The sequence below is a fragment of the Pectobacterium brasiliense genome (assembly GCF_016950255.1).
GTDB classification, from domain to species: Bacteria; Pseudomonadota; Gammaproteobacteria; order Enterobacterales; family Enterobacteriaceae; genus Pectobacterium; species Pectobacterium brasiliense.
The window spans coordinates 921,432-1,036,774 of sequence record NZ_JACGFN010000002.1; the positions used below are offsets into that span (position 1 = coordinate 921,432).

At 52.8% G+C, this 115,343-nt stretch carries 100 protein-coding genes, 1 pseudogene and 1 riboswitch (2 of these 102 cut by a window edge); of the genes and pseudogenes, 49 read left to right on the forward strand and 52 right to left on the reverse strand.

The features are described 5' to 3' along the window. From H4F65_RS18705 to H4F65_RS18725, 5 genes are all read left to right on the forward strand, one after another. Positions 1-1,348, forward strand: the 3' portion of a protein-coding gene (locus H4F65_RS18705) for a metallophosphoesterase family protein (protein WP_010286569.1). 476 nt of this gene lie to the left of the window's left edge; the window shows 1,348 of its 1,824 coding nt (coding positions 477-1,824); the start codon falls outside the window, past its left edge; the stop codon is at positions 1,346-1,348. Positions 1,349-1,930: 582 nt separating this feature from the next. Beyond that, positions 1,931-2,641, forward strand: a complete 711-nt coding sequence (locus tag H4F65_RS18710; RefSeq protein ID WP_010286572.1) for a metal ABC transporter ATP-binding protein — start codon at positions 1,931-1,933, stop codon at positions 2,639-2,641. Continuing rightward, positions 2,638-3,492 carry a metal ABC transporter permease gene (locus H4F65_RS18715; protein WP_010286574.1) on the forward strand — a complete coding sequence of 285 codons (855 nt, stop codon included), beginning with the start codon at positions 2,638-2,640 and terminating at the stop codon, positions 3,490-3,492. The genes H4F65_RS18710 and H4F65_RS18715 overlap by 4 nt, the downstream gene beginning before the upstream one ends. Before the next feature lie 41 nt (positions 3,493-3,533). Beyond that, entirely contained in the window at positions 3,534-4,412 is an 879-nt protein-coding gene (locus H4F65_RS18720) for a metal ABC transporter substrate-binding protein (RefSeq protein WP_010286577.1), read from the forward strand. 107 nt (positions 4,413-4,519) lie between these two features. After that, positions 4,520-4,990, forward strand: a complete 471-nt coding sequence (locus H4F65_RS18725; protein ID WP_010286579.1) for a lipocalin-like domain-containing protein — start codon at positions 4,520-4,522, stop codon at positions 4,988-4,990. Positions 4,991-5,017: 27 nt separating this feature from the next. On the opposite strand, the gene H4F65_RS18730 is transcribed toward H4F65_RS18725, so the two are convergent. From H4F65_RS18730 to dtnK, 3 genes are all read right to left on the reverse strand, one after another. Then, positions 5,018-5,833 carry a DeoR/GlpR family DNA-binding transcription regulator gene (locus H4F65_RS18730; RefSeq protein WP_010286580.1) on the reverse strand — a complete coding sequence of 272 codons (816 nt, stop codon included), beginning with the start codon at positions 5,831-5,833 and terminating at the stop codon, positions 5,018-5,020. A gap of 157 nt (positions 5,834-5,990) precedes the next feature. Then, entirely contained in the window at positions 5,991-6,971 is a 981-nt protein-coding gene (locus H4F65_RS18735) for a D-threonate 4-phosphate dehydrogenase (RefSeq protein WP_010286581.1), read from the reverse strand. Then, the gene (gene dtnK / locus H4F65_RS18740; RefSeq protein WP_010286583.1) at positions 6,964-8,292 is read right to left on the reverse strand and encodes a D-threonate kinase; all 1,329 of its coding nucleotides are present in this window, start codon (positions 8,290-8,292) and stop codon (positions 6,964-6,966) included. Before dtnK ends, H4F65_RS18735 begins: the two co-directional genes overlap by 8 nt. 235 nt (positions 8,293-8,527) lie before the next feature. Between dtnK and H4F65_RS18745 the strand changes: the two genes are divergently transcribed. From H4F65_RS18745 to H4F65_RS18785, 9 genes and pseudogenes are all read left to right on the forward strand, one after another. Then, the gene (locus H4F65_RS18745) at positions 8,528-9,664 is read left to right on the forward strand and encodes an iron-containing alcohol dehydrogenase (RefSeq protein ID WP_039319054.1); all 1,137 of its coding nucleotides are present in this window, start codon (positions 8,528-8,530) and stop codon (positions 9,662-9,664) included. A 42-nt stretch (positions 9,665-9,706) separates the two neighbouring features. After that, positions 9,707-10,591, forward strand: coding sequence for a dihydrodipicolinate synthase family protein (locus H4F65_RS18750; protein ID WP_010286934.1), 885 nt, complete (start codon positions 9,707-9,709; stop codon positions 10,589-10,591). Positions 10,592-10,655: 64 nt separating this feature from the next. Then, positions 10,656-11,606, forward strand: coding sequence for a phosphoglycerate dehydrogenase (locus tag H4F65_RS18755; RefSeq protein WP_010286935.1), 951 nt, complete (start codon positions 10,656-10,658; stop codon positions 11,604-11,606). Positions 11,607-11,669: 63 nt separating this feature from the next. Next, the gene (locus H4F65_RS18760; RefSeq protein ID WP_039319057.1) at positions 11,670-12,998 is read left to right on the forward strand and encodes an MFS transporter; all 1,329 of its coding nucleotides are present in this window, start codon (positions 11,670-11,672) and stop codon (positions 12,996-12,998) included. A gap of 104 nt (positions 12,999-13,102) precedes the next feature. Further along, a pseudogene (locus H4F65_RS18765) lies at positions 13,103-14,520 on the forward strand (sodium:solute symporter family protein). Positions 14,521-14,523: 3 nt separating this feature from the next. Further along, entirely contained in the window at positions 14,524-15,711 is a 1,188-nt protein-coding gene (locus tag H4F65_RS18770; protein WP_010286938.1) for a sialidase family protein, read from the forward strand. 60 nt (positions 15,712-15,771) lie between these two features. After that, the gene (locus H4F65_RS18775) at positions 15,772-16,239 is read left to right on the forward strand and encodes a NanQ anomerase/TabA/YiaL family protein (RefSeq protein ID WP_010286940.1); all 468 of its coding nucleotides are present in this window, start codon (positions 15,772-15,774) and stop codon (positions 16,237-16,239) included. Between the two features lie 51 nt (positions 16,240-16,290). Further along, positions 16,291-16,980: an SDR family NAD(P)-dependent oxidoreductase gene (locus H4F65_RS18780; protein WP_010286942.1), complete on the forward strand. Its 690-nt coding sequence runs from the start codon at positions 16,291-16,293 to the stop codon at positions 16,978-16,980. Between the two features lie 431 nt (positions 16,981-17,411). Next, positions 17,412-18,473, forward strand: a complete 1,062-nt coding sequence (locus tag H4F65_RS18785) for an ABC transporter substrate-binding protein (protein WP_010286813.1) — start codon at positions 17,412-17,414, stop codon at positions 18,471-18,473. Positions 18,474-18,543: 70 nt separating this feature from the next. Here the strand turns inward: H4F65_RS18785 and H4F65_RS18790 are convergent, their stop codons facing one another. After that, the gene (locus H4F65_RS18790; RefSeq protein ID WP_010286815.1) at positions 18,544-19,734 is read right to left on the reverse strand and encodes a LacI family DNA-binding transcriptional regulator; all 1,191 of its coding nucleotides are present in this window, start codon (positions 19,732-19,734) and stop codon (positions 18,544-18,546) included. Between the two features lie 304 nt (positions 19,735-20,038). Between H4F65_RS18790 and H4F65_RS18795 the strand changes: the two genes are divergently transcribed. Genes H4F65_RS18795 through fsa form a run of 4 tightly spaced genes read left to right on the forward strand, consistent with a single transcriptional unit; the run spans position 20,039 to position 22,786 of the window. Next, complete coding sequence (locus H4F65_RS18795) at positions 20,039-20,482, forward strand: PTS sugar transporter subunit IIA (RefSeq protein WP_010286817.1); 444 nt, start codon at positions 20,039-20,041, stop codon at positions 20,480-20,482. A gap of 22 nt (positions 20,483-20,504) precedes the next feature. Next, positions 20,505-20,792, forward strand: coding sequence for a PTS sugar transporter subunit IIB (locus tag H4F65_RS18800; protein WP_010286822.1), 288 nt, complete (start codon positions 20,505-20,507; stop codon positions 20,790-20,792). Positions 20,793-20,806: 14 nt separating this feature from the next. Next, positions 20,807-22,066, forward strand: a complete 1,260-nt coding sequence (locus tag H4F65_RS18805) for a PTS ascorbate transporter subunit IIC (protein ID WP_010286825.1) — start codon at positions 20,807-20,809, stop codon at positions 22,064-22,066. 54 nt (positions 22,067-22,120) lie between these two features. Next, positions 22,121-22,786, forward strand: coding sequence for a fructose-6-phosphate aldolase (fsa, locus tag H4F65_RS18810; RefSeq protein ID WP_010286827.1), 666 nt, complete (start codon positions 22,121-22,123; stop codon positions 22,784-22,786). Between the two features lie 100 nt (positions 22,787-22,886). Here the strand turns inward: fsa and yacL are convergent, their stop codons facing one another. Then, positions 22,887-23,246 carry a protein YacL gene (gene yacL / locus H4F65_RS18815; RefSeq protein WP_010286830.1) on the reverse strand — a complete coding sequence of 120 codons (360 nt, stop codon included), beginning with the start codon at positions 23,244-23,246 and terminating at the stop codon, positions 22,887-22,889. Positions 23,247-23,449: 203 nt separating this feature from the next. Continuing rightward, entirely contained in the window at positions 23,450-26,047 is a 2,598-nt protein-coding gene (gene acnB, locus H4F65_RS18820; protein ID WP_010286834.1) for a bifunctional aconitate hydratase 2/2-methylisocitrate dehydratase, read from the reverse strand. A 446-nt stretch (positions 26,048-26,493) separates the two neighbouring features. Between acnB and H4F65_RS18825 the strand changes: the two genes are divergently transcribed. Then, positions 26,494-27,000, forward strand: a complete 507-nt coding sequence (locus tag H4F65_RS18825; RefSeq protein WP_010286837.1) for a DUF3060 domain-containing protein — start codon at positions 26,494-26,496, stop codon at positions 26,998-27,000. Positions 27,001-27,143: 143 nt separating this feature from the next. Here the strand turns inward: H4F65_RS18825 and H4F65_RS18830 are convergent, their stop codons facing one another. Beyond that, positions 27,144-27,941, reverse strand: a complete 798-nt coding sequence (locus tag H4F65_RS18830; protein ID WP_236146219.1) for an RtcB family protein — start codon at positions 27,939-27,941, stop codon at positions 27,144-27,146. After that, positions 27,883-28,137 (reverse strand): hypothetical protein, encoded by a 255-nt coding sequence (locus H4F65_RS21960; RefSeq protein WP_236146218.1) that lies wholly within the window; start codon positions 28,135-28,137, stop codon positions 27,883-27,885. Before H4F65_RS21960 ends, H4F65_RS18830 begins: the two co-directional genes overlap by 59 nt. Positions 28,138-28,397: 260 nt before the next feature. Here H4F65_RS21960 and H4F65_RS18835 point away from each other — a divergent pair, with 260 nt between their 5' ends. Beyond that, positions 28,398-28,709, forward strand: a complete 312-nt coding sequence (locus H4F65_RS18835) for an ArsR/SmtB family transcription factor (protein WP_039319062.1) — start codon at positions 28,398-28,400, stop codon at positions 28,707-28,709. Positions 28,710-28,814: 105 nt separating this feature from the next. Here the strand turns inward: H4F65_RS18835 and H4F65_RS18840 are convergent, their stop codons facing one another. Then, positions 28,815-31,109 (reverse strand): TonB-dependent siderophore receptor, encoded by a 2,295-nt coding sequence (locus H4F65_RS18840; RefSeq protein WP_010681484.1) that lies wholly within the window; start codon positions 31,107-31,109, stop codon positions 28,815-28,817. A gap of 423 nt (positions 31,110-31,532) precedes the next feature. Between H4F65_RS18840 and H4F65_RS18845 the strand changes: the two genes are divergently transcribed. Further along, positions 31,533-32,516, forward strand: coding sequence for a helix-turn-helix transcriptional regulator (locus H4F65_RS18845; protein WP_010681485.1), 984 nt, complete (start codon positions 31,533-31,535; stop codon positions 32,514-32,516). A gap of 107 nt (positions 32,517-32,623) precedes the next feature. Further along, positions 32,624-33,952, forward strand: coding sequence for an MmgE/PrpD family protein (locus H4F65_RS18850; protein ID WP_010681486.1), 1,329 nt, complete (start codon positions 32,624-32,626; stop codon positions 33,950-33,952). Between the two features lie 132 nt (positions 33,953-34,084). Here the strand turns inward: H4F65_RS18850 and H4F65_RS18855 are convergent, their stop codons facing one another. From H4F65_RS18855 to H4F65_RS18875, 5 genes are all read right to left on the reverse strand, one after another. After that, positions 34,085-35,797, reverse strand: a complete 1,713-nt coding sequence (locus H4F65_RS18855; RefSeq protein ID WP_010681487.1) for a hypothetical protein — start codon at positions 35,795-35,797, stop codon at positions 34,085-34,087. A 113-nt stretch (positions 35,798-35,910) separates the two neighbouring features. Further along, positions 35,911-37,089: a dienelactone hydrolase family protein gene (locus H4F65_RS18860; protein WP_010681488.1), complete on the reverse strand. Its 1,179-nt coding sequence runs from the start codon at positions 37,087-37,089 to the stop codon at positions 35,911-35,913. A gap of 167 nt (positions 37,090-37,256) precedes the next feature. Continuing rightward, a complete protein-coding gene (locus tag H4F65_RS18865; protein WP_236146243.1) occupies positions 37,257-37,967 on the reverse strand; it encodes a hypothetical protein in 711 nt (236 codons plus the stop codon). Positions 37,968-38,085: 118 nt separating this feature from the next. Beyond that, positions 38,086-39,270, reverse strand: coding sequence for an MFS transporter (locus tag H4F65_RS18870; RefSeq protein WP_010681490.1), 1,185 nt, complete (start codon positions 39,268-39,270; stop codon positions 38,086-38,088). Then, complete coding sequence (locus H4F65_RS18875) at positions 39,267-40,430, reverse strand: serine hydrolase domain-containing protein (protein ID WP_337661532.1); 1,164 nt, start codon at positions 40,428-40,430, stop codon at positions 39,267-39,269. Before H4F65_RS18875 ends, H4F65_RS18870 begins: the two co-directional genes overlap by 4 nt. Positions 40,431-40,580: 150 nt before the next feature. Here H4F65_RS18875 and H4F65_RS18880 point away from each other — a divergent pair, with 150 nt between their 5' ends. Beyond that, on the forward strand, positions 40,581-41,477 hold the full coding sequence (locus tag H4F65_RS18880) for a LysR family transcriptional regulator (RefSeq protein WP_010681492.1): 897 nt from the start codon (positions 40,581-40,583) through the stop codon (positions 41,475-41,477). A 62-nt stretch (positions 41,478-41,539) separates the two neighbouring features. On the opposite strand, the gene lpdA is transcribed toward H4F65_RS18880, so the two are convergent. The 4 genes from lpdA to pdhR form a co-directional block, all read right to left on the reverse strand. Continuing rightward, positions 41,540-42,964 (reverse strand): dihydrolipoyl dehydrogenase, encoded by a 1,425-nt coding sequence (gene lpdA / locus H4F65_RS18885; protein WP_010681493.1) that lies wholly within the window; start codon positions 42,962-42,964, stop codon positions 41,540-41,542. Positions 42,965-43,178: 214 nt separating this feature from the next. Beyond that, a complete protein-coding gene (gene aceF / locus H4F65_RS18890) occupies positions 43,179-45,068 on the reverse strand; it encodes a pyruvate dehydrogenase complex dihydrolipoyllysine-residue acetyltransferase (RefSeq protein ID WP_010681494.1) in 1,890 nt (629 codons plus the stop codon). A gap of 14 nt (positions 45,069-45,082) precedes the next feature. Then, positions 45,083-47,746, reverse strand: a complete 2,664-nt coding sequence (gene aceE, locus H4F65_RS18895; protein ID WP_010681495.1) for a pyruvate dehydrogenase (acetyl-transferring), homodimeric type — start codon at positions 47,744-47,746, stop codon at positions 45,083-45,085. A gap of 141 nt (positions 47,747-47,887) precedes the next feature. Then, entirely contained in the window at positions 47,888-48,652 is a 765-nt protein-coding gene (gene pdhR / locus H4F65_RS18900; protein ID WP_010306328.1) for a pyruvate dehydrogenase complex transcriptional repressor PdhR, read from the reverse strand. Positions 48,653-49,334: 682 nt separating this feature from the next. Between pdhR and H4F65_RS18905 the strand changes: the two genes are divergently transcribed. The 3 genes from H4F65_RS18905 (at position 49,335) to H4F65_RS18915 (ending at position 53,250) form a co-directional block, all read left to right on the forward strand. Next, positions 49,335-50,693, forward strand: coding sequence for an amino acid permease (locus H4F65_RS18905; RefSeq protein ID WP_010681496.1), 1,359 nt, complete (start codon positions 49,335-49,337; stop codon positions 50,691-50,693). 189 nt (positions 50,694-50,882) lie between these two features. Further along, positions 50,883-52,316 carry a glycoside-pentoside-hexuronide (GPH):cation symporter gene (locus H4F65_RS18910; protein WP_010681497.1) on the forward strand — a complete coding sequence of 478 codons (1,434 nt, stop codon included), beginning with the start codon at positions 50,883-50,885 and terminating at the stop codon, positions 52,314-52,316. Then, positions 52,294-53,250: a glycoside hydrolase family 43 protein gene (locus tag H4F65_RS18915; protein ID WP_052051603.1), complete on the forward strand. Its 957-nt coding sequence runs from the start codon at positions 52,294-52,296 to the stop codon at positions 53,248-53,250. Before H4F65_RS18910 ends, H4F65_RS18915 begins: the two co-directional genes overlap by 23 nt. 36 nt (positions 53,251-53,286) lie before the next feature. Here the strand turns inward: H4F65_RS18915 and ampE are convergent, their stop codons facing one another. Together ampE and ampD are read right to left on the reverse strand one after the other, a co-directional pair. Continuing rightward, positions 53,287-54,141 (reverse strand): beta-lactamase regulator AmpE, encoded by an 855-nt coding sequence (gene ampE / locus H4F65_RS18920; protein WP_010681499.1) that lies wholly within the window; start codon positions 54,139-54,141, stop codon positions 53,287-53,289. After that, positions 54,141-54,713, reverse strand: a complete 573-nt coding sequence (gene ampD / locus H4F65_RS18925) for a 1,6-anhydro-N-acetylmuramyl-L-alanine amidase AmpD (RefSeq protein WP_039319144.1) — start codon at positions 54,711-54,713, stop codon at positions 54,141-54,143. The genes ampE and ampD overlap by 1 nt, the downstream gene beginning before the upstream one ends. A gap of 456 nt (positions 54,714-55,169) precedes the next feature. Between ampD and H4F65_RS18930 the strand changes: the two genes are divergently transcribed. The 5 genes from H4F65_RS18930 (at position 55,170) to hofC (ending at position 60,540) form a co-directional block, all read left to right on the forward strand. Further along, positions 55,170-56,030: a nucleoside-specific channel-forming protein Tsx gene (locus tag H4F65_RS18930; RefSeq protein ID WP_010681501.1), complete on the forward strand. Its 861-nt coding sequence runs from the start codon at positions 55,170-55,172 to the stop codon at positions 56,028-56,030. A gap of 144 nt (positions 56,031-56,174) precedes the next feature. Beyond that, a complete protein-coding gene (gene nadC, locus H4F65_RS18935; RefSeq protein WP_010681502.1) occupies positions 56,175-57,065 on the forward strand; it encodes a carboxylating nicotinate-nucleotide diphosphorylase in 891 nt (296 codons plus the stop codon). Between the two features lie 327 nt (positions 57,066-57,392). Beyond that, positions 57,393-57,839: a prepilin peptidase-dependent pilin gene (gene ppdD / locus H4F65_RS18940; RefSeq protein WP_010681503.1), complete on the forward strand. Its 447-nt coding sequence runs from the start codon at positions 57,393-57,395 to the stop codon at positions 57,837-57,839. A gap of 2 nt (positions 57,840-57,841) precedes the next feature. Beyond that, positions 57,842-59,338: a type II secretion system protein GspE gene (gene gspE, locus H4F65_RS18945; protein ID WP_010681504.1), complete on the forward strand. Its 1,497-nt coding sequence runs from the start codon at positions 57,842-57,844 to the stop codon at positions 59,336-59,338. Then, complete coding sequence (gene hofC / locus H4F65_RS18950) at positions 59,335-60,540, forward strand: protein transport protein HofC (protein WP_010681505.1); 1,206 nt, start codon at positions 59,335-59,337, stop codon at positions 60,538-60,540. Before gspE ends, hofC begins: the two co-directional genes overlap by 4 nt. Before the next feature lie 108 nt (positions 60,541-60,648). Here hofC and H4F65_RS18955 read toward each other — a convergent pair whose 3' ends face one another. Next, positions 60,649-61,689, reverse strand: a complete 1,041-nt coding sequence (locus H4F65_RS18955; protein WP_010681506.1) for a GMP reductase — start codon at positions 61,687-61,689, stop codon at positions 60,649-60,651. Between the two features lie 294 nt (positions 61,690-61,983). Between H4F65_RS18955 and coaE the strand changes: the two genes are divergently transcribed. From coaE to yacG, 3 genes are all read left to right on the forward strand, one after another. Continuing rightward, positions 61,984-62,610 carry a dephospho-CoA kinase gene (gene coaE, locus H4F65_RS18960; protein WP_010681507.1) on the forward strand — a complete coding sequence of 209 codons (627 nt, stop codon included), beginning with the start codon at positions 61,984-61,986 and terminating at the stop codon, positions 62,608-62,610. Beyond that, the gene (gene zapD, locus H4F65_RS18965; RefSeq protein WP_010681508.1) at positions 62,603-63,355 is read left to right on the forward strand and encodes a cell division protein ZapD; all 753 of its coding nucleotides are present in this window, start codon (positions 62,603-62,605) and stop codon (positions 63,353-63,355) included. The genes coaE and zapD overlap by 8 nt, the downstream gene beginning before the upstream one ends. A 74-nt stretch (positions 63,356-63,429) precedes the next feature. Beyond that, positions 63,430-63,624 carry a DNA gyrase inhibitor YacG gene (yacG, locus tag H4F65_RS18970; RefSeq protein ID WP_010681509.1) on the forward strand — a complete coding sequence of 65 codons (195 nt, stop codon included), beginning with the start codon at positions 63,430-63,432 and terminating at the stop codon, positions 63,622-63,624. Between the two features lie 58 nt (positions 63,625-63,682). On the opposite strand, the gene mutT is transcribed toward yacG, so the two are convergent. From mutT to secM, 3 genes are all read right to left on the reverse strand, one after another. Next, on the reverse strand, positions 63,683-64,078 hold the full coding sequence (gene mutT / locus H4F65_RS18975) for an 8-oxo-dGTP diphosphatase MutT (RefSeq protein WP_010681510.1): 396 nt from the start codon (positions 64,076-64,078) through the stop codon (positions 63,683-63,685). Between the two features lie 89 nt (positions 64,079-64,167). Beyond that, entirely contained in the window at positions 64,168-66,870 is a 2,703-nt protein-coding gene (gene secA, locus H4F65_RS18980; protein WP_010681511.1) for a preprotein translocase subunit SecA, read from the reverse strand. A 112-nt stretch (positions 66,871-66,982) separates the two neighbouring features. Continuing rightward, on the reverse strand, positions 66,983-67,498 hold the full coding sequence (gene secM / locus H4F65_RS18985) for a secA translation cis-regulator SecM (RefSeq protein WP_172644991.1): 516 nt from the start codon (positions 67,496-67,498) through the stop codon (positions 66,983-66,985). 26 nt (positions 67,499-67,524) lie between these two features. On the opposite strand from secM, the gene H4F65_RS18990 reads away from it, so the two are divergent. Continuing rightward, entirely contained in the window at positions 67,525-68,052 is a 528-nt protein-coding gene (locus H4F65_RS18990; protein ID WP_010681513.1) for a DUF721 domain-containing protein, read from the forward strand. Between the two features lie 18 nt (positions 68,053-68,070). On the opposite strand, the gene lpxC is transcribed toward H4F65_RS18990, so the two are convergent. The 16 genes from lpxC to mraZ form a co-directional block, all read right to left on the reverse strand. After that, positions 68,071-68,988 carry a UDP-3-O-acyl-N-acetylglucosamine deacetylase gene (lpxC, locus tag H4F65_RS18995; RefSeq protein ID WP_039278868.1) on the reverse strand — a complete coding sequence of 306 codons (918 nt, stop codon included), beginning with the start codon at positions 68,986-68,988 and terminating at the stop codon, positions 68,071-68,073. Between the two features lie 104 nt (positions 68,989-69,092). Beyond that, positions 69,093-70,244 carry a cell division protein FtsZ gene (gene ftsZ, locus H4F65_RS19000; protein WP_005975217.1) on the reverse strand — a complete coding sequence of 384 codons (1,152 nt, stop codon included), beginning with the start codon at positions 70,242-70,244 and terminating at the stop codon, positions 69,093-69,095. Between the two features lie 68 nt (positions 70,245-70,312). Then, positions 70,313-71,569 (reverse strand): cell division protein FtsA, encoded by a 1,257-nt coding sequence (ftsA, locus tag H4F65_RS19005; protein WP_010298002.1) that lies wholly within the window; start codon positions 71,567-71,569, stop codon positions 70,313-70,315. 53 nt (positions 71,570-71,622) lie between these two features. Then, a complete protein-coding gene (ftsQ, locus tag H4F65_RS19010; protein ID WP_010681515.1) occupies positions 71,623-72,468 on the reverse strand; it encodes a cell division protein FtsQ in 846 nt (281 codons plus the stop codon). Position 72,469: 1 nt separating this feature from the next. Then, positions 72,470-73,390, reverse strand: a complete 921-nt coding sequence (locus H4F65_RS19015; RefSeq protein ID WP_010681516.1) for a D-alanine--D-alanine ligase — start codon at positions 73,388-73,390, stop codon at positions 72,470-72,472. 8 nt (positions 73,391-73,398) lie between these two features. Then, a complete protein-coding gene (gene murC, locus H4F65_RS19020; RefSeq protein ID WP_010681517.1) occupies positions 73,399-74,859 on the reverse strand; it encodes a UDP-N-acetylmuramate--L-alanine ligase in 1,461 nt (486 codons plus the stop codon). A gap of 62 nt (positions 74,860-74,921) precedes the next feature. Continuing rightward, positions 74,922-76,013, reverse strand: a complete 1,092-nt coding sequence (gene murG, locus H4F65_RS19025) for an undecaprenyldiphospho-muramoylpentapeptide beta-N-acetylglucosaminyltransferase (protein WP_010681518.1) — start codon at positions 76,011-76,013, stop codon at positions 74,922-74,924. Further along, on the reverse strand, positions 76,010-77,212 hold the full coding sequence (gene ftsW, locus H4F65_RS19030; RefSeq protein WP_010681519.1) for a cell division protein FtsW: 1,203 nt from the start codon (positions 77,210-77,212) through the stop codon (positions 76,010-76,012). Before ftsW ends, murG begins: the two co-directional genes overlap by 4 nt. After that, the gene (murD, locus tag H4F65_RS19035; RefSeq protein WP_010681520.1) at positions 77,212-78,528 is read right to left on the reverse strand and encodes a UDP-N-acetylmuramoyl-L-alanine--D-glutamate ligase; all 1,317 of its coding nucleotides are present in this window, start codon (positions 78,526-78,528) and stop codon (positions 77,212-77,214) included. Before murD ends, ftsW begins: the two co-directional genes overlap by 1 nt. 3 nt (positions 78,529-78,531) lie before the next feature. Then, positions 78,532-79,614, reverse strand: coding sequence for a phospho-N-acetylmuramoyl-pentapeptide-transferase (gene mraY / locus H4F65_RS19040; RefSeq protein WP_010298023.1), 1,083 nt, complete (start codon positions 79,612-79,614; stop codon positions 78,532-78,534). Beyond that, positions 79,608-80,969, reverse strand: coding sequence for a UDP-N-acetylmuramoyl-tripeptide--D-alanyl-D-alanine ligase (gene murF / locus H4F65_RS19045; protein ID WP_010681521.1), 1,362 nt, complete (start codon positions 80,967-80,969; stop codon positions 79,608-79,610). The genes mraY and murF overlap by 7 nt, the downstream gene beginning before the upstream one ends. Next, entirely contained in the window at positions 80,966-82,453 is a 1,488-nt protein-coding gene (gene murE / locus H4F65_RS19050) for a UDP-N-acetylmuramoyl-L-alanyl-D-glutamate--2,6-diaminopimelate ligase (protein WP_010681522.1), read from the reverse strand. The genes murF and murE overlap by 4 nt, the downstream gene beginning before the upstream one ends. Next, positions 82,440-84,203: a peptidoglycan glycosyltransferase FtsI gene (locus tag H4F65_RS19055; RefSeq protein WP_010298031.1), complete on the reverse strand. Its 1,764-nt coding sequence runs from the start codon at positions 84,201-84,203 to the stop codon at positions 82,440-82,442. Before H4F65_RS19055 ends, murE begins: the two co-directional genes overlap by 14 nt. A gap of 23 nt (positions 84,204-84,226) precedes the next feature. Then, positions 84,227-84,547: a cell division protein FtsL gene (gene ftsL, locus H4F65_RS19060; protein WP_010681523.1), complete on the reverse strand. Its 321-nt coding sequence runs from the start codon at positions 84,545-84,547 to the stop codon at positions 84,227-84,229. Continuing rightward, complete coding sequence (gene rsmH, locus H4F65_RS19065) at positions 84,544-85,488, reverse strand: 16S rRNA (cytosine(1402)-N(4))-methyltransferase RsmH (RefSeq protein ID WP_010681524.1); 945 nt, start codon at positions 85,486-85,488, stop codon at positions 84,544-84,546. The genes ftsL and rsmH overlap by 4 nt, the downstream gene beginning before the upstream one ends. A 2-nt stretch (positions 85,489-85,490) precedes the next feature. After that, on the reverse strand, positions 85,491-85,949 hold the full coding sequence (gene mraZ / locus H4F65_RS19070) for a division/cell wall cluster transcriptional repressor MraZ (protein ID WP_010298042.1): 459 nt from the start codon (positions 85,947-85,949) through the stop codon (positions 85,491-85,493). An 889-nt stretch (positions 85,950-86,838) separates the two neighbouring features. Here mraZ and H4F65_RS19075 point away from each other — a divergent pair. Beyond that, positions 86,839-87,276, forward strand: coding sequence for an L-alanine exporter AlaE (locus H4F65_RS19075; protein ID WP_010681525.1), 438 nt, complete (start codon positions 86,839-86,841; stop codon positions 87,274-87,276). A gap of 66 nt (positions 87,277-87,342) precedes the next feature. Here H4F65_RS19075 and cra read toward each other — a convergent pair whose 3' ends face one another. From cra to H4F65_RS19095, 4 genes are all read right to left on the reverse strand, one after another. Next, positions 87,343-88,347, reverse strand: coding sequence for a catabolite repressor/activator (cra, locus tag H4F65_RS19080; protein ID WP_039278293.1), 1,005 nt, complete (start codon positions 88,345-88,347; stop codon positions 87,343-87,345). Positions 88,348-88,615: 268 nt separating this feature from the next. Further along, positions 88,616-89,107 carry an acetolactate synthase small subunit gene (ilvN, locus tag H4F65_RS19085; protein ID WP_010681718.1) on the reverse strand — a complete coding sequence of 164 codons (492 nt, stop codon included), beginning with the start codon at positions 89,105-89,107 and terminating at the stop codon, positions 88,616-88,618. A 2-nt stretch (positions 89,108-89,109) separates the two neighbouring features. Next, positions 89,110-90,828 (reverse strand): acetolactate synthase 3 large subunit, encoded by a 1,719-nt coding sequence (gene ilvI, locus H4F65_RS19090; RefSeq protein ID WP_010681719.1) that lies wholly within the window; start codon positions 90,826-90,828, stop codon positions 89,110-89,112. A 361-nt stretch (positions 90,829-91,189) separates the two neighbouring features. Continuing rightward, positions 91,190-92,995, reverse strand: a complete 1,806-nt coding sequence (locus H4F65_RS19095; protein ID WP_010681720.1) for an AMP-dependent synthetase/ligase — start codon at positions 92,993-92,995, stop codon at positions 91,190-91,192. Positions 92,996-93,405: 410 nt separating this feature from the next. Here H4F65_RS19095 and leuA point away from each other — a divergent pair, with 410 nt between their 5' ends. Genes leuA through leuD form a run of 4 tightly spaced genes read left to right on the forward strand, consistent with a single transcriptional unit; the run spans position 93,406 to position 98,114 of the window. Then, positions 93,406-95,004, forward strand: coding sequence for a 2-isopropylmalate synthase (gene leuA / locus H4F65_RS19100; RefSeq protein WP_010298061.1), 1,599 nt, complete (start codon positions 93,406-93,408; stop codon positions 95,002-95,004). Next, positions 95,004-96,095: a 3-isopropylmalate dehydrogenase gene (gene leuB, locus H4F65_RS19105; protein WP_010681721.1), complete on the forward strand. Its 1,092-nt coding sequence runs from the start codon at positions 95,004-95,006 to the stop codon at positions 96,093-96,095. The genes leuA and leuB overlap by 1 nt, the downstream gene beginning before the upstream one ends. A gap of 2 nt (positions 96,096-96,097) precedes the next feature. Then, on the forward strand, positions 96,098-97,498 hold the full coding sequence (gene leuC, locus H4F65_RS19110) for a 3-isopropylmalate dehydratase large subunit (protein WP_010681722.1): 1,401 nt from the start codon (positions 96,098-96,100) through the stop codon (positions 97,496-97,498). A gap of 13 nt (positions 97,499-97,511) precedes the next feature. Then, positions 97,512-98,114 (forward strand): 3-isopropylmalate dehydratase small subunit, encoded by a 603-nt coding sequence (gene leuD / locus H4F65_RS19115; protein WP_010681723.1) that lies wholly within the window; start codon positions 97,512-97,514, stop codon positions 98,112-98,114. Positions 98,115-98,175: 61 nt separating this feature from the next. Here the strand turns inward: leuD and H4F65_RS19120 are convergent, their stop codons facing one another. The 4 genes from H4F65_RS19120 to H4F65_RS19135 all read right to left on the reverse strand — a co-directional run bounded on the left by H4F65_RS19120 (position 98,176) and on the right by H4F65_RS19135 (position 101,993). Further along, positions 98,176-98,487: an AzlD domain-containing protein gene (locus H4F65_RS19120; protein ID WP_010681724.1), complete on the reverse strand. Its 312-nt coding sequence runs from the start codon at positions 98,485-98,487 to the stop codon at positions 98,176-98,178. Further along, entirely contained in the window at positions 98,484-99,218 is a 735-nt protein-coding gene (locus tag H4F65_RS19125) for an AzlC family ABC transporter permease (RefSeq protein WP_039319075.1), read from the reverse strand. Before H4F65_RS19125 ends, H4F65_RS19120 begins: the two co-directional genes overlap by 4 nt. A gap of 105 nt (positions 99,219-99,323) precedes the next feature. Beyond that, positions 99,324-100,160 carry an AraC family transcriptional regulator gene (locus tag H4F65_RS19130; protein ID WP_010681726.1) on the reverse strand — a complete coding sequence of 279 codons (837 nt, stop codon included), beginning with the start codon at positions 100,158-100,160 and terminating at the stop codon, positions 99,324-99,326. Positions 100,161-100,373: 213 nt separating this feature from the next. Then, on the reverse strand, positions 100,374-101,993 hold the full coding sequence (locus H4F65_RS19135; RefSeq protein WP_010681727.1) for a methyl-accepting chemotaxis protein: 1,620 nt from the start codon (positions 101,991-101,993) through the stop codon (positions 100,374-100,376). A gap of 700 nt (positions 101,994-102,693) precedes the next feature. Here H4F65_RS19135 and H4F65_RS19140 point away from each other — a divergent pair. Further along, a complete protein-coding gene (locus H4F65_RS19140; protein WP_010681728.1) occupies positions 102,694-102,933 on the forward strand; it encodes a type II toxin-antitoxin system CcdA family antitoxin in 240 nt (79 codons plus the stop codon). A gap of 2 nt (positions 102,934-102,935) precedes the next feature. Next, positions 102,936-103,244, forward strand: coding sequence for a CcdB family protein (locus tag H4F65_RS19145; protein ID WP_010681729.1), 309 nt, complete (start codon positions 102,936-102,938; stop codon positions 103,242-103,244). Between the two features lie 163 nt (positions 103,245-103,407). On the opposite strand, the gene sgrT is transcribed toward H4F65_RS19145, so the two are convergent. After that, on the reverse strand, positions 103,408-103,572 hold the full coding sequence (gene sgrT / locus H4F65_RS19150; RefSeq protein ID WP_010681730.1) for a glucose uptake inhibitor SgrT: 165 nt from the start codon (positions 103,570-103,572) through the stop codon (positions 103,408-103,410). A gap of 90 nt (positions 103,573-103,662) precedes the next feature. Here sgrT and sgrR point away from each other — a divergent pair, with 90 nt between their 5' ends. Further along, positions 103,663-105,321: an HTH-type transcriptional regulator SgrR gene (sgrR, locus tag H4F65_RS19155; RefSeq protein ID WP_010681731.1), complete on the forward strand. Its 1,659-nt coding sequence runs from the start codon at positions 103,663-103,665 to the stop codon at positions 105,319-105,321. Positions 105,322-105,371: 50 nt separating this feature from the next. On the opposite strand, the gene H4F65_RS19160 is transcribed toward sgrR, so the two are convergent. Then, on the reverse strand, positions 105,372-106,301 hold the full coding sequence (locus H4F65_RS19160) for an aromatic alcohol reductase (RefSeq protein WP_010681732.1): 930 nt from the start codon (positions 106,299-106,301) through the stop codon (positions 105,372-105,374). 284 nt (positions 106,302-106,585) lie between these two features. Here H4F65_RS19160 and H4F65_RS19165 point away from each other — a divergent pair, with 284 nt between their 5' ends. The 4 genes from H4F65_RS19165 to thiQ all read left to right on the forward strand — a co-directional run bounded on the left by H4F65_RS19165 (position 106,586) and on the right by thiQ (position 111,106). Further along, positions 106,586-107,491, forward strand: coding sequence for a LysR family transcriptional regulator (locus tag H4F65_RS19165; RefSeq protein ID WP_010681733.1), 906 nt, complete (start codon positions 106,586-106,588; stop codon positions 107,489-107,491). A gap of 174 nt (positions 107,492-107,665) precedes the next feature. After that, positions 107,666-107,762: riboswitch (TPP riboswitch) on the forward strand. A gap of 80 nt (positions 107,763-107,842) precedes the next feature. Beyond that, positions 107,843-108,826, forward strand: a complete 984-nt coding sequence (gene thiB, locus H4F65_RS19170; RefSeq protein WP_146235414.1) for a thiamine ABC transporter substrate binding subunit — start codon at positions 107,843-107,845, stop codon at positions 108,824-108,826. Continuing rightward, entirely contained in the window at positions 108,802-110,409 is a 1,608-nt protein-coding gene (gene thiP, locus H4F65_RS19175) for a thiamine/thiamine pyrophosphate ABC transporter permease ThiP (protein WP_010681735.1), read from the forward strand. Before thiB ends, thiP begins: the two co-directional genes overlap by 25 nt. Beyond that, positions 110,396-111,106, forward strand: coding sequence for a thiamine ABC transporter ATP-binding protein ThiQ (gene thiQ / locus H4F65_RS19180; protein ID WP_010681736.1), 711 nt, complete (start codon positions 110,396-110,398; stop codon positions 111,104-111,106). The genes thiP and thiQ overlap by 14 nt, the downstream gene beginning before the upstream one ends. 4 nt (positions 111,107-111,110) lie before the next feature. Here thiQ and H4F65_RS19185 read toward each other — a convergent pair whose 3' ends face one another. Continuing rightward, a complete protein-coding gene (locus H4F65_RS19185; RefSeq protein ID WP_010681737.1) occupies positions 111,111-112,733 on the reverse strand; it encodes a family 43 glycosylhydrolase in 1,623 nt (540 codons plus the stop codon). 508 nt (positions 112,734-113,241) lie between these two features. Here H4F65_RS19185 and ilvB point away from each other — a divergent pair. Then, the gene (gene ilvB, locus H4F65_RS19190; RefSeq protein WP_010681738.1) at positions 113,242-114,906 is read left to right on the forward strand and encodes an acetolactate synthase large subunit; all 1,665 of its coding nucleotides are present in this window, start codon (positions 113,242-113,244) and stop codon (positions 114,904-114,906) included. Between the two features lie 5 nt (positions 114,907-114,911). Further along, positions 114,912-115,223 carry an acetolactate synthase small subunit gene (gene ilvN, locus H4F65_RS19195; RefSeq protein ID WP_039319151.1) on the forward strand — a complete coding sequence of 104 codons (312 nt, stop codon included), beginning with the start codon at positions 114,912-114,914 and terminating at the stop codon, positions 115,221-115,223. A gap of 35 nt (positions 115,224-115,258) precedes the next feature. On the opposite strand, the gene H4F65_RS19200 is transcribed toward ilvN (H4F65_RS19195), so the two are convergent. Beyond that, positions 115,259-115,343 carry the 3' end of a DedA family protein gene (locus H4F65_RS19200; protein ID WP_010681740.1) on the reverse strand. It continues 686 nt past the right edge of the window, so only the last 85 of its 771 coding nucleotides appear in the window; its start codon lies off the right edge, out of view; its stop codon occupies positions 115,259-115,261.

A 115,343-nucleotide genomic window follows, 5' to 3' on the forward strand; every position in this document is an offset into this window, starting at 1 on the left:
GATGCTCAACGCCGACGGCAGCAGCACCATGCTAAGCAGCAAACCCGGCGTTAAGCTTGGCGACGCGCAGTCGCTGATTGTCACCGCCAAGATGCAGGCGCTCGGCTATGAACGCGGCCTGCCGCTGATGAAGCCGTTTGGTTTCTTTAAGCGCGACGACTTCCTGCACTGGGAAACGCCGTTTGGCGACAGCGATGAACTCAGTAAACGCCAGTATCTCGCCCGCTCGCCGGACGGCAGCAAGCAGTGGAATATCGTGGACGCCTCCTATCTGGTAGAACCGGAAGCGGGACTGTGGCTGCTTTCCATTGATGCCAATGTGTATCAGGTCAAAGACGGTCCGGAGAAACGCGAAGGGATTGAAGGCTACTCCACCAGCAGCAACACGGGCTGGAACGCCTTGCTGACCGAGAAACCGTTCATGCTGCCGTGGGTGAAATCGGTGGTACAGCGGGCGAAAGCGCAGAATAAAAAGCTGCTGGTGTTCTCACACTATCCGCTGGTCGATTTCCTCGACGGCACGGTGGAGGACGAAAAACAGCTGTTTGGCAGCAACAGCTTCATTAAACGCACACCGCGGCCGGAGGTTGCCGAGCAGGCGATGGCGGCCGGAATCCGCCTGCACTTCAGCGGTCACCTGCACGTCAACGATACCGGCGTGTATCGCGGTTCACAAGGCACACTGGTGAATGTCGCGGTGCCGTCGCTGGCCGCTTACCCGCCCGCCATGAAGCTGGCGACGCTGCATAGTGACCGAGTCGATATCGATACGCTGGTCCTGCGCAACGTGCCACAGTTCAACCATCTATTCCCGTTCTATCAGAAAGAGTTGGATCGCACCGGCGAGCCGCTGGGCGACATTCTGAAAAGCCGCGATTATTACGACTTCCTGCATCATCATCTGGCGCTGCTGGTACGCCAGCGTTTTCTGATAAAAGACTGGCCGGAAGATTTATCGCCCCTCATCAATACGCTGAACTGCGCCGATCTGCTGTGGATCGCACAGCAGCAGGAACCGATCAGCGCCAAAACGCTGCCCGACGCCGCTGAGCGCAAACCGAATGCGGTCACGGGCACAGATGGGTTACAGGATATTTCACTGCTCACGCTGGTGACCGACTGGTACTGCCTGCGCAACGGCAGCGATCTCGCCTGGCAGGATATCCCGGCTGCGCGGGTGAAACAGTATCGTGCCCTGCTGGCAGCTTACACGCCAACGGCTACGCTACCGCCGGACAGCCTGCAATACCGCTTCGGCCTGATGTTGAAAATCCTCGCGGGTTACATCAACGATGAGCCAGCGACTCGCTTTGTGGTTGATATGCAGGGGAATTTCATCACGGTGTGATGTATTCATGGAATTGGCTTTTAGTCACATTGCTTGTGCACGGTTTCGTGCGCTTCAAACACCGTTCTCTTCATGCTACGTCGTAGCACGCGCCCGACATAGGGGGCTACGCCAGCCCCCTATGAACCCCAGCTTTTGGCGGGAATTATGCCGCTAAAGCGGTGCCTTCGTCGGTATCAGGCTTAGAGGACCGCTTGCGACACGTTCCATACGTGGCGCAAGCTTTCGCCGCGTCCATGCGGCTCATCCTAAGCCTGCTATCTCCTCAGCATAATTTTTTACGCCGTGAAAAGAAGCGCCATCGCGATATGAGTTGGCTGGGGTTTGTCAGCAGTGCGGCGCACGAAATATTGCACTCCCGCCCCAGCAACCACTTTCAACCAAACCTACTCGCCTTACATACTTTCTTACCTATTGCCTCTATCGTCATCGATAAAAATCGGTATGTTATAATATAACAATTAGCTTTTTACCGATGATAATGACAAGTTTTTACTCCCTCTCTGCGCTGAAGCGCGCGTTACTGGTTTCCCTGCTGTTGGTGCCGTTGTGGCTATTGGTTGGGTGGGCGGTGGTGTTGCCATGATTGCCCTGCAAGAACTGGCCTTTGGCTATCGTAATCAACCACCGCTCGCGACGCTCAGCGGGTGCTTTCATCAAGGCTCGCTGACAGCAATTATCGGCGCAAACGGCACAGGCAAATCCACGCTGCTGAAGACGCTGGCAGGTCTGCTGCCGCCACTATCCGGCTCATTCAGCCTCGGTAGGGGTTGTGAAGATAGCGCTATCGGCTATTTGCCTCAGCTCTCCGAATTTGATCGGCAGTTTCCTATCAACGTACGCGATCTGGTGCTCATGGGCTCGCTGCCCCATCGCGGATTACTACGAAGTATCAATGCCAACTGGCATCGTAAAGCGGCAGACGCGCTCGACGCTGTCTCCATGGCAGACTTTGCCGATCGGCATATTGGCGTCCTTTCCGGTGGGCAGCTACAGCGCGTACTCTTTGCCAGGCTGATGCTGACACAGGCTCCCATCATTCTGCTGGATGAGCCTTTTACCGGCGTCGATAGCCATACCACGCAGGCGCTTTTGCAGATCATCGAGCAACTTCACGCCGAAGGCAGGACTATTCTGGCCGTGTTGCACGATCTGGAACTGGTCGGTCAGCACTTCCCGAATATTTTGCATCTCACCCCGGACGGCCATCGTTGGGGAGAGACTCAGCCCATACTACAGAGCCTGCGCAAGGCCGACAGCGATACGCCAACGCTCAGGATCGTCACATCATGATGTTATTTCACCTTATTGCTTCGCCTTTTATCGAATTCGGTTTTATGCGTCGTGCGCTGGTCGGCTGTCTGGTCATCACGCTGAGCGCCGCGCCGTTGGGCTGTTTCCTGCTATTGCGACGCATGAGCCTGATTGGCGATGCGCTGTCACACGCGGTCTTACCCGGCGTCGCCATCGGCTACCTCATCTCAGGGATGTCGCTGCTGGCGATGGGGATCGGCGGCTTTATCGCCGGACTGGCCGTCGCCATGCTCTCCGGCTTCGTCACCCGCCACACGGAATTAAAAGAGGACGCCAGCTTTGCCGGATTTTACCTCGGTTCGCTGGCACTCGGCGTCACGCTGGTGTCACTACGCGGATCAAGTGTCGATCTGCTGCATGTGCTGTTCGGTTCGATCCTCGCAGTGGATCGCACCGCGCTGATCGACATTGCGCTGTTCGGATCGACCTCTTTGCTGGTGCTAGCGGTAATTTACCGGGCACTGGTGATTGAATCGTTTGACGTGACCTTTCTGCGCATCAGTTCAGGCCGCTATCGGGCGTTGATCCACGGTCTGTTTCTGTCGTTGGTGGTGCTGAATCTGGTCGCTGGGTTCCAACTGTTAGGCACGCTGATGACGGTCGGCATGATGATGCTGCCTGCCGCCAGCGCACGATTCTGGACGCAGCGCCTGCCCGTCATGCTCGGCATTGCGGTGCTGCAAGGGATGCTCGCCAGCCTGATCGGGCTGCTGTGGTCCTACTATGCCGAGCTGCCCGCCGGGCCCGCCATCATTCTGACGATTACGCTGTTTTTCTGTTTCTCGGTCTGCGTTGGTCACAACGGTGGGCTGCTACGCCTGCGTCGTTGACCAATGACTCTCGTTATCTGCAATGTTCTGTGAGGAAAGAAATGAAACGTTCACTGTTAGCTATTGCGTTATCCGGCCTGCTGCTTAGCCCACTGGCGATGGCAAAGAATCTTGATGTGGTAGCCAGCTTTTCCGTACTCGGCGATATGGTCAGCCATATTGGCGGCGATCGCGTTACCGTGACCGATCTGGTGAAGGTCAATGGCGATCCACATGAGTTTGAATCCTCTCCGAAAGACAGCAAGACGCTGGCTCACGCCGATCTGGTGTTCGTTAACGGGCTGGGGCTGGAAGGGTGGATTGACCGACTGGTCACCGCATCCGGCTATCATGGCGATGTCATTACGGCGTCAAACGGAATTGAAACTCGCACCATGGTGGAAGATGGCAAAACAGAAACCGATCCGCATGCCTGGAACAGCATGAGCAACGGCGTGGTCTACGCGCACAACATCGTCAATGCGCTGGTGAAAGCCGATCCAACGAATGCCGATTACTATCGTCAGCAGGGTGAAGCCTACATCAAGCAGCTACAGGAGCTGGATAGCTATGCGAAAAAAACCTTTGCCGCGATTCCGCCAGAAAAGCGTAAAGTGCTGACCAGCCATGACGCATTTGGTTATTTCGGCCATGCCTACGGCGTGAAGTTCCTGTCGCCGGTGGGCTACTCTACCGAATCGGAAGCCAGCAGCAAAAAAGTGGCCTCGCTGATTAAGCAAATCAAGCAAGAGAAGGTGAAAAGCTACTTCATTGAAAACCAGACCGATGGACGTTTGGTGAAACAAATCGCCGATGCCAGCGGCGCACAGCCCGGCGGTGAACTGTACCCGGAAGCCCTGACTGACGCCTCCGGCCCCGCGGCAACTTACACGGCTGCGTTTAAACACAACGTCGATACCCTCGCCGCCAGCATGAAGTAAATCCCATTCCTGCCAGTGCCATAACACTGTCAGGAAATCTCGCTCTGCCCCGCCCTATGAAAAAAATTCACTACACTTAACCAGCACGATCTTTCCGAGGAGGGTCTATGACATCGCAATCTTTCGACAACAACGGGTTACGCCAGAAACTTCACGGGCTATGGTTTCTGGAATCCTTCATTGATGTACTGGGTGACGGCAGCGTGGTTCATATGATGGGGGAAGGGGCAACCGGCTATATTCAGTACACTGACGATAACTGGATGACGGTGCAAATCATGGGCAGCGACAGAGTGCCCTACGACTCGGGCATCATGATCGGGGGGTCAGAGCAGCAGCTGATGCAGGCCGCCGCCACCTACTTCGCGTATGCTGGACGTTATGAAACCCATGACGCCGCGCAGACCGTCACGCACCATCTGGACTATTGCCTCATTCCGAACTGGATTGGTTCCAGCCAGCTGCGCTACGCACAGTTCAGTGAAAACGACACACGTCTCTGTTTAACAACGGATCCGATGACGTTCAACGGCCTGGTGCATAAACCCGAACTCAACTGGCGGAAGCAGTCGGCCTGACACAAGGCTGTCAGGCACAAACCCGGCTTACACCAGCGTCAGATTGAACGCTTTGCCTTTCAGCTCTGTTTGCGCCTCGGGTGCTAACGCGCTGTCGGTGATGATATCGGTCAGCTCCGACAGAGGCGTGACGCAGAACAGTGAGTACGCGCCGTATTTGCTGCTGTCGGCCAGCAGTATTCGACGACTAGCATTCGCGCCAAGATCTTGTTTTACACCGGCTTTCTCTTCCGTCGGCGTGGTGATGCCTTTATCCAGACTCCACGAGTTGCAGCTGATAAACGCAATATCGGGGTAAATGCTGCGTAACAGACGGCGGCCGTGTTCGCCGATGCAGGACTGGCTGCTGTCATCAATACGCCCACCGATAATCGTCACTTCGATCTGCTTGAATTCAGACAGGAACAGCGCAATTTGCAGATCGGCGGTAATCACACGCAGCGGAAGATGCGTCAGGTGGCGCGCCAGCTCCAGCATGGTCGTTCCCGCATCCAACACCACCGCGCTGCCCGGTTTAACCAGCGTCGCGGCATAGCGTGCTATCGCCTGCTTCTCTTGAAGGCTACGATGTAATTTCTCATTCGTGGTCGGCTGGGAAGGAATAAAACGATTGAGCGTCACGCCGCCATGACTGCGGCTAATCACGCCCTGCTCATCCAGTTTGATTAAATCACGACGGATCGTCGCTGGGGAAGCGTCGATCACGGACACCAGTTCATCTACCGTCACCAGATTATGGCTTTTCAGGTAATCCATAATCTGATCAAGACGGCTCTGCCCTTTTACTTTATCCCCGCTCATGCGGAAAGCATCAGTTAATGTAGGATCCACGGCGATACCCATCTTGCTGTTATCGAGTTATTTTGCGTTGTTGGTTCTTGATTGCAGGATACCAGAAACCTTACCGAACGCGGGAAGGAAGATATCCTGCAATGCGTGCTGTATCGCGTTTTATTCGCTTACAAAACCTGTGTCATCAACGGTGATAAGTTACCGTAAATCAGGCCAGTTGCATCGCGAGCTGAATAGAGATCGCCATACTTTCTGACTTCGCTTTACCGGTCCAGGCAATATCAAACGCCGTACCGTGGTCAGCAGACGTACGGATGAACGGCAATCCGGCAGTGATGTTCACCCCATCATAGAAGCCCAGCAGCTTCAGCGGAATATGCCCCTGATCGTGATACATCGCCACCACCATGTCGTACTGGCCTTCATACGCCTGCAAATAGACGGTATCCGGCGGGCATGGGCCATACACATCAATGCCTTTGGCCTTCATGGCTTCCACCGATGGCGACACAATTTTGATCTCTTCGTCACCAAACAGGCCATTCTCGCCCGCATGCGGGTTAACCCCGGCCACGGCGATACGCGGGTGGGTAAAACCGACGCGTTTGAGGAAAACATCCGCCATGTTGATTACCGTTTCCACGCGATCGCGGTTCAGCGTATCCAGGAATTTACGCAGCGCAATGTGCGTTGAAACATGGATAACCTTCAACTTATCGGTATACAGCACCATCGCATAGTCGCGGCTGTTGGTCAGCTTCGCCAGCAGCTCGGTGTGGCCCGGATAGAGGTGGCCCGCCGAGTGCAGCGCTTCTTTATTCAGCGGCGCGGTAGCAATCGCATGGACTTCACCCGCCATCGCCAGTTCAGTCGCTTTCTTGATGCAGCGGTAAGCCAAATCGCCCGCCTGCGACTGAACAACGCCAGGCTTCAGAGCCTGAGGATCTTCCAGCGGCTCATCAATCATGTTGATGACGCCCGGCGCGAAGACCGCGTCAGCCGGTTTATCAATGATTTTCAGCTCTACGGCTGGCACGATATTCAGCGCCAGAATACGTCGCATCGTCTGTACACAGCCCACCACCACAGCAGATGCGCCGGAAAGCTCGCCTTCGGCCAGAGACTTGATAATAATTTCCGGTCCAATCCCTGCCGGATCACCCATCGTTACTGCAATAATTTTACTCACTGACCTTCTCCTCAATAAAACGTAAAACGTCGAGCAAAGTAGTTTCGTTGCCAAAACCCCCCGCTTTAGTCATCACAGGGGTCGTGCCGACAACGCTGTTCAGCAGGTATCCCCAGGGCACACAGGATGCGATTTGCCCCTTAATCTGAAAGCCGGTCGCGCCCAGTGCGGTTGCCACGGCAATCGCAATGTCACCACCGGATAAATACAGTCCGCCCGGCAGACGCTGGTTAGCGCTGCCCGCCGTCAGGCTGTCTAGCGCCTGAACAATATTGCGCGTAAGTTCCCCCAGAGAGTGGCTGATCGTTTCGCCAAGCTGCTGTCGGCTAAGCCCAAGCTGCTGGCACCGCGCGTCGATCTCGAAGCGCTGATTTTCGTTATGACAGGTACGAATAATGCAGTGATTACCGCTCATCAGCGCCTTCACCGCGTCCTCACACTGGGATGCCATGACGGTGGATGACTCGGCTGAAAAGAGCGCGTTGATATCAATATCAACCAGCGTGACATCGCTGTGCAGCCTGACGGCCGCAATCTGTTTTTGAGCGATGTCGCTCATCGACCCAACGACAGCCAGCAGCGGCTTTTCGGTTTTACGCGTAAAATTCTGCGTATTCGCCAGCGCTTCGCTCAGGCCTGCCGAGCCGACCAGCAAGGGGCGAAACGGCAGCGTTCTGGCGGCATCAACGATATGTGTCAGATCGTCCTGCACGTCCGTATCAAGAATAATCAGACGTACGCCCTCGTCCGCCAGCTGCTGCAAACGGTGGGCTAAATTAGCCTGACGGACGTCATCAAGGTGTATCTCCGCCACGGATAACGCGGTTTGTTCTGCCAGACGGGCAGCGACAGAAGCGGAGGTCACCGGCGTTTTGGGATCGCTGGCAAATTCCGTGTCGGTAAGCAGACGGCCATTCACCCAGACTTCACCTTGGCGGGTCACACGCCCCAGCGTCGGCGACGCCGCGGCAATCAGCGCGACGGGTACGTCTGCCGCAGAGAGCGCGGCGGCGATTTCCGCCCCCAAATTCCCGCGCAGCGTCGAGTCAATCTTCTTGATAATCCAGCCTTGTCCACCCGCGGCCTGCCAGGCTGCAACCGCTTCTGCAGTACGTTGAGATGCCACGTCGTCACGCACCGCACGGCTATCGGTGTTGATCACCACCGCATCGCCCAGTAAATCCGCGTGCAGTTTATTAACGTCAAAGACGACGCTAACCCGCGCGCCATGCTGCGCCAGACCGACGCCCGCATCATTGGCACCCGTAAAGTCATCAGCGACCACTAATACCTGTTCTGCTGATTGCTGCACGTTTGGCATACCTCATCCCCGGTTCATGATTACCTGATAATGATTATATTGAATCACGTTTGATTATATGTGAGCAATATCAAATTATTTAAAAGGAATTTCACCTATAAATTATCACCACGATGTGGCAAATGGCGTTTAGTAGTGACTAAAACCATTCCATTTGACTGAAAGTAATCACTATCGCAACCATTATCATCGCGATAACGCTCTGGCGAAGAAGAGAAAAGGCAAGGTAATAAGCATGAATATCAATAGTACTATCCTCAGCGGTTACCGGGTACTTCAGGACATTAGTCACCTGTTGGCAGGGAAACAGCACGTTTTATTTGTCACCGACAAAAACATCGTCGGGCTGCCTGACGTTCAGGCGCTGATCGCACAAGTTAAGCACGCCGTTCCGCAAGTTCTGTTGGTTGATCATGTTCCTGCCGAACCAAGCCAGCACGACGTGGCACAGATACTGAGCCAACTCAATCAAATCCAGACCGATCTGGTCATCGGTGTAGGCGGCGGCAGCGTACTGGACGTCGCCAAACTGCTTTCTGTGCTGTGCGCGGGCGATGAAACAGTCACGCTGGATAGCTTGCTAGCCGGAGAGAAACCGACGCGCCGCACGACATCCCTGCTTATCCCGACCACCGCAGGAACCGGCTCAGAAGCTACGCCGAATGCCATTCTGGCGATCCCAGAGAAAGAGACCAAAGTCGGCATTATTACGCCAGTGATGCTGCCGGACTACGTTGCGCTGGTGCCAGAGCTGACCATCAGCATGCCGTCACATATCGCCGCTTCAACCGGTATCGATGCGCTCTGCCACCTGATTGAGTGTTTCACCTCAACGATTGCCAACCCGGTCAGCGACAACTACGCGCTGATTGGCCTGAAAAAGCTGTTTGCCAACCTCGAAACCTCCGTGCGCGAGCCGAGCAATATGGAAGCCAAGCTGAACATGCTATGGGCGTCCTATTACGGCGGTGCCGCGATTGCCCACTCCGGTACGCATCTGGTTCATGCCATGTCTTACCCGCTGGGCGGCAAGTACCACATCCCACACGGCGTAGCGAACGCCATCCTGCTCACCCCTTGCATGCGTTTCGTGCAAGACGCTGCACAGGAGAAATTCGCACAGGCGTATGACCTACTGCCGGATGCCGATCTAACGCTCAGTACTGCGGAAAAAGCGCAGGCGCTGGTGACCTATTTCAGCGAGTTGGTTAAACGTCTCAACCTGCCTAACACCTTACAGCAGCTCGGCGTGGAAAAAGATCACCTGCCGTATCTGGTTGATGCCGCGTTACAGGTACAGCGCCTGATGAAAAACGTGCCGACACAGGTCAGCGCCGACGATGTGCGTGAGGTTTACCTGACCCTATTTTAAGTTTATTTTCACCTTAGATATCATGATCATGAGGAAAAAATGATGAGTAAAAATATTACCGGCGTCCTGACCGCCATCGTCACGCCGTTTGATAACCAGGGCGAATTTAACCCCGCTGCCATGCGCCTTCAGGTGCAACGCCAGATGCGCTACGGCAACGGTATCTTTTGTAATGGCACCAACGGTGAGTTTTTCGTACTGCACACCGATGAAAAAGTCGCCGTTACTGAAACCTGCGTTGATGAAGTTGCCGGAAAAGTGCCGGTTGTCGGCCACATCGGTGAAATCTCCACGCGGGAAACCATCAAACTCGGCAAGCGCATCGCCGCGCTGGGTGTTGATGCCGTTTCGGTCATCACCCCGTATTTCATCCCACTCAAACAGGAAGAACTGATCGCCCACTACACCGCCGTCGCCGATGCGCTGACTGTGCCGGTGTTTCTCTACAACATTCCTGCACGCACGGGGAATACGCTGGCGCCGGAAACGGTTCGCAAACTGGCGGATCACCCGAACATCATCGGCATTAAAGACAGCGCAGGCAGCTATGAAAGCCTGAGCGGTTATGTGCAAGCGGTGAAAGGTGTACAGGGCTTTAACGTATTGAATGGCCCAGACTCGCTCATTCACCAGGGCTTTGTTGACGGCTGCTCCGCCTGTATTTCCGGGCTGGCTAACGTGGCACCGGAACCGATCAGCCAGATTTGGCATCGCTTCCATGCCGGTGACATTGCGGGTTCACATCAGGCACAAGAACAGGTTGCCGAGTTGCGTAAGACGCTGTATGCCATCGCATTCTCGCCTGCGGTGGTGAAAAAAGCGCTGACCTTAATGGGGCACGATGTTGGCGTTAGCCGTTACCCAATTCAATTCTCCACACAGGATGAAGACAACATCCGCCGCATTATTGGGCAGTTGGCTAACTAAGACACGTACGGTACAGGCGTTGATATGCCTGTACCGTGCAACCAATATAAACAGGAAAAGAGCCATGAAAGTTATTTCAACATCACCTTCTTTTGCCAAATATGATCCGTCTCCTATTACGGACTTAGAGAAACAGGGTTTTGAATTCATTGCGTTACCCGCCGATGCGACGCTGGAAGACTTGCTCCCTCATCTGGAGGACGCAGTGGCCATGATTGTGGCATTCACCAACGTCAACGAAGCGCTACTGAAACATGCACCACAACTGAAAATTGTCTGTAAGCACGGTGTCGGTGTGGATAACATCGACCTCGATGCAACTAAAAATCGTAATATATTTGTCACCAATGTTCCTAATGCCAATAAGCACGCCGTTGCAGATTTCGCATTTTCTCTATTATTAAATTGTGCGCGACAGATTTCTCAGGCAGAGAAACAAACCCGAGCCGGAAATTGGCCACGCATTTTTGCTACCGATGCCTACGGTAAAACGTTGGGTATTGTTGGCTTAGGTAATATAGGTAAACAAGTCGCCTTGCGTGCGAGTGGATTCAACATGCGAGTACTGGCTTATGATTTCTATGAAGATAGAGACTTTGCCAAAAAAAATAATATCGAATTTGTAGATATTGATACGTTAACCAGAGAAAGTGATTTTATTACGCTGCATACTCCACTGACTGAACAAACACACTATCTTTTTGATGCGGCACGACTGAAAAAAATGAAAAAAAGTGCCTATCTCATTAATGTGTCACGTGGCGGTGTGGTAGATGAAAATGCACTTTATGATGCATTAATTTCTGGCGACATCGCAGGCGCTGCGGCGGATGTATTCGAGCAAGAACCGATTAAAGAACATCCTTTATTTACAGTAGATAATTTCATTCCAACGTCGCATATCGCTGGCTATACCGATGGTGCCATCAGCGCAATTGGTATACATTGCGTTGAGCAAATTATTACCTGCATCATCAATAACCAGCGCCCGTTAAATATTATGAATAACATATAAACCTTCGTCAGTAACCCCTACACCATTTGATAGTAAATATTACAGCCAGGATGATGAATAATCATGAATAAAACCCTAGCAAAAAAAACTTCAATACGCTGGTGGATCGCAGCATTAATGTGGCTAGCCATCGCTATCAATTATATTGATAGAACTGTGCTTTCTGCAGCAGCACCACATTTAATTGAAGAATTACATCTTACTCCAGAAATGATGGGCTTTATTATGGCAGCCTTTTTCTGGTCTTATTCGTTGTTACAAATTCCTGCTGGATGGTTTGCCGATCGTTTTGGCCAGAAAAAAGGCTTGGGTCTGGCTGTGGCGTGGTGGTCTATCGCAACATCTGCAATGGGGCTAGCAACAGGTTTTAAATCCCTTCTTGGTCTACGTATCGCGTTGGGTATTGGGGAAGCTGCCGCCTACCCTAGCAATGCAGGTATTGCGGCAAAATGGTTCCCAGACCGCGAACGCGCCACCATTTCCGGGCTTTTTGATAGCGCATCAAAATTTGGCGGAGCCGTTGCTATGCCGCTGATTGTCTGGATGATTTATATGGTCGATTGGCGCTGGACCTTCGCCATCATCGGATCCGTTGGTATCTTATGGGTTATTGCCTGGTATTTTATCTATGCTGAAAACCCTGAAGATCATAAAAAAATCAACAAAGAAGAAATAGACTATATTCGTGACGGTCAGGTTCAAAAACATGGATCCGGCACCGAATTACCCATGAAGTGGTATCAACTTTTACGCTATCGTAATATCTGGGCAATGTGCTTAGGGTTTTTCACTATCAATTACACGTCCTATTTCTTTATTACCTGGTTACCAACCTATCTGGTTCAGGAAAAAGGAATGGATTTCATTAAAATGGGGATTGTCGCCGCCCTCCCCTTACTGTCAGGGATGATTATCGAAATCTTTGCCGGTTGGGCTTCCGATAAAATTGCGCACAAAAAGATTCTCTCGTTAACAGCAACCCGAAAACTTTTCCTGACGATTGGATTATTAATGGCGTTGTGTATTGGATTTGCGCCTTTTACAGATTCAGTTGTTCTCACCGTAATTTTATTATGTATTGCTAAATCCGGCACCACAGTGGCCGCATCGCAAGTATGGGCACTGCCTGGAGACGTTGCGCCTAAGAATATGGTGTCCGTTGTCGCGGGTCTGCAAAATACCGTGTCTAATATGGGGGGCGCAGTTGGCCCAATTATTACCGGGGCCATTGTCGCGGCAACAGGTTCATTTACCTACGCGCTAGTTTTCTCTGCCGCATTGGTAGTATTAGGCATCATCAATTATTTATTCCTCATGGGGAAAGTGGAGCCTATCCAGACGGAAGAAACTACTCTCACTAAAAACCCACTACCTAGCCAAAAAATATCGTAATTCATTAAGCCAAGTTTCTATTCGTCCATCTATTACAGGCCAATCTTTTCGATTGGCCTGAATATCTGCAAGTATTGTTACAATTATTGCGAGGCCGAGAAGATATGAACCATTTTAACCTTACTGACACCCTCATAATCGTTGGGATGATTGTGTTTTATATCGCATTCACCTCATGGTTAACCTACAAGCTCCGCAGTAAATCGAACACCGAGTTCATGGAAGGTTCACGCGCGCGCTACCGGCGTTTATCGTCGGTATCCTGCTGATGACCGAGTTCATCGGTGCCAAATCCACCATCGGTACGGCGCAGTCCGCCTTTGAAAACGGCTTTGCTGCATCCTGGTCGGTGATTGGTGCCGCCATCGGTTTCCCTCTGTTTGGTATGATTCTGGTGAAGAAGATTTATAACACCGGGAAAATCACCATCTCCGGCGCGATTGCCGAGAAATACGGTACCAGCACCAAAAACATTATCTCGATCATCATGATCTATGCGCTGTTGCTGGTTAACGTGGGCAACTACGTCAGCGGCGCGGCAGCCATCGCCACGGTGTTGAAGGTCTCCCTGCCTGTCGCCGCGCTGATCACCGCTGTCGTCAGTACCTTCTACTACTACTTCGGTGGCCTGAAAGGGACAGCCTACATCACGCTGATCCACAGCGCCGTGAAATACGCGGGCGTCATGATCATCCTGTTCGTGGCGTTGAAAATGACCGGCGGCTTCAAGCCAATGATCGAACAAATGCCGGATTACTACTGGACGTGGGACGGTAAACTCGGTGCCAGCACCATCTTCGCCTGGCTGATCGGGACTATCGGTTCTATCTTCTGTACGCAGTTCGTGATTCAGGCCATTTCATCGACGAAAGATGCCACCAGCGCGAAACGTGCAACCTGGGTTGCCTTCTTCTTCTGTATGCCGATTGCGCTGGCTATCGCGGTCATCGGTGTTGCTGCGAAGTTCGCTCACCCTGAAATCAACAGCCTGTACGCGATGCCAGTCTTCCTGCAAGACATGAATCCGTGGCTCGCCGGTCTGGTCACCACGTCACTGGTCGCCTCTATCTTCATCAGCGTGAGTATGGTGGCACTGGCTATCGTTTCCCTGTTGATTAAGGACTTCTACGTTCCTTACTGGAAACCGACGCCAGAAAAAGAAATGAAAATGACCCGGATCCTGTCGCTTGTCGTGGGTTTCGCGCCGCTCGTCTTCGTTCTGTTCGTTCCTGAAATTCTGAAGCTGTCGTTCTTTACGCGTGCCATTCGTCTGTCGATTTCCGTGGTTGCGGTGATTGCGTTCTACCTGCCGTTTTTCAACAGCGCACGTGGTGCAAACGCCAGCCTGATCTCCGCCTGCGTGGTCACCTCTGTTTGGTATATTCTCGGCAACCCGTACGGCATTGATAACATGTATGTCGCGTTGATTACCCCTGCTATCGTCATGCTGATCGACCGCATGATTCCGAACAAAGCGACCAAAATCAAAATTTCTCAAACTGAAAATAAATCAGGAGCCTGAGTCATGAGTAGCGAAATCATTACCGTGGAACGTAGCGGAAAAGTTCATCACGCAGAAGGCGATGCCGCGCGTCTGGATGCCTACATTCCATCGGAATGCCCGCAGAATCATGCGGCCAACCTGCTCCATCTGCCGAACGGCGATGTGTTGTGCGTCTGGTTCGGCGGCACACAGGAAGGGATTGCGGATATCTCTATCTACATGTCCCGTCTGGTAAAAGGCAGCGATAGCTGGAGTCAAGCCGTTAAGCTGTCCGAGGACGCCACGCGCTCCGAGCAGAACCCGGTTCTGTTCCTCGCACCGGACAACGTGCTGTGGCTGCTGTACACCGCGCAGAAATCCGGTAATCAGGACACCGCGATTGTGCGCTACCGTCAGTCTACGGATTTCGGTGCGACCTGGGGCGAGATCGGCACACTGCTCGATCAGCCGGGTACCTTCATTCGCCAGCCCATCACCGTGTTGGCAAACGGCGACTGGCTGCTGCCGGTGTTCTACTGCCGCGTTCAGCCGGGCGAGAAATGGGTCGGCAACGATGATGACAGCGCCGTAAAAATTTCCAGCGATCAGGGGAAAACCTGGCAGGAATACCCAGTGCCAAACAGCACGGGCTGCGTGCATATGAACATCACCCCGCTGAAGGACGGCACGCTGCTGGCGCTGTACCGCAGCCGCTGGGCGGATTTCATCTACCAAAGCCGTTCAACGGATGGCGGTAAAACCTGGTCGGATCCCGTGCCGACCGAGTTGCCGAACAACAACTCGTCCATTCAGGTGACGACGCTGGAGAATGGCCATCTGGCGCTGGTGTTCAACCATATGAGCGCCGCCGATGCCACCGAACGCCGTCTGTCGCTGTACGATGAAATCGAGGACGAAGAAGACAAAGCCAGCAATGCCAAAATGCCGGAAGTGCAAGCCGGTGGTCGTAGCGCCTTCTGGGGTGCTCCACGCGCCCCGATGACGCTCGCCATTTCGGAAGACGGCGGTAAAAGCTGGCCGTGGCAGCGCAATATCGAAGTGGGCGACGGTTACTGCATGACCAATAACTCCACGGAGAAGCTGAACCGCGAGTTCTCTTACCCCAGCGTTAAACAAGCGCAGGACGGTAAACTGCACGTGGCGTTCACCTATTTCCGTCAGGCGATCAAGCACGTCGTGGTGAGTGAGGAGTGGGTCAAAGCGAACTAAACCACGCTGCTTTTCTCTTTATCAGCGGGGGCACTCCCCCGCTACCTTCAGGACACTATAATGATTGCAGGAAACCTCAACGCCCTCAAACTCGCCACGCTGCCCGATGCACTGTGGACCATTCTGTCCGCTCCGGGCATGTCGTTGGCTGAACTGAACGTGCTGCCCGAAGGCCGTTATCAGCCGGAAGGAGCCGACTGGTTCTACAACATCGGCACCGTGAACACCGCACCGCGCGCCACACGACATACCGAATTTCACAGCAACTACCTCGATATTCAACTGATTCTGGAAGGCGAGGAAATTATCGGTTACGGTCTGAATGATGTGCACGGCCAACCCGCGACCGAACGTAAGCCGGATCTCTACATTCTGGATAATCCTCAGGTGCCGCATCAGATCCACCTGCGGGCGGGCGACTTCGTCACCTTCTATCCGGGTGAAGCTCATCAGGCGCTGTGTGCGATTAACGACAGCCCTGCCCCGGTCAAAAAAGCCGTGTTTAAAATCCCCGTCACGTTGTTGTAATTAAGAATGGTTGCATCAAAGCCGTTAAGTTTGATTAAGGAGACACATGTCATGTCAGCGACAGCCCCTAAACACGCCCTGATTACCGGTAGCAGCTCAGGGATCGGTGCCGCCATCACACAAAAATTACTGGCGGAAGGCTGGCGGGTAACCGGCCTGTCCCGTAAGTCGGGTGACTATTCACATCCAAACTTTACCCACCGCGCAGTGGATATCATGGATACACCCGCGCTAACGGCTATTCTGGACGAGATTACGCAGGTCGATGCCGTCATCCATGCCGCTGGCATCATGAAAGCCGCCCCGCTCGGTCAGCTTTCGCTGGAAGACGGTGAAACGCTATGGCGATTGCATATCAACGCGGCGCAGGTGCTTGCCGACTGTCTGGTCGATAAGCTGCCGCAGGGTGGCCGCATCGTGCTGCTGGGCAGCCGCACGTCGAGCGGTTCAGCAGGGCGTAGCCAGTACGTCACCACCAAATCTGCGATGATCGGCATGGCAAGAAGCTGGGCAGCGGAACTGGCTCCGCGCGGCATTACGGTAAACATCGTCGCGCCGGGTGCAACAGAAACGCCGATGCTGACGATGCCGGGTCGCCAGAGTTCTCCGCCAAAACTGCCGCCGATTGGGCGCTTCATCCAGCCGCAGGAAGTAGCCGATCTGGTGGGTTATTTGCTCTCCCCGTCTGCCGCAGCCATTACCGGGCAGCAGTTGGTGATGTGCGGTGGCGCATCGCTGTAGCCTTATTGGTACATAGAATAAGCGGCAAGCACCTATGCCTGCTGCTTATCCCCAGCCTAGATAAATTATCGCTAAGCAAGTGTGAAAAATGGCATATTTTTGTCAGACCTCGACGACATCAGTAAAAAGTGCCGTATTAACTTGCCTGAAAGCCAACGCCCCAATTTCATTTTATTTATTAAAAAAACAATAAGATAAACAAGCAGTCTCGCTCATTAGCGCCATGATCATTTCGCCAACGGAGAATACTCAGGAGAAACCAAGTTAATTAAAGAAAATAAAATTTCCGCGCCCTATATTCCCCGTCTAGCTTATGTCAAAAAACTCTTTATCAAGCGCCGTGCGCTTCCCTACTCTCAGAAAGGCGATATTTTCATCCTTATCTTTCATCAGGCTGCACACAGCCCTAACACATTGATGGACTGGTCATTATGCATAATAAAAGCAAGACAACTCGCCCTTTTCACTCTGGGAACACGTTACGCCGTAAATGGTTCAGCCTGACGGTAGCCAGCGCAGTTTTGCTATCGGGAATCGGCCTGCCGGCTATGGCGCAAGCGGAAGGACAGCTACGTATCGCGCAGCAATTTGGGATCGTTTATCTGCTGCTGAATGTCGCACAAGATCAAAAGTTGATTGAAAAACACGGTAAGGAGGAAGGGCTGGATATCAAAGTCGAGTACCTGCAACTTTCCGGCGGTGCCGCAGTGAACGATGCACTGCTCTCAGGGTCGGTAGATGTCGCAGGGGCAGGTACCGGGCCGCTGTTCACGCTGTGGGATCGAACTAAAGGCCGCCAGAATGTGCGAGCGGTGCTGGCAACTGGTAACTTCCCGTATTACCTGATCAGTAATAATCCCAACGTCAAAAGCATTGCAGACCTGACGGACAAGGATCGCATCGCCATTCCTGCGGTGGGCGTTTCCGTACAGTCACGTTTCCTGCAACAGGCCTCCGCCGAGTTGTGGGGTGACAAAGCCTATAATCGTCTGGATAAACTTCAGGTCGCCATTCCACATCCAGAGGCCACCGCTGCGATTATCAGTGGCGGCACGGAAATCACGACTCATTTTTCCAATTCCCCTTTTCAGGAGCAAGCGCTGGCAGGCAACCCCAAGGCGCATATTATCCTGAACTCCTATCAAGTCACCGGTGGACCAAACTCACCAGTAGTACTCTATGCCACCGAAAAATTCCGTCAGGACAATCCGCGAACCTACCGAGCCTTTGTTAATGCCATCGCGGAAGCGGCAGATTTCGCCAGCGCGCATCCCGAAGCAGCCGCCGATGCATTTATTCGTGTGACAAAATCACGCATCGATCGCGAACAGCTGCTGGGGATTTTAAAAAGTCCGGAGGTGTCATTCAGTATCACGCCGCACAATACCTTGCAGCTTGGTCAGTTCCTTTATCGCGTTGGGGCGATTAAACACAAACCGGAATCCGTGAAAGACTATTTCTTCGATGATAAGCACGTTGATGGTGGCAGCTAGCCATATCGCGTTTAGTCATGCCTGCGTCTTCGATATGCAGGCATGACTCTGCGGTGGTTATAGTGCCTTATTAACTACTGGCACGCGGCTCAAAGATGAACTTCACCTTTTCCACTACGGGTGGGTGCTCGTCGTTGTCCATCATGGCGAGTACCAAACGCCCGACCTCTACGCCCAGCTTTTCATAATCAAGCCACATTGCGGTCAGCGCCGGGAACGTGTGCTCACATTGTTCAGAGCCATCCAGACAGGCAATCGCCAGGTCGTAAGGGACTTTCATCAGGCGGCGCTGGCATTCAAAGAGTGCGCCCAGCGCAATTTCTTCATGGCTACAGATAATCGCATCCAGTTCCGGCTGGTTTTGCAGCAGTTCCGTCATCGCATAGCGGCCAAACTGTAGGCTAGGCGCTTCCGGGATCGTAATTTTCAAATCCGCATTGTGATAGTGCGCCAGCATGGCTTTATTCCAGCCATTCAGCTGCTGTTTTTGCAAACGGTTATCCGTATGCGCGCCGATATAAGCCACATGGCGATACCCCTTTTCCAGCAGCGACATCGTCAGCTGTTCCGCCGCTTCGGCAAGGGCGATATCAATATTGATATTTGCACTCAGCACGTCAGCACCGGAAACGTTCACCGTAATGACGTTACTGGCCTTTATGAGGTCTTGGGTTCGCTGTGAGAGTTGCGCGCTGAATAACACCAGCGCCGCAGGCCGCTGCTGTAGGAGCTTTTCGACCATTCCCGCTTCGGTATGCTGGCGATACTCATGGCAGCCCATGATTAACGGAACGTTATGTTTGCCCACCGCCTGTTGCAGCGCCTGCACAAAACGCACGCTGGCGCGATCTTGCTGAAAAGGATAAAGCACCGCGATAGCAGGCTGATAGGCCGATGCCAACGCGCCTGCAGCCTGATTCGGTACATAGCCCAGCGTTTTTATCGCGTCATTGATTTTCTTCTGTGTGGCATCAGAAACCAGACCTGGCTCCCGCAACGCGCGGGACACCGTCATCGCGCCGACACCGGCATGGCTCGCAATGTCCTGTAGCGTCACGCGACTTGTACTCTCGGTGAGCTGGCTAGCCTCTTGATTGGGTTCATAGCCTAATGCTCTGGCGGCCAGTTCCACTTTGCTGCGTAACTTTTCAGAGACCAGATCGGGTTTGCGCATCACGCGCGATACCGTCATCGTCCCTACGCCCGCGTAGTCGGCGACATCCTGTAGCGTAACCTTACCGGTACTACGACGCTTACGCATGCTCACTTCCTCTCCATTCGTCATTTTTCTCATCGCGCGGTCGCGATAACAGCCTGTTACGTCATTGCTTTCAGGCTAGCGTGAAGGGCGAACGCCCCGATTTCCCGACGCATTCACGCCGAACCATGGCCGTTCCTAGTGTGCCTGTGACGACGCGGGGGAACAAATAATGGCCCCGCTTGTGCTAAGCAGGTCACAGTTAATGATAGCCATATCAGTTAGCGCTATCTTTTTAGATGTTAGTCACATTATTTTCGAGGGCGGCACACTATCCTGCGTTCAGAATGATACAGAGGTGACTCTAATGCTTAACACTTTACTAACACCAGACGTTGTTCAGATTTTACCTGCCTGTGATGACTGGCGTCACGCTATCGCCTTGTCCTGTAAGCCTTTACTGGATAACGGTTCGATTGAACCCACCTATGTTGAGGCGATCTACCGCTCTCATGAGGCTATCGGGCCTTACTATGTCGTCGGCCCGGGGATTGCTATGCCACATGCCCGCCCGGAAGACGGTGTGAACCAACTCGCCGTCAGCCTGACGCTGATTCGCGACGGCGTGGTTTTCCATTCCGAAGGCAACGATCCCGTGCATTTACTGATCGTTCTGGCCGCCACGGACAGCAATAGCCATATCGATATTATTTCACAGCTCGCTCAGTTGTTCGACACGCCTGATGACGTCGCCGCGTTAATTAACGCGACGGAAGTCGAACAGGTGCTTTCCGTTATTTCTCGTTATTAATCGCCACCAGAGGACACAAATTATGAAAATTACAGTCGTATGCGGTAACGGTCTTGGTACCAGCCTGATGATGGAAATGAGCATTAAAAACATCGTGAAAGAACTCGGCGTGGTTGCTGACGTGGATCACGTGGATTTAGGTTCGGCGAAAGGCACGGACAGCGACATTTTTGTTGGAACAAAGGATATTGCCGATCAGCTCGTCGCGCAGGCAGTAGGAGGGAAAATTGTGTCCCTGAACAACATGATCGATAAAGTGGCGATGAAAGAGCGCCTGTCGGTCGCCCTGACAGAACTTGGCGCGTTATAAGCGAGGGATCAAAAATGGAATTCTTCCGTTTTTTAATGAGTGATGTGCTGTCTGAGCCGTCCATATTGGTCGGTTTGATTGCGCTTATCGGCCTGATTGCACAGAAAAAACCGGCTACGGAATGCATCAAGGGAACGGTGAAAACCGTAATGGGCTTCCTGATCCTCGGGGCGGGCGCGAGCCTGATCGTGTCCTCACTGGGCGATTTCGCCCAGATTTTCCACCATGCGTTTGGTATCGCCGGTGTGGTGCCGAACAATGAAGCCATTGTCGCGGTAGCACAGAAGAACTTCGGCACCGAGATGGCCATGATCATGTTCTTTGCGATGGTCATTAATATCGCGATCGCACGCTTTACGCCGTGGAAATACATTTTCCTGACCGGCCACCACACGCTGTTTATGTCGATGATGGTTGCGGTGATTCTAGCGACTGCGGGCATGAAAGGGGTGATGCTGATTACCGTTGGGTCGCTGGTCGTTGGGGTATCAATGGTGCTGTTCCCTGCCATTATTCACCCCTATATGAAGAAAGTCACAGGCTCGGATGACGTCGCCTTTGGTCACTTCTCTGCAATATCACAGCTGCTGTCAGCGTTTATCGGCAGCAAGTTTGGTAATAAAGAGAAATCAACAGAGGACATGGAAGTACCAAAGAGTCTGCTGTTCCTGCGTGATACGCCGGTTGCCATCGCCTTTACCATGTTTTTCATCTTCATTTTCACCTGTCTGTTTGCCGGCCCAGAAGCAGTGAAAACGATGAACGCCGGTGGGAAAAACTGGTTCATGTTTTCGCTGATCCAATCCATTACCTTTGCCGCTGGCGTGTATATCGTGCTGCAAGGCGTGCGGATGGTGATTGCGGAAATCGTGCCTGCGTTTAAAGGCATTTCTGACAAACTGGTTCCCAACGCTAAACCGGCATTAGATTGCCCCGTTGTCTTCCCGTATGCCCCGAATGCCGTTCTTGTCGGCTTCCTGAGCAGCTTTGCCGCTGGGGTGATCGGTATGGTCCTGCTTTACCTGATGGGATTAACGGTGATCATTCCCGGCGTGGTGCCGCACTTCTTCGTCGGCGCAGCGGCTGGCGTTTTCGGTAACGCCACCGGCGGACGTCGCGGTGCGATTCTAGGTTCTTTTGCCAACGGACTGCTGATTACCTTCCTGCCTGTTTTCCTGCTGCCGGTGTTGGGCAGTATTGGACTGGCAAACACCACGTTCAGCGATTCCGATTTCGGCGCGGTGGGAATTCTGTTGGGCATTATCGTGCGCTAAGCCCGCATTGATGAATGTCATCCAACAGACCGATTTTAGTTAACGGGGGAAATGATGGAATTCTATTTAGATACGGCGGATGTCGCCGCAGTAGAACGACTCGCTGGCGTGTTGCCGATTAAAGGCGTGACCACCAATCCGAGCATTGTCGCACGCGGAAAATCAGATATTTACAGCGTGCTGCGGGATATGCAGGCCATTATCGGCACGGAAGGACAGCTGTTTGCTCAGGTGATGTCGCGCGATCCTGATGTGATGGTGGAAGAGGCATTGAAGCTCAGAGAGGTGATTCCTTCTCTGGTCGTCAAAGTGCCAGTGACGCATGCGGGTTTGAGTGCCATCAGGCAATTGACGGCGCTGGATATCCCCACCCTCGGCACAGCCGTCTACGGTGCGGGACAAGGGTTTTATGCCGCTCTGGCTGGCGCTCGCTATATCGCGCCTTACGTCAACCGCATCGATGCACAGGGTGGCGATGGGATTGCACTCGTGAAAGAGCTGCAAACCCTGATTAACCTGCACAGCCCGCAGACTCAGGTGCTGGCAGCCAGCTTTCGCACACCGCGTCAGGTGCTGGACTGTTTACTGGCGGGGTGTCGGGCGATTACCGTCGATCCTGCCGTTGCCGAGCTGTTCCTGCAGGACCCTGCGGTTGACGATGCGCTTAACCGGTTCGATCATGACTGGCAGACACGTTTCGGCCATGCCGATCTTGGCTAACTGATGGCAAAACATCACCCGCCTGTCGGGTGGTGTGTCCAACATAACTGTGTTCTCAACACGATCGCATTGCCACATGCGGTCGTTTTGCCAAAAAGCATCAATGCAGGACGAACTCGCGGTATTTTTCCACCAGCGTCAGAAAATCATCCAGACCGCATAAAGACAGGCTCTCTTCGTCGTAATAACTCATGCCTTCTTCCAGCTCATCCGTGGTGAAAGACAGCTGATTTGCCTGCACCATCACTTCTTCTTCATCCAGCGACAGCGTGTATTCATGGCCCACGCGCCGCCACTGCCGTTCGCTGCCTGCGACGGAACGCGCAGCGTCTTCGACGTCAGTCAAGATCGTCAGTTGGCCTTTCACTTCTTCATTGAACCAGTGTCCGATCGCTTCATGTCCCATCGACATACGAACGATGACCTGACCCGTCACATCCCGCAAAAATTCATAGTCCATGATGCCATCCTCACTGTGATGTTTCTTTTGTTCAGTTTAGTCACCTCTGCGCCCTATCGTCGTGATGCACCTTCACCTTTCATACTGCAAAGGCACGATGCCAACCGCCAATGCACAGGCAACGTGAGGTATGACGCGTAAAACAGGCAGAAAAAAAGGAGGCACAAGGCCTCCTTCGGTGTAGAGATGCGAACTATAGCGAGTTAGACAGTCGTCTGGAAGATCACGCCGTCGGCTTTCTCGGTATATTGACCTAACTGGTCAAAATTCAGATAGCGATAGGTGTCCTGCGCGGTTTTATCCACCTGAGACATGTAGGTCTGGTACTCTTCTGACGTCGGCAGGCGACCCAGCAGAGAAGCTACCGCAGCCAGCTCAGCAGACGCCAGATACACGTTGGCACCGGTTCCCAAACGGTTCGGGAAGTTACGCGTCGACGTGGAAACGACCGTTGCACCATCCGCTACGCGCGCCTGGTTACCCATACACAGCGAACAGCCAGGGATCTCGATACGCGCGCCGCTCTTACCAAACACGCTGTAGTACCCTTCTTCCGTCAGCTGTGCCGCATCCATCTTGGTCGGCGGCGCAACCCACAGGCGGGTCGGCAGTTGGCCTTTGTGGCTATCCAGCAGTTTACCTGCCGCACGGAAGTGCCCGATGTTAGTCATACAGGAACCGATGAAGACTTCATCAATCTTCTCGCCCTGCACGTCAGACAGCCAGCGCGCATCGTCTGGATCGTTCGGCGCACACAGGATCGGCTCTTTGATGTCAGCCAGATCGATGTCGATCACCGCGGCGTACTCGGCATCGGCATCCGCTTCCAGCAGTTGTGGATCGGCCAACCATTTTTCCATGCCCTGAATACGGCGCTCCAGCGTACGGCGATCGCCGTAGCCTTCGGAGATCATCCACTTCAACAGCACGATGTTGGAGTTCAGATACTCAATGATCGGCGCTTTATCCAGCTTGATCGTACAGCCAGCCGCAGAACGTTCCGCCGAGGCGTCGGTCAGTTCAAACGCCTGCTCGACTTTCAGATCTGGCAGACCTTCGATTTCCAGAATACGGCCAGAGAAGATGTTCTTCTTGCCTTTCTTCTCAACGGTCAGCAGGCCTTGCTTGATGGCGTACAGCGGAATGGCGTGAACCAGATCGCGCAGAGTAATGCCCGGCTGCATTTTCCCTTTGAAACGCACCAGAACGGATTCCGGCATATCCAGCGGCATCACGCCCGTCGCGGCGGCAAACGCCACCAGACCGGAGCCCGCAGGGAAAGAGATACCGATTGGGAAACGGGTGTGTGAGTCACCGCCCGTACCGACGGTATCCGGCAGCAGCATACGGTTCAGCCAGGAGTGGATAACACCATCGCCAGGACGCAGTGAGACGCCGCCACGGTTCATGATGAAATCAGGCAGCGTGTGGTGCGTGGTCACGTCAACCGGCTTCGGATAGGCCGCAGTGTGACAGAATGACTGCATCACCAGATCGGCGGAGAAGCCCAGACAGGCCAGATCTTTCAGCTCATCACGGGTCATTGGCCCGGTGGTGTCCTGTGAACCGACAGACGTCATCTTCGGTTCGCAGTACTCGTCAGGGCGAATACCCGCAACGCCACAGGCACGCCCCACCATTTTCTGCGCCAGCGAGAAGCCTTTTTTGCTGACTTCAACCGCTTTGGAAATACGGAAGACATCGCTGTGCGGCAAGCCCAGTGATTCGCGCGCCTTGGACGTCAGTCCACGACCGATAATCAGCGGAATACGGCCACCGGCGCGGACTTCATCCAGTAAGACGTCAGTCTTCAGCGCGAAGGTCGCCAGCACTTCATTGGTATCATGACGACGTACTTCACCTTCATACGGGTAGATATCAATCACATCGCCCATATTCAGATCGTTCACATCAACTTCGATCGGCAGCGCACCGGCATCTTCCATGGTGTTGAAGAAGATCGGGGCGATCTTACCGCCCAGCACCACACCACCACCGCGTTTGTTCGGGACATAAGGAATATCTTCGCCCATGAACCACAGTACGGAGTTGGTTGCCGATTTACGCGACGAACCGGTACCGACAACGTCACCGACGTAAGCCAGCGGGAAGCCTTTCTTATTCAGTTCTTCGATCTGTTTGATCGGGCCCACGGCGCCAGGTTGATCGGGATCGATACCTTCACGGGCGTTTTTCAGCATCGCCAGCGCGTGCAGCGGGATGTCAGGGCGTGACCAGGCATCAGGTGCCGGAGACAAGTCATCCGTGTTGGTTTCACCGGTGACTTTAAAAACGGTAACGGTAATTTTTTCCGCCAGTTTCGGGCGGGACAGGAACCACTCGGCATCAGCCCAGGATTGAATCACTTTCTTGGCGTGCGCATTGCCTGCTTTCGCCTTTTCTTCTACATCGTAGAAGTTATCAAACATCAGCAGCGTGTGGGACAGCGCTTCGGCGGCGATCGGTGCCAGCTTGTCGTTGTCTAACGCATCAATCAGCGGATGAATGTTGTAGCCCCCTTGCATGGTGCCCAGCAGCTCGATCGCTTTTTCCTGGGTGACCAATGGGGAAATGGCTTCGCCTTTAGCGACGGCAGCCAGAAAACCGGCCTTCACGTAGGCGGCTTCATCAACGCCGGGGGGGACACGGTTAATCAGCAGGTCAAGCAATACTTCTTCTTCGCCCGCCGGGGGATTCTTGAGTGACTCAACCAGCGCGGCCATCTGCGTGGCATCTAACGGTTTAGGAACAATCCCCTGCGCAGCCCGGTCGGCTACGTGCTTACGATATTCTTCTAGCACGACGTTCTCCTCGCTCTCATTGTCTTCATTATGCCCGGCGCTCTTGTTCCCGCTTGTGGTGTCCATGCCTGGGTGCCAGCGTGTGGATGTAAGGTAGTAGAGTGTCCGGTCCAGCCTCGTCAGCATATCAGGATTTGAATTGATTGTTAATTCGTTCACATAATAGCAACATTAATTTTTATTCAACTATGCTATGTGCCCAATTTCACTATCACTAAAAAATGCCGACATCAGCAGAATAGCATGTCCCTGACGGCGCACACTAACTATGCTGAGTTAACCACATAATAGGTAGGTTTTTAACAACATAGCGCGATTAATCATCGTTTGATGGCGTAGCGATAATCAGAATGTTCGCAATAGAGTCGGGAAAAGTGTTAACAGATGATAGGTGCCTTTACGGCAACGATTGCCGGATGACCTCTTTGATAACAGGAAAAAACGCCATGAAGATAACACGATATCTGCCAATGGTTTTCGTCTCTGCTTTTGCGTTCACCGCATCCGTCTATGCCGCCCCTATCGAGCTGGAGGGTATCGGTTTAACCCGCGATATTCCTTGTAATGGCAATGATGTCAATATTTCAGGCAACGGCAACAACATCGTACTGACGGGCAAATGTGCCACGATTTCCGTCGCGGGCTCTGAGCACAACATCACATTCGATACCGCGACATCGCTTACCGTGACCGGTGCAGAGATTGCCGCCACAGGTCAATCTACGGGTGACCTGACCGTCGCCGCGTATAAAAACACCATCCGCACGCACATCTTTGCCGAGGATAAACCCGCAAAAGTGAATGTGACAGGTACGGAACATCATCTCGATCTGGATTTTAAAGGCCCCGCCGTTGTTTCCTTCAATGGCATCAGCAACCGCCTCTCATGGGGAGGAACAGAACCAAAGCTCTCTTCCAGCGGTGCCAATAACGTCATCAAACAAAAGCCCTAATTTGCTGCGTTTATTCCTCTGAAAGAGGCCTGACGAACGGACTCCGGCACCGAAGAACACACGACCCAATCGACAGCTTGCCGATTGGGTCGTTATTTTTAGTACAAAGAATAGCGCATCAATTCCCGCTAGAGCGGGTCATATCAGGCCTTAAACGTCAGCCACGGGCGCAGCCGTGCTACGGGTTGAATCAGCCCTGACTGCGCCTGAATATCAATCACAGGCGTAACCGGTTTATAGGCCGCTGGCGCTTCTTCCCGCAGTCGTTCGTCTTTCAGCGTGATGCATTGCCAAGGCAACGTGTCTGCTTGCTTCGCCGTCTCAACCTTGTTACGCATACTTTGCCGACGTTCGGCACGCCCCGCGCCGTGTGAACACGACCACAGCCAATCGGGATTTCCCTTTCCTGTAACGAGATAAGAGTAATCGCCCATTGAACCAGGAATCAGCGCAAATTCTCCGGCTTTAGCCGGCGTCGCGCCTTTACGATGCAGGTTCATTCCGTGCTCCGGCAGAATAATGTTATGCGACAGATCGACCACCAGCTTGCTGGCATCATGCGTAAACACTTGCTTCCAGGAAGAGCGAATCAGTTCAGTCAGCACGATCCGGTTGATCCACGCATAGCGTGCGGCGACGCCCATAGCTTCCATATACTCCGTCGCCTGCTCATCAACCAGACCAAACAGGCCGGACGCCGGATATTTTTCTCCCGCAGGCCAACAGGCTCGCGCTTTATCGATCCCACGCTGGCCGACATAAAAACCCACGTCCCGTGAACCGGTGTGAATCATCACCACAACTTCGCCTTCCTGCACGCCAGCCTGATACGCCGCGTGCCTGTCCAACACGGCATCGACAATTTGCAGCTCAACGAAATGGTTACCCGACCCTACCGTGCCCAGACTGGAAGGTCGAAGTATCTCGCGAGGCGCAGACACGTGCATCGCTGCCCGGCAGATGTACCGAGGCGAAATCCAGCAGTTGCTGAACCGCCTTTTCTTCCAGCGGCAACGTGTCCGGCAACAGAACCTGCGCTTCTGCATGCTGCCTGCGGAGATGATAAATAGAATGTTGGTAATCGGTGTCTATCCCCAAACGAGATAAACGTTTTTGTAAGCGAGTAAATGTAGACATGGTGCTACCTAGAAAAACAAAAAGTCGCTCCTCCCATTTCGGAGAGAAGGTTGTTTTTCCTGCAGCAGCAGATTCAGGAAAGGATGTCGCGCTATTCTATGGAGGAACGCCTCTATTGTAAACCGCATGTCACATCGCGCAGGCTCCGTTATAAGCTGTTTTATCGATGTCAGTCATTATCCTCGCTCGAATCCCAGGGTATGATAAGCTCAATATATTAGGCATCACTAAATTAGTCAGTTACGCAGGATGGCAGGAACATGGCGTTAAGCAATTCGGATCGAGAATTCATGCAGGACGGTGCCGCAAAAGCAGCGGCTATGCTGCGCGCGATTGGCAACGAGAACAGGCTACTGGTGCTTTGCCTGCTTATCGAGCACGGTGAAATGTCGGTGGGTGCGCTGCTTGAACACATCCCGCTGAGTCAGTCCGCCCTATCGCAGCATCTGGCAAAAATGCGTGAAGAAGGGTTGATTAGCTATCGGCGCGAATCACAAACGCTGTACTACCGCATCGAAAATCAGGACGTGGAAAAAATCGTCGCCACCTTAAAAGGCATTTTCTGTCCCTGATAGCGGCAACGACCCGCAGGGTGGCGGCCAGGCATGGCGCAATAAAAAAACGCCACGGCACAATGGCACCGTGGCGTTCGCGATTCAGTATGACGGATATAACACTTAGAACGACGTATTCACGCTAACAAAGAAAGTCCGTCCCGGTTCGTTATAGGTTGCCGCACCGGCACCCGCGATGGTAACCACGTTATTGTTCACCACATCCTGTGCATTACCCGCGCGGAACAGGCGTTTATCAAACAGGTTATCGACACCACCGGTCACGCTCAGGTTCTTGTTAAACTTATAGGTACTGCTTAACCCGAACAGCGCATAAGGACTTAACTCATTGGTTGCGCTACCCGTTACACGCTCACCTTTGTAGTTATATTTCTTCGGCTTCTGGCGACCATACCAGGTCACATCGGCCAGGAAGGAAAGGTTTTCCGTTGCCTGCCAGTCCACTGATGAATTCAGGGTAAACTCCGGCGTAATCGACAGATAATCGCCCGTGGTTTTATTCTTCGATTCCAGCATCCAGGTCAGGTTGTTACGCCAGTTGATGCTTTCCGTGACAGGAACGGTCAGGTTACCTTCCAGCCCCTGAATAACCGCTTTCGGTACATTGCCCCATTGGAAGATATTGGCATTAGCATATTGGGCATTGGTTCCGCCCACCGCTTTACCGATGACATTGTTGCCCGCTTCAATCTTGTTGCGATAATCGTTATGGAAGTAGGTTATGCCCGCGATCAACCCATCACGGTGAAACTCCAGACCGATCTCTTTATTCAGGCTGGTTTCCGCCTTCAGGTCTTCATTGCCGATCAGGTAGCAAGATGTGCCGCCAGCACAGCCCTGTCCACGGCTATAGAGGAGATAATTCTCGTTAGTCTGGTACAAGTTCGGCGCTTTGTAAGCACGGGCGATACCTAACTTCAGCGTATAATCATCACCCAGCTCCTGCGACAGGTTGAGCGACGGGCTCCAGTTGGTGCCTGCCGTGCTGTGATGATCGACACGTAACGCCGGCGTCAACATGGTACTGTCCGTCAGTTGGACGTTATCTTCCACGAAAGCGGAAGCCAGACGAGCGGCGGATTTCTCACTGCGGCCACTGCTGCTCAGCGAACCCACACTGCCGGCTTCGGTCGTCGTCTGCATGTTCGACACTGGATCCGTCATCTTCTGCTCGTTCCACTCGACCCCGAACGTGAGCACCTGCTCGACCCAGAGATTAAGCGGAAGATTCACTTCATTGTGCGCAGTGAAATTATCCAGTTTTATCGTGCCATATTGGTTCGGATTAGTGGTATCAAAAATCCCTTCTAAACCACCAGACAGTCCCTCAAGGATACGGGTATTGTGCGTACGTTCGTATTGCAGGTACGACGTAGAACTGACGCCGCTGTCCCAGTAGCCGCGATGTGTGACCGCAAAGTTCTGGCGGTACATGCGGTTGGTTTCCTTGCCATAATTACTCACGACAAGCGGGTTGGTGTTGGTATTTTGCGAATCGCCCGCATAGATATTGCCCTGACGGCTGGAACCCGCTTCGAATTCCAGCGACTGCTGCTCGGTCATATCCCAGCGCAACAGGCCATTGATGTCTTTATTACGTACCCCTTCGCGCCCGGAAGGCAGTGAAGCTGATTGATTACCCGCACGTGCGGACTGATGCCCCTGGTTAATATCGCGCGCATCAGCTTGGGTTTTGTTCAGATTGCCGTACAGACGGAAGCTCAGGCTGTCGGTCAGGCCGCCCATCAGGCTGAAATCGGTACGCTTGGTTGCGCCTTCTGAACTATGCTCTGGCGCGTTCAGGAAGGTATTCCAGGTGCCGTGCCATTCTTGCGTCGGCTGTTTGGTGATGATGTTAACCACACCGCCCGCCGCACCGTTACCATAGCGCGCCGCGGCTGGGCCACGCAGCACTTCAATGCGCTCGACCATATCGGCAGGCACCCAGTTGGTATCACCGCGAGTATCACGCTCGCCGCGCCAGCCGTAACGCACGGCTGTACGGCTCGACACGGGCTTGCCATCCACCAGAATCAGCGTATTTTCCGGTCCCATACCGCGGATATCGATCTGGCGGTTGTTACCGCGCTGGCCGCTGGTTGAGTTACCGGACAGATTGACGCCCGGCATAGTGCGAATCAGATCGGACAGATCGTTAGCGGGCGGACGTTTGCTGATATCTTCAGCCGTAATCACCGACACACCCGGAGCCTGACGGGTTTGCTCAGCGGCCGTCACCACCATCGTATCGCCCGATGCTTTACTTTCGGCCTGATTCTGCACCTGAGGGGCAGGTTCTGTTGAAGGCGAGGTCTGCGCAGCGCTCAGAAACGACGTCATCCCGCAGCTAACGCCAATGAGCGTCGCCAGATAACGACGCGATTGTGGTAGTTTCATCAAAATTATCCTGCCCTGTAAGAAATGAGTAAGTAGCCTGAAAAAGGATCAACATCGCAGCCGGTACAGCGACACCTAACGACAATCAGCAAAAACGCTGAATAACGGCGGAGATAAAACGCGCAAACGTGGCGGTTATCGGGGAGAAGCGTCATGCCAACGGCATCACGTCGTGTTGTTATGAAATGCTGTGTGTAATCAATCAGCCCTTTTCTCCGCATTGCCGGAAATGGAAAATGCATTTATCGTGCAATGTGATGTCCTCAACGAAAAATGCTATTGAGAAGTATTTGCATTACCATTTTGGCGCGGTCATTGTTACATTTGTCATTCAGGACGGGGTTTGCTATAGCAGCAAAATGTTTTGCCAAAGCATCAAAATGGAAGGCGCAGGTCGAAGGGTTTAATCAGGTAGGTAATCACGTGCGCAGCTTCACTCAGTCATCAAAGCCGATCTATAAAGATCACATCGTTCAGCAATCGAGTCTGGTCGCGAATAATTACCGGTTTATCGGCCCTCGGTTGATCGATAACACGCCGGTGCTATTCGGGTCGTTCACTGTCGTACAGCTCAATCCCCATCTGATCCTGCATACCGCGGATGTGATTAATCGCCACAACATGAAAACCCAAAACCTGCTGGATGGTGCCATCAAGCTGGCCATCGTAGTGAGCGGCAATGCGCACATCTCATTTGGTCATCAGGAACTGCATCTGGGAGAGAAGCAGCCCGCCTCGCTGATTGCGCTGACGGAGCCGACGATGTTTACCCGCATCGGCAAGCGTGATGAATTTGAGCGAACGATTACGCTGACGTTCGACAGGGAATGGCTGTACGGCAATATGATGGACACCGTTGGCGACTGGCAGGCTATCCACGATTTCACGCAGACGCATCTGGCGACACACCTGTGGACACCGTCCCGGCAGGCGCTGGCGATTGCTTTACAAACGCTGGATGCCGAACCTTGCCAAACGCCGCTCCAGCGCCTTTATCTGGAAATGCAGTGTATGAGCCTGATTATAGAGGCGTTTACCTCATTGACCGCCAGTGTCGCGCAAGAGAAAAGTAGCGGTGTTACCCTGCGCAGCTACCATCGCATTCAACAGGTCAGAGATATGCTGGAAAGCGGCAGCGCCGACCAGCTTTCGATGAGTGAAATCGCTAAAAGCGTCAACATGAGTGAAAGCACGCTACAGCGCCATTTTCGTCAGACGTTCAATATGAGCGTGTTTGAATACCTGCGTAACTGCCGTTTACAGCGCGCTATGCTGGCCTTGCAGAAAGACGGCATCGGTATTGCGCAAGCCGCCAGCATCGCCGGTTACAACAGCCCCGCCAACTTTGCCACCGCCCTGCGCCGTGCGTTCGGTATCACTCCGGGACAGCTAAAAGACCGCTTCTGATTCTCAATCACTAATAACCAAATGGAATTTTTTATTCCATTTGGTTATTAATCGCTCTTCAGCGATGCGCAGTAAATTAGTGTTTTTCTGCCAGCACATGACTATCCATGACCAATCAGACTGATATCACCGCAACGCTTGCCCGCCACATCATCCATAGCGAACCTAATCAGGAAGCGATTGATGCCGCCCGTAACGGGGTGACTGACTTCGTTTCCACCGCACTTCCCATCGTACAGGGTGCGATTGCCGATAGCGGGCTTGCGCCGTTAAAGCAGGTCTTCAGCGGTACGGACAGCCTGACGCGTAGCCTGATTCTGGGTTATGCCGGTCACGTATTGGATTTTGACGATTACCATCCGGCGTTTCGCGGCCACCCCAGCACCGTCATTCTGCCTGCCCTGTTTGCTCTGGCGGCAGAAGATTCCTCCGTCACGGAAGAGGCGTTTTTGACGGCGTATGTGATCGGCGTGGAAGCCGCAGGCAGAATCGGGCTGGCATGCGGCCCGCGTCATTACAGCCTCGGCTACCACAACACGGCGACGCTCGGCGCTATCGCCGCCGCTGCCGCTGCTGCACGTCTGTCTGGTGCTTCGGTAGAACAGACGCAGACCATTCTTGGTCTGGCTGCCACACAGGCCGCAGGGCTGCGGGCGCAGTTTGGCTCAGCGGTCAAACCGCTACATGCCGGGCTTTCAGCCAGAGCGGGGCTAACCGCCGTCAAGCTGGGCTTAGCGGGCTTCGAGGGCAACGAACAGCAGGTGATTGACGCCTTTCTTGCCGCGCACGGCGATCAAAAACAGCAGCCGGAGCTGCTGGTTGAAAACTGGGGTGCGCCGTGGCGCATACTGTCTCCCGGTCTGGAATTCAAGCGCTACCCAACCTGTGGTGGCACCCACAGCGCAGCCGAAGCGGCTTTTGCCCTACGGGAACAGTGGCATCAGCAGAATGGTGCGGATGCCGATCTGGCTGCTGCCATCGAACATATCACGGTGACTTTCCCGCCGGGCGGCGATGTTGCTCCCTTTATCCGTAACGCGACCAACGGCGTAGAAGCGCGATTCAGTCTGGAATATGTAATTGCGGCGGCGCTGATAGAAGGGGAGCTAAAGCTGGCACATTTCTCGGAAGCCCCGGTTGAAACCACGATTGCCGCACTGGCGAATCGCGTCATACGCCGCGCCGATGAAACCGCGCCACCTGATGAGCTTGACCCAGAGGCGCGCTTTCATGAAGTTACGCTGCACTTGCGTAACGGCAGCACGCTAATCCAGCGCACCACACGTCAGGAAACCTCGGCGCGCCCTACCGATCTCCGTGCCAAGCTGCGGCAAACGATCGGTTCTCTGGCGCATCTCGACAGCAACCAGATCACCGATCGCTGCGCATTACGGCAGGACGGCGATCTACGCTATTTGCTTGGGCTATTGTTTTAACAAGGCACTGTTTTAACAAAATTCTGTTTTAACAAGATTCTGGTTTTAGCGGGATGCTGGGATGTGAGTTGCTGTCGATAACCCTCATTATCGACAGTACGATACTGGTAATCATCTCGCCGCCAGATCGGCTTAATCCGCCTGATGGGAAAGCCATTTCCCTTTTTCATCAAATACCGTCACGCCCGGCACTCTGGAGTAATTCCCTTCCCCTTCTGATTTATAGTGGGTCGCCAGTATATGGGGAGCGCGATAGTCAAAATTGAAATAGCCATCATCAGGATTCTTGACGATCAGCTTGCCCGTGCTGTCGATGAGACCTTCTTCTACCTTGAAGTAGCGATTATCAAGGTTGTTTTTAAATGACGTCGCTTCGCCATACGTAAACAGGTTCTTTTTCTCTTGCGCGGAAATAGCCGGGAATCGCGTCACATCAAGCTGACGTAATACATGCAGGAACATCAGGCGTTCCAGCGGCGTGCCTGCATCTTTCGGGACTAAAAATTGTAATGTGAGTCCACTTCCCACATTCACATCGTATTCATAGCCGACAAACGCGCTGTCGCCATAAATAAAAATGTTATCAACGTCTTTACCTTCGGGGACGATCTCTTTGGTTTCAGCCATGAGTTCAGGAATCGATTGGGGAGAGATCGTAAAATAAACATCGTACTTAAACACTTCCGACGGGAACCGTATTTTAATGCGCGTTTTTGACATGCTCCGTTTAATAAAGCGCTCAGGCTTTTCCATGCGCTGTTCGAGTGCTTTCCAGATAGCCTGATGCATTTCTGTGATCTTAAATTCATCAGCGATCTTTACGCCATACTTCGCTTCCAATTCTGGCTGAGATAATGCCAAGTCGTACATCGACAATGCCTGCTCGCCACGGTAACGTTCATCCATGGTACGCAGTACGGCAAACGCGTTGGCTAACGCGACGGTGTCCTCAGCATTCGCTAACCCGATAAAGTAGCATTGCTTAGCCTCATCATATTGAAAATAGACGGCTTCCAATTTGCCCTGTTGATTATCATATGCCGCGCCGTTTTCCGACTGGAACAACACACCCTTTTGTCCCTCCAGCCACGATGTCAGATTAAAATCCTCTTTTGCCGCGTTCACGGTAAACAGGTCAAAATCGGTGTTATTCTGCTTATCCCGATAGGAATAGATCTGCGTGTCTTTATTTTCCCGGTCGATGAGTAGACGCCCCATCTTACGAATATACATCCCGTGCTCTTGTAGGCTCAGCTTGTCGTACATGCTAAACGGCAGCTTAATCGTGAAATATTCTTCGGGATAAAAAGGGATACCGGGGAAATCATCCATCGGCGCGCGATTAAATACCGCTTTCTCTTCAAGAAGCCACGCCTGATAGGCTTTTTTATGTTCTTCAAAACGCTGCTGGATTTTGAGTAAACCGGGTGACTGTTCTTCCGTCTTTTTCAAGACCATGGTGATTTCACAATAATAAAACGCACAGGCAGCGCTTTTATCCGATACGAACGTAACCGTGTTTTTCCCGGTGATGTTTAGCGTGTGCCACATACCGTTTACGCGTATACGGTTGTCTTTTATCTCCTCGGTATATTCACCATCTACGTTATAGTAACTCACCTGCGTCGGCGTCAGATTGAAATAGATATCGTTTTTAATGCCTTTGAGGTTTTGCGTAATATGTTCCTGAAGGTTATCTCTGTTTTTATTGGCTTCAGGATTTTTACTGTTATCAAACACTACGCTGATATCTTCAACCAGATATTTCCCCTCGCTCAGGGTTTCTTCTCCGTTACAGCCCGACAGCCATAAGGCCATCATGATAATACCCAGATATTTCTTCATCACTTCATCCCTGTAAAATTAAAAAGCCTCTGAGTGCCGCGGCACGCAGAGGCGAGTCATGCATCAGTAAGCTGATGTTATCAAAAAACTTATTATAATTCAGGCGCTGCCGGCTAGGGTTTTAGCCATTGGTCCAGAAAGCGAAACACCTCTTCCTGCTGTTCCTGATAGAACACGTGCCCCAGCTCAGGCCAGATTTTGGTTTGCAGCTTGCTGTCTGCCCGCTGTGATTGCCACACCTTGTGCATTTTGGCGTAAGCATCTTCAACAGATTGCGTCGGGAACAGTTTGTCCTGGCCGCCGTTAAATAACAGCATCGGTTTTGGTGCAGCTACGCTCGCCACATCGGGGAAATCAAAGCGCGTCGGTTGCCCCGGATGCAGCATATAGAATGATGACTGCCCTCTCAGCACGTTGTTGCCCGGCGTCATCAGACCGTCATACGTGCCAATCCAGGACACCGCTGCCGTTGCTGCTACCTTGTCGGACAGCGCCGCGAGCTGCCAGGCACGATAGGCACCCATTGAAAAACCCACGACGCCGATGCGTTGTTTATCAACCTGCTCAAGCGATGCCAGAAAGTCCGTCGCCCGCATGTCTTCGTAGGCCATCAGCCCCGCGAGTGAGCGCCCCAGATTAAAGAAATTGCTCGCCAGCGCCTGCTGCTGCTCATACTTGATCGGCCCGCGCGATCCCCAACCTAGCGCATCGACCGCCAGCACCACATAGCCCCGCTTAGCCAGTTCATCTCCGACAAAACGGCCAGTGAAAAACTTATCAGCCCATGCCTGTGCAGAATCGAGCTGTGCGTCATTGCCCCACGGCTTGATCATCTTCTCTTTGCCGATATCAAACTTCGCGCCGTGATCGTGCAGCAGGATTACCGCAGGATGCGGCCCCGCACTTTTTGGCGTCAGGAGCAACGCGTCTACGCGGCTTTCATCGGTCAAGTTGAAAGCGACCTTCTCCGCTGTATAGCTGCCGCGATCCTGTTTTTCCATCGCCTGCGGGGCAAAGTCTTTGGTGGAATCCGGCGTCAGGAGTAGCGAACGCAGCGTTTTTCTCGACTGGGATTGCCATTGGCTAAAATCCGTAAAATTCCCAGATAGCCAGGAATCCGAGTAGGTCATCTGCTGTTTAAGCTGCGGATAAAATGAAGGCAGCCCTTCATCCGTCACCGCCTGATCTGTCGCGGGTTGAATCGTAGGGTTCATATCGTTCGCCATCAGTGAAGGGCTGGTCAGCAAAGCCGCCAGTAACCAGACAGAGGAGCGTAAGGTATTAAGATTCATCATAACCTCAAAAATAAAACGTCGTTTCTTTTTGAGGTTTGATTGTAATTGACGCCGCTAAAAATAAACGGACGGAACGCGCATTCTGCGAAGCCGCAGGCAAAAAAATCCAGCACCTTTACGGTGCCGGATTATGATTCATCGTAGCAGTAGGCGCAAAAATGACATCAGGCTACGGATTCACCTCGTTTACGTTCAGCCACCAGCACAACCCCTTTGCGCGATTCATTCGGTGCAAGGCTCCAGATATCGCTTTCGGGAATACTACGGCCATCATATCGGATTCGTTCTCCGTCATACGGCCAAAACGCACGCTGCTCTGAGTCGAATACAAATACCTGAATGCCCACTTCTTTACGCGCCATACGTGCCCACAACGCTTTCCCACCTGGGAATTGAACGTTATCACTCACCAGCACAATGCCGTCATTAATGAGCGTCTTATACATGGCGCTCGCGACATTGGCGTTTCGTTCACGTTTAGTGACAATCACACCTTCAACCTGAGCAAGAGTGTCATCTACCAGTTGCTGATTTTCGTAATAACCGATGACCGCCAAAATAGTCTCGGTTTCATCATTGCTGTGGCGAGATTTTAGGTCAATCTTTGCGACGACAACATGCCGTAAATCTCCGTTAACGTCATCAGGTTCTCCGTATATAGCAACGGCATGATGCCGCTCGTTATGGATATAAATATCCACCGCGCGACCGTTCACACTCGTTTCGCCAATTTTCCGATATTCCCGCGCCATAGTGGCGGGACTATATGACATTGGAAGAATCGCCATATCAAAACTCCCGCTATCGTTGAGTACTGGTGACATTGTAAGCATAGCCTGTTGCTCGTCGTTGGGGACTATCATACCAAACATCATGCACATTTTAGCCAATTTACGCCGCGGCGCTCCCCATAAACATTGCAGCCAGACGAAACAGGGAAATAGGTTGATTCATCGCAGGCTCACGTGAACAAAAAATCCGGCCCCTGGTACCCTACCGTCGCGCCACGGGGAAACCGTGTTGTCTGGCAGACCACACCACAACGAACGCAATCAATAACAGCACCAACAGCGTTGGAGAGAAGGCGGCAACGCCGAGGCGCTCCAGCAGAACACCACCGATGATACCTCCCCCTGCAATAGCCATGTTCCAGGCAGTAACCAACATAGACTGCGCCACATCGGTCCCCCCCTCCGCCGTTCTGACAAGAGCCGTCTGGAATAACGTTGCCGCACCGCCGAAGGCGACTCCCCATACGGCCACTGCCGCATAGACCACAGCCAGAACATCACCCGCCACGCCAAGCGCCAGTACGGACAGGCAGAACAATGCCGAGCAGGCGAGTGTAAGGGCTCGCAAATAGCGGTCAATCAGCACGCCGACAATCCAGATGCCCAGCAGTGATGTCACGCCGAATACCAGTAACACCAAACCGGTCTGTGCAACCATGCCCACCGCCGCGAGAAACGGCGCAATGTAGGTGTAGAGAATGTTATGCGCCAGCACAAAGGTCAGCACTGCGCATAGCACGGGCCGCACGCCTGCCATGGTGAACACCTGCCCCAGAGATAGCCTCCTTCTTGCAGATTGCCCAGCGAAATCCGGTACCTGAATACGTACCCACAACATGAGCACGACGGCCAAACCACTCATCATAGCGAAACACATTCGCCAGCCGATCACGTTGCCAAGAAACGTTCCCGCGGGCACACCGAGCGACAAGGCTAATGGCGTGCCGACCATCGCTATCGCAATAGCCCGTCCCTTCTGGTGTTCAGGCACCATACGGGCTGCATAGCCCGCCAGTAGCGCCCACAGTAGCCCAGCGGCAACACCCGCTAGAAAACGCGCCGCCATCGTTAGCACATAGCTACCGGAAAATGCCGTAATCGCATTGGCGACAGCGAAACCTGCAATAGCTACCAACAACAGCAGGCGACGACGCACACCTTGCGTCACCGCGGTCAATGGGAGCGCAGCCGCCAGAGATCCTACGGCATAGATAGTCACGGTTTGCCCGATCCAGGCTTCGGACACCGCCAGACCTTGCGCCATTTGCGGCAGCAAGCCCGCTGGCAGTGCTTCGGTCAGGATAGTGATAAAAGCTGCCGTCGCTAACGCCAGGAGTGAAGCAATCGGTAAGCTATCATGCTGTGTATCCGTCAGTGAGGTAGTCATCGTGCAGCCTCCAACTCGCCATACACGGCATCGCGCAGTTCAGTGACAAAACTCCCCGACATCCCTTCGTACATCGTGTTGGTGAAAGCCACTACGCTCAAACCTTGTGTTCGATCGACAAACCATGAATGACCATAGGCACCTCCCCAGCGCCAGGTGCCTGATGATTCCGGCGACCCGGCTAACAGCGGATCGCGCAAGACGGAGAAACCGAGGCCAAAACCGCAGCCCGGTGCATTAGGCAATTCCAGCCCCTGAGTCTGATCGCGCCCCATCTCCTCGATCAGCGCGTCAGGCAGCGGGACACCGTCCCCTTTACGCAGGGCTTCCAGCAGGCGCAACAGATCCCAGGCCGTGCCAGCCATGCCAGCACCACCTGATGGAAAGGCCCGAGGGTCATAGATGCGAGCGGGACTGTACGCGATGCCGATGGCTCCCTCGAAGGGAGAAACTATTTCACCTTCGGTCAGGCGATGCGGCTGCGGGGTGTCGTTCACGTAAGCGGCCGTCAGGCGCGATGGATCGCGTACAACGAAGCCGGTATCGTGCATGCCCAGCGGGTCGGTCACCAGTTGGCGAACCGCCTCATTCAATGACGTACCGTGAATGCATTCGATCAAGGCTCCCAATACGTCTGTTGCCAGCGAATAACCCCAGGCCTCACCCGGCACGTATTGCAGGGGAACACTGGCGATACGACGCAGGTTCTCCGTCAGGCTGATGCCGGAGGCATCCATACCGTCGGAGACACCCGCCTGTGCATAGGGGCCGTCCGCATGGGTTTCGAAAAAGCGGTAGCCCAAACCCGCAGTGTGGCTAAGCAACTGCCGCACGGTAACGCGAGCAGGGCTGCCGTCGGCCAGCCGGAGCTGGAACGTCGGCATCCAGCGAATGATGTCTTCATCCAGATCGAGCCGACCTTGCGCCACCAGTACCAGCGCCGCAACTGACACGATGGGCTTGCTGACAGAAGCCAGCCGGAAGATGGCGTCCAGCGCCATCGGGCAGGCATTTTCCCGGTCAGCCCATCCAGCGGCCTGTTGATGAATCAATTCTCCATTATGTGCGACCAGCACGACAGCGCCGACCAAGCGCCGCTCGTCCAACGCCTGTTGAACGACGTCCTGAATTCGAGCCGAGAGAGGGGGGTGTTGAAGCACCAGTATCCAGAGGAAATACGGCAGTTATCACGGAATGTTCCTTTCATCAATGAGCGTTCCCGTTACGATAGAAAACCGACAATTAAAGAAAAAGTAGGCTACAGTTCCTCGATATACGGAATAAATTGTCCGCAATAGAGAGGAAGTAATATGGACAGCCTGAATGGCTTCGTGGTGTTTGTGCAGGTGGCAGAAACGCGCAGTTTTGTTGCCGCTGGCAGGTTACTGGGCGTGTCAGCGTCTGCGGTAGGTAAAAGCATCGCTCGGCTTGAAGAAAAACTGGGTGTGAGGCTATTTCACCGCAGTACCCGCAGCATCACATTGACCGCCGAAGGTTCACTATTTCTGGCGCGTAGCCGGCGAATTCTGGCTGAAATCGAAGCAGCAGAACTGGAACTGTCACAGACCAGCGCCGTACCGCGCGGACGCCTGCGAGTCAGTCTGCCGTTGGTCAGTTCACTGGTGCTCCCCGTGCTCGGCGACTTTATGCACAAATACCCCGAGATCGAACTGGATTTAGACTTCACCGACCGCATGGTGGACGTCATTGAGGAAGGTTTCGATGCTGTGGTTCGGACAGGAGACCCCGTTGATTCACGCCTCACCGCGCGCAGGCTGGGCACTTTCCGTTTTCTGGTGGTGGCCGCGCCAGAATACCTTGCCCAATCCGGTTGCCCCCAGACACCTGCCGACCTGATGCAGCATGCCTGTCTGCACTATCGCTTTCCCAACAGCGGCAAACTGGAGCCGTGGGCGCTGCGGCTTCCCCCGGGCGAACCAGAGTTGCCATTGCCCACTTCGATGATCTGCAACAATATCGAAACACGCGTTTGTTTTGCACTGCAAGGGTTGGGGATCGCTTACCTGCCGGATTTCTCTATCCGTGAGCTGTTGGCAGAGGGGCAGCTACAGCCGATCCTGACCGACTATGTGGAGCGCAGCGGCGTCTTCTATGTGTTGTGGCCTTCCAGCAAACACCCGTCACCAAAAGTACGCGCACTCGTCGATTTCCTCTGCGCGCGAGTATTTCCCGCCTCTGATACGTAAAAAAAATCCGGCACCTATAAAAGGTGCCGGATTGAATTCACGCTAGTCGAACCTAAGCGAACTTACTTCTTTTTCGCTTTCGGGTTCGGCAGGTCAGTGATGCTGCCTTCAAAGATTTCAGCCGCCAGACCAACGGACTCATGCAGCGTTGGGTGCGCATGGATGGTCAGTGCGATATCTTCTGCATCACAGCCCATCTCGATCGCCAGACCGATTTCACCTAACAGTTCACCACCGTTAGTACCGACAATCGCACCACCGATAACACGGTGAGTTTCTTTGTCGAAAATCAGTTTGGTCATACCGTCAGCACAGTCAGACGCGATAGCACGGCCAGACGCTGCCCATGGGAAGGTCGCGGTTTCGTAGCTGATGCCTTTCTCTTTCGCTTCTTTCTCAGTCAGGCCTACCCAGGCCACTTCCGGTTCGGTATAGGCGATAGAAGGAATCACTTTCGGATCGAAGTAGTGTTTCTTGCCGGAGATCACTTCGGCAGCAACGTGGCCTTCATGCACGCCTTTGTGCGCCAGCATCGGCTGACCGACGATGTCGCCGATAGCGTAGATGTGCGGCACGTTGGTGCGCATTTGCTTATCAACGTGGATGAAACCGCGATCGTCAACTTCAACGCCCGCTTTGCCAGCATCCAGGTTTTTGCCGTTCGGTACACGACCGATAGCAACCAGAACCGCATCGTAACGCTGTGGCTCGGCTGGCGCTTTTTTGCCTTCCATCGTCACATAGATGCCATCTTCTTTGGCTTCTACTGCCGTCACTTTGGTTTCCAGCATCAGGTTGAACTGCTTGCTGATACGCTTGGTGAAGACCTTAACGACATCTTTGTCTGCAGCCGGGATAACCTGATCGAACATTTCAACAACGTCGATCTGTGAACCCAGAGCATGGTAAACGGTACCCATTTCCAGACCGATGATACCGCCGCCCATAACCAGCAGACGTCCTGGGACATTTTTCAGCTCCAGCGCATCGGTAGAATCCCATACGCGCGGGTCATCATGAGGAATGAAAGGCAGTTGAATTGGACGTGAACCCGCCGCGATAATCGCGTTATCGAAGTTGATCGTCGTTTTGCCGTTTTCGCCGTCAACTTCCAGCGTGTTGGCACCGGTGAATTTACCCAGACCGTTAACCACTGTAACTTTACGGCCTTTCGCCATGCCAGCCAGACCACCGGTCAGTTGGGTGATGACTTTTTCTTTCCACAGACGGATTTTATCAATGTCGGTTTTAGGTTCACCGAACACGATACCGTGTTCTGCCAGTGCTTTGGCTTCTTCAATAACTTTAGCAACGTGCAGCAGGGCTTTGGAAGGGATACAACCCACATTCAGACACACCCCACCCAGCGTGGAGTAGCGCTCTACCAGTACGGTTTCCAGACCCAAATCCGCCGCGCGGAATGCAGCAGAGTAACCCGCGGGGCCGGCACCAAGTACCACTACCTGAGCTTTAATTTCAGTACTCATCATGACCTCTTAATTGATTTCCGGCGGGTCTGTGACGTCATTGTTATTGAGTCTTAACGCCCTCTTCCACCGGGACGTGTCTTTGCCGCAGTAGTTTACAAAATCGTTAACAATTTTGAAACAACAAGCGACTAACGATTTGTCCTTGATCACTGACCGCTGTAACAAATTACAGCTTATCAGAAAAAAGCCGGCCGTCAGGCCGGCTTTTCGATTACATCACCAGACGGCGGATGTCAGACAACATGTTGTTAATGATGGTAATGAAGCGAGCACCATCAGCACCGTCAATGACACGGTGGTCGAAGGACAGAGACATCGGCATCATCAGACGCGGAGTGAACTCTTTACCATTCCAGACCGGTTCCATCGCGGACTTAGACACACCAAGAATAGCGACTTCCGGCGCGTTGACGATCGGCGCAAAGTGCGTAGTCCCGATGCCGCCCAGGCTGGAGATCGTGAAGCATCCGCCCTGCATTTCGCCAGCAGTCAGCTTGCCATCGCGGGCTTTCTTGGAGATCGCCATCAGTTCGCGAGACAGCTCAGTGATGCTCTTCTTGTTCACGTCTTTGAACACTGGAACCACCAGACCATTCGGCGTATCAACTGCAACACCGATGTTGATGTATTTCTTCAGCGTCAGACGTTGCGCGTCTTCAGACAGTGAACTGTTGAAGCGTGGCATCTGCTCAAGCGCAGCGGCAACGGCTTTCATGATGAAGACAACTGGGGTGAATTTCACATCCAGTTTGCGCTTCTCAGCTTCGGCGTTCTGCTGTTTACGGAACGCTTCCAGATCGGTGATGTCGGTTTTGTCGAAGTGCGTAACGTGCGGGATCATCACCCAGTTACGGCTCAGGTTAGCACCAGAGATTTTCTGGATACGACCCAGTTCCACTTCTTCCACTTCACCAAACTTGCTGAAGTCGACTTTCGGCCATGGCAGCATGCCTGGCAGACCGCCGCCAGCGGCAGCAGCTGGCGCAGACTCAGCGCGTTTCACCGCATCTTTCACGTAAGCCTGAACGTCTTCGCGCAGGATACGGCCTTTACGACCAGAACCCTTCACTTTCGCCAGATTCACGCCGAATTCACGTGCCAGACGACGGATAACCGGCGTTGCGTGAACGTAAGCATCATTCTCAGCGAATTCGCTCTTGCTTTCCGCTTTTGCAGCTGGTGCTGGCGCAGCAGATTTTGCCGCCGGAGCCGGTGCAGCCGCCGCTTCTTGCTTGGCCGCTGGAGCCGCCGCAGGTGCAGCGCCTTCCACTTCGAAGACCATGATCAGTGAACCGGTTTTCACTTTGTCGCCGGTGCTGATTTTGATTTCTTTAACCGTACCCGCGAACGGCGCAGGGACTTCCATTGAAGCCTTATCGCCTTCAACGGTGATCAGTGATTGCTCAGCCGCGATTTTATCGCCAACTTTAACCATCACTTCAGTCACTTCGACTTCGTCACCGCCGATATCCGGTACGTTAACTTCTTTCGCCGCAGAGGCAGCTGGCGCAGCAGCAGGTGCTGCTTCAGCTTTCTCTGCTGAGGCGGCAGGTGCTGCACCCGCCACTTCGAATACCATGATCAGAGAACCGGTAGAGACTTTATCGCCGGTGCTGATTTTGATCTCTTTAACCGTACCTGCGAAAGGTGCCGGAACTTCCATAGACGCTTTGTCGCCTTCTACGGTGATCAGAGACTGTTCAGCAGCAACGGTGTCGCCCACTTTAACCAGCACTTCAGTCACTTCGACTTCGTCACCGCCGATATCCGGTACGTTGACGTCTTTCGCTGCCGATGCCGCTGGGGCAGCAGCCGGAGCCGCCTCTTTCTTCTCTTCTGCCTTGGCAGGTGCAGCGTCAGCTGCACCGTCGGCGGAATCGAAAATCATGATCAGTTTGCCAGTTTCAACTTTGTCACCGACAGAGACTTTAATCTCTTTCACGACACCAGCCTGCGGAGAAGGGACTTCCATAGAAGCCTTATCACCTTCAACCGTGATCAGCGATTGTTCAGCTTCAACTTTGTCGCCAACCTTCACCAGCACTTCGGTGACTTCAACTTCATCTGCACCGATATCCGGTACGTTGATTTCGATAGCCATGTAATCTTTACCTCTTATGCCAGACGCGGGTTAACTTTATCTGCATCGATGTTGAATTTAGTGATGGCATCAGCAACCACTTTCTTATCGATTTCACCGCGTTTAGCCAGTTCACCCAGAGCCGCAACAACAACGTAAGACGCATCCACTTCGAAGTGGTGACGCAGGTTCTCACGGCTGTCAGAACGACCGAAACCGTCAGTACCCAGTACGCGGTAATCGCTAGCTGGGATGAAGTTACGGATTTGCTCAGCAAACAGCTTCATGTAGTCAGTAGATGCAACCGCTGGCGCATCGCTCAGTACCTGAGCCACGTAAGGTACGCGTGGCGTTTCGGTTGGATGCAGCATGTTCCAACGCTCACAATCCTGGCCTTCACGTGCCAGTTCAGTGAAGGACGTCACGCTGAATACGTCAGAACCAATGCCGTAGTCTGTCGCCAGAATCTGAGCCGCTTCACGTACGTGACGCAGGATAGAACCTGAACCCAGCAGTTGCACTTTACCTTTGCTACCTTCAACCGTTTCCAGCTTGTAGATACCCTTACGGATACCTTCTTCCGCACCCTGCGGCATCGCAGGCATGTGGTAGTTTTCGTTCAGCGTGGTGATGTAGTAGTAAATGTTTTCCTGTGCTTCACCGTACATGCGATGCAGACCGTCATGCATGATGACCGCAACTTCGTAGGCAAATGCCGGATCGTAGGAAATACAGTTCGGAATAGTCAGAGACTGAATGTGGCTGTGACCATCTTCATGCTGCAGACCTTCACCGTTCAGCGTCGTACGACCGGAAGTACCACCGATCAGGAAGCCACGAGCCTGTTGGTCACCCGCTGCCCAGCACAGGTCGCCGATACGTTGGAAACCGAACATGGAGTAGTAGATGTAGAACGGAATCATCGGCAGGTTGTTGGTGCTGTAAGACGTTGCCGCCGCCAGCCAGGAAGAACCAGCGCCCAGCTCGTTGATACCTTCCTGCAGAATCTGACCTTTCTGGTCTTCTTTGTAGTAAGCAACCTGCTCACGGTCCTGCGGCGTGTACTGCTGGCCTTTCGGGCTATAAATACCGATCTGGCGGAACAGACCTTCCATACCGAAGGTGCGCGCTTCGTCAGCGATGATCGGAACCAGACGATCTTTGATAGATTGGTTCTTCAGCATCACATTCAGGACACGTACAAACGCGATAGTGGTAGAGATTTCTTTGTTCTGTTCTTCCAGCAGGGTGCTGAAATCTTCCAGCGTTGGCAGTTCCAGTTTCTCATCAAAGTTCGGTTGACGAGACGGCAGGTAGCCACCCAGCGCCTGACGACGCTCATGCAAGTATTTGTACTCTTCAGACTCTTTATCGAAAGTGATATACGGCAGGCTTTCGATGTTTTCATCGCTAACTGGCACGTTGAAGCGGTCGCGGAAGTAACGCACGCCATCCATGTTAACTTTCTTAACCTGGTGAGCGATGTTCTTACCTTCAGCCGCGTCGCCCATACCATAACCTTTAATGGTATGTGCCAGAATAACGGTTGGTTTGCCTTTGGTGTCCTGCGCTTTTTTCAGTGCAGCGTAGACTTTCTTCGGATCGTGACCACCACGGTTCAGTGACCAAATTTGATCGTCGCTCCAGTCTTTAACCAGTTCTGCCGTCTCCGGGTATTTACCGAAGAAGTGCTCACGCACATAGGCACCGTTTTTGGATTTGAAGGTCTGGTAGTCACCGTCAACGGTTTCTTCCATCAGTTGGATCAGTTTACCGCTGGTGTCTTTACGCAGCAGTTCGTCCCAACGGTCGCCCCACATGACTTTAATCACATCCCAGCCAGCGCCGCTGAAGATACCTTCCAGCTCGTTGATGATCTTACCATTACCGGTAACCGGACCATCCAGACGTTGCAGGTTACAGTTGATGACGAATACCAGGTTGTCCAGTTTTTCACGGGTCGCGATAGTGATCGCACCTTTGGATTCTGGTTCGTCCATTTCACCGTCGCCCAGGAAGGCATAAACGGTTTGCTTAGAAGTATCTTTCAGACCACGGTTTTCCAGATACTTCAGGAATTTAGCCTGGTAGATAGCACCAATTGGGCCCAGACCCATAGAGACGGTCGGGAACTGCCAGAAGTCTGGCATCAGTTTAGGGTGCGGATAAGAAGACAGACCGTTACCGTGAACTTCCTGACGGAAATTGTTCATCTGATCTTCTGTCAGGCGGCCTTCAAGGAAGGCACGAGCGTAAACGCCCGGAGAAATGTGGCCCTGGAAGTAGACCAGGTCGCCGCCGTCCTGCGCAGTGCGAGCACGGAAGAAGTGGTTAAAGCACACTTCATAGAAAGTGGCGGAAGACTGGAAAGAAGCCATGTGGCCGCCCAGATCCAGATCCTTTTTAGAAGCACGCAGCACTGTCATGATCGCGTTCCAGCGGATTGCTGAGCGAATACGACGTTCCAGATCCAGATTACCAGGGTATTCCGGCTCGTCTTCCACTGCGATGGTGTTGATGTATTGACGTGCAGCTGTACCAGCAGCAACGCTGACACCGCCTTTACGTGCTTCACTCAGAACCTGATCAATCAGGAACTGGGCGCGTTCAACACCCTCTTCACGGATGACCGATTCGATCGCCTGCAGCCAGTCGCGGGTTTCGATCGGATCCACGTCATTATTTAAACGATCTGACATGGTTATTCCTTATCTTCTCTAATCAGTTAGTTTATGGAGCCTGTCTTCCTGCACTCTGACTCAGGTTTCGTCCTAAGCAAAACGCATGAAGACAGGCTCATCGTCGTCATTACCGCATTCAGAGCCCCAAATTACGGATGCTCAATCCCTGCGTTGCTGGAGCCGACGCAGCGATCTCTCGCGCCGACTATGTTCCCGGTTAAGATCCAGCAATACTTCCTCAATAAACGCCAGATGACGGTGTGATGCTTCGCGCGCCTTTTCCGGCTCACGGGCAACAATCGCCTCAAAAATGCTGGCGCGATGAATGCTAACCTGAGCCAACACTTCACGGCTCAAATAAAGCAATTCAAAATTCTGCCTCACGTTCTGTTCGAGCATCGGCCCCATACAGCGCACCAAATGCAGCAACACCACATTATGCGTGGCTTCTGTTACAGCAACCTGATACTGCATAACGGCTTCTGACTCGGCGTCCAGATCGCCCGCTTCCCTCGCCTTCTCAATCACGGCATGACAATCCCGGATACGCTGCAGATCCGACTCTGTGCCACGCAACGCAGCATAGTAGGCAGCAATGCCTTCCAGCGCATGACGCGTTTCCAGAAGATCGAACTGTGATTCGGGATGTGTGCTCAGTAATTCTGCCAGCGGATCGCTGACGCTTTGCCATAGATTGGCTTGGACGAAGGTACCACCACCCTGACGGCGCAAAAGGAGACCTTTGGCTTCCAGGCGTTGAATGGCTTCTCTCAGAGAAGGGCGGGAAACATCGAACTGTTTAGCCAGTTCGCGCTCCGGTGGGAGCTTCTCGCCGGGGCGCAAGGTTCCCTCAAGGATCAGAAACTCCAGCTGCTGTTCAATCACATCTGACAGTTTGGGCTGACGGATCTTGCTGTATGCCATAGTGAATTCTTCTCTGCGAATGGCGCGGAGTCAATTGGTAATACCAATTTCAAAAACGTGACGCTAAAGTAACAAAGTATTCACCTTCTGTCCATAAGGACCTTGAGCTAAATCACCAATCCCACCAGATTTTAACAAATGCACGAGAAACATGCGGCAAAGTGATAGCCCGCCTGTGGTATTACCATTAATCCCCTCTGTCTATATTTTAACTTTTTTGAAACGTAAAGCAGGCATTGCTGAACCGTTTAAATAGGAAAATAGTGAATTTAAATGCAATAAATCAGATTTTTTATTCTCAGAAGGGAAGCGTAGCTACCCGCAGCTTCACAACGAGGTAAACACTATTTTACAGCAGGGATAAAGAGATAATAAAAGGGAGTAAAACTAAAGGAGTAGGCCCCCTCTTCTACCCTGAAAAATCCTCTCTCGATTTTCTCGTCATCAGGCTCTTAATCAGAGAAAGGTAAAATTTTTGATGTGGCAATAGTTTTTAATTATCAAACGATAAGAAATCAGTGCAATCTTGTGCACTTACCACTATTCTCTGCCAAACGGTAGCCGTTTTCTTATTTTAAGAAATTCCATCCCGTAAAAATAAAATTACACAAACGTATAGTCACTAATACGCGTGTTCGTTCACACCGTGTTTTTTACTTGCACTGGCAGAGGGTTAAATTTGATGGATAATCAACAAACGGACGGCACGCTAAAGCGTGGTTTGAAAAACCGTCATATTCAGTTGATTGCCTTGGGTGGCGCAGTAGGTACTGGCCTCTTTCTTGGTATTGCTCAGACAATCAAGATGGCCGGGCCATCGGTCCTGTTAGGCTATGCGATTGGCGGTCTGATCGCGTTTCTCATTATGCGCCAGCTGGGCGAGATGGTGGTTGAAGAGCCGGTAGCCGGATCGTTCAGCCACTTTGCTTATAAATACTGGGGCGATTTCGCGGGCTTCGCATCGGGTTGGAACTACTGGGTGCTGTATGTGCTGGTCGCCATGGCCGAGCTCAGCGCCGTGGGGATTTACGTCCAGTACTGGTGGCCAGATATTCCGACCTGGGTGTCCGCCGCCGTCTTCTTCCTGCTGATTAACGCCATCAATCTGGCGAACGTCAAAGTCTACGGTGAGATGGAATTCTGGTTTGCCATCATCAAAGTCGTCGCGATTATTGGCATGATCGTCTTCGGTGGCTGGCTGCTGCTCAGCGGTACGGGCGGGCCGGAAGCGACCGTAACCAACTTGTGGGCGCAGGGCGGGTTCTTCCCGAACGGCGTGCTCGGTCTGGTGATGGCGATGGCCGTAATCATGTTCTCATTTGGCGGGCTGGAACTGGTGGGGATTACCGCGGCAGAAGCGGATGACCCAGAGAAAAGTATTCCACGCGCGACCAATCAGGTTATCTACCGCATCCTGATTTTCTACATCGGTTCACTCGCTATCCTGCTGTCACTGTACCCGTGGGGCAAGGTTGTGGAAGGCGGTAGTCCGTTCGTCATGATCTTCCATGAACTGAACAGCAACGTCGTAGCGACAGTGCTGAACATCGTGGTACTGACCGCGGCACTGTCCGTTTACAACAGCTGCGTATATTGCAACAGCCGCATGCTGTTCGGTCTGGCGAAACAGGGTAACGGACCGAAAGTCCTGAAAACTGTCGATGCTCGTGGCGTTCCGGTTGTTGCTATCGGTATCTCCGCGCTGGCGACGGCGCTGTGCGTCCTGATCAACTACCTCATTCCGGGTAAAGCGTTTGAGCTGCTGATGGCGCTAGTCGTGTCGGCTCTTGTGATTAACTGGGCGATGATCAGTCTGGCGCACCTGAAGTTCCGTGCGCAAAAGGACAAAGAAGGTACGGTGACCAAGTTTAAAGCGCTGCTTTATCCGCTGGGTAACTATATCTGTCTGCTGTTCCTGGCCGGCATACTGGTCATCATGTTCCTGACGCCAGGCATTCAGATTTCCGTCATGCTGATTCCGGTCTGGCTGGTTATTCTGGCCGTGGGCTACTTCATCAAAAAGAAAAATCAGGCGGCGTAAGCCTAAGCCTCAGCGCTCACCACATCCTTTTCCATGGCCGACTCTGTCGGCCATTTTCATATTTGCCATGTCCATCACATTTTGCCCCGCACGACCCGTTTGTCCATTTTTGCAACCGATTTCATACGCTCTTTTATCCCTATCGAGAGGAATAATCGTGTTTACACGTTAAGCACAGGAGTCGTATTCATGAAGAACAACGCACTGTCCGTTAAAGAAAAGATCGGCTACGGAATGGGTGACGCAGGATGCAACATGATTGGCGGAGCCATCATGCTATTTCTGAGCTACTTCTACACAGATATCTATGGCCTCTCGCCTGCTTTAGTCGGCACCCTGCTACTTTCCATTCGCGTCATCGATGCCGTCACGGATCCGATTATGGGCGCGATCGCCGATCGCACCCAAAGCCGCTGGGGTCGCTTTCGGCCTTATCTGCTTTGGGTCTGCGTGCCCTACGTGCTGTTCAGCGTCCTCATGTTTACCACGCCGGATTGGAGCTACAACGGCAAGGTCATCTACGCGTTCGTCACCTATTTTCTGATGTCGCTGACGTACACCGCCATCAACATCCCCTACTGCTCACTGGGTGGCGTGATAACCGCCGATCCGCATGAGCGAGTCTCCTGCCAGTCATACCGCTTCATCATGGTCGGTATCGCCACGCTCATCCTCTCTTCGACGCTGCTGCCTATGGCTGAGTGGTTCGGCGGTGAGGACAAAGCGCGTGGTTACCAAATGTCGATGGGCGTGATGGCGATCATTGCCCTATTCATGTTTCTATTTTGCTTTGCTACCGTTCAGGAGCGAATTAAACCCGCCATCCCCACCAACGATGCGCTGAAAGCGGACCTGCGAGACGTCTGGAAAAACGACCAATGGCCGCGCATTCTGCTGTTAACCCTGTGCAACGTCTGTCCTGGATTTATCCGCATGGCGGCCACGATGTACTACGTTACGTGGGTGATGGGAAAGTCCGCCTCATTCGCCAGCCTGTTTATCAGCCTCGGCGTGGTCGGCATGATGTTCGGCAGCGCATTGGCGAAACCCCTGACCGACCGTTTCTGTAAACTGAAAGTGTTTTTCTGGGTCAACATCGCGCTAGCGATCTTCTCCAGCGCCTTCTATTTCTTCAACCCTCACCTAACCAGCTTTATTCTGGTGATGTACTTCCTGCTGAACGTCCTGCACCAGATTCCGTCCCCGCTCCACTGGTCGCTGATGGCCGATGTGGATGACTATGGCGAGTGGAAAACCGGCAAGCGAATCACCGGGATCAGCTTCTCAGGCAATCTGTTCTTCCTGAAGGTCGGGCTAGCGATTGCGGGGGCGATGGTCGGCTTCCTGCTGTCCTACTATGGTTATGATGCCAATGCTACACAGCAAAATGCAGAAGCCATGAACGGTATCATTATGTTGTTCACTCTTATTCCCGGCGTAGGCTATTTGATTACCGCGGGCGTTGTGCGTTTGCTGAAGGTCGATCGCCAACTCATGCAGCAAATACAAGTCGATCTGGAAAAACGCCGTAATAACTATCGGGAACTGAGCGAAAGCCGCGACAGTCAATCACTCAACGTAAAAAGAGGAGGAAAGAATGATGAACCCACATCAATGGCCTAACCCACTGATTGAACAACGGGCTGACCCTTTCATTCTTCGCCACACGGACGGACAATATTATTTTATTGCCTCAGTACCTGAATACAATCGGCTCGAAATTCGCCGGGCCAGTTCGCTGGAGGCGCTTGCCCACGCGACCCCGGTGACAATCTGGCGCAAGCATGAACGCGGCTCTTTAAGTGCGCTGATTTGGGCACCGGAACTGCACGTGATTCATGGCAAGTGGTATGTCTATTTCGCCGCTGCGCCGTCGGAAGACATCAAAGACGGCTTATTCCAGCACCGTATGTTTGCGCTGGAATGTGCAGACAGCGACCCGCTAAAAGGCAACTGGGTAGAAAGAGGCCGGATTTATACGCAATTCGATACCTTTTCGCTGGATGCCACCCACTTTGAACATAAAGGCAAACGCTACTATCTGTGGGCACAAAAAGATCCCGCTATTCCTGGTAATTCGAATCTGTATCTGGCGGAAATGGAAAATCCGTGGACGCTGAAAGGCACGCCGGTCATGTTGAGCAAGCCGGAACTACCGTGGGAAGTGATCGGTTTTAAAGTCAACGAAGGTCCCGCTGTCATTAAACACGGCGAACGTCTCTTCATTACCTATTCCGCCAGCGCCACCGATGAAAATTACTGTATCGGCTTACTATGGGCGAACGCAGACAGCGATCTGTTGAACCCGACAAGCTGGCATAAATCGCAGCAGCCGGTCTTTACCACCAGCCGAGCAAATCGGCAGTTTGGGCCAGGCCATAATAGCTTTACGCAAACAGAAACGGGCGAAGACGTTCTGGTTTACCATGCCCGCAACTACACGGAGATCGAAGGCGACCCGCTGTATGACCCCAATCGCCATACGCGGATCAAAACCTTCACCTGGGATCGTGACGGAATGCCCGTGTTCGGCGAACCACCCGCTGACAGGCAATAAGCGAGAAACGGGTGCGCTGGGACGCCCAACGGGAAATTAAACCAGCGCACCGTATATCGTCAGGAGCGCGACGACGACCACTAATACCAGCGTCACCTTTTTCGCCAGCGTCACAGCGGCTTTGGGCGTTTCCACAGGCTCAACGTGGGATTCACGCGCGAGAGAAAATTGGGCCAGTTGAGTCAACACCCAATACTGTGAACTGCGAGAATCCCCCAGCGAGGCGAACCAGGCAGGCAGTGCTTTCTCGCCGTGCCCCAGCAATGCGTAAGCGGCGCCCGCCAAACGTGCAGGGATCCAATCAAGCCAATGCAGTAAACTATCGACGCCAGACTGCGCGCGCTCCAGCGGGGTGTGGTGGCGGGCAAGCCAGGTCTGTCTGGCGCGTAAAAATGCATACCCCGTCAGCGCAATCGGCCCGTAGGGTCCGGCAGCGATAAACCAGAACAGCGGCGCTAAATAAAACCGGAAATTTATCCACAGCAGCGCATTTTGCAGCTCTTTAAGTTGCTCTTCTTCTCCCGTGCCAACGGGCAGACCGTGAATCAGCGCCAGTTCAGCCGCCATTTCTCGGCTGGCATCCGCCTCGCCGCGCTGCGCCGCCTGCAAATAGCGCCGATAGTGCTGACGGATTTCACCCGCACCAATGCACATCAGACTGATGACAATCCACAGCAAAAGAGAAATCAGGCCGAACAGAATGCCGCTCGTGAGCCATAGCAAGCCCGCTACGATGCTCATGCTGCAGAGCGTCAGGAACAGCGTTTGCAATAAAGACGGAGACGGCACATGCCGGAATACGACCTCAAGCCGATGATCGATCTGCCAGTGCTCGCCCTGTTTGAACAAGCGTTCCCATGCCAGCGTAAGCAACAGTGTAAACAGCGTCATTAATCCAGACTCCCTTTGTTCTCTGTCCCGCTTTCTTGTAGCAGACGATGATAACCGTCCCAGTCAAATGCCGGTCCGGGATCGGTTTTACGGCCCGGCGCGATGTCGCTGTGTCCGGTGATTCGCGATAGCGTAATAGGATAGGCTCGCATTAACAGGCGTGTAATCGCAACCAGCGAGTGATACTGCTGCACGGTAAAAGGCAGCGTATCCGTTCCTTCCAGCTCAATACCAATAGAAAAATCATTACAGCGTTCCCGGCCTTCAAACACCGAAACACCGGCATGCCAGGCACGCTGATCGAAAGGCACATACTGGGTGATTTGCCCATCGCGGCGAATCAGGCAGTGTGCCGCGACGCGTAAATGTGAAATATCGGCGAAATAAGGATGCGCAGTAGGATCCAACGTCGCCGTAAACAGTTGATCAATATACGGGCCGCCAAACTCACCGGGCGGCAGACTAATATTGTGGATCACCAGTAGGGAAGGCACCTCATCATTCGGGCGACCATCATAATGCGGTGAAGGCGTGTGTGTAATGTCGGATAACCAGCCATTTTCCAAAAGCATCGGCGATAACCTCGCATCGTATCGTTTGCCGGCTGAATCAGGCGAAAAATCAATTTCAGGAGTAAAAACAATGTCAGATATAAAAATAATGTCAGGTGTAAAACCCATTGTAGCCAAAAGGTCCTTGTATCCAAGATACCATGTTTCACGCCATGCTATCTATTCAACTGGATATCAATAGGTTTTACCGTTTTTTTCGTGATATTCCCGTCGCTTTCCTGCCTGAACGCAATCCCGATAATTTTTTAGTAAGGTGAAATTCCTAACACCATTATGTGATTAAAATCACATTACAAATGTAATGGCATAGCAAAAGGCAATCGTTTTCGTGCATTGCGTCTATTTTTACTTAAAATGCATGACAAAATTATCTTCTGCTTTTTTTAGATATTACCAAAACTTATTTTGCGATCTTACGTACGACGTCAATAACGTCTCACACCTATGGTACTTAACATGAAAAAAACTTTCGCCGCAGGCGCTTTGCTCGCGCTGTCATGCTCAATGCCTGCTCTTGCCGACAGCAATAAAGCCGAATACCTGTCCGACTGGTGGCACCAGAGCATTAACGTCGTCGGGAGCGCCCACACGCGTTTCGGGCCGCAACTGAACAGCACGACTTACCTGGAATACGAAGCCTTTGCGCGCAAAGACTGGTTCGATTTCTACGGCTACGCCGATGCGCCTAAGTTTTTTGGTGGCGATCCCGACAGCCGTGGCATTTGGGACAAAGGCTCTCCGCTGTTTGTCGAGATCGAACCACGCTTCTCCATTGATAAACTGACGGGAGCCGATCTGAGCTTTGGTCCGTTTAAAGAGTGGTACATCGCTAATAACGTTATTTACGATCAGGGTCGCAACAGCGGTTCACGCCAGAGCACCTGGTACATGGGCTTAGGTACCGATATTGATACCGGCACCGACCTGTCTCTCTCACTGAACGGCTATGCCAAATACCAATGGCAGAACTACGGCGCCGCTAACGAAAACGAGTGGGATGGCTACCGTGTAAAAGTGAAATACTCTTACCCACTGGGTTCGATGTTGGGCGGCAACGTCTCGTATATCAGCTTCACCAATTTCGATTTTGGCTCAGAACTGCGTGATAAATCGAACTCAAGCCGCACCAACAATTCCATTGCATCCAGCCATATTCTGGCGCTGGGCTATGACCACTGGCACTACTCTTTCGTCGCGCGTTATTTCCACAACGGCGGCCAATGGGCTGATGGCGCAGAACTCAATTTCGGCAAAGGCCCGTTTGAAGTGAAATCTACCGGCTGGGGCTACTACCTGGTCGTCGGTTACAACTTCTAAAATCGCCTCCGCTTTCCGGCGACCACGGATGTTCGCCGGAAAGTTAATAACAGTAACAGGTTGAATTGTAATAACTATTCATTCTGGATGTCCTGATATAAACAAGGTAGCATAGACCTCCGAATCCCCCTTCGGAGTTTTGTCATGTCAACGCGTCGCTACAGTCAGGAACAACGCCAACAAGCCCTGCTCGCTCGTATTGCACAAGATATCCCCGCCAGCGTGCAACTGGCCTTGCGTGAAGATTTAGGTGGCATCGTCGATGCTAATCAAGACATTACCGCACTTCTGCTCCCCGACAACGAGACCGTCAGCGCACGCATTATCACGCGTGAAGCAGGTATATTCTGCGGCACGCGCTGGCTTGAGGAAGTCTTTTCTCAATTAGGCAATACAACAACGATCGTCTGGCACGTTGCCGATGGCGACGCTATCACGCCCAACCAAACGCTGTGCGACATCACAGGCCCAGCCAAACAGCTCCTGACAGGTGAACGCACTGCGCTGAATTTCCTGCAAACGCTGTCCGGCGTCGCCACTGAAGTCAGCCGCTATGTTGCCGTGTTACAGGGAACGCGTACTCGACTGCTGGATACACGCAAGACGCTGCCTGGGCTGAGAACCGCGCTGAAATACGCCGTATCATGCGGTGGCGGAGACAACCACCGACTCGGCCTATCCGATGCTTTCCTGATCAAGGAAAACCATATCATCGCCGCGGGTTCAATCAAAAATGCGGTAGAAAAAGCACAGTCTCTGCGTAGCGATGTTCCGGTAGAGGTTGAAGTCGAATCACTGGACGAATTACAGCAAGCGCTGGAAGCAGGTGCCGATATCATCATGCTGGATAATTTTAGTCTGGATAACATCCGGGAAGCCGTTAACACGACACAGGGCCGAGCACTGCTGGAGATATCCGGTAATGTCACCCTCGACACGCTGCGTGGCTACGCCGAAACGGGCGTGGACTATATCTCCGTGGGAGCGTTAACCAAGCACGTACAGGCACTGGATTTATCCATGCGCTTCATCTAACCGCTCTTCTATTTCTATCGGTGAGGTGCTATTTCGCACCTCGTTCTCCTCTCGACATCTCATCCTCTCGCACACCACCGTAACAACACAAACGACAAATCCCGCGCGGACTTCCTGTCCCGACAGCGTGAAAAATTGCGTCTCTGCTCGCAAAAAATTTTCAATCCTCTGCAAGTCCACTCAAAACATGTCGTAGCGCTTTCCTGTTTCGCATTTCCCTGCTCGTCAGCCTTCGCTCCCTTTTCTATGCTGCCGCCATCCGTATGGATTTATGTACCGCAACATTTATGCGCCACAAAATTTATATGCAACAACAGGGAAATCAACATGGCAACACAACAAGGATTTACGCTGATTGAGCTGATGATCGTTATTGCGATCGTCGCCATCCTCAGTGCTATTGGCGTACCGGCTTATCAGGGCTATCTGCAAAAAGCAGCGCTAACGGACATGCTGCAGACGATGGTGTCTTATAAAACACCGGTTGATCTCTGTGGTCTGGAAAATGCCGCGTTTACGGCCTGCAATGCAGGTAATCAGGGAATTCCGGGTAGCAGATCCTCACGCTATGTCAGCGCCGTTAGCGTCGCTCAAGGCGTGATTACGCTAACGGGCCAATCCACTCTGCAAGGGCTGCAAGTTATTCTGACGCCAACGTGGGATAGAGAAACCGGCGCTTCACGTTGGACGAAAAGCTGCGCCACGGATGACAGTACAGAGAGCCTGCAATCCGCCTGTCAGGACGTTTTCCGTTTCGATAATACGGCAGGCTAATCATGACAGACTCCTCCTTCTCCTCCGAGCATACGCTCAGCGAATTACAGACGCTGTGCCGACGTTATCAGGCATTGTTGCTCAGTCTCGATGAACAAACGCTATCGGTCGCCGTCACGGCCTCCCCTTCTGCGGAGATGATTGCCGCGCTGCGTTTCGCCAGCAATCGCCGCATTATGGTGGAACAGTGGCCACAGGCCAGAATGGAACAGCAGCTTAACCCGGTGAACGCCGTTGCCGAGCCCGCAGAAACCTACCATGCCAGCACTTATGCCAACACTCATAACAATATTCATAACAACAGCACAGGGCAGCAGGATCATGACGACGACTCCCCTGTTGCACAATTTATCCATCAAACACTACGTCTCGCGGTTCAGCGTCGCGCTTCTGATATCCACTTTGAGCCATTACTGGACGGCTATCGCGTCCGACTACGCATTGACGGCGTGCTACAAGCCATATCCGCACCGCCGCCCGAACTGACAAACCGTATTACCGCACGGTTGAAAATCATGAGTAAGTTGAACATCGCTGAACGGCGACTGCCGCAGGACGGCCAATTCAGCCTTACGCTGGATCAACAAGCCTATTCATTACGTATCGCTACGCTGCCCGTACAACAAGGCGAAAAAATCGTACTGCGTATTCTGCAAACGCACCAGCAGGAGCTGGCACTGGATAAACTCGGGCTCACCGCAAAGGCGTTACAGCAGGTGATTAGCGTGCTGAGCGCCTCACAGGGAATGCTGTTAGTCACAGGCCCAACGGGCAGTGGAAAAACCGTCACGCTTTACAGCGCGATACGCTGGCTAAACGAGTGCAGCCGCAATATCTGTAGCGTGGAAGATCCGGTCGAAATTCCCTTGCAGGGCATCAACCAAACGGCAGTCAATCCCAAAGCCGAACTGGGCTTTGGCCGAATTTTACGAGCGCTGCTGCGACAGGATCCAGACGTCATTATGATCGGTGAAATCCGTGACGCTGAAACCGCAGAAATTGCGGTAAAAGCCGCACAAACCGGCCATCTGGTCATGTCCACACTGCATACCAATTCTGCCGTAGAAACGTTAACTCGCCTCAGTCATCTGGGCATCCCCGGTTACCTGTTAGCGGCGGCGCTAAAACTCATCATTGCCCAACGCCTTGTACGCCGGTTATGCCCACACTGTAAAACCCCAGAAGAACCGCTACTTTCACTACCAAACGACGTATGGCAAGGGCCACTGCAACATTGGCAAGCCCGCGGCTGTAGCCACTGTTTTTCTGGCTACTATGGTCGCGTCGCGCTCTATGAATTGTTGCCTATCACGCCAGATTTTCAGGCAGCGCTAGCGGGCAACACCAGCACAGTGGAATTATCTGCACTCTCTCGCCATTCCGGTTTTCCAACCTTGCTGGCCGCGGGGCTTGAGTTGGTCAACGACGGCCTGACCTCACTGGCTGAAGTCTACCGTGTGGTGGGCGATGAGCGGTCAATGAATCAGGAGGCGAAATGAGACTACAGCGCTTATATCACTGGCAGGGCATCACGTCCGAGGGCGAATTTATCGATGGAGAACTCATTAGCACACATCGCCAGCACGCCTATGCCAGCCTGATTGCACAGGGCTACCAGCCGCTTCTCGTAAAAGCCGGCCATTACCTGTCGCTACGCTACTGGAAACGTGAACAGCTAGGCGAGTCAATCAAACAGCTTGCGGCCCTGCTACAAGCCGGATTGCCACTGCTAGAAGCATTAAAACTGGTGTCGGAACAGCACGATCGCCCCGGCTGGCGCTGCGTATTACGGGATGTTCGTACCCACGTTGCTCAGGGAAGCTCGCTGTCTGAGGCACTACAGGAATATCCTCACATCTTTCCCGTTCTGTATCGCTCCCTCATTGCCGTCGGCGAGCTAACCGGCAAGCTGGACGCATGCTGCCTACAGCTCGCCCAGCAGCAAGAAAAACAGTCCAGGCTGCAACAGAAAGTCATCAAAGCGTTACGTTACCCCTGCTTTGTTTTAGCAATCGCCATGCTGGTCAGCATGATGATGTTAACGCTGGTTCTGCCCGAGTTTGCGACGCTCTATTCCTCGTTCGATACGCCGTTGCCGTGGTTTACCCGTCAGTTGCTTTATCTGGCAGAAATCATATCTGACTACGGACTGATTGGGTTGCTGATGCTTAGCTGCCTGATGGTGGGGTACGCCCGCTTGAGGCAGAAACGGCCATTGTGGAAGACCCGAGAGCAAGAATGGCTGCTGAAGCTTCCTATCGTATCCAGCCTGTTACGCGGTAAATCGCTGAACCAGATATTCCATATTCTGGCTATGACGCAACATGCTGGCTTAACGCTCCCAGAAGGGCTGGATGCCGCTGCGACGATCCGTCACCCACTTTATCAGGCTGCAATTCAACAGATACAGGCGCAGCTGCATCAGGGGATATCGCTATACCATGCCACACAGCATCACGCCGTACTGTTCCCCGTGCCCTGTCCGCAACTGATCCGCGTGGGAGAAGAAACCGGTGCGTTGGATGCGATCTTTACGCAACTGGCAGAATGGCATGAGGGTCGCGTACAACAGCAGGCAGACATGCTGACACAAACGCTGGAACCGTTGCTGATGATGGTCGTCGGGGGAATGGTCGGGGCGCTGGTGATTGGCATGTATTTGCCTATCTTCCAGTTGGGGAATGTATTGGCCGGTGCCTGAACCGACCAATACAACATACAAACCAATGCAACATACAAACAGCGACAAACTACGCCGTATGCACCGCCGCTAACAGCGGACGGAAATGATGGCGCGTAACGGCGGCGATTACCCGTTGAAAATACGGTTTTCCTGCTCGGCCACGCGGATAAACGTTGTACGCTTTGTCAGCTCTTTCAAACGAGATGCACCAACATAGGTACAGGCCGAGCGCAAGCCACCAAGAATATCGCGCACGGTATTGTCTACCGGACCGCGCAGAGGCAACTTCACAGTTTTTCCTTCTGCAGCACGGTACTCCGCCACACCACCAACGTGACGCTCCATCGCGGATGCGGAACTCATGCCGTAGAACAGCATCATTTTCTCTCCGTTTTCTTCCACGATGGTGCCTTCACATTCATCATGCCCTGCCAACATACCGCCCAGCATGACGAAATCGGCTCCGCCGCCAAATGCTTTCGCGACATCGCCCGGCATGGCGCACCCGCCGTCGCTCACGATTTGCCCACCGAGACCATGTGCGGCGTCAGCGCATTCGATCACAGCAGAAAGCTGAGGATAGCCAACTCCCGTTTTAACGCGTGTTGTGCAGACAGAACCGGGGCCAATGCCAACTTTCACGATGTCCGCACCGGAGAGAATCAGTTCTTCCACCATTTCGCCAGTCACAACGTTTCCTGCACAGATGACCTTATCCGGGCAGGCCTCGCGTGCTTTTTGCAGGAACGTGACAAAGTGCTCGGAATAGCCATTGGCGACATCGATACAGATAAATTTCAGCTCAGGCGACAGCGCCAAGATTTGCTTTAACTTGATGAAATCAGCCTCAGATGTCCCAGTCGAGACCATCACATGGCGCAGCACCGATGCCGGTGTGCGTTGCACAAACTGAGACCATTGTTCGACAGAGTAGTGTTTATGCACAGCCGTCAGAACATCAAAAGAGGCCAGGACTTCCGCCATACTAAACGTACCCACGGTATCCATATTGGCTGCGATAATCGGTACGCCGGACCAGTTGCCGCCGGCATGGAGGAAGGTGAATTGACGTTCCAGTTCAACGTCGGAGCGGCTTTTCAGCGTCGAACGCTTTGGCCGGATGAGAACGTCTTTAAAGCCTAACTTTAAATCTTCTTCAATACGCATGAGGTTCGAGTTCCTGGTTAGTGACGGCAGCATACTCAGTATCGTTACTGAGCATAATCATTTCTGAAAAAATAATAGCCCTTTACCAGTGACGTTATCATACGCAGGAATAATCCTGCGGCAAGACTGCGATTTTCACTTTATTTGGGATAAAATCAGAGAAATTTACCTATCACCCAGCAAAGTGATAACGTGAAGCACACTGCGGTTGATACCTGATTGACTTCAGGGGGACGGGAAGATATTCCTCACCCTTGAAAATAGTAGAAATGTTAACTTTTCAACACGGGTGCAATGACATACATCGTAGCCTTAACGGGCGGTATCGGCAGCGGAAAAAGCACCGTAGCCGATGAATTTGCCAAATTAGGGGCCTCCATCGTTGATGCGGATATCATCGCGCGTCAGGTAGTCGAGCCCGGGGAACCCGCACTGGATGCCATCAGGCTCCGGTTTGGCGACGCTATGCTCAATACTGATGGTTCATTGAACCGTGCCGCACTACGCCAGCGGATTTTTTCCTCACCAGAGGAGAAACAGTGGCTGAATAATTTACTCCATCCGTTGATCCACCAAGAAACACAGGCCCAGTTTCAGGCTGCATCCGCACCGTACATTCTGTGGGTCGTCCCTTTACTGGTGGAGAATGGTTTACAACAGCGGGCACAGCGTATTCTGGTCGTTGATGTAGACAAAGAAACACAGCTTGCACGTACGCTGGCCCGCGATGGCATCAGCCAGCAACAAGCAGAAAACATACTGGCAGCACAGGCTACCCGAGAACAGCGCCTGGCTTATGCCGATGATATTATTGATAACAGTCGCTGCCCAAACGAGCTGGCTCCACAGGTTGCGGAATTACACCGCCAGTACCTGGAGCTTGCCGCCTCCGCAGCCGACAGGATGACTAAGAATGAGTGACGCCCCCTCAACGATTTTATTCGAATACCCGCTGAACGAAAAAACACGTACCTGGTTGCGTATCGAATCATTATTGCAGCAGTTACATCAAAACCACTCCCTGACCGATATGGGAGGCGCTCTAACATTTTTTCGTGCTATCGCCGAACTGCTCGATGTGCTGGAACGTGGAGATGTCCGTACCGAGCTACTGAAAGAACTCGAGCGGCAACAGCAAAAACTGCTGCAATGGAGTGATGTACCGGGCGTTGACATGGAACGCATCCATACGTTGAGACGCCAGTTGAAAGATCTGGCCAGTACGTTGATGGCCGCACCACGAATGGGACAGTTTTTACGGGAAGATCGCCTGATTGGCATGGTACGCCAGCGGCTTGGTATTCCCGGCGGGTGCTGTAGTTTCGATCTGCCCACTTTGCATAGCTGGCTGCACCAGCCTCAGGAACTGCGTGAGAAATTGGTTTCCGGCTGGCTTAACTCCTTATCGCCGCTCAAACAAGCCTTGGACATGATCTTGGAACTGATCCGCCATTCTGGCACGTTCCGCCCGCAGACCAGCCTGAACGGTTTTTTTCAGGACAATGCCTCCGATGCTGATCTGCTACGTTTGCGCCTTGAACAGGTACATCAGCTCTATCCGCAGATATCTGGCCATAAGACACGCTATGCCATCCGTTTTCTGCCATTAGATAGCGAAAACGGCCACATCCCTCCGCGTTTAACCTTTGAACTGGCCTGCTGCTAGAGTCAGCCCTGACAGACAGAAATGTGTTAAGTAACAAATATGTGTTACGTACCAAATAGAGTGAAAAGAATCTTATGACAGCAGAAATTACGACGGTAAAGTGCCCAACCTGCAAGCAGGCAGTCATCTGGGATGAAACCAGCATCTATCGCCCATTTTGCAGCAAGCGTTGTCAGCTCATCGATTTGGGAGAATGGGCTGATGAAGAAAAGCGCATTCCAAGTGATGATATGGTTTCTGATAGTGAAGACTGGAGCGAAACGCGCTAACGGCCACGTTTCGCCACTCTAGTTTTCGGGCAGGGGCTTTCAGACAGGTAAAGCTAGATTAAAGCGATTTCAGCCAGCGGATCATCTCCGCATTCGCTGGCGGAAACTCGTCCTCACGTAATTCTTCTACGCTCACCCAGCGAGATTCCTGACCTTCCCGACCATAGGGTTCCCCCTGCCACGTTTCAACCAGAAAGAAATGAAGCGTGATGATTCTCTCCGGCGTAGAAAACGTTTTGTCGTTTAGCGGCTGTGGTGCGCTGGCTTCGATGCCCGTTTCTTCACGCAGTTCACGAATCAGCGCCTGCTCTGGCGTTTCGCCTTCTTCAACTTTACCGCCGGGAAATTCCCACATCCCTGCCATATGAACGCCATCGGGGCGGCGAGCAATGAAATATTGCTGCTCCGCATTGCGGATGATGCCGACCGCGACGGATAACTGTTTTTGCGTCATGACACTTCCTATCAGATTCTTATCAAGTAAAAGGCGGTCAATGACCGCCCTTGTACTTATCACATACTAATCACTGGATCAGCAGTCAATTATTTCTGTAAGCGACCGTGGCACTGCTTATATTTCTTGCCTGAACCACATGGGCAAGGGTCGTTACGTCCAATTTTACGATCTGCCTGCGCCGGTGAACCTGTATTCAGGCTATCTTCTTCCTGATGGCTAAACTGTTGCTGCTGTGCCAAACGCTCAGCTTCTTCGCGGCGTTGCTGCTCCAGCGCTTCAATTTCTTCCGGCATTCTCACCTGAACTTTGCTCAGCGTACTGATCACTTCATATTTCAGTGATTCCAGCATCGCGGCAAACATAGAGAACGACTCACGCTTATATTCTTGTTTCGGATCTTTCTGTGCATAGCCACGCAGATGGATGCCCTGACGCAGATAATCCATTGCCGCCAGATGCTCTTTCCACAAGGAATCCAGCGTCTGCAGCATCACACCTTTCTCGAAGTTGCGCATGACTTCAGCGCCAACCACTTCTTCTTTGCGATGATAAACCTCAAGCGCCTGCTGGAAAATACGCTCACGCAGCGTTTCTTCGTGCAGCTCAGGCTCTTTATCCAGCCACGCCTTGATCGGCATATCCAGATCGAAGTCGTTCTTCAGGCGCTGTTCCAGACCTTCCGTATCCCACATTTCTTCCAGAGATTCCGGTGGAATGTAGCTGTCGATAGTCGCTTTAAACACATCCTCACGAATACTGGTGATGGTTTCACTGATATCGGACACATCCAGCAGTTCGTTACGCTGTGTGTAGATCGCACGACGTTGGTCGTTCGCCACATCATCGTATTCCAGCAGTTGTTTACGAATATCAAAGTTACGGCTTTCCACTTTGCGTTGGGCATTAGCAATTGCCTTGGTAACCCACGGGTGCTCAATCGCTTCGCCCGGTTTCATACCCAGTTTACGCATCATATTAGAAACGCGATCGGAGGCAAAAATACGCATCAGCGCATCTTCCATCGACAGATAGAAGCGTGATGAACCCGCATCCCCCTGACGACCGGAACGTCCACGTAGCTGGTTATCAATACGGCGAGATTCATGGCGCTCTGTACCGATAATGTGCAAGCCCCCCGCAGCCAACACCGCATCATGGCGCACTTTCCAGGCCGCTTTGATTTCTGCAATTTGCGCGTCATCTGGGTTTTCCAGATGTGCGACTTCGGCCTGCCAGCTACCGCCCAATACGATGTCCGTACCACGACCGGCCATGTTGGTCGCGATGGTGACCGCACCAGACTGACCCGCCTGTGCAACGATGTCCGCTTCCATGGCGTGGAATTTCGCATTCAACACATTGTGTTTGATGCCCGCTTTTTCCAGCGCCTGAGAAACTACTTCTGACTTCTCAATGGAGATCGTACCAACCAGAATAGGCTGACCTTTTACAGAGCGGTCTTTGATATCTTCAATGATGGCATCAATTTTTTCCTGCTCGGTCATGTAGACCAGGTCAGGCAAGTCTTTACGAATCATCGGACGGTTAGTCGGCACCACAATCGTATCCAGCTTATAGATGGAGCTGAATTCGAACGCTTCGGTATCTGCCGTACCGGTCATCCCCGCCAGTTTTTCATACAGACGGAAGTAATTCTGGAAGGTAATGGAAGCCAATGTCTGGTTTTCATTCTGAATGGTCACCTTCTCTTTCGCTTCCACAGCCTGATGCAGACCATCAGACCAGCGACGCCCCTGCATGGTACGGCCTGTGTGTTCGTCGACGATGATGACTTCACCGTCTTTCACAATGTAATCGACATCGCGGGTAAACAACACGTGCGCACGCAGCGCAGCGGTCACATGGTGCATCAGCATAATGTTGGTCGGAGAGTACAGCGACTCGCCCTCTTCCATAATGCCTTCTTTCACCAGCAGTTCTTCTACCAGAACCAGACCACGCTCGGTGAGGTTAACCTGACGCGCTTTCTCATCAACAGAGAAGTGGCCTTCACCGTGGAAGGTATCCGAATCTTCTTTCTCCTGACGGATCAGGTGAGGGATGATTTTATTGACGCTGATATAAAGCTCAGAACTGTCTTCAGCCGGACCGGAAATGATCAGCGGCGTACGTGCCTCATCGATCAGGATGGAGTCAACCTCATCCACCAGCGCATAGTATAATTTACGCTGTACGCGCTCTTCTGGGCTGAACGCCATGTTGTCACGCAGGTAGTCAAAACCGTATTCGTTATTGGTACCGTAGGTGATGTCTGCCGCATAGGCTTCACGCTTGGCCGGAGCAGGCATTCCCGGCAGGTTGATACCGACGCTCAGGCCAAGGAATTCAAACAATGGACGGTTGTTTTCGGCATCACGCTGTGCCAGATAATCGTTCACGGTAACTACGTGTACGCCACGACCAGTCAGCGCATTCAGGTACGCAGGCAGCGTTGCCGTCAGCGTTTTACCTTCACCAGTACGCATCTCCGCGATGCAGCGTTCGTTCAGTACCATACCGCCGATAAGCTGCACGTCGAAGTGACGCATGCCAAAGACACGCTTACTGGATTCACGGACTACCGCGAAGGCTTCCGGCAGCAGGTTCTCTAGCGTTTCACCCTTTTCCAGACGAACACGGAACTCTAGCGTTTTCGCTTGCAGTTCCTCATCTGAAAGTTTTTCCATTTCTGGTTCTAAACGACCGATGACATCAACATTTTTACGCATACGACGCAGCGTACGATCGTTACGGCTACCAAAAATTTTGGTTAGGATATTCATGACCATAATAGTTTTAATCTCACAAGTGCCACGTATCCAGTGGCAACAACACATCGAAAGACTGAGAAACTCAGCAAAAAACGAGAGAAATTTCTTCAGCTAATTATCTACTACACGTTCAGCTGAAAAGAGAAGGCCCTGCACGGATGCCGCGGATTTGGGCAAGCCAGATGCCAATTTGATGGTATGCCTGAGGGTAAAAAGTGACGCGCCCAGCATGGGGGGAGATCACAAAGGGATACTGGGAATCCTGCGTCAGCAACGCATTTAGCGTATCCAGCAAAACCAAAGAATGAGGTTGAAGATCGTCAACCTGCTCGGCACTGGTCGTCTGTGGCGTCGTCAACGCAAAAGAAAGATGACGGATTACCGTGCGAATCGCATGCTGATGCCAATAATCAACGCTGTAGGACGAGCGCCGATGCGCTTCCTTCAGCGCGACCAGATCGGTAAGGTTCAGCGATACGTGATTCTGGCGACTCACGCTGGAGCTTGAATTAGGGAGTGAGGCGATATCCTGTGAGTCGTTCAGGCTTGTCGGCAGGCCAAGACTCGCCGCGACCATCCCTAATAAGAGATGCGGCCAGAAATAACGTCTGCCAAATTGTCGCCAACGATTTAGAATACCAATCACGAGTAACATCCACCGGAGCCAGGTCTATGCGTGATAGCCGCCCACAATCACTGGAATTTCTGTTTGATAGCGCATCCATGTCGGGTAAAGGCCCGCTACAAGATGTGCAACAGCGCGCTATCGCCTTATTAAAACTCAACCGTGCCGTACGCGGGTTACTGCCTGCACCGTTGCACCCATGGTGCCGCGTCGCTAATTACCGGCAAGGTTTACTGATACTGGAAACCGCCAACGCCAGCTGGCTGATGCGGTTACGTTACGAACAACCTGCGCTGCTCTCTGCATTACGCGCACAAATACTACCATCATTGGCTTCAATCGACATCAGGATTAATCCAACGCTTGCCGCAAAAGGGCATGAAATCGTGAAAAATAATGACATTACGCCGACGGAAAATACCGATGACAAACCGTTGCGTCAGTTGAGTGAACAAAGTGCGGAAACATTGAGGACGTTAGCAGGCAACAGCCCGGAAAAACTCAGAAAGATATTAGAACGACTGGCTTCATTGGCCGGAGAGAGTACCAATAAAACCAGTCGTAATAAGAAATGATTACTTCAAGTTCAAGCGTTACGCCAGCACGATAGACGGTGCTTTAAATGCCAACGGCATTTCAGCTTCGTCTTCAAAGGTCACGTATTCCCACGCTTCCTGATTTGCCAGCACAGCCTGCAACAGTTTGTTGTTCAGTGCGTGTCCAGATTTAAACGCAGAGAACGCACCGATGATGTTGTGGCCACACATAAACAGGTCACCGATGGCATCCAGCATTTTATGGCGGACAAACTCATCTTCAAAACGCAGACCGTCTTCGTTCAGTACGCGGTAATCGTCAACGACGATGGCACAATCCATACTGCCGCCCAGGCACAACCCACGAGACTGCAAGTATTCGATATCGCGCATGAAACCGAATGTACGCGCACGGCTGATCTGGCGAACAAACGCATCAGCGGAGAAATCCAAACGATAGCGCTGGTTGCCCGCATCAATCGCCGGGTGGTTGAAGTCGATAGTGAAATCCAGACTGAAGCCGTTAAACGGTTTCATCTCGGCCCACTTGTCGCCGTCTTCAACGCGAACAGGCTGTTTGATACGTACGAATTTCTTGGCACAGTTTAGCTCTTCGATACCGGCATCTAACAGCAGGTAAACGAACGGGCTGGCGCTGCCATCCATAATTGGAATTTCCGGCGCGTCAACATCAATGACAATATTGTCAATGCCCAACCCTGCAAGCGCAGCGTTAAGATGCTCCACCGTAGAAATACGGACGTCATGCTCATTAACCAGGCAAGTACAGAGCATGGTATCACGCACGGATTTTGCATCAGCCGGAAAATCAACCGGGGGATTCAAGTCTGTGCGGCGATAGATGACCCCGGTATTTGCCGGTGCAGGACGCATGGTCAACGTGACCTTCTTGCCGGTATGTAACCCGACACCAGTCGCCTGAACAATACGTTTTAATGTACGTTGTTTGATCATCATTTTATCTCGCATGTTACTGAACCTACCGACCTAGTATACACCAGGTTCGGTGGCACAGTTTAGCACAAAGAGCGGAGATTCCAACGTTATCTGGCAGCAAATTAGTCTGCCTGCTTACGCAGAAACGCTGGGATATCCAGATAATCTGGCTCTTTATTCGTCTGCGGATTCTGGTCGTTAACCACTTTAGCCGCCGGTTTTTCCTGCGCCAGTGGCGTCATACCGTGTTGCTGATAACGATGATCCATCACAGGCTGGCTGGCCTGCTTGTTCGTCACCAGAGTAATCTCAGGACGCTTGTCCATGCCGATACCCGTCGCAACAACCGTAACACGCAGTTCATCATTCATTTCCGGGTCAAGCGACGTACCGATTACGACTGTCGCATTATCAGACGCGAATGCACGGATGGTGTTACCAACCGTCTCGAACTCATCCAGACGCAGATCAAAGCCCGCCGTGATGTTGACCAACACGCCACGTGCGCCGGACAGATCTATATCTTCCAACAGTGGGCTGGAGATCGCCATTTCAGCCGCTTCTTCTGCACGGTCTTCACCACGCGCAACACCGGAACCCATCATGGCATAACCCATTTCGGACATCACGGTACGCACGTCTGCAAAGTCGACGTTCATCAGACCCGGACGTGTGATCAGCTCGGCAATACCTTGCACCGCGCCTTTCAGTACATCGTTTGCCGCGCCAAATGCATCCAGCAGGGAAATACCGCGTCCTAGCACTTTCAGCAGCTTGTCATTTGGAATGGTGATCAGCGAGTCGACGTGCTTAGACAGCTCGGCGATACCCTGCTCTGCAAACGCCATACGCTTTTTGCCTTCAAAGTTGAAAGGCTTGGTCACCACAGCGACGGTCAGAATGCCCAGGTCTTTTGCGACTTCAGCCACAACTGGCGCAGCCCCTGTACCTGTACCACCGCCCATACCTGCGGCGATAAACACCATGTCCGCACCTTCCAGTGCTGAACGCAGTGCTTCACGATCTTCTTCAGCCGAATTACGGCCGACTTCAGGGTTAGCGCCTGCACCCAGACCTTTCGTGATGCCACTGCCGATCTGAATCGTCTGGCCCACAGCCGTTTTGCGTAATGCCTGCGCATCTGTGTTGACCGCGAAGAATTCGACGCCTTCGATGCGCTCACGCACCATGTGTTCGACGGCATTACCACCGCCGCCACCGACGCCGATGACTTTAATCACCGCGTCGTTGGTTAATTCCATTGGTTCAAACATAATTTCTCTCCGTTTGTGCCTGTAACTGCGAGATCATAAAACTGTGCCAGGTGATCTCTTTGATAAAATTAAAATTCTTTCCTCAACCAGCTGTTGATTCTCTTGAACCAGTTGCTCACTGAGGCACGTTTTTCGACTTCATGCTCACCACCAAGGTGAGATTCTTTTCCGTAATGGAGCAACCCAACTGCCGTTGAGTAATAAGGCTCTTGGGCATAATCCGTCAGCCCTGTTATATTCATTGGTTGTCCAATACGCACCTGTGTGTGGAACACACGCTGCGCACAGGCCGCCAGACCGTCTATTTGCGCGGCACCGCCCGTCAGCACGATCCCTGCCGCCAGATGGTGTTTCACGCCTTGTTGACGCAACTGCTCCTGCAACTGTAAAAGTTCATCGTTCACCAAGTTCAACAGCTCGGTGTAACGTGGTTCAATCACTTCCGCCAATGTCTGTCTTTGCAGACTGCGGGGTGGACGTCCTCCAACACTTGGGACTTCCACATTCTCATCTTTGCCGACGATCGCGCCTAATGCACAACCGTGACGCACCTTGATCGCTTCGGCATCCGTCGGCGGCGTACCAAATGCGTAAGCAATATCGCTGGTAACCACATTGCCCGCATACGGAATCACTTTAGTGTGTCGCAATGCGCCACCGGTATAGACCGCGATATCCATTGTACCGCCGCCAATATCAACGACACACACGCCCAGCTCACGTTCATCTTCTGTCAGAACCGCATAACTGGAAGCCAGTCCCGCAAAAATCAGCTGGTCGACCTTTAAGCCGCAGCGTTCAACGGCTTTAACAATATTCTTTGCCATATCGTTATGGCAGGTTATCAGGTGGACTTTCGCCTGCATACGCACGCCGGATAAGCCAACCGGGTTTTTAATCCCTTCCTGATAATCGATCGCATACTCCTGTGGAATCACATGGAGAACACGATGTTCATCACGCACGCGCACGGATTTAGCGGTATGCACCACGCTTTCCACGTCGTCCTGCGTAACCTCTTCTTCTGAAATAGGCACCATCCCTATTTCATTCTGGCAGCTGATGTGTTTTCCCGAGAGCGCCAGATACACGGAAGAGATCTGGCAGTCTGCCATCAACTCAGCCTGATCAATAGCGCGCTGAACACATTTAACGACTGATTCCAGATCGTTTACGCCGCCTTTATCCATACCGCGTGACGGGCAACTGCCTACGCCAATAATGTTGACCATGCCATCGGGCAGAACTTCCCCTACCAGCGCAGCCACTTTTGCTGTACCGATTTCCAGCCCAACTACCAGTTTTCTGTCCGTCGACTTGATCATTGTTGTTTAGCCTGTGTCTGTTTCTGGTTACTGTTCTGTTGCTGATCAATGTCTTAGTGCTGACCAACTCGTTGCCGATCACCGTGTTGTTGTTGTTGATCACCCTGTTGCTGATCAAGCAAAGCTGGAGCCCAACCTATCGCGGCTCCACTGTCGTACCGCAAATCCACATGGCTGATACGTTTGTTTTCGCTCTGAGCCTGCCGCTGCAACAGCGGATACAGCTCGATAAAGCGTTGCAGACGTTTGGCCCTATCGTCCCGCCCCAATTCGAGGCGAGTATCATCGTCTAATCCTAGTTGCCACGAATGTCGCGCACTCATCGCCACCATTTTTAACGTAAACTTCCCGGCGGTCAGCGTCTGATTCATTGTGCGATAGCCTTCCAGCACTTCTGCTTCACTGCCTTCTGGGCCATACAGCAGCGGCATCTTGCGATTGCCAATACGTTCGGCGGGTACACTGAACGAATTTCCTTCTGCATCAACCATTAGCTGATCATTCCAACGCGCTACCGGAACATATTCAACCAGATGAATCTTTAATTCGTCCGGCCATTGCTTGCGCACGCTAGCCTGTTTTATCCACGACAGACGCTCAATCTGCTGCTGGATCACGTTCACATCCTGTGTCATGAACGTTCCCGGCGACCCCAACGACAAAATAGCCTGACGGATATCGTCGTTGGTGGTGTACTGCCTTTCCCCTGTCACTGCCATGCGGGAGAGCGGTAAGCGGCTGGCATCTTTCATCCACCCCACAACCATCCAGCTTCCCCAGACGATCGTCCCTATCACCATCAGCAGGAAAATCATCCCTGCCAATTGGCCTCCATTACTGCGACGTGTTCCTTTGGTTTCAGGCTCTCGTCCGCGTGTATTCAGCGCTGCCTGCGACATATCAGCCAGCGAGCTCTAAAATTTTCACGACCAGTTGCGAGAAAGTCAGCCCACGTTGGCGTGCAGCCATAGGAACCAGACTGTGGCTCGTCATCCCCGGAGACGTATTCACTTCAAGCAGATAGAAGGCACCGTCGCTATCCAGCATAAAATCGACGCGTCCCCATCCGCTACAGCCCACCGCGCGATAAGCCGCCATCGCCAGTCCAGCTAACGCCTGCTCTTGATCGTCCGGCAAACCACTCGGACAGAAATATTGCGTATCATCCGACAAATACTTCGCTTCATAATCGTAAAACGTACCCGCAGGCTGAATACGAATAGAAGGCAACACGTCATCACCCAGGATAGCCACCGTATACTCTGGGCCGCTCAGCCACTTCTCGATCAGAATATCGTCATCGTGACGGAATGCTTCTTCCAGTGCCGCAGGCAGTTCGCTCAGCGTATTCACTTTGCTCATCCCCACGCTGGAACCCTCACGGCTTGGCTTGACGATCAGCGGCAACCCGAGATGGGTGAATTTCGCCAGCAGCGCATTTGCCGCCGTTTCTGAATATTGGCGACGATCCAGCGCCACGTATGGCGACACCGGTAATCCCACGGCTTGCCACACCTGTTTGGTGCGGAGTTTATCCATCGTCAGTGCAGATGCCATGACGCCGCTACCGGTATAAGGCAGCCCCAGGAACTCCAGAACGCCCTGCAAGGTACCATCTTCACCACCACGACCATGTAAGGCAATGAAAACCTTGGTAAAGCCTTCTTCCTTTAACGTCGTCACAGAGACGTCACGGGTATCAACCGCATGCGCGTTGATGCCTGCTTCTTTCAGGCCAGCCAAAACCGCCTGACCGGAAAGTAACGACACTTCACGTTCGGCAGAGGTTCCACCAAGCAATACAGCAACTTTCTCAGTCATGATGTTCCTCATTCACTCATCTGTGGCTGTAATCTGGAATCAGCCAGTTTACGCGCCAGTTTACCGATATTGCCGGCGCCCTGAACCAAAATCAGGTCTTCACCTCGCAGCGCCTGTGACAACAGTTCCGGTAAAGTATCCACATCCGTCACCAGAATCGGATCAATCTTACCTCTTCCGCGAATCGTACGGCACAGCGAACGGCTGTCCGCGCCCGGAATCGGCGACTCTCCAGCGGAATACACATCCAGCATCAGCAGCACGTCGACCTGCGATAGCACGTGTGCGAAATCGTCATACAAATCGCGGGTTCGCGTATAGCGATGCGGCTGAAAAATCATGACCAACCGCTTATCTGGCCACCCGGCGCGGGCGGCTTTAATCGTGGCATCGACTTCCGTCGGATGGTGGCCGTAATCATCCACCAACATCGCCGTACCGCTTTGACCATTCACCAGCTCAAGCGGGTATTCACCGAGAAAATCAAAGCGACGACCGGTGCCCTGAAAACGCTCAAGCGCACGCAGAATCGCCTCGTCATCAATCCCTTCATCGGTCGCCACAGCAACCGCCGCCGCCGCGTTGAGCGCATTGTGACGTCCTGGTGCATTCAGCGTGACAGTGAGCAGCGGTTTATCTTTCCGCTCCAGCGTGAAATGCCCTTGCGCGCCAGTCTGGTGATACCCTGAAATACGCACATCAGCATCGTCGCTAAAGCCATATGTGGTGATATGACGACCCACACGCGGCAGCAGCTCACGGATTACCGCATCATCAATACACATCACCGCCTGCCCGTAAAACGGCAGGTTGTGCAGGAAATTGATGAACGTCTGCTTTAGGTTCTCAAAATCGCCCTGATAGGTGTCCATATGGTCGGCTTCAATGTTGGTCACAATCGCCACCATCGGCTGCAAATGCAGGAAAGACGCATCGCTTTCATCGGCTTCCGCAATCAGGTAGCGGCTTGAGCCCAAACGCGCATGCGTTCCCGCCGCCTTCACTAATCCACCGTTCACAAACGTCGGATCCAGTCCCGCTTCCGCGTAAATACTGGAGACCATCGCCGTCGTCGTCGTCTTACCATGCGTACCTGCGATCGCAATACCATGACGAAAACGCATCAGTTCCGCCAACATCTCGGCACGACGGATCACCGGAATACGTGCGTCATGCGCGGCGACAATCTCAGGGTTATCCGCAGTAATCGCACTCGACACCACCACCACGCTGGCGTTCAGAACGTTCTCCGCACGGTGGTGGAAATAAATCTGCGCGCCAAGTTCAGTCAACTGCTGCGTCACCGCATTTGGAGCCAGATCGGAACCGCTAATTTCATAACCTTCGTTGGCCAACACTTCGGCGATACCACCCATGCCAGCACCGCCGATGCCGACAAAGTGTATGTGCCGGACGCGATGCATCTCGGGCACGATTGAACGTAGTTTCGCCAGTTGTTGAGTATTCACTTTATTCTATCGCTACCTTGTAGCGTCGTCGCACAGCCTTATGTCCGACAACGCTGTATTAATTAACCATGAGCCACATGTGTGGCCCGACTGCCTGCCGCTGCACTGACTTCCGCCGCAACCCGGTCGGTTGCATCTGGAATGGCCACTGCGCGGGCTTTCTGTGCCATTGTCAGCAAGGTTGCGCGATCCCAACTGGATAGCACCTCGCTGACAGCCGCCACGTTAAACTGTGGCTGCTCAATAATTTTTGCTGCTCCCGCTTTTTCCAACGGCAGCGCATTCCAATACTGCTGCCGATCTTTATGCTGGAACGGGACAAACAGCGCCGGTAACCCAGCCGCCGCAATTTCACTGACGGTTAATGCGCCAGAACGGCACACCACCACATCCGCCCAGGCGTAAGCTGCCGCCATGTCATCAATAAATTCGGTAATCTTGTGCTGCGTCTGCCCAACATCCTGATAAGCCTGTTGAACGGTGGATAACGCTCCTTTACCAACCTGATGCCAAATCGTCACGCGATCGCCCAACTTTGCTGCCACGCCGGGTAGCGTTTGATTCAGCACTCTTGCGCCCTGACTACCACCAACAACCAGCACCCTCACAGGGCCTGAGCGATCGGCTAATCGTGTCTCCGGCGCAGGCAACGCCAGCACATCGGTTCTGACCGGGTTCCCCACAACATCTGCTTTAGGAAACGCGCCGGGGAATGCCTGCAATACCTTTTTAGCGATATGGGATAACCAGCGATTGGTTAGCCCTGCAATACCGTTCTGCTCATGTAGGACGACCGGAATGCCGCACAGCCAGGCAGCCAGACCGCCGGGGCCGGAAACATAACCGCCCATTCCCAGCACCACATCAGGCTGGTAACGGCGCATAATCGCGCGAGCCTGACGCACTGCCTGAAAAATACGAATCGGCGCGCTTAACTGCGCCCGAATGCCTTTACCACGCAAACCAGAAATGCGGATAAAATCAATTTCGATACCATGCTTAGGCACCAAATCGGCTTCCATACGATCCGCTGTACCTAACCAGCGAACCTGCCAGCCTTGCGCCATCAGGTGGTGCGCAACCGCCAGCCCGGGGAAGACATGCCCGCCCGTACCGCCAGCCATCACCATCAAACGCTTGCCTTCGCCACTCATCGGGCACCTCTCGTAAACGCCTGCGCTTTCGTCAGACGCGTTTCAAAATCAATGCGTAACAGCAACACTATTGCCGTCGACATAATCAGCAAACTGGAACCACCGTAACTGATCAGCGGCAACGTCAGCCCTTTTGTCGGTAGCATCCCCGCCGCCGCGCCTACGTTCACCAGCGTCTGAAAGCTGAACCAGACACCGATGGAACACGCCAGAAAGCCCGAAAAACGCTGATCGATCTCCAGCGCCCGCTTCCCGATAGACATCGCGCGAAAAGCGACGAAGAATATCATTAACAACGCTAAAACCACACCGATATAGCCGAGTTCTTCACCTAAAATAGAGAAAATGAAATCGGTATGTGCTTCCGGCAAATATTCCAGTTTCTGTACTGAATTCCCCAGCCCTTGCCCCCAGAATTCACCGCGCCCAAATGCCATCAGGGACTGCGTTAACTGGTAGCCGCTGCCAAACGGATCATCCCATGGATTCCAGAAAGACGTCACACGGCGCATACGGTAAGGCTCAGCGACAATCAGCAGGCCAACGGCAAACACGCCGCAACCGATGATCGCCAGAAACTGCCACATCTTCGCACCAGCCAGAAACAGCATCGCCAGCGTCGTAATAAACAGTACAACCACCGTACCGAGGTCAGGCTGTGCCAACAACAGCACCGCCAACACCACCATCACGCCCATTGGTTTGCAAAAGCCCCAGAAGTTATTTCGCACTTCTTCAACTTTGCGCACCATGTAGCTGGACAGGTAGCAAAACAACGCCAGCTTGGATAATTCCGCAGGCTGAATACGCAATGGCCCCAGCGAAATCCAGCGTGACGCACCGTTGACCGAGCTTCCCACCGCGAGCACTACCAGCAACATAACCATGGCGAGCAGTAGCAGTACCGGACTGTAACGTTGCCATATCTCCATCGGCACACGCAGCGTGATTAACGACAAGCCAAATGCCAACCCGATATAAATCGCATCACGTTTCGCGAACAGGAACGGATCACTGGCAAGACGCTGTCCAACAGGCATAGAAGCCGACGTCACCATCACAAAACCAATCACGGCAAGCCCAAGCGTCAACCACACCAGCGTCCTGTCATACAGGACAACGCTGAGCGTATCGCTTTCGCGCGTTCCCATAACCCAGCTCTTGATGCGCTCGATAAACGCCAGCCCGAAGAACCGCATCAGCCTAACTCCCCCGCCAGACGAGCAAATTCATCGCCTCGCTGTTCAAAACTGCGGAACTGATCCAGGCTTGCGCAGGCTGGAGACAGCAGCACCATATCGCCCGGCTTAACGCGTTCGGCGATGATACGCATTGCCTGTTCCATCGTTTTTGTCTGCTCGGAAATTTCCGGGCGCAGCGCGGCCAACTGTTGCCCATCCTGCCCGAAACAGTACAAATGAATGTGCTCGCCCTGCAAATACGGCACCAACGGCGAGAAATCGGCAGATTTACCGTCACCGCCTAACAGCAGGTGCAGCGAGCCTTCTACCGCCAAACCGCTCAATGCGGCCTCGGTGCTGCCCACATTGGTGGCTTTAGAGTCATTGATCCACCGCACGCCATTACGCTCGAAAGCCATTTGAAAGCGATGAGGCAGTCCGGTAAATGACGTCAACGCCGTCAGCGCAGACGCACGTGGAATCTTCACTGCATCAGCCAACGCCAGCGCTGCCAATGCATTCGTATAATTGTGCTGCCCAACCAGCTTGATTTCACGGGTATTGAGCACACGTTCACCGTCCACCCGCAGCCAGGTTTCTCCCTGCTGGCGGTTAAGGTGATAATCGCCGACATCGACGCCAAAACTGCGACAGCGTGCATCCGCACCGCGAACCGGCATGGTCAGCGCATCATCAGCATTCACAACACACAAATCCGCGTGTTCATAAATACGCAGTTTCGCCGCCCGGTACTGCTGTAAACCAAACGGATAACGGTTGGTGTGATCTTCCGTCACGTTCAAAATGGTTGCCGCAGCGGCGTGCAGGCTACTCGTCGTTTCCAACTGGAAACTCGACAGCTCCAGCACATAAAGCTGAGCGGGCTGTTCAAGCAGTTGCAGCGCAGGTAGGCCGATGTTGCCCCCCACACCCACCTGCCAGCCTGCGGCACGCGCCATTTCGCCGACCAGCGTCGTCACCGTGCTTTTACCGTTAGAGCCGGTAATCGCCACAATCGGTGCCTGCGCTTCACGGCAGAACAGTTCGATATCGCCAACGATCTCGATGCCAGCATCGGCGGCGTCACACAGAATCGGCGTCGCCAACGCAACACCAGGACTGGCGACGATCAAATCTGCGCTCATCAGCCAGTCTTCATTCAGGCTACCGAGGTGTCGTTCCACCTGCTCTGGCAGCTTATCCAGACCCGGCGGACTGATACGGGTATCCACCACGCGTGGTACGACATCGCGTGCGAGAAAGAAATCAACACAGGAGAGCCCGGTCAGACCCAACCCGATAATGACGACTTTTTTACCCTGATAGTCCACCATGTCTTACCGTACCTTCAGCGTTGCCAGGCCAATCAGCACCAGCATCAACGAAATAATCCAGAAGCGCACAATCACGCGCGGTTCCGGCCAGCCCTTAAGTTCATAATGGTGATGAATCGGCGCCATGCGGAAAATCCGCTGCCCACGCAACTTAAAGGACCCGACTTGCAAAATCACCGACAGCGTTTCGACCACGAAGACACCGCCCATAATCACTAACAAAAACTCCTGGCGCAGCAGGACCGCAATAGTCCCCAGCGCGCCGCCCAGCGCCAGAGAACCTACGTCCCCCATGAAAACCTGCGCCGGATAGGTGTTAAACCACAGGAACCCAAGCCCTGCGCCCACAATCGCGGTGCAGACGATCACCAGTTCACTGGCATGGCGGATATACGGAATGTGCAGGTAACCAGCAAAGTTCATGTTCCCCGTTGCCCATGCCACCAGTGCAAAACCCGCCGCAACAAACACAGTTGGCATGATTGCCAAGCCATCCAGACCATCAGTCAGGTTTACGGCATTACTGGTGCCAACAATCACAAAGTAGGCCAGCGCAACATAGAGCAGGCCCAGTTGCGGCATTACATCTTTGAAAAACGGCACAACCAGCTGCGTGGCTGGCGTATCTTTACCGATGGAATACATGGTGAAAGCCACCACGAGCGCAATCACCGACTGCCAGAAATATTTCCAGCGGGCAATCAGCCCCTTAGTATCCTTACGGACCACTTTGCGGTAATCATCAACAAAGCCGACTGCGCCATAGCCTGCTAACACCAGCAGTACGCACCAGACATACGGATTCGACAGATTCGCCCACATCAAAACAGAAACGATAATCGCCACCAGGATCATCACGCCCCCCATCGTCGGGGTTCCGCGCTTACTGAAATGTGATTCTGGCCCTTCGTTACGCACAACCTGCCCAATCTGCAAACGCTGCAGCCAGGCAATCATGTGCGGCCCCATCCATAAGGAAATAACCAATGCGGTCAGCAGGCTGACAATGGCGCGGAACGTCAAATAAGAAAAGACGTTAAAGCCGGTATAAAGTTTGGCCAAATGTTCGGCCAGCCATACTAACATTGCGCATTCTCCTGTAATGCATGTACAACCTGCTCCATCGCAGCACTGCGTGAGCCTTTGATCAACACGCTGATGACGTTATGTTCTGACATCAGCACCTTCAAACGTGAAACCAGCGCGGCTTTATCCTGAAAATGCTCACCATTGCCACTGGCAGTGCCGATCAATTCACTCAACGTTCCCACACTCAATACGCGATCGATGCCCGCAGCACGCGCCGCTTCGCCCACTTGACGATGGCACTCAGGGGCTTCATCCCCCAACTCGCCCATATCACCAACGACCATCACACGGTAGCCCGGCATCTCTGCCAGCACCTGTGCTGCCGCCGTCATTGAACCGACATTCGCGTTGTAGCTGTCATCCAGCAGCAGCTTGCCTTCAGACAAAGCTATCGGGAACAACCGCCCCGGCACCGCCTGAAGCTGAGATAATCCGGCTTTAACGGCTTCCAGCGTCGCTCCGACGGACATCGCCAGCGAAGCCGCCGCCAGTGCGTTAGAAATGTTATGTCGACCCGGTAAAGGCAGCAGAACCTGCGTTTCACCAAACGGTGTATGCAGCGTGAAACGCGTGCCTTGCGCCAAAACGTCTACGTCGCTGGCAAAAAAATCGATATCGCAAGCAGCCTGCGGAGAGAAACGCCAAACGGTTTTATGATTCAGCATGACCTGCCAGTGTGGGAAATCGTTGCTGTCCGCATTCACGATCGCTACGCCGTCTGCTGGCAAACCAGAAAATATCTCACCTTTCGCCTGTGCCACACCTGCCAGTGAACCAAAACCTTCCAGATGCGCGGCAGCCAGATTGTTGACCAGCGCGCTTTCCGGCCGCACCAGATCGGTGGTATAGGCAATCTCACCAATGTGATTTGCCCCCAGTTCAATCACTGCGAACTGGTGTTCCGCCGTCAGACGCAACAGCGTTAGCGGCACACCGATATCGTTGTTGAAGTTACCAGCGGTATACAACACGGAACCACAGTGGCGCAGAATCGCCGCCGTCATTTCTTTAACCGAGGTTTTGCCGGAAGAACCGGTCAGGGCGACAACACGCGCCGTTGACTGCTGACGAACCCAGGCACCCAGTTGGCCCAACGCCAGACGCGTATCGCTCACCAGCAATTGTGGCACATTGATAGGTAAGTGCTTACTGACTAAAAGAGCCGCCGCACCGCCTTTCACTGCATCTGCAGCGTAATCATGCGCGTCGAATTTCTCGCCTTTCAGCGCAACAAACAGGCAACCGGATGCCAGCTTACGCGTATCGGTTGAAACATCATCAATATCAATGCTTTCACCAATCAGCTGCGCATTCAGCACTGTGGCAAGCTGCTGCAGGGAGACGCGAATCATGCAATCACCCCCAGCAGGCGGGCAACGGTGATGCGATCGGAATAATCGAGACGCTGATTGCCCACCAGTTGGTAGTCTTCGTGCCCTTTACCCGCAACCAGCACCACGTCATTTTCCTGCGCCTGCATAATCGCGCTAGTAACCGCTTCAGCACGCCCGTGAATCACCTGAACGCGTCCGGCATCCAGCAGCCCGGAAAGAATATCGGCAACAATTGCCTGAGGCTCTTCACTGCGCGGGTTATCATCGGTAACCACAACACGGTCAGCCAGTTGTTCTGCGATACCGCCCATAAGTGGGCGCTTACCTTTATCACGATCGCCACCACAGCCAAACACACACCAGAGTTTCCCCTGGCAGTGCAAGCGTGCCGCTTCAAGCGCTTTTTCCAGCGCGTCTGGCGTGTGGGCGTAATCCACAACGACCGTTGGTTTTGCTTCAGCATGGAAAACTTCCATGCGGCCACATACCGGTTGCAACTGAGAGCCCGCGATGATCAATTTGTCGAGTGGATAGCCCAGAGACAGCAGCGTTGCCAGCGCCAGCAGCATATTGCTGACGTTAAACGCGCCCATCAGGCGGCTTTCAATTTCGCCATGCCCCCAGCTTGAATCAAACGCAACCGTGGCGCCGTTATCGTGATAATCAATCTGTGTCGCTTTCAGCCAGCGCCCACGGCAGCCGGGGACAAGATTGTTTTCCATAGTGACGGTAACCGCATCCGGCAGCTTCGCCAACCAGCGCAGTCCAACTTCGTCATCCGCGTTGATAACCATCTGCCCCACGCGATGCTCGGAGAACAGCGCCCATTTGGCCGCTTCGTAACTTTCCATATCGCCATGGTAATCAAGATGATCGCGGCTCAGGTTAGTGAATACCGCCGCCGCGAACGGCAACGCAGCCACACGATGCTGCACCAGACCGTGGGAGGACACTTCCATGGCGGCGAATGTCGCACCTTGATCGACCAGTTGGCTCAGCACCTGCTGAACATCGACAGCAGACCCTGTCGTATTCTCTGTCGGAATCGCTCGACCTAATAGGCCATTGCCTACGGTGCCCATCACGGCACTCGTTTCGCCTAATGCCTGACTCCACTGCGCCAGAAGCTGAGTCGTCGTCGTTTTTCCGTTGGTTCCTGTTACGCCAATCAGCTGTAACTTTTCCGCAGGCTGCTGATAAAAACGGCCTGCCAGCGCGGAAAGTCGCTGGTTCAGATTGCTGAGATACACCACTGGCACACCGTGCATTTCGCGAACGGTGCCATCAGCGGCCTCACCTTCTGCTTCGGCAACAATCGCTGCTACGCCTTGCGCAATTGCCTGCGGAATATAGCGCCGTCCATCTGCTTTGTGCCCGACAATCGCGACAAACAGATCCCCGGCAGCCGCAACGCGGCTGTCTAATATCATTTCCCGCAGCGCGCGCGCCGGAGTGTCTTGCACCCACGGCGCAAGTAAATCGCGCAAATTACGATCTGCCACCTGATCCCTCTTCTCTATTAATTACAAACTCGTTCTTGTCGCCTGTCGGCAACGCATCCGGTTCGATATTCATCGTACGCAGAACGCCGCCCATGATGGCGCCAAAGATTGGCGCAGAAACCGCGCCGCCGTAGTACTTCCCTGCCTGCGGATCGTTAATCACGACAACCAGAGCAAAACGTGGGTTACTGGCTGGTGCCACACCCGCCGTGTAGGCAATATATTTGTTGATGTACTTGCCATCCGGACCAACTTTCTTAGCCGTACCGGTTTTAATCGCGATACGGTAGCCTTTGATGGCCGCCTTGGTACCACCGCCACCGGGCAGCGCCACGCTTTCCATCATGTGCACCACGGAACGCACCAGCGCTTCCGGGAAGACACGTTCGCCTGGAACGGGTGGATCAACTTTGGTAATCGACAGCGGACGGTAAATACCGAAACTGCCGATCGTGGCGTAGACTCGCGCTAACTGTAACGGTGTTACCATCAGCCCGTAGCCGAAAGAGAAGGTGGCCCTCTCTATGTCAGACCACCGTTGTTTTTGAGGGTATAAGCCACTGCTTTCTCCGACCAACCCCAAATTGGTCGCTTTTCCTAATCCAAAGCGCGCGTAAGTATCTACTAGCGCAGAGGAAGGCATCGCTAACGCCAGCTTAGACACGCCAACGTTACTCGACTTCTGAAGCACGCCCGTCAGCGTCAATTCGCTATAACGCGCCACGTCTTTGATCTCATGACCATTGACGTAATACGGCAGGGTGCTGAGTACACTGTTTTCTTTCACGACACCGCGCTGTAGCGCCGTCATCACCACCATCGGTTTAACGGTAGAACCGGGCTCGAAGATATCGGTAATCGCGCGGTTACGCATAATGTCTTGCGGCGTACCCGCCAAATTGTTCGGGTTATAAGACGGGCTATTCGCCATTGCCAGCACTTCGCCAGTATTCACATCGACCAGTACGGCCGTTCCTGACTCAGCTTTGTTAAAAGCAACAGCGTTATTGAGTTCACGGTAAACCAGCGCCTGCAGACGCTCATCAATACTGAGCGCCAGATTGTGTGCAGCCTGGCTGTCAACGGAGGAGATATCTTCAATCACGCGACCAAAGCGGTCTTTACGTACGGTTCGTTCACCGGGTTGCCCTGTCAGCCAGCGGTCAAAGCTTTTCTCAACGCCTTCAATACCCTGTCCATCGATATTGGTGAAACCAATGAGGTGAGAGGTCACTTGTCCAGAAGGATAGTATCGGCGAGACTCCTGCCGCAGATTGATGCCCGGCAGCTTCAGCTTATGGATATATTCACCAATGGCTGGGTTCACCTGACGAGCCAGATAAACGAAGCGACCTTTCGGGTTAGCATTGATCTTGGTCGCCAACTGATCCAACGGAATATCGAGCGCATCAGACAGTGCTTTCCAGCGCGTATCCAGCGTAATACCGCCACGATCGTTCACTTCTTTCGGATCGGCCCAGACGGCATTCACCGGCACGCTGACGGCCAAAGGACGTCCAGCACGATCGCTAATCATGCCGCGTGCCGTGGGCACTTCCTGTACGCGCAGAGAACGCATATCCCCTTCGCGCACCAGTTTGTCTGGGTTGATAACCTGAAGATAAGCCGCACGCGCCATCAAGCCAACCATCGCAAGCAGGATACAGCCGCAAAGCAACGCAAAACGCCAGCTAACAAAGCTGGCTTGATCTTCCTGGCGCTTTAACTTTCCTGTACGGGCTGCTTTCATGCTTAGCTGGTTGCCTATTTAGTTCATTGCTTAACCACAATGTTTTCCTGTGACGGATCAACGTGCCCCATTTGCAGTTTTTCCGTCGCGATCCGCTCCACGCGGCTATGATCCCCTAGTGAGTTTTCCTCCAGGATCAGGTTTCTCCATTCGATATCCAACGCATCACGCTCCAGCAGAAGCTGTTCGCGTTCTGCTGTCAGCAGGCGTGTCTTATGCGCAGTGGTGACCACAAAGACCGCAGAAACCAGCACGGCAATCATCAGCAACACCGGGATCTTTGCATTACGCAGCAAATCCTCACCGATGACGCCGACCAGAGTGTGCCGCTCGTTACCGATCACGCTGGCAATCTCTCAGCGAAGCGCAGAACAGAACTACGCGCGCGTGGGTTTTCCGCAACTTCTGCTTCCGAAGGCATCAGTTTCTTGCCGACAGCTTTTAACGTCTGTCCGCCCTGGCTGCGCAACTGTTCTTCCGTTAACGGTAGGCCAGCTGGCACCTGTGGCCCGCGACTCTGATGGCGAATAAACCGTTTCACAATCCGATCCTCTAACGAGTGGAAGCTAATCACCGACAGACGTCCTTGCGGAGCCAGCACGCTCAGTGCGCCTTCTAGCGCACGTTCGATCTCTTCCAATTCGCTATTGATATAAATGCGGATCGCCTGAAAACTGCGCGTTGCCGGATGCTTATGTTTTTCTCTAATCGGACTGGCGGCAGCGATCAATTCAGCGAGCTCTTTTGTCCGCGTCATTGGGTCGAGACGATTGCGCTCCACAATGGCGCGGGCAATACGCTTGGCAAAACGCTCTTCGCCGAACGTTTTCAAGACCCAGACGATGTCGTCAGCTTCCGCTTTCATCAGCCATTCCGCGGCGGACAAGCCACGTGTCGGATCCATACGCATATCCAGCGGGCCATCGCGCATGAATGAGAACCCACGTTCAGGGTCATCAAGCTGAGGAGAAGAAACGCCAAGATCGAGCAGAACACCATCGATCTGCCCGGTCAGCCCGAGTTCTGCAACATACTCCGCCATCGCGGAAAACGGCCCGTGAATAATAGAGAAACGAGGATCGTCAATCGCCTTGGCGGCTTCAATTGCCTGAGGATCGCGATCGATAGCTAACAGACGTCCTTCCGGCCCCAGTTGGGAAAGAATCAGACGAGAATGACCACCACGGCCAAATGTGCCGTCGATGTATATGCCGCCGCTGCGAATATTCAGGCCATTGACTGCCTCATCCAACAGGACGGTGGTATGTTTATAATTTTCCAGCATGGCTATAGCGATAGGTCCTGCAACCGCTCAGACAAAGGTTCCTGAGTCGATTGTTCAGCGTCAATATCATCCCTGACCTGTTGATACCAAGTCTGTTCATCCCACAGTTCAAACTTATTGAACTGCCCGACTAGCATCACTTCTTTTTTGAGGTCCGCATGCTGCCTTAACGTATTCGCAATCAACAAACGCCCTGCACTATCCATTTGACACTCGCTGGCATGCCCCAATAACAAACGCTGAACACGACGTTCAGCAGGGTTCATGCTCGACAAGCGCGACAATTTTTGTTCAATAATTTCCCACTCAGGTAAGGGATAAAGCAACAGGCATGGCTGATGCAGGTCAATGGTGCAAACCATTTGACCTTGCGATTCCCCGTTCAGCATTTCCCGATATCGGGTAGGCACAGCAAGGCGCCCTTTACTGTCGAGGTTAACCAGCGTAGCCCCACGAAACATACCTGAGTTACCCCTCCATAACCTTTTTCACCACTTTACCCCACAAAATCCCACCTTTAAGAGTGTACGGAGGGTATGAAAACCTTGTCAAGCCAGAGCTGGCGCGCTTTGGGATTATTCCCGAATGAATTGGGGCCGTCATAGAGGTAAAAGGAATAAGGAGTCAGAATTAACAAAGATTAACATCATGATAATTTGAGGAAAATTCATAGCGGAACGGAAACATTACAAACATATAGCGACCAACTCCAGCATATCGATTATTTTTATTGTCACAAGCTGATACCAAAGACAGCGGTTTTCAGAATAGTCTTACCAAGCCGAACACCTTGAATACCAAGGCCTACACAAGCCCGCCGCATCATACCGTAGCGGTTAACATCTGCTCAATGTCACATTTTTAACATCAACATCGTCGATTCTTCATTAATCAGCCGATTTACGTTAATTGATGTCCCTACAGATGAACGCGATTTCCTGAAAAGAAAAGCAGGCTCAGGAAATGTGCCGAATACATTAAGCGTCCCTCATCCCCAAAGACGCATTAAAAATGAGGCACCACAAGCAACCCTGTTTTATCGGTCATCTACTCACTTCCTTTAATGCTTTAACGCAATTCCTTCCCGCGCAGAAAGGCCTTTCACCAAAAAACCATAACGAATTGTTTTTAAATAATTTTAAATCCCTTGTCGCGATAAAAAAACGGGAAAATTATCGGACAGACATAAAGTAGCGGGAAAGTATAAAAAACGCTCACAAATAAATATTTTTACCTAGTACAAAGCCAATCATGCAGTGATGTAAACTACACAAACAAAATAAGGCATGACAAAAAACCACACCAAACCATTACACCAGTTTATCCGCCCTAAGAATGGAGCAACCAGGCATGTTTTCCCCGACGTCACGATTGCGAAGTGCCACTGCAGATACCTTTGCGCTCGTTGTCTATTGTTTCATCACCGGCATGGCGATAGAAATCATGCTTTCCGGTATGAGCTTCGAGCAATCGCTGTCTTCACGCTTGTTATCTATCCCCGTCAATATTGCCATTGCCTGGCCGTATGGGCTTTACCGCGATCGCGTGTTGAATATGGCCAGACGTCACGGCGGTGAGCATTTCCTGGTGCGCAGCGTCGCCGATCTGTTTGCCTATGTCAGTTTCCAATCCCCGGTTTACGCCATCATTCTCTGGTCTATCGGGGCGAACCCCGCGCAAATCCTGACCGCAGTTACCAGTAATTTGGTGGTGTCGATGGTGACGGGCGTGATATATGGCTACTTTCTGGAATATTGCCGTCGGCTATTCCGGGTCGCCTTGCCGTAAAAGTGAATTGAGGCAGGGTAAGGAAGAGGCGCCATAGCAATCTATGGCGCAAAAAGCAGGTCGAGATTAGGCGCGGCTCAAAGAACCACGACGATACAGATTACGCCGGATACGATTCAAACCAGGTTTCGGCCTTTTCGGCTCATCAAGGCTGGCAAGCACCAATTCCAGTACGCGTTCCGCGACTTCACGATGGCGCTGAGCGACAGACAATACCGGGCATTCCAGATAATCCAACAGTTCATTGTCCCCAAAGGTCGCGATAGCCAGATTATTCGGCAAACGCCCGTTAATCTTCAGGTTGACGTCCATCACTCCCTGCAATAGCGGGAATGACGTGGTGAATAACGCTTCGGGCATAGGATTATTTTTCAAATAATCCATAAACGCGGCAGCGGCAGCCACGCGTTCATAGCTATTAGAATAAAGGTAATTCACTTCGCGCGGATCGCCCGCCCACGCCTGACGGAACCCCTGCTCACGCAGGAAGCTGACGGAAAGCTCAGGTAAAGCACCAAGATAAAGTACCGATTTCGCAGGCACTTTTCTTAATTCCTGTGCCAACATTTCAGCATCTTCAAGATCGGCCCCCACCACGCTGGTGAAGTGCTCACGATCTAACGCTCTGTCTAATGCAATAATCGGCAGGCTGCCGTTTATCCAACGTTGATAAAACGGGTGCTCCGGCGGTAATGCGGTAGAAACAATAATCGCGTCAACCTGGCGCTGCAACAGATGCTCAATACAGCGCATCTCATTGTCTGGCTGATCTTCTGAACACGCAATTAATAGCTGATATCCGCGCTGTCTGGCCTGACGTTCCAGATAATTAGCGATGCGTGTATAGCTGGTATTTTCCAAATCGGGAATAACCAAACCAATTGAACGCGTACGCCCGGCACGTAATCCAGCCGCGACGGCGTTGGGATGATAATTGTGCTCCCTGACGACAGCCATGACTTTCTCAACGGTCTTATCGCTAACGCGATATTGTTTTGCTTTCCCGTTAATGACATAGCTGGCTGTCGTGCGTGAAACACCCGCAAGACGCGCGATTTCATCCAGTTTCACGGTAACCCCTTAGTAGGCCGGAAAATAAGTAGGCCGGCTCAATAAATAGTGTGATGACCATAAAATCATCATGGATATGGCGTAGATCTAACAGCAGAAGCTTTTGTACGGCAACTGCTTTTATCACGTTACCCACATATTTCAAGCTGCCATATCAATAATGGATGTCTTTTAAGCTGAATATATTGTGTCTATATAAGATTAAGGGAAATAAAAAGGCCCGATACTATTATCGGGCCTCTTAAAAGAAAAAGCAGCGAAAAGTCGATTAACGCATGATTTTATCGCCGCGCGATACGCCGACGATACCAGAGCGCGCCACTTCAACAATTTCGGAGACTTCACGTACGGCACTCAGGAACGCATCCAGCTTATCGCTGGTGCCAGCAAGCTGTACGGTATAAAGCGAAGCGGTGACATCCACGATCTGGCCGCGGAAAATATCGGCGCAGCGTTTCACTTCTTCACGACCATAGCCTGTAGCCTGTAGCTTCACCAGCATGATCTCACGCTCAACGTGCGCGCCCTGCCCCAACTCGCTGACGCGCAGGACATCCACCAGCTTGTGCAGTTGCTTTTCGATCTGCTCCAGCACTTTTTCATCGCCTACCGTCTGGATAGTCATACGAGATAGCGTTGGGTCTTCGGTTGGTGCCACCGTCAGACTTTCGATGTTGTAGCCGCGCTGGGAAAACAGGCCGACGACACGTGACAAAGCGCCTGATTCATTCTCAAGTAATACTGATAAAATCCGCCGCATGATCAGGTCCTCTCCGTTTTGCTCAACCACATTTCATCCATCGCCCCGCCGCGAATCTGCATGGGGTAAACATGCTCGCTGCTGTCGATGTTGATATCAACAAACACCAGACGGTCTTTCTGCGCCAGCGCTTGCGACAGCTTACTTTCCAGTTCGTCCGGCGTATCGATAGAAATCCCGATGTGACCGTACGCTTCAGCCAGCTTGACGAAATCCGGCAATGATTCCATGTAAGAGCTGGAATGGCGGCCAGAGTAGATCATGTCCTGCCACTGCTTCACCATGCCGAGGAAACGGTTGTTCAGGTTAATGACCACCACAGGCAGATCATATTGCAGCGCCGTAGAAAGCTCCTGAATATTCATCTGAATACTGCCGTCGCCCGTTACGCAAATCACCGTTTCTTCCGGCAGCGCAAGTTTGATGCCCAATGCCGCTGGCAGGCCAAAGCCCATCGTGCCCAGTCCACCGGAGTTCACCCAGCGGCGCGGTAAATCGAAAGGATAATACAGCGCAGCAAACATCTGGTGCTGGCCGACGTCCGATGCCACATAGGCTTTGCCTTCGGTCAGCCGATGCAGCGTTTCAATCACCGCCTGCGGTTTAATCTTGTCGCCTTCGGTGCTGTATTTCAGACAGTGACGCCCACGCCACTGTTCGATACCCTGCCACCAATCGCGCAGCGCATCAAACTGCTGCTGTGCGCCATCCTGTGCCAGCAACTCCAACATCAGGGTTAATACTTGTTTAGCATCGCCCACGATAGGGATATCGGCGTTTACCGTTTTGGAAATCGACGCGGGATCGACATCAATGTGCAGAACCGTCGCGTTCGGGCAGTACTTCGCCAGATTGTTGGTTGTTCGGTCGTCGAAACGCACCCCTACGGCGAAAATCACATCGGCGTTATGCATAGCCGTATTGGCTTCATATGTCCCGTGCATCCCCAGCATACCGAGGCACTGACGGTGCGTGCCAGGAAAGCCGCCCAGCCCCATCAGGGAGGTTGTCACTGGCAGGTTAAGTTTTTCCGCCAGCGTCAGTAGTTCTTCGTGACACTCCGCATTAATGACGCCACCGCCGCTGTAGATAATCGGTTTTTTTGCCGCCAGCAGGGTTTGCAACGCGCGACGAATCTGACCTTTGTGCCCTTGAACCGTCGGATTATAGGAACGCATGCTGACGCTTTCAGGATAAACGTACGGCAGCTTATTCGCCGGATTCATGACGTCTTTCGGCAGATCGACCACTACCGGCCCGGGACGTCCGGTCGATGCCAGATAAAACGCTTTTTTCAGAATCGTCGGAACATCTTCCGCTTTCTTGACCAGAAAACTGTGCTTCACAATAGGGCGGGAAATGCCCACCGTGTCGCATTCCTGAAAGGAGTCATAGCCAATCAGCGAAGTCGCAACCTGACCGGACAACACCACCATAGGAATGGAGTCCATATAGGCAGTAGCGATACCGGTAATCGCGTTGGTCGCACCAGGACCAGACGTGACCAGCACGACGCCGACCTCACCTGTCGCGCGCGCGTAGCCATCCGCCATATGTACCGCACCTTGCTCATGCCGCACCAAAATATGCTCGATACCGCCAACCGTATGCAGGGCGTCGTAAATATCCAACACCGCACCGCCCGGATAACCGAACACATGTTTTACGCCCTGATCGATCAACGATCGGACCACCATTTCGGCGCCTGACAACATCTCCATGGGTCTGCCTCTTTTGTTCAGAAAGCGGAATCCGCTTCTGTATTGATCGGGAGAAATCCCCGAACTCACATTGTATTAATACTGTTAACTTTTAGTACAAGAATACGAAATATTATAGGGATTACTGATAACCCATTAACATAACGCCAGATTATGACGCAGACAAACGGCAAAAAACCACCGCCCTTAATCGTGCCCAAGGGAAATCGAACGTGAGGGAAAAAGGAAATGAGATAAAATACTAACTGGAAACCTTCAGACCTGAGAGATCGTCCATGAAGGCCATAAATTACAGAGTGAAATATTGAGGCCGAAAACCACATTTCTTTTCAGGAAACGCGCTTCTCGGCCTACGACATCATCAAGACTCGGCGTACATTGCATCAATTTCCAGCTGGTAACGCTGGTTGATGATCTTCCTGCGCAGCTTGAGCGTTGGCGTAAGTTCCCCTTCTGCCATCGAAAACGGCACAGGCAGCAGCGTGAATTTCTTCACCTGCTCCACGCGGGAAAGCTCCTTCTGTATCTCCCGCAAGCGCTGTTCGAACAGCTCAATAATATGGCTGTGTCGCAGCAGTTCCAGACGATCGTGGTACTTCAGATTGATGGAGTGAGCGTATTCTTCCAATGCTTCGAAGCAGGGAACAATCAGCGCAGACACGTACTTACGCGTGTCCGCAATAATCGCAACCTGCTCAATGAAGCGATCCTGTCCCAGCGTACCTTCCAGATGCTGCGGTGCAATATATTTACCGCCGGAGGTTTTCATTAGATCTTTCAACCGTTCGGTAATAAACAGGTTACCGTTGGCATCCAGTTCCCCCGCATCGCCGGTTTTCAGCCAGCCATCTTCGGTAAAAGTGTCTGCGGTTTCCTGCGGACGGTGGAAATAACCCCGCATAATAGTCGCACCGCGTACCTGAATCTCTTTTTCCTCGCCAATGCGGACCTCAATGCCCGGCAGCGGCGTACCAATAGAGCCCAGGCGGAAGCGACCTTCCTCCCAGCAGGAAACCGTCGCACAGGTTTCGGTCATGCCGTAGCCATAGATGATGCGAATCCCTATCGACCGGAAAAACAGAATGATGTTGTCATCCAGTCGTGCGCCTGCGGCTGGCATAAAGCGAATCTCGCCCCCCAGCAGTTGGCGCAGTTTTCCTAACACCAGACGGTCTGCATAGTGGTGCATAACACGACGGAAAAGACCGCCCTTCTTCGCGGTCTGGCTCGCCAGAAAAGCATATTGCCCCTGCGCGATAGCCCAGTTAAATAGCCGCTGGCGATACCACGGAGCCTGCGCCACTTTTTCATGGATGGCGCTATACACTTTCTCATAAAAACGCGGTACGGCGCACATCACGGTAGGCTTCACCGTCTGCATTGCCTCACGCACCAGATTCGTGTTGTTGAGATACACGTTCTGCGCGCCGCGATGCATAATGACAAAGCTCCAGGCGCGCTCAAATACGTGGGAAAGTGGTAAGAAACAGAGCGATACGTCATTTTCTGACATATCCAGACGATCGTCGTGTAGCTTAAGCTGCATCGCCATGTTGGTGTAATCCAGCATGACACCTTTCGGCTCACCCGTGGTACCAGAAGTATAAATCAGCGTAAACAGATCGTTGAGATCGCGGCTGTCGATACGCGCTTGCCATTCATCACGCCAGAAATCGTCTACCGCCTGCGCTTCAAATTCCTGCAGGGATTGTGCGATGTCGCTACCGCGCAGGTTAACGCCTTCATCCATCACGATGATGTTTCGCAGTTGCGGGCACGTGTCCCGCAGCGCCAGCAGCGCATCCAGTTGCTCCTGGCCACCGACGAATATCGTACGGATATCCGCATCGTTGATGATGAATGCCGCCTGTGCCGACGTATTCGTGGCATAGATTGGCACGCTGATCGCACGCAGGTGCAACAGCGCCAGATCGGCCAGCGACCAGTTCATTGAGTTATGAGAGAAAATCGCAACCCGTTCCTGAACATCCAGCCCTAACGCTAAGAGCGCGCTGGCAATGCGCTGAATGCGCTGCCCGGCCTGTGTCCAGGTGAGCTGCTGTTCGCCCGCAGGCGTCCACTCGCGCAACGTAATGCTGCCTGCGCAGTGATTGATTCGATCTTGGACCCGGTGCACCACATGGTATGGCTGTAAATGATTATTCATCTGTAAAAGAATTTCTAAGGGGGAAGAATTTGACAGCGTTTCAGCGTACAGCTGTACATTATTTGGCGTGCAGTCTACCGCCAATGTTCAAAACCGCAACGATCTTTCGTTCATTCGGCGCAGGCTATCGCTGGTTTACTTGATGCACGTCACACCAATCAAAAGTTGACATAACCCTGATAATCGCGTACCAATAAAGGAACACCGAATTTTAGATGACGAGACACTATGTTCAACTTTACTGTCCTACTAGGCCTACTACTAAACGCATCCTTCTTGCGCGGTAGGTTTGTGGGCAGAGTTCAGAACTAAGTTTCTCGCCACACGATACAAAAACCCGCGCTGATGCGCGGGTTTTTTTTTACTCGCCGAGCGCCAAGTACAAGTAGACACGACAAGGAACTAAACCGATGAGCGAGCAAGTCATTATTTTCGATACCACATTACGCGATGGTGAACAGGCTTTACAGGCGAGTCTGAGTGTAAAAGAAAAATTGCAAATTGCCTTCGCCCTGGAGCGTATGGGCGTTGATGTCATGGAAGTCGGCTTTCCTGTGTCCTCTCCCGGCGACTTTGAATCTGTTCAGACGATCGCCCGTAACATCAAAAACAGTCGTGTGTGTGGCCTGACCCGCTGCGTCGAGAAGGACATCGATGTCGCCGCAGAAGCGCTGCGTGTCGCAGAAGCGTTCCGTATCCACACCTTTATCGCGACCTCGCCGATGCACATCGCCACGAAGCTGCGCAGCACGCTGGATGAAGTGATCGAACGCGCCATTTACATGATCAAACGCGCGCGTAACTACACAGACGACGTTGAATTTTCCTGCGAAGATGCGGGCCGCACGCCAATCCCAGACCTGTGTCGCGTGGTTGAAGCTGCTATCAACGCCGGTGCTCGCACCATCAATATTCCTGACACCGTCGGCTACACCATGCCGCATGAGTTCGGCAATATCATCGCCTCGTTGTACCAACATGTTCCCAATATCGATAAAGCCATTATTTCCGTTCACACTCATGACGATCTGGGTCTGGCCGTTGGCAACGCCATGGCGGCAGTGCACGCAGGCGCTCGTCAGGTAGAAGGCACGCTGAACGGTATCGGCGAACGCGCGGGTAACTGTTCACTGGAAGAAGTCATCATGGCGATCAAAACCCGCCATAACATCCTGAATGTGCACACGAATATCAATCATCAGGAAATCTACCGTACCAGCCAGTTGGTCAGCCAGATTTGCAACATGCCTATCCCTGCTAACAAAGCCGTTGTGGGTGCCAACGCCTTCGCTCACTCCTCTGGTATTCACCAGGATGGCGTGCTGAAGAACCGTGAAAACTACGAAATCATGACGCCGGAATCCATCGGCCTGAAAGAAGTCCAGTTGAACCTGACTTCCCGTTCCGGTCGCGCGGCGGTGAAACACCGCATGGAGGAAATGGGCTATCAGGACAGCGATTACAATCTGGACGATTTGTACTCTGCCTTCCTGAAACTGGCAGACAAGAAAGGTCAGGTCTTTGATTACGATCTGGAAGCGCTGGCCTTTATCAGCCGTCAGCAGGAAGAACCTGAGTTCTACCATCTGGATTATTTCAGCGTTCAGTCTGGTTCCAGCGTGATGGCAACGGCCTCCGTCAAACTGATCTGCGGCGAAGAAACCCAGTCAGAAGCCGCGACGGGTAATGGCCCGGTGGATGCCGTTTATCAGGCGATCAACCGCATTACGGGTTATCAGGTTTCGCTGGTCAAATACCAACTGACCGCCAAAGGTCAGGGGCGTGATGCGTTGGGTCAGGTTGATATCGTTGCAGATTATCAAGGGCGTCGCTTCCACGGCGTCGGTCTGGCAACGGATATCGTTGAATCTTCCGCCCAGGCAATGGTAAATGTATTAAACAACATCAAACGTGCTCAGCAGGTAGAAAAAGAAATTCAACGTCTGCAGCAGCACAGTAACCAACAACAAAACGATAGCAAACAACAAAACAGTCAGGAAACAGTGTGATGACAAAGAGCTACCATATCGCCGTTTTACCCGGAGACGGCATTGGCCCGGAAGTAATGGCGCAGGCCCATAAAGTACTGGATGCGGTACGTCAGCGTTTTGGCATCCGCATTACCACCAGCGAATATGACGTTGGCGGTATCGCCATTGACCGTCAGGGTACGCCGTTGCCTCAGGCGACCGTTGCAGGCTGTGAGCAGGCCGATGCGATTCTGTTTGGTTCCGTTGGCGGCCCGAAATGGGAACACCTGCCGCCAGCAGAACAGCCGGAGCGCGGTGCGTTATTGCCTCTGCGTAAGCACTTCAAACTGTTCAGCAACCTGCGCCCTGCTCGTCTGTATCAGGGGCTGGAAGCATTTTGTCCGCTGCGTAGCGACATCGCCGCGAAAGGCTTTGATATCCTGTGCGTCCGCGAACTGACAGGTGGGATCTACTTCGGTCAGCCAAAAGGTCGTGAAGGTAGCGGCCAGTATGAGCGCGCTTTCGATACCGAGGTGTATCACCGTTTCGAGATTGAGCGCATCGCGCATATCGCGTTTGAATCCGCTCGCAAACGTCGCAGCATCGTGACCTCCATCGATAAAGCCAACGTGCTGCAAAGCTCGATTCTGTGGCGCGAGATCGTCAACGAAGTTGCACAGCACTATCCCGATGTGAAGCTGTCCCATCTGTATATCGATAACGCGACAATGCAGTTAATTAAAGATCCGTCTCAGTTTGACGTGATGCTGTGTTCTAACCTGTTCGGAGACATTCTGTCCGACGAATGCGCCATGATTACCGGTTCAATGGGCATGCTGCCTTCCGCAAGCCTGAACGAACAAGGCTTTGGCCTGTACGAACCGGCTGGCGGTTCCGCACCGGATATCGCTGGTAAAGATATTGCCAATCCGATTGCACAGATTCTGTCGCTGGCGCTGCTGCTGCGCTACAGCCTGGGGGCGGATAATGCCGCAGAAGCGATCGAAAAAGCCGTCAATACCGCACTGGCTGAAGGCTATCGCACTGCCGATCTGGCAAGCACCGGCAGCGCGATCGGCACCAATGAAATGGGCGACGTGATTGCGCGCTTTGTCGCGCAAGGGGCATAACAATGGGTAAGACGTTATATCAAAAATTGTTCGAAGCGCACGTGGTTCATGAAGCGCCGAACGAAACGCCGCTGCTGTACATCGACAGACATCTGGTACACGAAGTGACTTCCCCTCAGGCCTTCGACGGCCTGCGTGCGATGGGCCGTAAGGTTCGTCAACCGGGGAAAACCTTCGCGACCATGGACCACAACGTGTCCACGCAGACCAAAGACATCAACGCCAGTGGCGAGATGGCTCGTATTCAGATGCAGGAATTAATCAAAAACTGTGCGGAATTCGGCGTTCAGCTGTATGACCTGAACCACCCGTATCAGGGCATCGTTCACGTTATCGGGCCTGAACAAGGGATGACCTTGCCGGGTATGACCATCGTCTGCGGTGACTCGCACACGGCAACGCACGGCGCATTTGGTTCACTGGCTTTCGGTATCGGTACGTCGGAAGTGGAACATGTGCTGGCTACGCAAACCCTGAAGCAGGGTCGCGCTAAAACCATGAAGATTGAAGTCACCGGCGATGCACCACACGGCATCACCGCGAAAGACATCGTGCTGGCGATCATCGGTAAAACCGGTAGCGCAGGCGGCACAGGTCATGTGGTTGAATTCTGTGGTAAAGCCATTCGTGCGCTGAGCATGGAAGGCCGTATGACGCTGTGTAACATGGCGATTGAGATGGGCGCGAAGGCAGGTCTGGTCGCACCGGACGAGACGACCTTCAGCTACCTGAAAGGCCGTCAGTTTGCACCGAAAGATGCCAACTGGGATGCCGCCGTTACGTACTGGAGCACGCTGAAATCCGATGATGATGCGCAGTTCGACACCGTCGTCACGCTGGACGCCGCTCAGATCGCGCCGCAGGTCACCTGGGGCACCAACCCCGGTCAGGTTATCGCCGTCAATCAGGAAATCCCTAGCCCTGACTCTTTCAGCGATCCGGTAGAACGCGCCTCCGCGGCCAAAGCACTGGCCTATATGGATCTGCAACCCGGCATTAAACTGACCGACGTGAAGATCGATAAAGTCTTCATTGGCTCCTGCACCAACTCGCGTATCGAAGATTTACGTGCTGCGGCAGAAATCGCCAAAGGGCGTAAAGTCGCCGCTGGTGTTCAGGCTATCGTCGTACCCGGTTCCGGTCCGGTAAAAACCATGGCGGAGCTGGAAGGGCTGGATAAAGTGTTCATCGAGGCGGGCTTTGAGTGGCGTTTACCGGGCTGCTCCATGTGTCTGGCGATGAACAATGACCGTCTGAACCCCGGTGAGCGTTGTGCATCAACCAGCAACCGTAACTTTGAAGGCCGTCAGGGTCGCGCCGGCCGCACCCATCTGGTCAGCCCGGCAATGGCTGCGGCAGCGGCAGTGACGGGTCGCTTTGCCGACGTCCGCGAGTTGAATTAAGAGAGAAACCGACATGGCTAAATTTACTCAACACACAGGTCTGGTGGTTCCTCTGGACGCCGCTAATGTCGATACCGACGCCATCATTCCCAAGCAGTTTCTGCAAAAGGTGACGCGTACCGGTTTCGGCCAACACCTGTTCCACGACTGGCGCTTTCTGGATGATGCGGGCCAACAGCCTAACCCTGAGTTTGTGCTGAATCAGCCGCATTACAAAGGGGCGAGTATCCTGCTGGCGCGGGAAAACTTCGGCTGCGGTTCTTCCCGTGAGCACGCGCCGTGGGCGCTGACCGATTACGGCTTCAAAGTCGTTATCGCGCCAAGCTTCGCCGATATTTTCTACGGCAACTCGTTTAACAACCAACTGCTGCCGGTGAAACTGAGCGACGAAGAAGTCGACGAGCTGTTCAAGCTGGTTGACGGGCAGGAAGGGATTACCTTCACGGTCGATCTGGAAAATCAGGTCGTTCAGGCGGGCAGCAAAAGCTATCCGTTCGAAATCGACAGCTTCCGCCGCCACTGCATGATCAACGGATTAGACAGCATCGGCCTGACGCTGCAACACGAAGCGTCTATTACCGAGTATGAAAAGAATCAGCCTGCCTTTCTGAACTGATTCAAGATTACAGATAGCCCGCACTTTATTGCGGGCTTTTTCTTTTGGAAGAATGGGTGGATTACAGCAGCGAGGCTATCAGATAAAAAGCCAGCATACTCAAAAGCACCGCGACCACAATATTTCTGATAAAGAATGAAATTACGACACTCACTATCGCGTCGAGAAAATACGGGTTATCAGGAAAGGCGCGAATCACGCCGTGGTCCATTAAAATAATCGGCCCGCAGATCGCGGTGAGTAGGCAAGGTGCTGAATACTTTAACGCTCTATGGAGTAAAACCGGAATTTTTACCGGCACAGCGGGCTCAAGAAAAATATAGCGATTAAAAAACACGATCCCTGCCAAAACAAATATCAATAACCAGCTCATTTTTCTTCCTTAAGCACAGACGCGATGAACACAGAGAAAAACATACCGCCGACGCCAGCAATAGCGATGGCGCCTTCTACCTTGAAATAGGTCAACAGCATCGACAACAGCAGAGAAAACAGGACGCCAGAAAAGGTGCTGATTTTCTTTATCATCGGAACAACAATGGTGATAAACGTGGCAACGATAGAATAATCAAGATGATACTTATCCAAATCGGGTACAGATGACGCCATGACCACGCCAAGAATACTGAAGATATTCCAAAAAATATAAAAGGTGAAACCCGCACCAATTAAATAGCTGATACTAACGTTATTCTTTCTGTCTTGCTTTTCACTGAGCGCAAACAGCTCGTCTGATAATAGAAAGCCGATAGGAAGGCGCTTTCTCAATTTCAATGTTGAAACATATTCGCGTAACGTCAAGCCATATATCAGGTGCTGCGCGGTGATAAAAAAAACGGAGATTAATAGCGTCGCAACATTCGCCCCGGACATGAGTAAGCCCAGCGAAACGAGCTGCGCCGCCCCCGCGAAAATAATCGCGGACATCCCGATACTTTGCCCAACGGATAATCCCGACTGGATAGCCATAGAGCCAGCTAAAATGCCCCAGGGCACCACGGACAAACAGAGCGGAAGCATTTCAACCACGCCGGTCATAAAATGCTTCCACGGACTAACAGTGTCTTTTGATTCAGACGATGAACGGGCTACGGAGTTTTCCATATAACATTGCACTACCATAAAAATATCGATAGCGGAAAACTAACAAAACGTCTTTTCAGAGTATTGGATGAATTTGCTGCGCCCCAGAATAGGAGCCGAGTATAACTACAGATTGCCTTTAGCAAACTCGCCCGGCGTCAGCCCCAACGAGTTTTTGAAATGGCGATGGAAGTGGCTCTGATCGGTAAAACCGCACCGTACGGAAACATCGAGGATCGCACCGCCTTTCCGCAATAATGCCTTAGCCTTGCGTAGCCGTGCCTGAATTAAGTAGGCGTGAGGCGTAATCCCCACCACCGCTTTAAACTGTCGTAGGAAATGCCACACACTGAGTTCGGCCAGCGCAGCCAATTCAACGAGGGCCAGTTCTCTCTCAGGATAACTGTCCATAAATGCTTTAACGTTCAATATATTTTGGGTCGCTACGGGCAGCATCTGTGGCGTCAGACGCGTCTTGCTGTAGCGCATTGTCAACCAGGTTAAAGACGACAACAGCAGCGTTTCTTTCAAGAGCATATTGCCCGGCTGAGCGAGCATATTGAACGTCATGAGAAGCTGATCCGACAGCCCTGGGTCGTGAACAACCGCGTCGGGAAACCACGGGATCGAATCCTTTGAGCGTTGCAGATCCTGATTAATCGAGCGAAAAAGATCGGGATGCGGATAAATGGCGCGATAGGCCCAGCCGGTTTCGACCTCCGAACTCCCCGTGTGTACATCGTCCGCGTTCACCAGAATGATATCGCCTTTGGGCGCAACATGTTCTGCACCGGAGCGATAAAAACGCTGCGCCCCCTGCTCAATCACACTGATGCAATACGTATCATGCACATGGCGAGGAAAACGCTGCTGGTAGTACTGCGCCTGCAACATATCCAGACCACCTAATGCCTCCAGGTGTCTGAAATGTGTTTGCTCTTGCACTACCGGCTTTTTATGCACGCGTTAATCCTCTTATCGTTTGTACAAAATTGCTCTGGCAGAGAAGCAACATAGGCATACTTCTTTATAGCCAGAAACAGCGTACCTGTTTCACTGATTCTATCAGAAGCGGATTCACATCCCCATGCTCAAAAAAACAACGAAAAAAAGCCAGCGACAAAGCCGCTGGCCATTGATGATGCATTTTCGTCTTTATGTCTTTTACCAACCGGGTTACATCAGATGAAATCGGGACACGCCAAGATTCAACCGTTCGGCCTGCTGCTCAAGCGATGCAGCAGACGAGGAAGCCTCCAGCACCAGCGTCGCGTTCTGTTGCGTGACGCGATCCATTTCTGATATCGCTAACGACACCTGATTGATGCCACTGCTCTGTTCATCAGACGCCAGCGCGATCTCATTCATGATGCGGGTGACGTTATTAATTTCAGCCACAATCTCGGCCATCGCTTTACCCGCTTCGGATGCCAGCGTCGTCCCCTCAGTCACTCTGGCTTCGGATTCTTTAATCAGCGCGGCAATTTCCGTTGCGGCATTAGCCGAGCGCTGTGCCAGATTACGCACCTCTCCTGCGACTACCGCAAATCCTTTACCCTGCTCGCCCGCTCTCGCGGCTTCAACCGCCGCATTCAGTGCCAGAATATTGGTCTGGAATGCAATCCCGTTAATGAGCGCGATAATCTCAGAAATCTTGTCTGAACTCTTGGCGATATCCGCCATAGACCCCACAACCTGTTCAACAATACCGCCCCCGTTCACCGCTTTGGCTGAGGTCTCCGTCGCCACAACGCTTGCATGGTGCGCATTATCGGTATTCTGCTTCACGGCAGCCGTGAGCTGCTCCATGCTGGCCGCCGTTTCCGCAAGCGCAGCGGCCTGCTGCTCCGTTCGTGCAGACAAATCCGTATTACCGACGGCAATTTTCGTCGAACTGCTGTGAATCGACTCTGCACTGTCCCGTACCGAGCCAACCGTTTCGGAGAGCGAATCCTGCATTTGCTGGATGTTGTTCCCCAAAATACCGATTTCATTGCGTCCAACATCCACACTCGGGCGCGTTAAATCTCCGTGCGCGATGGCCTGTATACGCGACACCCAATACTGCACTGGGTTAATAATGACCCGACGAATGACGAAGAACGTCATGCCCGTTAATACGATAGCTAAAATAAAGGCACCTATCATGAGCGTATAGCCCAGCGTGGAATTCCTTTCAGCCGTCACATTAATATTTTTTGCCATCTCTACCCGATAAAGATAAGACGCTTTTAACGGCACATCATACTCATCATCCAGTTTAGACAGGGTCGTTGACTCAAATGCATTGAGTTCTTCAACATTGCCTTTCTTCGCTATGTCAAACATGGGTTTGATACCGCGTTCAACATAATCGCTATAGCGCGCTTTTAATTCATTATCGCGGGCGAGTTCAACATCTGAGCGAACCGACCTATTTTGATACCCATTAAACATTTGCTGAGACAGTGACAGACGCTCTTCTGCCGCTTTCATACTCGCATTGTAGTTATCCGTAAGGCCATTACGTAAGTGATTCACAGCATGGAGCAAATTCATACGCGCTGCACGCATATGATTAGCACTATCAACCAGTTCCATACGAACATTCAATTCCAACGTTGAACTATTTAACGATTGTTCAGCCTGCTTAAGAAAATAGGACGATGTGGAAACTGCCAACGCAAAAAGCAGTAAAACACCAGAGAAAACAATGACGAAAAGGGGCGTCAGTTTGATATTGTGCACACCAGGTGCAGCGTGCCAAGGTTCTGGTTTTTCGTAAATCGCTATTGACTGATAAGGAACATCGCTCATTTTTACATCCGTCGAGTTATTCAAAAAATTGCTGTGAAGTAACTTGCTGGTAAGCAAGAAAAAATAAAACGCCGCTATATGTTACAGACTATTTAAAGATTGTGACAATGTGCGTTAAACGCAAGATAAAAAACAATGGACTATAAAAAATAATTTTATCCCTAGGACCGTCATCACAAAAAACCACCTATCATTTCAACAGAAATAGTTTCCCAAAAAAACAGTTCAGAATGAAAATCATTACACTAAATTAGTGAATTATTTTAGTCATTATTCTTACATTAATATTAATTATAAGAGAAAAAATAGATTAACGGAGTCATTCTTTTTTATTGAAAATAAACACGATTCAACATTACTGACTGATTTATTATTGCGTCATCCTGAATATAAAAGAGTCACGTTACGATACGCTCAGGTTAATGTTCACCAATGATCCCCACACTGCGTCTCGTTGCCGCCCGTCTAAAACCGGTGGAATGACCCGCTGTAAACATGCCAGTGTCTTTCTCTGCGATCATGCTTCCTTTCCAGTCTTATTCTTCGATTTGCTTTTGCGAAGCTACGCGCAGACCGATCGCGCCGTTTAAATGTCAGCTAAATAAGCAGGTATATTTCATTTCCAAGAAGGTTGCGGTACACCAGAACCAAACGCATAATCATTACACGTGCTACTACACGTGTAATTTTCGGAGGCCTTATGCCCGTAACAAGCGTTCGTCACAAAAAAACGGTCAGTGTGACGTTGGAACCCATGCTGCTTCAACAAGCACGTGAAGCCGGAATTAACCTATCCGCAATACTCACCGAAGCTCTGAAGAGAGAAATTCGCCTTTCTGAAGGGGAAAAATGGAAACAGCAGAACCAGAAGGCATTACAGGAACTCAACCGTATCACAGATAAACACGGCTTATTATCCGACGATGACAGGACGTTTTAAGCATGCAATATAAAGTTTACCGTAATAACGGTAACAACAACTCATACCCTTACCTGCTCAATGTCCAAAGTGACATCATTGGGGAATTACATACCCGCCTGGTGATACCTTTGTTTCCAGTACACAACATTGCCAGACCACCAGCGCGAAGACTAACGCCGATAGTCACTGTCGAAGGTAACGATTACCTGATAATGACCCATGAAATGGCAAGCGTACGCCGCTCACAGCTTGGTCATGAAGTGATGGACGCGCAGATGTACCGAAAAACAATCAAAGACGCCGTTGATTTTCTGCTTGATGGGTTCTAAGTGGAAAAATCCTTTTAACTTCCCTGCAAACTCTTCGCAATCACACAAAACATGATGGCAGGTAAACACCATAAAAAAAGCCAGCGAAAAACTCGCTGGCTGGTGAAACATCACCATTACTCAGAATACATTGTTTTACTCAGAATCAATTGTTTCGCACCGCCTAGAGCCAATGACGGTACTCTTCATCAGACATGTCATTCAGGTGCCACTGCGTTGCCTGCTGCAATAATGCAATGCGCTGTTGGGTAGACATCCATCGCAACCACTTCGCTTTACAGGTCGATAAGTAGGTTTGATAGAACTGGTACAAACGGGAAATCGCCATCAGCCACCTCCTCTCTTTTCTTGTTGCAAAGTATCGGCGTAATATAGGGAAAGATAAATTGATGACTTTAGTGCAGGGAGTTCCTCTTTTATGTCTTCCCCTCGATTGCAACAACAGTTCATCCGCCTGTGGCAGCACTTTCAGGGGCAAACGACCGACACCACGCTGCAAGAGTTGACTGGGGTGTTGAACTGCTCACGCCGCCATATCCGCTCATTACTGAACGCGATGCAGCAGGAAGGCTGGCTGATCTGGCAGGCAGAAGCCGGAAGGGGAAAACGCTCTCAGCTATCGTTCGTTTATACCGGACTGGCACTACAGCAGCAGCGCGCTGAAGATCTGCTGGAGCAGGATCGCATTGAGCAGCTAGTGCAGTTGGTGGGTGACAAAGAAGCAGTACGCCAGATGTTACTTGCCCACCTTGGGCGCAGTTTCCGGCAGGGAAAGCATATCCTGCGCATTCTCTATTACCGCCCCTTACGCAACCTACAACCTGGTTCAGCGCTGCGACGTTCGGAAATGCACATTGCACGGCAAATTTTCAGCGGGCTGACCAATATAAATGAGGAAAATGGGGAACTAAAACCCGATCTTGCTCATCATTGGCAAATGCTAGCCCCGATGCACTGGCGTTTTTATCTGCGCCCAGCCATCCGTTTCCATCACGGTCGCGAGCTCACGATGGAGGATGTCATCGCCTCCCTCAAGCGCCTCACCGCATGGCCGCTATTTTCGCACCTTGAAACCATCACATCACCGATGCCGTTCGTGATTGATATCCGGCTGAACAGCCCAGACAACTGGCTGCCGTGGCTATTGGGCAGCGTGCACGCCATGATTTTGCCGCAGGAATGGCAAACGCTACCCGATTTTGCCCAACACCCAATTGGCACTGGCCCTTACGCCGTGGTGCGTAATAACAGTAACCAGTTGAAAATCCGCGCCTTCGATGATTATTTTGGCTATCGTGCGCTGATTGATGAGGTCAACATCTGGGTACTACCGGACGAACCAGAGGAAATGCCGGTCTCCGTCCAATTTCAGTCTGATGATTCTCGCCATGAACAGCTGGAAAGCCGGATGGAAGAAGGCTGCTATTTCCTGCTGTTCGATAAGCGTTCACCGCTTGCTGAATGCCCGCAGGTTCGCAGCTGGCTCTGGCAGGTCTTTAACCCGATTTCGCTACTCAGCCACGCCGATGCCAGCCACCAGCGCGACTGGTCCCCCGCTTACAGCCTGCTGCCACGCTGGCATCATCACCATCCAGACGAACGCCAGCCTATTCCTGCAGGGCTGACGCAGGTGACGCTGACTTTTTATCATGAGCACCCTGAGTACCGGATATTAAGCGAAATCATGCGTGCGTTGCTGGCAGAACACGGCGTCACGCTGCATATCCAGACGGTCAGCTACGAAGACTGGTATCAGGGCAATGCCGACAGTGATATCTGGTTTAGCAGCGTGAACTGCTATTTGCCGCTCGAATTCTCCCTGTTCGCGATGCTCTACGAACTTCCGCTGGTGCAGCACTGTCTGGATGACGATCTGCATGCAGATGCACAGCAGTGGCGTAACCACACGCTGCCGATGGCGGAGTGGTGTGAAAAACTGATCGCCAGCGGCCAACTGCACCCTCTGCTGCACCATTGGCTGCAACTTCAGGGGCAGCGCAGTATGCGCGGCGTCAGGATGAATATGCTGGGCTGGTTTGATTTTAAATCTGCCTGGTTCGCGCCACCGGAACACTGACGGTATCTGAAAAAGTGCGGGGCAAAGAGAATTGCACCGCACCCTTCAGCCTATTTTTGCAGTTGCATCCGTAAGAAATGCTCGACGTCGACCGTCTCGTAGCCATTACGTTGATTGAACGTACCGGATTTGTCCCACCACATCCCCTCACCCAAAGCGAACGCTGCTCGGTAGCGCGTCATGACGTCATCCGGAGCAGCCTTCAGGTCCGCGCGCAATTTGTCCAGCGTCCATACGGTCTTCTCAAACGTCCTTCCCGTGACATGTTCAACGACATCGGCAAGCTGCCCGTATGAGATCGTGTCGCCTGCCACGTAGACCACCTCATTAACCAGGCGTGGTTCAGCCAGTAAGATTTCCGTCGTGAGCCAGCCAATGTCTTCGGGGATCGTCACGGTCACTTTGGTATCCCAACTTCCCAAGCCGTGAAGAGTTCCACGTTCCAGATCCACCACGTCAAAGGCAGGCTCAAACAGGAAACTCGTGAACATGCCCGTCGAAACAATTACCCATTCGCTACGTTGCTGGTTGCGCAGTAGCTGCCTCACGTCGTACTGCTCATCAAAAACCGGATGCCCGCTGTTGCGACCAACTACGTCATAGTCAACGCCAAACTGCCAGGGGAAATAGCGCGCGACGTTGGCAGCCAACACCGCTCTGGTTATTTTCATCTGAGTGCCAGGCCCTGCTACGAATCCCGAACAGTTCACTACTGTCTTATAATTCCCGAAAAGCCCTGTCAGGGCGTGCTCATCAGAAGCCAGATCGAAGCCCATCACATCAACCCCCAGTGCACGGAGTTCGGCCAGTGTTGCCTTATTCTGCTCCGACGGTTCGTTAATGGTGCCCGGTGAGACCAGTACCGTGACCGATAATCGCAGAGCGCGCGCACGCGGCGCGAGAGCACGCAATACCGCCATACCGAGCTGCCCTGCACCAAGCACAAGAATATCTTTCAACGCTGATCCGCTGTCATTCATTACTTAACTCCTTCAGAATTTCAAATTATCACTATCATAGGAGGTCGTGTGCGTCCCCTATGCATTCAGCGTGCTAATATGCACCTGGTCTTTCCATACTTGTCATTGTCAGGAAATCCAGAATTCGGGGGCTATGTTATACAAGAATGCGCGCATGATAAGATTCAGCCACATCACTTTATAATTTGAAAAAATCAAACAATTAAGTGATATAGCTGCTGGCACGATAGGTACGCCGTCTATGCGTCTTATCAACGTTTCATAGCAAAATGAGGAGACATGGTATGGATCGGTTTCAGGCCATGGAAATATTCATGCGTGTGGTCGATGCGGGTAGTTTCAAAAAAGCGGCGGAAACAATGCATGTGTTACCCTCCACCGTAACCCGCAGCATTAAAGAACTCGAATCACATCTGGGGGCTCGGTTATTCAACCGAACAACACGAGCGCTCAGTATTACGGATGTTGGCTTGCGCTATTACGACAGTTGCAAAGCGATCTTGCGTGATGTGCACGCCGCTGAAAGCGTAGCGGCACAGCAAAAGGAAGAACTGCATGGAACGATCAGAATCGGAGCGACACCTTCTCTGGTCAAAAACTTTCTTATTCCAGCACTGTCCGGTTTCTGTGAGCGCTATCCGGGAATAAAGTTGGATTTCCACTTGGGTGATGCCACTGTAGATATCGTTCAGAATGGTATCGATTGTGTCATCAGAACCGGAGAACCGCCGTTATCTCGACTGGTCGCACGACGTCTCGGTGCGTTCCATTGGTATATTTGCGCGTCTCCACGCTATCTTGAACAGCATGGACACCCGACAACGTTAGAGTCGCTCAACAAGCACGCCGCAGTAGGATATACCCACAGCCGAACAGGTCGTTCAACTCGCTGGGATTTCCACGATGGAGCGCACACCGCAGCGATGCCAATAGCAGCACAGATCAGCGTCAATGACACGGATGCCTATGTTGCCGCTGGTGTAGCCGGCTTGGGGCTAATACGCATTGCCAGCTATATGGTGCACCAGCAACTTGCTGATGGACATCTTGTCAGGCTACTTCCTGGTATCAGTGCCCCACTTGAACCTATTTTCATTCTCTACCCACAAAGCCGCCACCTCTCGCCCGCGATCCGCGCCTTTATTGACTGGTGTACAGCGCTAATTGAACAAGAATCAACACAATGGTGAATGACCACAAATAAGGCACAAAAGCCGTCACGTTAAGCGAAATTGTGAGCGTACGGCTGCCACACCGCAGTATCTTAGCGAGCATAGAGGGCTGGTTTGATTTTAAATCTGCCTGGTTCGCGCCGCCGGAACACTGAGAGCCTTTCGCTGCCCGACTTAACCCTTTACAATGTGCCGTTCTCAACGGGGTGCGGAAAATTTTTCGCTGAGAAGATACCCGTCGAACCTGATCCGGTTAATACCGGCGAAGGGATTTGAGAGTGCTGCTCATTGCTGCCTCAAAGTCCTTTGCCACCCTATGATTCTCAGGAGTGCAAAGTGTTAAATCAATTATTACCACGTTCAGCCACCGTGCTGAAAACCAGCCTGTCTTGCCTGCTACTGCTCTCAGCGTCGGCGTTCGCCAAACCTGCGCTTACCGTATATACCTACGATTCATTTGCTTCCGAGTGGGGCCCAGGCCCTGTCATCAAGACCGCGTTTGAAAAAGAGTGCGAGTGCGAGCTGAATTTCGTCGCATTGGAGGACGGCGCATCGCTGCTGAACCGCCTGCGTATGGAAGGCAAGAACAGTAAAGCGGACATCATTCTGGGACTAGACAACAACCTGTTGCAGGCGGCGGAACAAACCGGCCTGTTTGCGCCACACAATCTGGACACCCGCGCCGTCACGGTGCCGGGCGGCTGGAGCAATAAGACGTTCGTGCCTTATGACTACGGCTATTTCGCGTTTGTGTATAACAAAAACACGCTGAAGAACCCGCCGAAAAGCCTGCATGAGCTGGTGGATAGCAACGAACCGTGGAAAGTGATCTATCAGGATCCACGCACCAGCACGCCGGGACTGGGGCTGCTGTTGTGGATGCAGAAAGTGTATGGCGATGATGCGCCGCAAGCCTGGCAGAAACTGGCGAAAAAAACCGTTACCGTCACCAAAGGCTGGAGTGAAGCCTACGGTCTGTTCCTGAAAGGGGAAGCGGATCTGGTGCTGAGTTACACCACGTCGCCGGCCTATCACATCATTGAAGAGAAGAAAGATAACTACGCGGCAGCGACCTTCAGCGAAGGGCACTATCTGCAAATTGAAGTCGCCGGGCAGCTGGCTTCCAGCAAAAATCCCGAGCTGGCAAAACGCTTTATGCAGTTCATCCTGAGCCCAACGTTCCAGCAGGCGATCCCTACTACAAACTGGATGTATCCAGCGGTTAAAACCGATCTGCCAGCAGGCTTCGCGACGCTCGCAGTGCCGGAAAAAGCCATGCAGTTCAGCGCACAGGAAGTTGCTGACCAAAGGACGCAGTGGATTCAGGCATGGCAACGCGCCGTCAGCCACTGATCGGCGGACGTCTGTGGCCAGGGTTACTGGCCACCACGCTGTTAATTTCCGTTGCCGCACTGGCTTTCGGTGCCCTGTGGCTACAGGCACCCGAAAGCCAGTGGCGCACGCTATGGCATGACAGCTATCTCTGGCATGTCATTCGGTTTACCTTCTGGCAGGCCTTTCTCTCCGCGCTGTTCTCTACCGTTCCGGCCATTTTTCTCGCCAGAGCGCTGTATCGGCGACGCTTTCCCGGCCATCGCTGGCTGCTACGCCTGTGCGCGATGACGCTGGTGCTGCCCGTGCTGGTAGCCGTTTTTGGCCTGCTCAGCGTTTATGGTCGGCAGGGCTGGCTGGCCTCTGCGCTGGGCTGGTTCGACCTGAAATACACGTTTTCGCCCTATGGATTGCAGGGCATCCTGCTGGCGCACGTCTTCTTTAATCTGCCGCTGGCAACCCGATTGCTGTTGCAGTCGTTAGAAGGCATCGCTACCGAGCAGCGTCAGTTGGCGGCGAATCTGGGCATGAACAGCTGGCAGCATTTCCGACTGCTGGAATGGCCCGCCCTGCGCCGGCAGATTTTACCCACTGGCGCACTGATTTTTATGCTCTGCTTCGCCAGCTTTGCCACCGTGCTGTCGCTGGGCGGCGGCCCGCAGGCAACCACCATTGAGCTGGCTATCTATCAGGCATTAAGCTTTGATTACGATCCGGGGCGCGCGGCGCTGCTGGCGTTAATTCAGATGATTTGCTGTCTTGGTTTAGTACTGCTGAGCCAGCGGCTGGGGCGCATTCTGCCCGTCGGCAGCACACAGCAGCTTGCCTGGCGCAACCCACAAGATAGCGCCTTAAGCCGCCTCACCGATGGGCTGCTGATTGGTGCGCTGTTGTTGCTGGTCGTCCCTCCTTTGCTGGCCGTAGTGGTGGATGGCGTGAACCGATCGCTGGTTACCGTGCTGCAACAGCCCGTGCTCTGGCAAACGTTGTTTACCTCGCTGCGCATCGCCTTAGGCGCGGGGCTCCTGTGTCTGGTACTGACCATGATGCTGCTCTGGAGCAGCCGCGAGCTCAAGCTACGCCAGAAACCACTCTACGGGCAGTTGATGAACCTGAGCGGTATGCTCATCCTCGCCATGCCCGGTATTGTGCTGGCAACTGGCTTTTTCCTGCTGCTGAATAACAGCATCGGGTTGCCGCAGTCCCCTTACGCATTGGTGGTGTTCACCAACGCGCTGATGGCGATTCCCTACGCGATCAAAGTGCTGGAAAACCCCATGCTGGACGTTGCCGAGCGCTACAATCGACTCTGCACGTCGCTGGATATTCGCGGCTGGCAGCGATTGAAGCTGATCGAACTCGCCTCGCTGAAACAGCCGCTGGCGCAGGCGTTGGCCTTTGCCTGCGTGCTGTCGATTGGTGATTTCGGCGTTATCGCGCTGTTCGGCAATGAGCAGTTCCGCACGCTGCCGTTCTACCTGTACCAGCAAATTGGTTCCTATCGCAGCGCCGACGGCGCAGTCACGGCGCTGCTCTTAATGCTGCTGTGCTTTATGTTATTTACCCTGATTGAGAAACTGGCAGGCCGTCATGATCGCGCTTGAGAAATTGACCTACTTTTATCAGCACTTGCCCATGCGTTTTGATTTTCACGTCAAACCGGGCGAGCGCATTGCCATCCTCGGCCCTAGCGGCGCAGGGAAAAGTACGCTGCTGAATCTGGTTGCCGGTTTCCTGATGGCAGACAGCGGGGAGTTACGACTTAACGGCGAATCTCACCGCGAGACACCTCCCGCTAAACGACCGGTGTCGATTCTGTTTCAGGAAAATAACCTGTTTCCTCATTTGACGATCGGACAAAACATCGCGCTGGGGCTACATCCCGGCCTGCGCCTCAGTGCTGCACAGCGCGAGACGCTACGGCAGATCGCCGATCGGGTCGGTCTGGCGGATCTTCTGGATCGTCTGCCGTCGCAGGTGTCCGGCGGGCAGCGCCAGCGCGCGGCATTGGCACGCTGTCTGGTGCGCCACCAGCCTATTCTGTTGCTGGATGAACCCTTCTCGGCACTCGATCCGGCGCTACGTCAGGAGATGCTCGATCTGGTTGAAAGCGTGTGTCAGGAGCGTGAGTTCACGCTGTTGATGGTGTCTCACAATCTGGATGATGCCATGCGGATCGCGAAGCGTACGGTGCTGATCGTGGACGGACAGATTTATTATGACGGGCCGACTCAGGCGCTACAGGATGGCAGCGCTGAAGCAGCCGCCATCCTGGGAATTTCACGTCCGTCTTCGGATTGAGAAGTTAAGGCAACGCCTGATAACGCAGGTTGCTGAACGTCACCTCGCCTTCGCCTGAAGCATACAGGGCAGGCCGCAGACTGAGGAAATCATACGCGACGTTGTGATGGTAGCCGGACACTTCCATCTGCACCGGGTATTTTTTCCACGGTTCCTGATCCGAGGTTCGGGTATAGAACGTCACGATATGGCGATCGTTTTTCATCCGAATCTGCACTTCATTGCCCGTAATATGCGGCAATTTCTTCTCCGCCCTTTCCAGCCCGTAGCGATGCATGACGGTGCCATCCTGATTAAACGACAGCCCGACGTACAGCTTCGCGTTGTAGAACAGCAATAAACCCGCCTGCGTGCCGGGGGCAAAGTTCGCCGTCACTTCAATCTGGTAAGCCTGATCGCCGGGGATCATCGTCAGTGGCGCACTGTCTTTCGGCGACGTACCTTTCGCCTTCAGGTGCAACTTGCCGTCGCTAAGCGTAACCCGCTTTAGCTCTTCCGCATTGGCGCGGTAGAAATGCCAGCGAGCCGGAAATTTCTCGTCGGTAAAGCTATCAGACCAGCCGATGCCGTGAGGCACCGCCTCGCCGCCTTCCGGCTTGCGAATCGGTTTGCCAGTATCGAATCCGGCGGACGTAAACCAGCCGTCATCGCCCCAGACAATTGGCTCCAGCATCGCCTGCCGCCCTAACGTCATAAAGCCATTTTCATAGCCGTGATACACCATGTACCAATTTTTATCCGGCCCTTCGATCAGCGTGGCATGACCGCGTGACCACCACTTTTCTGAACGATCTTGCGTGCGAATAATCGGATTATGCGGCGAGTTTTCCCACGGCCCGTTGATCGATTTAGATCGCGCGGCAATCACCATGTGCCCGGTTGGTGGCCCAGCCGTTCCGCCTTCCGCCAGCACCATGTAGAAATAGTCACCGTGGCGCAGCATCTTAGGCCCTTCCTGCGAGAAGCTTTCCACATCCCACTCTTCCGGGTACTGCCATCCCTGATAGACCACCGCCATGTCACCGACCGTCGACAGCCCGTCGTCCGTTAATTGCACGCGGTTACCACCAGACATAAAGATATAACGCTTGCCATCCTCTCCCACGACGTGGCCGGGATCGCTGGCCGGATTTTTCAAGCCCGTATCCTTCGGCGGCGTCCACGGGCCGTGGATATCATCGGCGGTAATCACATACAGCGTTTTCTTTTTCGTCCCTTTGGCGTCGATAATCCGGTTTGTAGTGAAGTAGATATAATACTTGCCGTTGTGCTTCACCAAATCCGGTGCCCAGATCGCATCGACAGGCGTTGCGATCGCGGGGCCAAGCGGTTCCCAGTTCACTAAATCGCGAGAATGCCAAATCAACAGCCCGGGGATGTCGTCAAATGACGAGAACGTCATGTAATAGTCATCCCCGTCTTTGATAATCGTGGGGTCAGGATGATCGCCCGCAATAATCGGATTGAGATAACAGCCATTGCCCAAATCCGCCTGACGCTGCTGTTCAATACCCCGTTTCCATTCGTTAGCAGGGCCAGCCTGACAGGCCATCGCCGTGCCGATACCCATTGCCATCAATAAGATACCGCTTAATACGCCTTTCCCTACCGCTCGGGACACGCCCATTTATCACCACCCACTATCCCAATGATTATTTTATAATTTATAACATTGAAACCCTGTTCCAATTGTGAAAACAGTCACGCTTCTTTCGGTTATACGGCGAAAAATCAGGCAGTAATCACACCGTGTAATTTTCAATATACTGTGACCAATTCGACATATTCAGTTTTTATCCCTTGTAGGTATTGTGTCTTTTTGTACTGCTGTGCTTATATGAGTTGACGAGTGAATAACTCATTCGAACACAACATTCGGCCATAAATAATTCACTAGAACATAAATAGGATTCCCGTGACGCACTATTCTTCTTCCACTTCAGCACTACTAAGCACCGCGCATGTTGACGCGGTCGTCGTCGTGCGCGTGGCAGTCGTGGTCGTGGTCGTCGGCAGCGCGCCGTAACGGGTTCCGAATCGAAGATTCTCAAACCCCGCTGGCGCAAGCCGAGCGGGGTTTCTTGTTTTCCCCCCCCCGCTCCGACACCGCACCGGCCCTGATGAAGGATGTAAACATGCGTTATACAGGCGCTCAGTTAATTGTTCGGCTGCTTGAACAGCAGGGCATCACCACCGTAGCGGGCATTCCCGGCGGCGCAGCCCTGCCGTTATATGATGCACTGGGTCAGAGTAAAACGATCCGCCACGTTCTGGCTCGCCACGAGCAAGGCGCTGGATTTATGGCACAAGGCATGGCGCGCGCCAGCGGACGCGCGGCGGTTTGCATGGCGTCCAGCGGGCCGGGGGCGACCAACCTGCTCACCGCCATCGCCGATGCCAAACTGGATTCGATCCCGCTGGTGTGTATCACCGGTCAGGTGCCTTCCAGCATGATCGGTACCGATGCGTTTCAGGAAGTCGACACCTACGGCATCTCTATTCCCGTCACCAAACATAACTATCTGGTTCGCGACATCAACGAACTGCCGCGCGTGATCCCGGAAGCCTTTCGCATCGCGCAGTCGGGTCGTCCGGGCCCGGTGTGGATCGATATTCCCAAAGACATTCAGAATGCGACCATTGAGCTGAGCGAACTGCCGGGCGTCTTTCCTCTCGATACGCCACCTGCCATCGCCCAGCAGGAAATCGAGCGTGCTGCGGCCATGATTAATGCGGCTCAGCGTCCGGTGCTTTATCTGGGCGGTGGGATCATTAGCAGCGCCGCGCACGAGCAGGCGGTTCAACTGGCGGAACGCTCCAGCCTGCCAACCACCATGACGCTGATGGCGCTGGGCACCATGCCCGTCGATCACCCTCTGTCGCTCGGGATGCTGGGTATGCACGCCGCACGATCAACCAATCTGATCTTACAGCAGGCAGATTTGTTAATTGTGCTGGGTGCGCGTTTTGACGATCGTGCGATTGGTAAAGCGGAACAGTTTTGCCCGCAGGCCAGCATCATTCATATCGATATCGATCCTGCCGAGTTGGGTAAGATCCGCCAGCCGCACGTGGCGATCAACGCGGATGTCGCACAGGCGCTGGATCAGTTGCTGCCACAGATTACGCCGCAGCAGCGTGACGTATGGCGTACCACCGTCCGTGGTCTGCAACAGGAATTTCCGTTCAGTATGCCGGGCGCTGACGATCCATTAAGCCATTACGGTCTGGTTCAGGCCACGGCACAGGCGCTGACGCATGATGCCATCATCACGACCGATGTCGGCCAGCATCAGATGTGGGTCGCGCAATGTTATCCACTGCGTCGTCCACGCCAGTGGCTGACATCCGGCGGGTTTGGGACGATGGGCTTTGGCCTGCCTGCGGCGATTGGCGCGGCGCTGGCTGAACCGGATCGCACCGTGGTGTGTTTCTCGGGTGATGGCAGCCTGATGATGAATATTCAGGAAATGGCGACCGCGGCAGAAGAAGGACTTAACGTAAAAATCGTCCTGATGAACAACCAATCGCTCGGTCTGGTCCACCAGCAACAGGATATGTTTTTCCAAAAGCGCATCTTCGCGGCCGATTACCGCTACAGCGCGAATTTCCTCGCGATTGCCGCAGGTTTTGGCTTTGCAACCTGCGATCTTAACGCCGCCGCCAACCCACAGGCCGCGCTGCAAGAGATGCTCAATCAACCAGGTCCTGCGCTGATCCACGTACTTATTGACGCCAATGAAAAAGTGTTACCTATCGTGCCACCGGGCGCAGCGAACATCGATATGATCGGAGATTAATGACTATGTCAATTCAACTAACTTCGTCAACTCAACCAACTTCAAATCAGGTCACGCTAGAACTCTCTGTGCGCAACCATCCCGGCGTCATGTCACACGTTTGCGGCCTGTTTGCCCGCCGGGCATTTAACGTGGAAGGCATTCTGTGTATGCCGCTGGCAAATGGAGAAGAAAGCCGCATCTGGCTACTGGTCAAAGATGACCAGCGGCTACAGCAAATGATCAGTCAGGTGGAAAAGCTGGAGGACGTCCTTCAGGTTCGCCGTCACGGTGAAGAAATGCGTATTTTCGAGCAGGTCGCCGAGTTCTACTGCTAACTGGCGTGGCCGGGTCTTTCCCGGCCTGCCCAACATTACCCGTTTAACACCTGCCACAGCAGATGACGGTAAACTGGCATCAGCGGATGCTGTAGTAGTACGATCAGCAAGGCAACCGCC

What these genes read in the sequence shown, in the direction of transcription:
- thiP (WP_010681735.1), top strand. Translation starts at nt 108,802, where the DNA reads ATGGCAACGCGCCGTCAGCCACTGATCGGCGGACGTCTGTGGCCAGGG.
- ftsW (WP_010681519.1), bottom strand. Translation starts at nt 77,212, where the DNA reads ATGCGGTTCTTCGGGCTGGCGTTTATCGAGCGCATCAAGAGCTGGGTT.
- ilvB (WP_010681738.1), top strand. Translation starts at nt 113,242, where the DNA reads ATGCGTTATACAGGCGCTCAGTTAATTGTTCGGCTGCTTGAACAGCAG.
- ilvN (WP_039319151.1), top strand. Translation starts at nt 114,912, where the DNA reads ATGTCAATTCAACTAACTTCGTCAACTCAACCAACTTCAAATCAGGTC.
- H4F65_RS18730 (WP_010286580.1), bottom strand. Translation starts at nt 5,833, where the DNA reads ATGGGTATCGCCGTGGATCCTACATTAACTGATGCTTTCCGCATGAGC.
- H4F65_RS18915 (WP_052051603.1), top strand. Translation starts at nt 52,294, where the DNA reads ATGAACCCACATCAATGGCCTAACCCACTGATTGAACAACGGGCTGAC.
- murF (WP_010681521.1), bottom strand. Translation starts at nt 80,969, where the DNA reads ATGATTCGCGTCTCCCTGCAGCAGCTTGCCACAGTGCTGAATGCGCAG.
- mutT (WP_010681510.1), bottom strand. Translation starts at nt 64,078, where the DNA reads ATGACGCAAAAACAGTTATCCGTCGCGGTCGGCATCATCCGCAATGCG.
- yacG (WP_010681509.1), top strand. Translation starts at nt 63,430, where the DNA reads ATGACAGCAGAAATTACGACGGTAAAGTGCCCAACCTGCAAGCAGGCA.
- aceE (WP_010681495.1), bottom strand. Translation starts at nt 47,746, where the DNA reads ATGTCAGATCGTTTAAATAATGACGTGGATCCGATCGAAACCCGCGAC.
- pdhR (WP_010306328.1), bottom strand. Translation starts at nt 48,652, where the DNA reads ATGGCATACAGCAAGATCCGTCAGCCCAAACTGTCAGATGTGATTGAA.
- ampD (WP_039319144.1), bottom strand. Translation starts at nt 54,713, where the DNA reads ATGCTTTTGGAAAATGGCTGGTTATCCGACATTACACACACGCCTTCA.
- hofC (WP_010681505.1), top strand. Translation starts at nt 59,335, where the DNA reads ATGAGACTACAGCGCTTATATCACTGGCAGGGCATCACGTCCGAGGGC.
- murG (WP_010681518.1), bottom strand. Translation starts at nt 76,013, where the DNA reads ATGAGTGGCGAAGGCAAGCGTTTGATGGTGATGGCTGGCGGTACGGGC.
- sgrT (WP_010681730.1), bottom strand. Translation starts at nt 103,572, where the DNA reads ATGGCGATTTCCCGTTTGTACCAGTTCTATCAAACCTACTTATCGACC.
- H4F65_RS18795 (WP_010286817.1), top strand. Translation starts at nt 20,039, where the DNA reads ATGCTTAACACTTTACTAACACCAGACGTTGTTCAGATTTTACCTGCC.
- leuA (WP_010298061.1), top strand. Translation starts at nt 93,406, where the DNA reads ATGAGCGAGCAAGTCATTATTTTCGATACCACATTACGCGATGGTGAA.
- H4F65_RS19185 (WP_010681737.1), bottom strand. Translation starts at nt 112,733, where the DNA reads ATGGGCGTGTCCCGAGCGGTAGGGAAAGGCGTATTAAGCGGTATCTTA.
- H4F65_RS18745 (WP_039319054.1), top strand. Translation starts at nt 8,528, where the DNA reads ATGAATATCAATAGTACTATCCTCAGCGGTTACCGGGTACTTCAGGAC.
- ampE (WP_010681499.1), bottom strand. Translation starts at nt 54,141, where the DNA reads ATGACGCTGTTTACACTGTTGCTTACGCTGGCATGGGAACGCTTGTTC.
- H4F65_RS19055 (WP_010298031.1), bottom strand. Translation starts at nt 84,203, where the DNA reads ATGAAAGCAGCCCGTACAGGAAAGTTAAAGCGCCAGGAAGATCAAGCC.
- ftsZ (WP_005975217.1), bottom strand. Translation starts at nt 70,244, where the DNA reads ATGTTTGAACCAATGGAATTAACCAACGACGCGGTGATTAAAGTCATC.
- ppdD (WP_010681503.1), top strand. Translation starts at nt 57,393, where the DNA reads ATGGCAACACAACAAGGATTTACGCTGATTGAGCTGATGATCGTTATT.
- zapD (WP_010681508.1), top strand. Translation starts at nt 62,603, where the DNA reads ATGAGTGACGCCCCCTCAACGATTTTATTCGAATACCCGCTGAACGAA.
- ftsQ (WP_010681515.1), bottom strand. Translation starts at nt 72,468, where the DNA reads ATGTCGCAGGCAGCGCTGAATACACGCGGACGAGAGCCTGAAACCAAA.
- ilvN (WP_010681718.1), bottom strand. Translation starts at nt 89,107, where the DNA reads ATGCGGCGGATTTTATCAGTATTACTTGAGAATGAATCAGGCGCTTTG.
- H4F65_RS18710 (WP_010286572.1), top strand. Translation starts at nt 1,931, where the DNA reads ATGATTGCCCTGCAAGAACTGGCCTTTGGCTATCGTAATCAACCACCG.
- H4F65_RS18880 (WP_010681492.1), top strand. Translation starts at nt 40,581, where the DNA reads ATGGACAGCCTGAATGGCTTCGTGGTGTTTGTGCAGGTGGCAGAAACG.
- H4F65_RS18775 (WP_010286940.1), top strand. Translation starts at nt 15,772, where the DNA reads ATGATTGCAGGAAACCTCAACGCCCTCAAACTCGCCACGCTGCCCGAT.
- H4F65_RS19145 (WP_010681729.1), top strand. Translation starts at nt 102,936, where the DNA reads ATGCAATATAAAGTTTACCGTAATAACGGTAACAACAACTCATACCCT.
- H4F65_RS18785 (WP_010286813.1), top strand. Translation starts at nt 17,412, where the DNA reads ATGCATAATAAAAGCAAGACAACTCGCCCTTTTCACTCTGGGAACACG.
- H4F65_RS19140 (WP_010681728.1), top strand. Translation starts at nt 102,694, where the DNA reads ATGCCCGTAACAAGCGTTCGTCACAAAAAAACGGTCAGTGTGACGTTG.
- mraZ (WP_010298042.1), bottom strand. Translation starts at nt 85,949, where the DNA reads ATGTTTCGTGGGGCTACGCTGGTTAACCTCGACAGTAAAGGGCGCCTT.
- yacL (WP_010286830.1), bottom strand. Translation starts at nt 23,246, where the DNA reads ATGGACTATGAATTTTTGCGGGATGTGACGGGTCAGGTCATCGTTCGT.
- H4F65_RS18855 (WP_010681487.1), bottom strand. Translation starts at nt 35,797, where the DNA reads ATGAAGAAATATCTGGGTATTATCATGATGGCCTTATGGCTGTCGGGC.
- H4F65_RS19015 (WP_010681516.1), bottom strand. Translation starts at nt 73,390, where the DNA reads ATGACTGAGAAAGTTGCTGTATTGCTTGGTGGAACCTCTGCCGAACGT.
- thiQ (WP_010681736.1), top strand. Translation starts at nt 110,396, where the DNA reads ATGATCGCGCTTGAGAAATTGACCTACTTTTATCAGCACTTGCCCATG.
- gspE (WP_010681504.1), top strand. Translation starts at nt 57,842, where the DNA reads ATGACAGACTCCTCCTTCTCCTCCGAGCATACGCTCAGCGAATTACAG.
- coaE (WP_010681507.1), top strand. Translation starts at nt 61,984, where the DNA reads ATGACATACATCGTAGCCTTAACGGGCGGTATCGGCAGCGGAAAAAGC.
- secA (WP_010681511.1), bottom strand. Translation starts at nt 66,870, where the DNA reads ATGGTCATGAATATCCTAACCAAAATTTTTGGTAGCCGTAACGATCGT.
- ftsA (WP_010298002.1), bottom strand. Translation starts at nt 71,569, where the DNA reads ATGATCAAGTCGACGGACAGAAAACTGGTAGTTGGGCTGGAAATCGGT.
- H4F65_RS19125 (WP_039319075.1), bottom strand. Translation starts at nt 99,218, where the DNA reads ATGGAAAACTCCGTAGCCCGTTCATCGTCTGAATCAAAAGACACTGTT.
- H4F65_RS18905 (WP_010681496.1), top strand. Translation starts at nt 49,335, where the DNA reads ATGGATAATCAACAAACGGACGGCACGCTAAAGCGTGGTTTGAAAAAC.
- H4F65_RS18835 (WP_039319062.1), top strand. Translation starts at nt 28,398, where the DNA reads ATGGCGTTAAGCAATTCGGATCGAGAATTCATGCAGGACGGTGCCGCA.
- rsmH (WP_010681524.1), bottom strand. Translation starts at nt 85,488, where the DNA reads ATGCTGGAAAATTATAAACATACCACCGTCCTGTTGGATGAGGCAGTC.
- fsa (WP_010286827.1), top strand. Translation starts at nt 22,121, where the DNA reads ATGGAATTCTATTTAGATACGGCGGATGTCGCCGCAGTAGAACGACTC.
- H4F65_RS18720 (WP_010286577.1), top strand. Translation starts at nt 3,534, where the DNA reads ATGAAACGTTCACTGTTAGCTATTGCGTTATCCGGCCTGCTGCTTAGC.
- H4F65_RS18990 (WP_010681513.1), top strand. Translation starts at nt 67,525, where the DNA reads ATGCGTGATAGCCGCCCACAATCACTGGAATTTCTGTTTGATAGCGCA.
- mraY (WP_010298023.1), bottom strand. Translation starts at nt 79,614, where the DNA reads ATGTTAGTATGGCTGGCCGAACATTTGGCCAAACTTTATACCGGCTTT.
- H4F65_RS18910 (WP_010681497.1), top strand. Translation starts at nt 50,883, where the DNA reads ATGAAGAACAACGCACTGTCCGTTAAAGAAAAGATCGGCTACGGAATG.
- H4F65_RS18850 (WP_010681486.1), top strand. Translation starts at nt 32,624, where the DNA reads ATGACCAATCAGACTGATATCACCGCAACGCTTGCCCGCCACATCATC.
- H4F65_RS19160 (WP_010681732.1), bottom strand. Translation starts at nt 106,301, where the DNA reads ATGAATGACAGCGGATCAGCGTTGAAAGATATTCTTGTGCTTGGTGCA.
- lpdA (WP_010681493.1), bottom strand. Translation starts at nt 42,964, where the DNA reads ATGAGTACTGAAATTAAAGCTCAGGTAGTGGTACTTGGTGCCGGCCCC.
- ilvI (WP_010681719.1), bottom strand. Translation starts at nt 90,828, where the DNA reads ATGGAGATGTTGTCAGGCGCCGAAATGGTGGTCCGATCGTTGATCGAT.
- H4F65_RS18840 (WP_010681484.1), bottom strand. Translation starts at nt 31,109, where the DNA reads ATGAAACTACCACAATCGCGTCGTTATCTGGCGACGCTCATTGGCGTT.
- H4F65_RS18715 (WP_010286574.1), top strand. Translation starts at nt 2,638, where the DNA reads ATGATGTTATTTCACCTTATTGCTTCGCCTTTTATCGAATTCGGTTTT.
- H4F65_RS18800 (WP_010286822.1), top strand. Translation starts at nt 20,505, where the DNA reads ATGAAAATTACAGTCGTATGCGGTAACGGTCTTGGTACCAGCCTGATG.
- H4F65_RS18750 (WP_010286934.1), top strand. Translation starts at nt 9,707, where the DNA reads ATGAGTAAAAATATTACCGGCGTCCTGACCGCCATCGTCACGCCGTTT.
- H4F65_RS21960 (WP_236146218.1), bottom strand. Translation starts at nt 28,137, where the DNA reads ATGTCTACATTTACTCGCTTACAAAAACGTTTATCTCGTTTGGGGATA.
- H4F65_RS18790 (WP_010286815.1), bottom strand. Translation starts at nt 19,734, where the DNA reads ATGCGTAAGCGTCGTAGTACCGGTAAGGTTACGCTACAGGATGTCGCC.
- H4F65_RS19095 (WP_010681720.1), bottom strand. Translation starts at nt 92,995, where the DNA reads ATGAATAATCATTTACAGCCATACCATGTGGTGCACCGGGTCCAAGAT.
- H4F65_RS18955 (WP_010681506.1), bottom strand. Translation starts at nt 61,689, where the DNA reads ATGCGTATTGAAGAAGATTTAAAGTTAGGCTTTAAAGACGTTCTCATC.
- H4F65_RS18760 (WP_039319057.1), top strand. Translation starts at nt 11,670, where the DNA reads ATGAATAAAACCCTAGCAAAAAAAACTTCAATACGCTGGTGGATCGCA.
- H4F65_RS19075 (WP_010681525.1), top strand. Translation starts at nt 86,839, where the DNA reads ATGTTTTCCCCGACGTCACGATTGCGAAGTGCCACTGCAGATACCTTT.
- H4F65_RS18930 (WP_010681501.1), top strand. Translation starts at nt 55,170, where the DNA reads ATGAAAAAAACTTTCGCCGCAGGCGCTTTGCTCGCGCTGTCATGCTCA.
- aceF (WP_010681494.1), bottom strand. Translation starts at nt 45,068, where the DNA reads ATGGCTATCGAAATCAACGTACCGGATATCGGTGCAGATGAAGTTGAA.
- H4F65_RS18780 (WP_010286942.1), top strand. Translation starts at nt 16,291, where the DNA reads ATGTCAGCGACAGCCCCTAAACACGCCCTGATTACCGGTAGCAGCTCA.
- H4F65_RS19135 (WP_010681727.1), bottom strand. Translation starts at nt 101,993, where the DNA reads ATGAGCGATGTTCCTTATCAGTCAATAGCGATTTACGAAAAACCAGAA.
- H4F65_RS19165 (WP_010681733.1), top strand. Translation starts at nt 106,586, where the DNA reads ATGGATCGGTTTCAGGCCATGGAAATATTCATGCGTGTGGTCGATGCG.
- H4F65_RS18825 (WP_010286837.1), top strand. Translation starts at nt 26,494, where the DNA reads ATGAAGATAACACGATATCTGCCAATGGTTTTCGTCTCTGCTTTTGCG.
- leuD (WP_010681723.1), top strand. Translation starts at nt 97,512, where the DNA reads ATGGCTAAATTTACTCAACACACAGGTCTGGTGGTTCCTCTGGACGCC.
- H4F65_RS18870 (WP_010681490.1), bottom strand. Translation starts at nt 39,270, where the DNA reads ATGACTACCTCACTGACGGATACACAGCATGATAGCTTACCGATTGCT.
- H4F65_RS18725 (WP_010286579.1), top strand. Translation starts at nt 4,520, where the DNA reads ATGACATCGCAATCTTTCGACAACAACGGGTTACGCCAGAAACTTCAC.
- leuB (WP_010681721.1), top strand. Translation starts at nt 95,004, where the DNA reads ATGACAAAGAGCTACCATATCGCCGTTTTACCCGGAGACGGCATTGGC.
- H4F65_RS19120 (WP_010681724.1), bottom strand. Translation starts at nt 98,487, where the DNA reads ATGAGCTGGTTATTGATATTTGTTTTGGCAGGGATCGTGTTTTTTAAT.
- lpxC (WP_039278868.1), bottom strand. Translation starts at nt 68,988, where the DNA reads ATGATCAAACAACGTACATTAAAACGTATTGTTCAGGCGACTGGTGTC.
- murD (WP_010681520.1), bottom strand. Translation starts at nt 78,528, where the DNA reads ATGGTGGACTATCAGGGTAAAAAAGTCGTCATTATCGGGTTGGGTCTG.
- H4F65_RS18865 (WP_236146243.1), bottom strand. Translation starts at nt 37,967, where the DNA reads ATGATGTTTGGTATGATAGTCCCCAACGACGAGCAACAGGCTATGCTT.
- nadC (WP_010681502.1), top strand. Translation starts at nt 56,175, where the DNA reads ATGTCAACGCGTCGCTACAGTCAGGAACAACGCCAACAAGCCCTGCTC.
- sgrR (WP_010681731.1), top strand. Translation starts at nt 103,663, where the DNA reads ATGTCTTCCCCTCGATTGCAACAACAGTTCATCCGCCTGTGGCAGCAC.
- H4F65_RS18860 (WP_010681488.1), bottom strand. Translation starts at nt 37,089, where the DNA reads ATGAATCTTAATACCTTACGCTCCTCTGTCTGGTTACTGGCGGCTTTG.
- H4F65_RS18755 (WP_010286935.1), top strand. Translation starts at nt 10,656, where the DNA reads ATGAAAGTTATTTCAACATCACCTTCTTTTGCCAAATATGATCCGTCT.
- H4F65_RS18770 (WP_010286938.1), top strand. Translation starts at nt 14,524, where the DNA reads ATGAGTAGCGAAATCATTACCGTGGAACGTAGCGGAAAAGTTCATCAC.
- H4F65_RS18805 (WP_010286825.1), top strand. Translation starts at nt 20,807, where the DNA reads ATGGAATTCTTCCGTTTTTTAATGAGTGATGTGCTGTCTGAGCCGTCC.
- leuC (WP_010681722.1), top strand. Translation starts at nt 96,098, where the DNA reads ATGGGTAAGACGTTATATCAAAAATTGTTCGAAGCGCACGTGGTTCAT.
- dtnK (WP_010286583.1), bottom strand. Translation starts at nt 8,292, where the DNA reads ATGCCAAACGTGCAGCAATCAGCAGAACAGGTATTAGTGGTCGCTGAT.